The organism is Flavobacterium sp. MMS24-S5 (genome assembly GCF_050320125.1).
Lineage (GTDB): Bacteria > Bacteroidota > Bacteroidia > Flavobacteriales > Flavobacteriaceae > Flavobacterium > Flavobacterium tyrosinilyticum.
This window is the reverse complement of the sequence record NZ_CP190016.1, coordinates 5250639-5365981: the sequence shown is the minus strand read 5'-3', so window position 1 is coordinate 5365981 and position 115343 is coordinate 5250639. Positions and strand designations below refer to the sequence as shown.

104 protein-coding genes, 1 tRNA gene and 7 pseudogenes (2 of these 112 cut by a window edge) are annotated in these 115343 nt (G+C 33.4%); 44 read left to right on the top strand and 68 right to left on the bottom strand.

From position 1 onward, the window contains the following. The 4 genes and pseudogenes from lpxA to ACPWTF_RS24720 all read right to left on the bottom strand — a co-directional run. Window positions 1-104 carry the beginning of an acyl-ACP--UDP-N-acetylglucosamine O-acyltransferase gene (gene lpxA / locus ACPWTF_RS24735; RefSeq protein ID WP_091497682.1) on the bottom strand. It extends 682 nt beyond the left edge of the window, so 104 of the gene's 786 nt are visible here — the first part of the coding sequence; it begins with the start codon at window positions 102-104; its stop codon lies beyond the left edge, outside the window. A gap of 74 nt (window positions 105-178) precedes the next feature. After that, window positions 179-1567 carry a bifunctional UDP-3-O-[3-hydroxymyristoyl] N-acetylglucosamine deacetylase/3-hydroxyacyl-ACP dehydratase gene (locus ACPWTF_RS24730; protein ID WP_095929337.1) on the bottom strand — a complete coding sequence of 463 codons (1389 nt, stop codon included), beginning with the start codon at window positions 1565-1567 and terminating at the stop codon, window positions 179-181. Beyond that, the gene (gene lpxD / locus ACPWTF_RS24725; RefSeq protein ID WP_095929273.1) at window positions 1560-2603 is read right to left on the bottom strand and encodes a UDP-3-O-(3-hydroxymyristoyl)glucosamine N-acyltransferase; all 1044 of its coding nucleotides are present in this window, start codon (window positions 2601-2603) and stop codon (window positions 1560-1562) included. The genes ACPWTF_RS24730 and lpxD overlap by 8 nt, the downstream gene beginning before the upstream one ends. A gap of 39 nt (window positions 2604-2642) precedes the next feature. Continuing rightward, a pseudogene (locus ACPWTF_RS24720) lies at window positions 2643-3873 on the bottom strand (HD domain-containing protein). 223 nt (window positions 3874-4096) lie between these two features. Here ACPWTF_RS24720 and ACPWTF_RS24715 point away from each other — a divergent pair. The 4 genes from ACPWTF_RS24715 (at window position 4097) to ACPWTF_RS24700 (ending at window position 7971) form a co-directional block, all read left to right on the top strand. Then, window positions 4097-5650: a bifunctional response regulator/alkaline phosphatase family protein gene (locus ACPWTF_RS24715; RefSeq protein ID WP_095929271.1), complete on the top strand. Its 1554-nt coding sequence runs from the start codon at window positions 4097-4099 to the stop codon at window positions 5648-5650. A 218-nt stretch (window positions 5651-5868) separates the two neighbouring features. Further along, the gene (gene tsaE / locus ACPWTF_RS24710) at window positions 5869-6276 is read left to right on the top strand and encodes a tRNA (adenosine(37)-N6)-threonylcarbamoyltransferase complex ATPase subunit type 1 TsaE (RefSeq protein WP_095929270.1); all 408 of its coding nucleotides are present in this window, start codon (window positions 5869-5871) and stop codon (window positions 6274-6276) included. Between the two features lie 84 nt (window positions 6277-6360). Beyond that, window positions 6361-7560: an alanine dehydrogenase gene (locus ACPWTF_RS24705; protein ID WP_095929269.1), complete on the top strand. Its 1200-nt coding sequence runs from the start codon at window positions 6361-6363 to the stop codon at window positions 7558-7560. A 36-nt stretch (window positions 7561-7596) separates the two neighbouring features. After that, window positions 7597-7971, top strand: coding sequence for a DUF4258 domain-containing protein (locus tag ACPWTF_RS24700; RefSeq protein ID WP_095929268.1), 375 nt, complete (start codon window positions 7597-7599; stop codon window positions 7969-7971). Window positions 7972-8112: 141 nt separating this feature from the next. Here ACPWTF_RS24700 and ACPWTF_RS24695 read toward each other — a convergent pair whose 3' ends face one another. Continuing rightward, window positions 8113-8778 carry a uracil-DNA glycosylase gene (locus tag ACPWTF_RS24695; RefSeq protein ID WP_427873729.1) on the bottom strand — a complete coding sequence of 222 codons (666 nt, stop codon included), beginning with the start codon at window positions 8776-8778 and terminating at the stop codon, window positions 8113-8115. A 184-nt stretch (window positions 8779-8962) separates the two neighbouring features. Here ACPWTF_RS24695 and ACPWTF_RS24690 point away from each other — a divergent pair, with 184 nt between their 5' ends. Together ACPWTF_RS24690 and ACPWTF_RS24685 are read left to right on the top strand one after the other, a co-directional pair. Next, a complete protein-coding gene (locus ACPWTF_RS24690; RefSeq protein WP_427873728.1) occupies window positions 8963-11128 on the top strand; it encodes an endonuclease MutS2 in 2166 nt (721 codons plus the stop codon). Between the two features lie 283 nt (window positions 11129-11411). After that, on the top strand, window positions 11412-11825 hold the full coding sequence (locus tag ACPWTF_RS24685; RefSeq protein WP_427873727.1) for a thiol-disulfide oxidoreductase DCC family protein: 414 nt from the start codon (window positions 11412-11414) through the stop codon (window positions 11823-11825). 309 nt (window positions 11826-12134) lie between these two features. On the opposite strand, the pseudogene ettA reads toward ACPWTF_RS24685, so the two are convergent. The 3 genes and pseudogenes from ettA to holA all read right to left on the bottom strand — a co-directional run bounded on the left by ettA (window position 12135) and on the right by holA (window position 15127). Beyond that, window positions 12135-13827, bottom strand: a pseudogene (ettA, locus tag ACPWTF_RS24680) (energy-dependent translational throttle protein EttA). 48 nt (window positions 13828-13875) lie between these two features. Next, the gene (locus tag ACPWTF_RS24675) at window positions 13876-14058 is read right to left on the bottom strand and encodes a CAL67264 family membrane protein (RefSeq protein ID WP_095929263.1); all 183 of its coding nucleotides are present in this window, start codon (window positions 14056-14058) and stop codon (window positions 13876-13878) included. A 64-nt stretch (window positions 14059-14122) separates the two neighbouring features. Next, window positions 14123-15127, bottom strand: a complete 1005-nt coding sequence (gene holA / locus ACPWTF_RS24670) for a DNA polymerase III subunit delta (protein WP_427873726.1) — start codon at window positions 15125-15127, stop codon at window positions 14123-14125. Between the two features lie 93 nt (window positions 15128-15220). Here holA and ACPWTF_RS24665 point away from each other — a divergent pair, with 93 nt between their 5' ends. From ACPWTF_RS24665 to ACPWTF_RS24655, 3 genes are read left to right on the top strand one after another with little or no spacing between them, the layout of a single operon-like run. Next, window positions 15221-15673, top strand: a complete 453-nt coding sequence (locus tag ACPWTF_RS24665) for a type I restriction enzyme HsdR N-terminal domain-containing protein (protein WP_263523168.1) — start codon at window positions 15221-15223, stop codon at window positions 15671-15673. Window positions 15674-15694: 21 nt separating this feature from the next. Next, window positions 15695-16714, top strand: a complete 1020-nt coding sequence (locus ACPWTF_RS24660) for a glycosyltransferase (RefSeq protein ID WP_427873725.1) — start codon at window positions 15695-15697, stop codon at window positions 16712-16714. A gap of 32 nt (window positions 16715-16746) precedes the next feature. Beyond that, window positions 16747-17580 (top strand): OmpA/MotB family protein, encoded by an 834-nt coding sequence (locus tag ACPWTF_RS24655; protein ID WP_095929259.1) that lies wholly within the window; start codon window positions 16747-16749, stop codon window positions 17578-17580. Between the two features lie 187 nt (window positions 17581-17767). On the opposite strand, the gene ACPWTF_RS24650 is transcribed toward ACPWTF_RS24655, so the two are convergent. From ACPWTF_RS24650 to ACPWTF_RS24635, 4 genes are all read right to left on the bottom strand, one after another. Beyond that, the gene (locus tag ACPWTF_RS24650) at window positions 17768-18388 is read right to left on the bottom strand and encodes an L-threonylcarbamoyladenylate synthase (RefSeq protein ID WP_427873724.1); all 621 of its coding nucleotides are present in this window, start codon (window positions 18386-18388) and stop codon (window positions 17768-17770) included. Window positions 18389-18490: 102 nt separating this feature from the next. Further along, window positions 18491-20827 carry an ATP-dependent helicase gene (locus ACPWTF_RS24645; protein WP_427873723.1) on the bottom strand — a complete coding sequence of 779 codons (2337 nt, stop codon included), beginning with the start codon at window positions 20825-20827 and terminating at the stop codon, window positions 18491-18493. A gap of 414 nt (window positions 20828-21241) precedes the next feature. Then, window positions 21242-21400, bottom strand: a complete 159-nt coding sequence (locus ACPWTF_RS24640; RefSeq protein ID WP_427873722.1) for a hypothetical protein — start codon at window positions 21398-21400, stop codon at window positions 21242-21244. Between the two features lie 241 nt (window positions 21401-21641). Continuing rightward, window positions 21642-22409 (bottom strand): sulfite exporter TauE/SafE family protein, encoded by a 768-nt coding sequence (locus ACPWTF_RS24635; protein ID WP_427873721.1) that lies wholly within the window; start codon window positions 22407-22409, stop codon window positions 21642-21644. A gap of 124 nt (window positions 22410-22533) precedes the next feature. On the opposite strand from ACPWTF_RS24635, the gene ACPWTF_RS24630 reads away from it, so the two are divergent. Continuing rightward, entirely contained in the window at window positions 22534-23058 is a 525-nt protein-coding gene (locus ACPWTF_RS24630; RefSeq protein ID WP_427873720.1) for a hypothetical protein, read from the top strand. 70 nt (window positions 23059-23128) lie between these two features. On the opposite strand, the gene ACPWTF_RS24625 is transcribed toward ACPWTF_RS24630, so the two are convergent. From ACPWTF_RS24625 to ACPWTF_RS24615, 3 genes are all read right to left on the bottom strand, one after another. Then, window positions 23129-24037 (bottom strand): patatin-like phospholipase family protein, encoded by a 909-nt coding sequence (locus ACPWTF_RS24625; protein ID WP_427873719.1) that lies wholly within the window; start codon window positions 24035-24037, stop codon window positions 23129-23131. Window positions 24038-24142: 105 nt separating this feature from the next. Next, window positions 24143-26203, bottom strand: a complete 2061-nt coding sequence (locus tag ACPWTF_RS24620) for a M1 family metallopeptidase (RefSeq protein ID WP_427873718.1) — start codon at window positions 26201-26203, stop codon at window positions 24143-24145. An 8-nt stretch (window positions 26204-26211) separates the two neighbouring features. Continuing rightward, on the bottom strand, window positions 26212-27219 hold the full coding sequence (locus tag ACPWTF_RS24615) for a hypothetical protein (protein ID WP_427873717.1): 1008 nt from the start codon (window positions 27217-27219) through the stop codon (window positions 26212-26214). 91 nt (window positions 27220-27310) lie between these two features. On the opposite strand from ACPWTF_RS24615, the gene ACPWTF_RS24610 reads away from it, so the two are divergent. Genes ACPWTF_RS24610 through ACPWTF_RS24600 form a run of 3 tightly spaced genes read left to right on the top strand, consistent with a single transcriptional unit; the run spans window position 27311 to window position 28934 of the window. Next, window positions 27311-28048: a diphthine--ammonia ligase gene (locus ACPWTF_RS24610; protein ID WP_427875788.1), complete on the top strand. Its 738-nt coding sequence runs from the start codon at window positions 27311-27313 to the stop codon at window positions 28046-28048. Next, the gene (locus tag ACPWTF_RS24605; RefSeq protein WP_427873716.1) at window positions 28049-28429 is read left to right on the top strand and encodes a hypothetical protein; all 381 of its coding nucleotides are present in this window, start codon (window positions 28049-28051) and stop codon (window positions 28427-28429) included. It abuts the gene before it with no gap. A 1-nt stretch (window position 28430) separates the two neighbouring features. After that, on the top strand, window positions 28431-28934 hold the full coding sequence (locus tag ACPWTF_RS24600) for a hypothetical protein (RefSeq protein ID WP_427873715.1): 504 nt from the start codon (window positions 28431-28433) through the stop codon (window positions 28932-28934). A 2-nt stretch (window positions 28935-28936) separates the two neighbouring features. Here ACPWTF_RS24600 and ACPWTF_RS24595 read toward each other — a convergent pair whose 3' ends face one another. The 4 genes from ACPWTF_RS24595 to ACPWTF_RS24580 form a co-directional block, all read right to left on the bottom strand. After that, window positions 28937-29338 carry a DUF4348 domain-containing protein gene (locus ACPWTF_RS24595; RefSeq protein WP_427873714.1) on the bottom strand — a complete coding sequence of 134 codons (402 nt, stop codon included), beginning with the start codon at window positions 29336-29338 and terminating at the stop codon, window positions 28937-28939. After that, on the bottom strand, window positions 29338-29877 hold the full coding sequence (locus tag ACPWTF_RS24590; protein ID WP_427873713.1) for a DUF1697 domain-containing protein: 540 nt from the start codon (window positions 29875-29877) through the stop codon (window positions 29338-29340). The genes ACPWTF_RS24595 and ACPWTF_RS24590 overlap by 1 nt, the downstream gene beginning before the upstream one ends. Window positions 29878-29906: 29 nt before the next feature. After that, entirely contained in the window at window positions 29907-31682 is a 1776-nt protein-coding gene (locus ACPWTF_RS24585; RefSeq protein WP_427873712.1) for a hypothetical protein, read from the bottom strand. Window positions 31683-31812: 130 nt separating this feature from the next. Further along, a complete protein-coding gene (locus tag ACPWTF_RS24580) occupies window positions 31813-32238 on the bottom strand; it encodes a hypothetical protein (RefSeq protein ID WP_427873711.1) in 426 nt (141 codons plus the stop codon). A 257-nt stretch (window positions 32239-32495) separates the two neighbouring features. On the opposite strand from ACPWTF_RS24580, the gene recG reads away from it, so the two are divergent. After that, a complete protein-coding gene (recG, locus tag ACPWTF_RS24575) occupies window positions 32496-34604 on the top strand; it encodes an ATP-dependent DNA helicase RecG (protein ID WP_427873710.1) in 2109 nt (702 codons plus the stop codon). A 223-nt stretch (window positions 34605-34827) separates the two neighbouring features. Here the strand turns inward: recG and ACPWTF_RS24570 are convergent, their stop codons facing one another. The 4 genes from ACPWTF_RS24570 to ACPWTF_RS24555 all read right to left on the bottom strand — a co-directional run bounded on the left by ACPWTF_RS24570 (window position 34828) and on the right by ACPWTF_RS24555 (window position 37380). Continuing rightward, window positions 34828-35430, bottom strand: coding sequence for a PAS domain-containing protein (locus ACPWTF_RS24570; RefSeq protein ID WP_427873709.1), 603 nt, complete (start codon window positions 35428-35430; stop codon window positions 34828-34830). A 57-nt stretch (window positions 35431-35487) separates the two neighbouring features. Continuing rightward, window positions 35488-35832: a hypothetical protein gene (locus tag ACPWTF_RS24565; protein ID WP_427873708.1), complete on the bottom strand. Its 345-nt coding sequence runs from the start codon at window positions 35830-35832 to the stop codon at window positions 35488-35490. A gap of 66 nt (window positions 35833-35898) precedes the next feature. After that, on the bottom strand, window positions 35899-36753 hold the full coding sequence (locus ACPWTF_RS24560) for a hypothetical protein (RefSeq protein WP_095929242.1): 855 nt from the start codon (window positions 36751-36753) through the stop codon (window positions 35899-35901). A gap of 27 nt (window positions 36754-36780) precedes the next feature. After that, window positions 36781-37380 (bottom strand): TlpA family protein disulfide reductase, encoded by a 600-nt coding sequence (locus ACPWTF_RS24555; RefSeq protein WP_427873707.1) that lies wholly within the window; start codon window positions 37378-37380, stop codon window positions 36781-36783. A 478-nt stretch (window positions 37381-37858) separates the two neighbouring features. On the opposite strand from ACPWTF_RS24555, the gene ACPWTF_RS24550 reads away from it, so the two are divergent. The 5 genes from ACPWTF_RS24550 to ACPWTF_RS24530 all read left to right on the top strand — a co-directional run bounded on the left by ACPWTF_RS24550 (window position 37859) and on the right by ACPWTF_RS24530 (window position 45560). Then, complete coding sequence (locus ACPWTF_RS24550) at window positions 37859-38917, top strand: efflux RND transporter periplasmic adaptor subunit (protein ID WP_427873706.1); 1059 nt, start codon at window positions 37859-37861, stop codon at window positions 38915-38917. 115 nt (window positions 38918-39032) lie between these two features. Next, entirely contained in the window at window positions 39033-42131 is a 3099-nt protein-coding gene (locus ACPWTF_RS24545; RefSeq protein WP_427873705.1) for an efflux RND transporter permease subunit, read from the top strand. Between the two features lie 37 nt (window positions 42132-42168). Beyond that, entirely contained in the window at window positions 42169-43479 is a 1311-nt protein-coding gene (locus tag ACPWTF_RS24540) for a TolC family protein (protein ID WP_427875787.1), read from the top strand. A 221-nt stretch (window positions 43480-43700) separates the two neighbouring features. Further along, complete coding sequence (locus ACPWTF_RS24535; protein ID WP_095929237.1) at window positions 43701-44564, top strand: bestrophin family protein; 864 nt, start codon at window positions 43701-43703, stop codon at window positions 44562-44564. A 72-nt stretch (window positions 44565-44636) separates the two neighbouring features. Next, window positions 44637-45560: an AraC family transcriptional regulator gene (locus tag ACPWTF_RS24530; RefSeq protein WP_427873704.1), complete on the top strand. Its 924-nt coding sequence runs from the start codon at window positions 44637-44639 to the stop codon at window positions 45558-45560. A gap of 76 nt (window positions 45561-45636) precedes the next feature. Here ACPWTF_RS24530 and ACPWTF_RS24525 read toward each other — a convergent pair whose 3' ends face one another. Then, window positions 45637-46011 (bottom strand): DUF779 domain-containing protein, encoded by a 375-nt coding sequence (locus ACPWTF_RS24525; RefSeq protein WP_427873703.1) that lies wholly within the window; start codon window positions 46009-46011, stop codon window positions 45637-45639. 234 nt (window positions 46012-46245) lie between these two features. After that, window positions 46246-47749 (bottom strand): annotated as a pseudogene (locus ACPWTF_RS24520) (aldehyde dehydrogenase family protein). Window positions 47750-48023: 274 nt separating this feature from the next. Here ACPWTF_RS24520 and pheT point away from each other — a divergent pair. Further along, window positions 48024-50444 (top strand): phenylalanine--tRNA ligase subunit beta, encoded by a 2421-nt coding sequence (gene pheT / locus ACPWTF_RS24515; protein WP_427873702.1) that lies wholly within the window; start codon window positions 48024-48026, stop codon window positions 50442-50444. A 232-nt stretch (window positions 50445-50676) separates the two neighbouring features. On the opposite strand, the gene ACPWTF_RS24510 is transcribed toward pheT, so the two are convergent. Further along, the gene (locus ACPWTF_RS24510) at window positions 50677-51189 is read right to left on the bottom strand and encodes an adenine phosphoribosyltransferase (protein ID WP_427873701.1); all 513 of its coding nucleotides are present in this window, start codon (window positions 51187-51189) and stop codon (window positions 50677-50679) included. Window positions 51190-51302: 113 nt separating this feature from the next. On the opposite strand from ACPWTF_RS24510, the gene ACPWTF_RS24505 reads away from it, so the two are divergent. The 4 genes from ACPWTF_RS24505 (at window position 51303) to ACPWTF_RS24490 (ending at window position 54453) form a co-directional block, all read left to right on the top strand. Beyond that, window positions 51303-51376 (top strand) — tRNA-Arg (locus ACPWTF_RS24505). A gap of 343 nt (window positions 51377-51719) precedes the next feature. Continuing rightward, window positions 51720-52601 (top strand): helix-turn-helix domain-containing protein, encoded by an 882-nt coding sequence (locus ACPWTF_RS24500; protein ID WP_427873700.1) that lies wholly within the window; start codon window positions 51720-51722, stop codon window positions 52599-52601. A 103-nt stretch (window positions 52602-52704) separates the two neighbouring features. Then, window positions 52705-53835: an aldo/keto reductase gene (locus tag ACPWTF_RS24495; protein WP_427873699.1), complete on the top strand. Its 1131-nt coding sequence runs from the start codon at window positions 52705-52707 to the stop codon at window positions 53833-53835. 27 nt (window positions 53836-53862) lie between these two features. After that, window positions 53863-54453, top strand: coding sequence for an NAD(P)H-dependent oxidoreductase (locus ACPWTF_RS24490; RefSeq protein ID WP_427873698.1), 591 nt, complete (start codon window positions 53863-53865; stop codon window positions 54451-54453). 489 nt (window positions 54454-54942) lie between these two features. On the opposite strand, the gene ACPWTF_RS24485 is transcribed toward ACPWTF_RS24490, so the two are convergent. Continuing rightward, window positions 54943-55689, bottom strand: a complete 747-nt coding sequence (locus ACPWTF_RS24485) for an HXXEE domain-containing protein (RefSeq protein WP_427873697.1) — start codon at window positions 55687-55689, stop codon at window positions 54943-54945. A gap of 92 nt (window positions 55690-55781) precedes the next feature. Next, window positions 55782-56375: a Crp/Fnr family transcriptional regulator gene (locus tag ACPWTF_RS24480; RefSeq protein ID WP_427873696.1), complete on the bottom strand. Its 594-nt coding sequence runs from the start codon at window positions 56373-56375 to the stop codon at window positions 55782-55784. A 216-nt stretch (window positions 56376-56591) separates the two neighbouring features. Here ACPWTF_RS24480 and ACPWTF_RS24475 point away from each other — a divergent pair. Beyond that, a pseudogene (locus ACPWTF_RS24475) lies at window positions 56592-56789 on the top strand (XRE family transcriptional regulator); the annotation flags it as partial. 226 nt (window positions 56790-57015) lie between these two features. On the opposite strand, the gene ACPWTF_RS24470 reads toward ACPWTF_RS24475, so the two are convergent. After that, window positions 57016-57948, bottom strand: coding sequence for an NmrA/HSCARG family protein (locus tag ACPWTF_RS24470; protein WP_427873695.1), 933 nt, complete (start codon window positions 57946-57948; stop codon window positions 57016-57018). Between the two features lie 71 nt (window positions 57949-58019). On the opposite strand from ACPWTF_RS24470, the gene ACPWTF_RS24465 reads away from it, so the two are divergent. Continuing rightward, window positions 58020-58370, top strand: a complete 351-nt coding sequence (locus tag ACPWTF_RS24465) for a winged helix-turn-helix transcriptional regulator (RefSeq protein ID WP_427873694.1) — start codon at window positions 58020-58022, stop codon at window positions 58368-58370. Between the two features lie 104 nt (window positions 58371-58474). Here ACPWTF_RS24465 and ACPWTF_RS24460 read toward each other — a convergent pair whose 3' ends face one another. Both ACPWTF_RS24460 and ACPWTF_RS24455 read right to left on the bottom strand, forming a co-directional pair. After that, window positions 58475-58897, bottom strand: coding sequence for a DUF2141 domain-containing protein (locus ACPWTF_RS24460; RefSeq protein ID WP_427873693.1), 423 nt, complete (start codon window positions 58895-58897; stop codon window positions 58475-58477). A gap of 19 nt (window positions 58898-58916) precedes the next feature. After that, complete coding sequence (locus ACPWTF_RS24455; protein ID WP_427873692.1) at window positions 58917-59975, bottom strand: NAD-dependent epimerase/dehydratase family protein; 1059 nt, start codon at window positions 59973-59975, stop codon at window positions 58917-58919. 216 nt (window positions 59976-60191) lie between these two features. Here ACPWTF_RS24455 and ACPWTF_RS24450 point away from each other — a divergent pair, with 216 nt between their 5' ends. Further along, the gene (locus tag ACPWTF_RS24450) at window positions 60192-60740 is read left to right on the top strand and encodes a TetR/AcrR family transcriptional regulator (RefSeq protein WP_427873691.1); all 549 of its coding nucleotides are present in this window, start codon (window positions 60192-60194) and stop codon (window positions 60738-60740) included. A gap of 139 nt (window positions 60741-60879) precedes the next feature. Here the strand turns inward: ACPWTF_RS24450 and ACPWTF_RS24445 are convergent, their stop codons facing one another. From ACPWTF_RS24445 to ACPWTF_RS24430, 4 genes are all read right to left on the bottom strand, one after another. Next, on the bottom strand, window positions 60880-61332 hold the full coding sequence (locus tag ACPWTF_RS24445) for an Lrp/AsnC family transcriptional regulator (protein WP_095929232.1): 453 nt from the start codon (window positions 61330-61332) through the stop codon (window positions 60880-60882). Between the two features lie 223 nt (window positions 61333-61555). Then, a complete protein-coding gene (locus ACPWTF_RS24440; protein WP_427873690.1) occupies window positions 61556-62548 on the bottom strand; it encodes a bile acid:sodium symporter family protein in 993 nt (330 codons plus the stop codon). 59 nt (window positions 62549-62607) lie between these two features. Then, the gene (locus ACPWTF_RS24435) at window positions 62608-63639 is read right to left on the bottom strand and encodes a methionine synthase (protein WP_427873689.1); all 1032 of its coding nucleotides are present in this window, start codon (window positions 63637-63639) and stop codon (window positions 62608-62610) included. A gap of 30 nt (window positions 63640-63669) precedes the next feature. Next, the gene (locus ACPWTF_RS24430) at window positions 63670-64719 is read right to left on the bottom strand and encodes a DUF1852 domain-containing protein (RefSeq protein WP_427873688.1); all 1050 of its coding nucleotides are present in this window, start codon (window positions 64717-64719) and stop codon (window positions 63670-63672) included. Between the two features lie 268 nt (window positions 64720-64987). Here ACPWTF_RS24430 and ACPWTF_RS24425 point away from each other — a divergent pair, with 268 nt between their 5' ends. Both ACPWTF_RS24425 and ACPWTF_RS24420 read left to right on the top strand, forming a co-directional pair. Further along, the gene (locus ACPWTF_RS24425) at window positions 64988-65617 is read left to right on the top strand and encodes a nitroreductase family protein (protein WP_427873687.1); all 630 of its coding nucleotides are present in this window, start codon (window positions 64988-64990) and stop codon (window positions 65615-65617) included. A 545-nt stretch (window positions 65618-66162) separates the two neighbouring features. Then, complete coding sequence (locus ACPWTF_RS24420) at window positions 66163-67047, top strand: helix-turn-helix domain-containing protein (RefSeq protein ID WP_427873686.1); 885 nt, start codon at window positions 66163-66165, stop codon at window positions 67045-67047. Between the two features lie 119 nt (window positions 67048-67166). Here ACPWTF_RS24420 and ACPWTF_RS24415 read toward each other — a convergent pair whose 3' ends face one another. The 13 genes and pseudogenes from ACPWTF_RS24415 to ureA form a co-directional block, all read right to left on the bottom strand. Beyond that, window positions 67167-68393: a RidA family protein gene (locus tag ACPWTF_RS24415; RefSeq protein WP_427873685.1), complete on the bottom strand. Its 1227-nt coding sequence runs from the start codon at window positions 68391-68393 to the stop codon at window positions 67167-67169. 60 nt (window positions 68394-68453) lie between these two features. Next, window positions 68454-69260, bottom strand: coding sequence for a DUF2490 domain-containing protein (locus tag ACPWTF_RS24410; protein WP_427873684.1), 807 nt, complete (start codon window positions 69258-69260; stop codon window positions 68454-68456). Window positions 69261-69272: 12 nt separating this feature from the next. After that, window positions 69273-71330: a TonB-dependent receptor gene (locus tag ACPWTF_RS24405; protein WP_427873683.1), complete on the bottom strand. Its 2058-nt coding sequence runs from the start codon at window positions 71328-71330 to the stop codon at window positions 69273-69275. Window positions 71331-71335: 5 nt separating this feature from the next. Then, entirely contained in the window at window positions 71336-72220 is an 885-nt protein-coding gene (locus ACPWTF_RS24400; protein ID WP_427873682.1) for an urea transporter, read from the bottom strand. 34 nt (window positions 72221-72254) lie between these two features. Further along, entirely contained in the window at window positions 72255-72953 is a 699-nt protein-coding gene (locus tag ACPWTF_RS24395; RefSeq protein ID WP_111424813.1) for a hypothetical protein, read from the bottom strand. A 7-nt stretch (window positions 72954-72960) separates the two neighbouring features. Beyond that, window positions 72961-73758, bottom strand: a complete 798-nt coding sequence (locus tag ACPWTF_RS24390; RefSeq protein WP_427873681.1) for an urease accessory protein UreD — start codon at window positions 73756-73758, stop codon at window positions 72961-72963. A 4-nt stretch (window positions 73759-73762) separates the two neighbouring features. Further along, entirely contained in the window at window positions 73763-74401 is a 639-nt protein-coding gene (ureG, locus tag ACPWTF_RS24385) for an urease accessory protein UreG (RefSeq protein WP_144213159.1), read from the bottom strand. A gap of 31 nt (window positions 74402-74432) precedes the next feature. Then, complete coding sequence (locus tag ACPWTF_RS24380) at window positions 74433-75122, bottom strand: urease accessory protein UreF (RefSeq protein ID WP_343587189.1); 690 nt, start codon at window positions 75120-75122, stop codon at window positions 74433-74435. Window position 75123: 1 nt separating this feature from the next. Further along, window positions 75124-75627, bottom strand: coding sequence for an urease accessory protein UreE (gene ureE, locus ACPWTF_RS24375; RefSeq protein ID WP_343586962.1), 504 nt, complete (start codon window positions 75625-75627; stop codon window positions 75124-75126). Then, a complete protein-coding gene (locus ACPWTF_RS24370; RefSeq protein ID WP_427873680.1) occupies window positions 75627-76214 on the bottom strand; it encodes a hypothetical protein in 588 nt (195 codons plus the stop codon). The genes ureE and ACPWTF_RS24370 overlap by 1 nt, the downstream gene beginning before the upstream one ends. A 79-nt stretch (window positions 76215-76293) precedes the next feature. Next, window positions 76294-78017, bottom strand: a pseudogene (ureC, locus tag ACPWTF_RS24365) (urease subunit alpha). Then, window positions 78014-78385, bottom strand: a complete 372-nt coding sequence (ureB, locus tag ACPWTF_RS24360) for an urease subunit beta (RefSeq protein ID WP_427873679.1) — start codon at window positions 78383-78385, stop codon at window positions 78014-78016. Before ureB ends, ureC begins: the two are co-directional and overlap by 4 nt. 19 nt (window positions 78386-78404) lie before the next feature. Beyond that, window positions 78405-78707: an urease subunit gamma gene (gene ureA, locus ACPWTF_RS24355; protein WP_111425036.1), complete on the bottom strand. Its 303-nt coding sequence runs from the start codon at window positions 78705-78707 to the stop codon at window positions 78405-78407. 65 nt (window positions 78708-78772) lie between these two features. On the opposite strand from ureA, the gene ACPWTF_RS24350 reads away from it, so the two are divergent. After that, window positions 78773-79003: a hypothetical protein gene (locus ACPWTF_RS24350; RefSeq protein WP_427873678.1), complete on the top strand. Its 231-nt coding sequence runs from the start codon at window positions 78773-78775 to the stop codon at window positions 79001-79003. A gap of 24 nt (window positions 79004-79027) precedes the next feature. Here the strand turns inward: ACPWTF_RS24350 and ACPWTF_RS24345 are convergent, their stop codons facing one another. Both ACPWTF_RS24345 and ACPWTF_RS24340 read right to left on the bottom strand, forming a co-directional pair. Next, window positions 79028-79420, bottom strand: a complete 393-nt coding sequence (locus ACPWTF_RS24345) for a hypothetical protein (RefSeq protein ID WP_427873677.1) — start codon at window positions 79418-79420, stop codon at window positions 79028-79030. Window positions 79421-79612: 192 nt separating this feature from the next. After that, window positions 79613-79762: a hypothetical protein gene (locus ACPWTF_RS24340; protein ID WP_427873676.1), complete on the bottom strand. Its 150-nt coding sequence runs from the start codon at window positions 79760-79762 to the stop codon at window positions 79613-79615. Window positions 79763-79802: 40 nt separating this feature from the next. Here ACPWTF_RS24340 and ACPWTF_RS24335 point away from each other — a divergent pair, with 40 nt between their 5' ends. Continuing rightward, complete coding sequence (locus ACPWTF_RS24335; RefSeq protein WP_427875786.1) at window positions 79803-80543, top strand: helix-turn-helix domain-containing protein; 741 nt, start codon at window positions 79803-79805, stop codon at window positions 80541-80543. A gap of 185 nt (window positions 80544-80728) precedes the next feature. Here ACPWTF_RS24335 and ACPWTF_RS24330 read toward each other — a convergent pair whose 3' ends face one another. From ACPWTF_RS24330 to ACPWTF_RS24300, 7 genes are all read right to left on the bottom strand, one after another. Then, window positions 80729-81550, bottom strand: coding sequence for a T9SS sorting signal type C domain-containing protein (locus ACPWTF_RS24330; RefSeq protein ID WP_427873675.1), 822 nt, complete (start codon window positions 81548-81550; stop codon window positions 80729-80731). 796 nt (window positions 81551-82346) lie between these two features. After that, a complete protein-coding gene (locus tag ACPWTF_RS24325) occupies window positions 82347-84719 on the bottom strand; it encodes a sulfatase-like hydrolase/transferase (protein WP_427873674.1) in 2373 nt (790 codons plus the stop codon). Window positions 84720-84902: 183 nt separating this feature from the next. Beyond that, complete coding sequence (locus ACPWTF_RS24320; protein WP_427873673.1) at window positions 84903-85481, bottom strand: DUF4833 domain-containing protein; 579 nt, start codon at window positions 85479-85481, stop codon at window positions 84903-84905. A gap of 208 nt (window positions 85482-85689) precedes the next feature. Further along, the gene (locus ACPWTF_RS24315; protein ID WP_427873672.1) at window positions 85690-86121 is read right to left on the bottom strand and encodes a GtrA family protein; all 432 of its coding nucleotides are present in this window, start codon (window positions 86119-86121) and stop codon (window positions 85690-85692) included. Between the two features lies 1 nt (window position 86122). Further along, on the bottom strand, window positions 86123-86809 hold the full coding sequence (locus ACPWTF_RS24310) for a CDP-alcohol phosphatidyltransferase family protein (RefSeq protein WP_427873671.1): 687 nt from the start codon (window positions 86807-86809) through the stop codon (window positions 86123-86125). Between the two features lie 154 nt (window positions 86810-86963). Then, window positions 86964-87770 (bottom strand): phytanoyl-CoA dioxygenase family protein, encoded by an 807-nt coding sequence (locus tag ACPWTF_RS24305; RefSeq protein ID WP_379799786.1) that lies wholly within the window; start codon window positions 87768-87770, stop codon window positions 86964-86966. 233 nt (window positions 87771-88003) lie between these two features. Continuing rightward, window positions 88004-88792, bottom strand: a complete 789-nt coding sequence (locus ACPWTF_RS24300) for an SDR family NAD(P)-dependent oxidoreductase (protein ID WP_427873670.1) — start codon at window positions 88790-88792, stop codon at window positions 88004-88006. A 236-nt stretch (window positions 88793-89028) separates the two neighbouring features. On the opposite strand from ACPWTF_RS24300, the gene ACPWTF_RS24295 reads away from it, so the two are divergent. The 4 genes from ACPWTF_RS24295 to ACPWTF_RS24280 all read left to right on the top strand — a co-directional run bounded on the left by ACPWTF_RS24295 (window position 89029) and on the right by ACPWTF_RS24280 (window position 92049). Continuing rightward, window positions 89029-89436: a VOC family protein gene (locus ACPWTF_RS24295; protein ID WP_427873669.1), complete on the top strand. Its 408-nt coding sequence runs from the start codon at window positions 89029-89031 to the stop codon at window positions 89434-89436. 102 nt (window positions 89437-89538) lie between these two features. Then, window positions 89539-90117, top strand: a complete 579-nt coding sequence (locus tag ACPWTF_RS24290) for a TetR/AcrR family transcriptional regulator (RefSeq protein ID WP_427873668.1) — start codon at window positions 89539-89541, stop codon at window positions 90115-90117. A gap of 56 nt (window positions 90118-90173) precedes the next feature. Next, window positions 90174-90965 (top strand): glucose 1-dehydrogenase, encoded by a 792-nt coding sequence (locus ACPWTF_RS24285; protein ID WP_427873667.1) that lies wholly within the window; start codon window positions 90174-90176, stop codon window positions 90963-90965. A gap of 229 nt (window positions 90966-91194) precedes the next feature. After that, window positions 91195-92049, top strand: coding sequence for a hypothetical protein (locus tag ACPWTF_RS24280; protein WP_427873666.1), 855 nt, complete (start codon window positions 91195-91197; stop codon window positions 92047-92049). Window positions 92050-92152: 103 nt separating this feature from the next. Here ACPWTF_RS24280 and ACPWTF_RS24275 read toward each other — a convergent pair whose 3' ends face one another. Further along, entirely contained in the window at window positions 92153-92713 is a 561-nt protein-coding gene (locus ACPWTF_RS24275; RefSeq protein ID WP_427873665.1) for a hypothetical protein, read from the bottom strand. A 182-nt stretch (window positions 92714-92895) separates the two neighbouring features. On the opposite strand from ACPWTF_RS24275, the gene ACPWTF_RS24270 reads away from it, so the two are divergent. Further along, entirely contained in the window at window positions 92896-93315 is a 420-nt protein-coding gene (locus ACPWTF_RS24270) for a helix-turn-helix domain-containing protein (RefSeq protein ID WP_427873664.1), read from the top strand. Window positions 93316-93406: 91 nt separating this feature from the next. Here the strand turns inward: ACPWTF_RS24270 and ACPWTF_RS24265 are convergent, their stop codons facing one another. Together ACPWTF_RS24265 and ACPWTF_RS24260 are read right to left on the bottom strand one after the other, a co-directional pair. After that, entirely contained in the window at window positions 93407-93769 is a 363-nt protein-coding gene (locus ACPWTF_RS24265; RefSeq protein WP_427873663.1) for a hypothetical protein, read from the bottom strand. Window positions 93770-93861: 92 nt separating this feature from the next. Further along, complete coding sequence (locus ACPWTF_RS24260) at window positions 93862-96480, bottom strand: NACHT domain-containing protein (protein ID WP_427873662.1); 2619 nt, start codon at window positions 96478-96480, stop codon at window positions 93862-93864. A 469-nt stretch (window positions 96481-96949) separates the two neighbouring features. Here ACPWTF_RS24260 and ACPWTF_RS24255 point away from each other — a divergent pair, with 469 nt between their 5' ends. The 6 genes and pseudogenes from ACPWTF_RS24255 to ACPWTF_RS24230 form a co-directional block, all read left to right on the top strand. Continuing rightward, window positions 96950-97252, top strand: coding sequence for a hypothetical protein (locus ACPWTF_RS24255; RefSeq protein WP_427873661.1), 303 nt, complete (start codon window positions 96950-96952; stop codon window positions 97250-97252). Window positions 97253-97591: 339 nt separating this feature from the next. After that, on the top strand, window positions 97592-98749 hold the full coding sequence (locus ACPWTF_RS24250) for a hypothetical protein (RefSeq protein ID WP_427873660.1): 1158 nt from the start codon (window positions 97592-97594) through the stop codon (window positions 98747-98749). Between the two features lie 19 nt (window positions 98750-98768). Then, window positions 98769-99263, top strand: coding sequence for a DUF4280 domain-containing protein (locus ACPWTF_RS24245; protein ID WP_427873659.1), 495 nt, complete (start codon window positions 98769-98771; stop codon window positions 99261-99263). A 427-nt stretch (window positions 99264-99690) separates the two neighbouring features. Continuing rightward, entirely contained in the window at window positions 99691-101352 is a 1662-nt protein-coding gene (locus tag ACPWTF_RS24240) for a phospholipase effector Tle1 domain-containing protein (RefSeq protein ID WP_427873658.1), read from the top strand. Between the two features lie 316 nt (window positions 101353-101668). Then, window positions 101669-102856 (top strand): DUF2931 family protein, encoded by a 1188-nt coding sequence (locus ACPWTF_RS24235; protein ID WP_427873657.1) that lies wholly within the window; start codon window positions 101669-101671, stop codon window positions 102854-102856. A 514-nt stretch (window positions 102857-103370) separates the two neighbouring features. After that, a pseudogene (locus ACPWTF_RS24230) lies at window positions 103371-103460 on the top strand (XRE family transcriptional regulator); the annotation flags it as partial. A 44-nt stretch (window positions 103461-103504) separates the two neighbouring features. Here ACPWTF_RS24230 and ACPWTF_RS24225 read toward each other — a convergent pair. The 5 genes from ACPWTF_RS24225 to ACPWTF_RS24205 form a co-directional block, all read right to left on the bottom strand. Next, complete coding sequence (locus ACPWTF_RS24225; protein ID WP_427873656.1) at window positions 103505-105082, bottom strand: arylsulfatase; 1578 nt, start codon at window positions 105080-105082, stop codon at window positions 103505-103507. A gap of 343 nt (window positions 105083-105425) precedes the next feature. Continuing rightward, entirely contained in the window at window positions 105426-106448 is a 1023-nt protein-coding gene (locus tag ACPWTF_RS24220) for an META domain-containing protein (protein WP_427873655.1), read from the bottom strand. Window positions 106449-106712: 264 nt separating this feature from the next. Next, entirely contained in the window at window positions 106713-107339 is a 627-nt protein-coding gene (locus ACPWTF_RS24215; protein WP_427873654.1) for an MEDS domain-containing protein, read from the bottom strand. A gap of 170 nt (window positions 107340-107509) precedes the next feature. Next, the gene (locus tag ACPWTF_RS24210) at window positions 107510-108934 is read right to left on the bottom strand and encodes an amino acid permease (RefSeq protein WP_427873653.1); all 1425 of its coding nucleotides are present in this window, start codon (window positions 108932-108934) and stop codon (window positions 107510-107512) included. Window positions 108935-109070: 136 nt separating this feature from the next. Further along, window positions 109071-109769 carry a DUF1826 domain-containing protein gene (locus ACPWTF_RS24205; RefSeq protein ID WP_427873652.1) on the bottom strand — a complete coding sequence of 233 codons (699 nt, stop codon included), beginning with the start codon at window positions 109767-109769 and terminating at the stop codon, window positions 109071-109073. Between the two features lie 199 nt (window positions 109770-109968). Here ACPWTF_RS24205 and ACPWTF_RS24200 point away from each other — a divergent pair, with 199 nt between their 5' ends. Further along, window positions 109969-110571, top strand: a complete 603-nt coding sequence (locus ACPWTF_RS24200; RefSeq protein ID WP_427873651.1) for a hypothetical protein — start codon at window positions 109969-109971, stop codon at window positions 110569-110571. Window positions 110572-110631: 60 nt separating this feature from the next. Here the strand turns inward: ACPWTF_RS24200 and ACPWTF_RS24195 are convergent. The 3 genes and pseudogenes from ACPWTF_RS24195 to ACPWTF_RS24185 all read right to left on the bottom strand — a co-directional run bounded on the left by ACPWTF_RS24195 (window position 110632) and on the right by ACPWTF_RS24185 (window position 114061). After that, window positions 110632-111992 (bottom strand): annotated as a pseudogene (locus ACPWTF_RS24195) (NAD-dependent succinate-semialdehyde dehydrogenase). A 231-nt stretch (window positions 111993-112223) separates the two neighbouring features. Further along, entirely contained in the window at window positions 112224-112406 is a 183-nt protein-coding gene (locus ACPWTF_RS24190; RefSeq protein ID WP_427873650.1) for a hypothetical protein, read from the bottom strand. Between the two features lie 104 nt (window positions 112407-112510). Continuing rightward, the gene (locus ACPWTF_RS24185) at window positions 112511-114061 is read right to left on the bottom strand and encodes a vitamin K epoxide reductase family protein (protein WP_427873649.1); all 1551 of its coding nucleotides are present in this window, start codon (window positions 114059-114061) and stop codon (window positions 112511-112513) included. Between the two features lie 646 nt (window positions 114062-114707). Here ACPWTF_RS24185 and ACPWTF_RS24180 point away from each other — a divergent pair. Next, a protein-coding gene (locus tag ACPWTF_RS24180) for a polysaccharide lyase (RefSeq protein ID WP_427873648.1) crosses the window boundary here: on the top strand, window positions 114708-115343 show its 5' portion. Its footprint extends 153 nt past the window's final position; 636 of the gene's 789 nt are visible here — the first part of the coding sequence; the start codon lies at window positions 114708-114710; its stop codon lies beyond the right edge, outside the window.

Sequence of the window (115343 nt, the reverse complement as noted above, 5' to 3'; positions counted from 1 at the left end):
CCATCACCAATAACAACATTATTGTGAATTGTTGTAAATGGCTCTATTACAACGTTTTTAGCGATTTTCGCGCCTGGATGAACATATGCTAATGGTTGATTCATCTGTATGTTTTATATTTTTAATTAAAATATTCTAATTTGAAGCAACAAACCTAAACAATAAATTTGATAATTTATTATTGTTTTCTTGCTATTTGTGCCATTAATTCTGCCTCAGTAACTAATTTTCCATTTGCATAAGCGTTAGCCTGCATATGGCAAATTCCTCTTCTGATAGGAGAAATTAACTCACACTTGAAAATTAAAGTGTCTCCTGGCAACACTTTGTGTTTAAATTTAACATTGTCAATTTTCATGAAATATGTTAAGTAATTTTCAGGATCTGGAACAGTACTCAATACTAAAATTCCACCTGTTTGTGCCATTGCTTCTACAATTAATACACCTGGCATAACTGGAGCTTCTGGGAAGTGACCTACGAAGAAATTCTCGTTCATCGTAACATTTTTCAATCCTACTACATGGCGATCAGACATTTCAATAATTCTGTCAATCAACAAGAATGGTGGTCTGTGAGGTAGCATAGACATGATTTTATGAATATCCATCAATGGTTCTTGATGCAAATCATAAGTAGGAACATGATTTCTCTGCTCTATTTTGATAATTTTTGCTAATTTCTTTGCAAATTGAGTGTTTACAAAATGCCCTGGCTTGTTAGCAATAATTTTTCCTTGGATACGAACTCCAATAAGAGACAAATCTCCAATTACATCAAGAAGTTTATGTCTTGCTGCTTCGTTTGGATAGTGTAAAGTCAAATTATCTAAAACACCATTTGGTTTAACAGAAATCTCTTCTTTACCAAATGCTTTCTTTAAATTCTCCATTGTAGATTCAGAGATTTCTTTATCTACATATACAATTGCATTGTTTAAATCTCCACCTTTAATAAGTCCGTGCTCTAACAAAGACTCTAATTCGTGTAAGAAACTAAAAGTTCTTGAGCTTGCAATTTCAGATTTAAAATCTGTTAAACTTTTAAGAGTAGCATTTTGAGTACCTAAAACTTTTGTACCAAAATCTACCATAGTAGTAACCTGATATTCGTCGCTTGGCATAACAAGAATTTCGCTTCCTGTTGCTTCGTCTGTAAAAGAGATAACTTCTTTTACTACGTAAACATTACGTTGTGCGTCTTGTTCTTCGATTCCAGCTTTTTCAATAGCTTCAACAAAATATTTTGATGAACCATCCATAATTGGAAGTTCAGAGGCATTCAATTCAATAATAATATTATCCAAATCACAGCCAACCACTGCAGCCAAAACATGTTCTGGTGTTTGAATTTTTACACCAAGTTTCTCAAGATTTGTTCCTCTTTGAGTATTAACAACATAATTAGCATCAGCTTCAATTACTGGTTGACCTTGCAAATCTACTCTTACAAAAGTGAAACCATTATTAACGGGTGCAGGTTTAAAAGTCATTGTAACTTCTTTTCCAGTGTGTAAACCAACTCCTGTTAGCGAAATTTCATTTTTGATGGTCTTCTGTTTAACCATTATTTCCATTTTTTGGGTTTATTATTTGTTTCTTTAATTCTTCAACTTCAGCCACAATTTTAGGCAGATTCTTAAAATGAACATACGATTTATTAAAATCTGTATATCCAAGAGACGGAGTTCCTTGTAGAACTTCATCATCTTTAATGTTTCTGGCTACACCCGATTGGGCTTGAAGCCTAACATTATTTCCTATTGTTAAATGACCTGCAATACCTACCTGCCCTCCAATCATACAATTCTCTCCAATTTTTGTAGAACCAGCAACACCACTTTGAGCGGCTATCACGGTATTTTTTCCAATTTCTACATTGTGAGCAATCATAATCTGATTGTCTAACTTAACTCCTTTTCTAATTATTGTAGAACCTAGAGTTGCTCTGTCTATTGTTGTGTTAGCGCCAATATCTACATTATCTTCAATAATAACGTTTCCAATTTGCGGTACTTTACTGTATTCACCATTTTCATTTGGAGCAAAACCAAAACCATCAGCACCAATTATAACGCCAGAATGAATCGTGCAATTGTTTCCAATTACAGTTTCTGAATAGATTTTTGCACCAGCAAAAATGAATACGTTGTCACCAATAGTAACATTGTCGCCAATAAAACTATTTGGATATATTTTTACATTATTACCTAAAACTACATTTTGTCCGATATAACCAAAACTTCCTAAATACAGATTTTCTCCATATTTGGTTCCCTCAGACATAAATGACTGTGGTTCGATTCCTGTTTTGTTTAATTTTACCTGATTATAAAAATGTAAAAGTTTAGAAAACGCCGCATAAGCATCTTCCACTTTAATTAGTGTAGTTGTAATTTCCTGTTCCGGAATAAAGCTATCATTAACAATTGTTACCGTCGCTTTTGTAGTATATATATAATTGATATACTTTGGGTTAGCCAAAAAAGTAAGCGATCCTTCGTCTCCTTCTTCGATTTTAGAAAGCTTAGAAACTTCTGCATTGGGATTCCCAACAACTTCTCCTTCTAAAATTCCTGCTATTTGTTCTGCTGTAAATTTCATCGCGACAAAAATATAAAAAATAGGTTTTAAATGTTAATTTTATATAAGTTGTTTTGGAAAACAGATATAATATTTTGTCACCAATTTAGATAACGATTTCAAATTCAGCTGGTCAGAAGCTTCAACAACATCCTCAATTGTTTTATCTTTTTTCAAAATACGAATAGGTTCTGCTTCTTTACTGTATGCTTGGTTTTTTATTTTTCCTCTAAAAATAAAATATCCTGCGTCTACAGCCGAAATTTGATGCGCTTCTGCAAACTCTTCTTTTAATGACTGAGATTCTTCCATCGGAATTTTTTCTGCACTAAGCTTAATTTTCAACAAATCTCTATTAATAATCATTTTGCTTAAGGTAGAAAGTATAAAATCATTATGTCTCTGCCAAGCTTTCAACGCGCTAATAATATCAAAATCATCTAATTGCGAAAACAAATCCAATTTCTCAGCATCAAAATCTTCTAGTGTAATTTTATTTTGCATGAAATACATCAGAGGCTCACTGCAAGGCAATTTAACACCTTTTAAAGTCAGCTCTTTTGCTCTTTTCAAGACTTTCATTAAAATTAACTCAGCTACTAAACTAGTTTTGTGCAAATAAGCCTGCCAATACATTAATCTTCTAGAAAGCAAGAATTTCTCTACGGAATAAATTCCTTTTTCTTCAATTACCAAAACATCGTTTTCAACATTCATCATCTGAATCAATCGTTCAGAATTCACATTCCCTTCAGCAACACCTGTATAAAAACTATCTCGTTTTAAGTAATCCATTCGATCCATATCCAACTGACTTGAAATCAATTGCAACATAAATTTTCTATGATATTCTCCCTTAAAAACCTGAATTGCCAAACTTAATCTTCCGTCAAATTCTTCATTCAGCTGATTCATAAACAATAACGAAATCGCTTCGTGATGCACATCTTCTACAATACTTTTTTCCATAGCATGCGAAAATCTGCCCGTGCCCAATATCGTGAAGCAAAATTGCTATTAAAAGTGCATTCTCTTCTTCTTCAGAAATCACAACATCTTTAAAACGAAGCGTATCAATTGCTTTCTTCATCAAATGCATGCATCCTAATGCGTGATGAAAACGAGTATGATTTGCTCCAGGATACACCAAATACGATAATCCCATCTGAGAAATACGACGCAGACGCTGAAAGTAAGGATGCTGAATTAAATCGTAAACTAGTTCGTTCGGAATCGTAATGAAACCATATATAGGGTCGTTGAATATTTTTAATTTATTGATCTGAGTCACAGTCCAGTTATTTTTTTGGTCAACAAATATAAGTAAATAAGTATAAAGAGTTTGGTGTTTTTTATTTAAAAATCATACTTTAAATTACCATGATTATCAATAAAATACATTTAAAAATGTTAAAATTCAAAATAAAATCATGCTTCAACTTTGGTAATTTTATACTATTTTTAATACTTTTTAAGTTCTATAACTTTAAATTGCAGTAAAATTAAATTGATTTATGGATAAGATAAAAATACTTTGGGTCGACGATGAAATCGATCTTTTAAAGCCTCACATATTATTTCTAGAAAAAAAGAATTACGAAGTTACTACTTGCAACAACGGATTAGACGCGATTGCCTTGTTTGAAGAAGATAATTTTGATATTGTTTTTCTCGACGAAAACATGCCTGGAATGAGCGGATTGGAAACGCTTTCTGAAATGAAAGAAAAAAAATCAGCCATTCCGATGATTATGATCACCAAGAGTGAGGAAGAATATATAATGGAAGAAGCCATTGGTTCTAAAATTGCTGATTATTTGATTAAACCCGTAAATCCGAATCAGATTCTATTGAGTTTGAAGAAAAACTTGGATGATTCGAGATTAATAACAGAAAAAACAACTTTAGACTATCAGAAGGAATTCAGAAAAATTTCAATGGAATTAGCAATGGTTAATTCTTATGAAGACTGGATTGAATTGTATAAAAAATTGCTTTTTTGGGAATTAAAACTAGAAGACATCAACGATACAGCGATGATTGAAATTTTAGAATCTCAAAAAGTAGAAGCTAATTCCCAATTCGGAAAATTCATTGAACGAAACTACGAAGATTGGTTTGCTCCAAAAGCAGATAAACCGATACAGTCCAACACCTTATTTAAAGAACTTGTTGTTCCTGAACTTAAAAAGAAAGACAAGCCGATTCTATTTGTGGTAATAGACAATCTAAGATACGATCAATGGAAATCTTTCGAATCTGTCATTTCAAATTATTACAAATTAGAAAAAGAAGTACCTTATTACTCTATTCTTCCAACAGCTACGCAATATGCGCGAAATTCAATTTTCTCAGGTTTAATGCCTTTAGAAATGGAAAAACAATTTCCTGAATATTGGAAAAATGATGTTGAAGACGGCGGAAAAAACCTTTATGAAGCAGAATTTTTATCGGCTCAATTGAAACGTTTGGGTTTAAATATTAAAGAAGATTATTTCAAAATCACCAATTATGCTGGCGGAAAAAAGTTAGCCGAAAACTTTAAAGCTTTAAAAGGAAATGACTTAGTAACGGTGGTTTACAATTTTGTTGATATGCTTTCGCACGCTAAAACCGAAATGGAAGTAGTAAAAGAATTAGCTTCAGATGACAAAGCCTATCGTTCTTTAACTTTAAGTTGGTTTAAAAATTCTCCATTATTAGAAATTATTCAGCAGGCACAGCTTTTAGGCTTCAAACTAATTTTAACCACAGATCACGGAACCATTAATGTGAAAAATCCGTCGAAAGTTGTGGGAGATAAAAATACAAGTCTAAATTTGCGTTATAAAACAGGACGTAGTTTAACTTACGAACAAAAAGATGTTTATGTAGTAAAAGAACCTAAAACCATTGGTTTGCCTGCCATAAACATGAGTAGTTCGTTTATTTTTGCCAAAAATGATTTCTTTTTGGCATACGTAAACAACTATAATCATTATGTGAGTTATTACAAAAACACGTATCAGCATGGCGGAATTTCTTTAGAAGAAATGATTATTCCGTTCTTGGTATTTAATCCGAAATAAAAAAGTTTGCAGTCGCAGTTTTCAGTCGCAGTCCAGAAACTGATTTAAAAATACTAGATTTTGCCACAGATTAAAAAATTAAGACAATTAAAAAAATCCTTTAAAATCTTTTTAATCTGTGGCAAAAAAAATAATTTCGCTTTCGCGGAAGACCATTAAAAGTTTTCAGACTGAAACTGAAAACTGCGACTGAGACTTATATATAAATAAAAATAAAAATGAACATCGTTTTTTCATTAGATCAAATTCAAGAAGTTGCCGAGCAGATTATCGCTTCAAATCCTAAAAAAATCATTCTTTTTAATGGTGAAATGGGAGTGGGAAAAACAACTTTAATCAAACAGTTGTGTAAAAGCTTAGGTGTTAAGGATGCTACCAGCAGTCCTACTTTTTCTCTTGTAAATGAATATCAAACTTCTAATAATCAAACCGTTTATCATTTTGATTTCTACAGATTAAATAAAGAAACCGAAGCGCTAGATATGGGAGTTGACGATTATTTATACTCTGGAAATTGGTGTTTTATTGAATGGTCTGAAAAAATTGCGAGTCTCCTTCCTGAAGACACTTCAACAATAACAATTGAGTTATTAGCAGATGGAAAAAGGGAATTAAAATTAGCTTAATATTGATCCTTACTATTAGCAGAATTTTTACACTAATTTTAAAACTTTTTACGTAATTTGTACCTTTAATTTTTTGCATTATCCATGTCAATCACATTAACTCCATTTACAAAACAACAATTAATACCGCAAGAAGAAAAACTTGAGGTAGGTCGTTTTAAAAGAGAACTTTTTATAGGAATTCCTAAAGAAACAAGTTACCAGGAACGCCGTATCTGCCTTACGCCCGATGCAGTCACTTCCTTAACTTATGAAGGTCATCGCGTTATGATCGAATCTGGAGCGGGAGAAAGTTCGAGTTATACAGATAAAGAATATGCAGATGCTGGTGCAGAAATCACAAAAGACACTAAAAGAGTTTTTGGCTGTCCGTTTCTATTAAAAGTAGAACCGCCTACTTTAGCAGAAATCGAAATGATCAATCCTGAAACAGTTATCATTTCTGCTATTCAGCTTAAAACTAAAAAGAAAGAATACTTTGAAGCGCTAGCGCAAAAAAAGATTACAGCATTAGCTTTTGAATATATTAAAGATGAAGACGGATCTTATCCTGCAGTAAAATCTTTAAGCGAAATTGCAGGAACAGCTTCAATCCTTATTGCAGCTGAACTAATGATTACCAACGAATTTGGAAAAGGCCTTTTGTTTGGAAACATTACAGGCGTCCCTCCTACTGAAGTTGTTATTTTAGGAGCAGGAACAGTTGGTGAATTTGCTGCAAAAACGGCTATTGGACTTGGTGCAAACGTAAAAGTTTTTGATAATTCTATTACAAAACTACGTCGTCTTCAAAACAATTTAAATCAAAGAATTTTTACTTCAACTATTCAGCAAAAAGGTTTATTAAAAGCCTTAAGACGTTGTGATGTAGCCATTGGCGCCATGCGCGGAAAAGAAAGATGTCCGATTGTGGTGAATGAAACAATGGTTGAGCACATGAAAAAAGGAGCTGTAATTGTTGATGTCAGCATCGATACTGGCGGTTGCTTTGAAACCTCAGAAGTTACAACTCACGAAAAACCTACATTTATAAAAAGTAACGTTTTACATTATTGCGTGCCTAATATACCTTCACGTTATTCCAAAACGGCCTCATTATCAATAAGTAATATTTTAACTCCTTACCTCCATCAGATAGCTGAAGATGGTGGTATTGAAAGTGCAATTCGTTGCAACAAAGGTCTTAAAAACGGAATTTATCTGTATCACGGAATTTTAACCAATAAAGCCATTGGAGATTGGTTTGATTTACCTGATAACGATATTAATTTACTTGTATTCTAAAGGAACTTTAGTGTACCTTTGCAAAAAAAATATTTCATGAAGTTCGCATACCGTTTTGCATATTATCTGATTGGTCTCGTAATGGGATGTTTTATTGTATCAGGATTTTTTATTGGAAAAGACACTCGTTGTAATTATTTCCCAAATGCTCGAGTTTTAAATAACCTTAGAACAAAACCTTTTCAATATTCTCCAAAAGCCGTTCAGACTTTAAGCGAAAAATGGGTTGACACAGCAGACGTTAAAAATACATTAACTTATGGGGATGTAGATTTTGACCAAAGTAATGTTCCGTTCAATAAAGGAAAACTTTATATCATTGAAGGAAAAACAGTAAAAAATCAAGAGATTATTCTAAAAGTAGTTAATTATGAAAATAAAGCTGTTTTAGAAGAAATTGTAAAAAAATAATATAAATAAATCTTTTGTTTCTCGCAGATTATGCAGATTCAAAAGATTTTTTTTATAAAGGCATTTCTCGTAAAGTCACAAAGACGCAAAGTTTTTCCCTTTGCCCCTTTGTCACTCTGAGACTTTGTCACTTTAAAAAAATCACCACTCAATTTCTTTCAATCCTTTTGATTTCAGAAAAGCATTTGTCTGACTGAAATGTTTGTTTCCGAACCAAAATCCTCTATTTGCACTTAATGGCGAAGGATGTCCCGATTTTAAAATATGATGTTTTGAAGCATCAATCAAAGCAGCTTTCTTTTGAGCGAAACCTCCCCATAACAAGAAAACAACATTTTCTTTTTCAGCAGAAATCTGTTTGATCACGGCATCTGTAAATTTTTCCCATCCTTTTCCCTGATGACTTCCTGCTTCAGATTGCCTTACCGTTAAAGTTGCATTTAACAGAAAAACACCTTGATCTGCCCAGCGTTCCAAATTACCTGTGTTAGGCATTGGTATATTGAAATCATCTTGAATTTCTTTGAATATATTTTGAAGTGATGGCGGAAAAGGAATTCCGTCATTTACAGAAAAACACAATCCATTGGCTTGATTTGGCCCATGATAAGGATCTTGTCCAATAATAACCACTTTTACTTCATCAAAATGACAATGATCAAAAGCTGAAAAAATCTGGTTCCCCTTTGGATAACAAACTTTTGTTGCGTATTCAGATTTTACAAATTCAATTAAATCGTTGAAATATGGTTTTTCGAATTCTTCATTCAAAACTGGTTTCCAAGAAGAATGCATTTTTACGTCCATAATTTTTTTTATGCGAATTTCAGAAATTATTACTTAAAAACATATTTACTAAAAAGAAAAATATCAAAAATCGAAAGTCAAAAGTCAAAATGATAGCAAAGAAAAAAACTTATAAATCATAATTCATAATTCACAATTCATTATTGTTTTCGTACTTTTGCCTCTACTTTCATAAAGAAATTAAATGATCAGTATTACAGAAAAAACATTACAAGACTTACAATTTCCAACTGTTTTGGAAACCATCTCAGATGGTTGCAACACCGATATTGGAAAAGAAAAGGCTTTACAAATAAAACCATTTAGAGATAAAGAAGAATTAATGCAATCGCTGATGCAAACATCAGAGTATGTATCTTCTTTTCAAAATAATAACGCAATTCCAAATCACGGATTTGACGCTATAACGCATGAAATTAAATTTCTTGCAATCGAAGACAGTTTTCTTGAAGTGGGAAGTTTTAGAAAAATCGCTAATCTTTCTGCAACAACAAATGTCTTATTGAATTTCTTGAAAAAATTCGATGACTATTATCCCAATTTAAATGCTAGAGCTTCAAGAGTAGAATTAACCAAAGACATTATCACTGCAATTGATGCAATTGTAGATAAGTATGGAGAGATAAAAGACAATGCTTCTCCTGCTTTGGATGGGATTAGACAAAATATGAATTTAGTTCGCGGAAAAGTGAATCAAAGTTTTGGTGTCGCTTTAACGCAGTACAACGGTTTAGGTTATCTGGACGATATTAAAGAAAGTTTTGTGCAAAACCGTAGAGTTTTAGCGGTTTTAGCGATGTATCGTCGTAAAGTAAAAGGTTCAATTTTAGGGAGTTCCAAAACTGGAAGCATTGCCTATATTGAACCTGAAGCCACTTTGAAATATTCTCGAGAATTAGCCAACTTGGAATATGAAGAGAAAGAAGAAATTACAAGAATTTTAAAGAATTTATCGAATGTAATTCGTCCGTATCTTCCATTATTAGTTGAATATCAAGACTTTTTAAGTGATATTGATGTAGTTGCAGGAAAGGCAAAATATGCAAATCGAATAAACGGAATCTTACCAACAATTACAGAAGAAAGAAGATTATTCTTTAGAGAAGCGTATCATCCAATTTTGTATCTCAACAATAAGCAGAAAAAAGAAGTTACGCATCCGCAGACAATCGAGTTAAAACAAGAAAATAGAATTATTGTAATTTCGGGACCAAATGCTGGAGGAAAAACCATTTCCTTAAAAACAGTTGGTTTATTGCAATTAATGCTACAATCTGGAATTTTGATTCCGGTTCACGAAAGAAGTGAAACTTTCTTGTTTGATAGAATCTTAACCGATATCGGTGATAATCAATCTATTGAAAATCACTTAAGTACATATAGTTATCGATTAAAAAACATGAATTACTTTTTAAAAAAATGTAATAGAAAAACCATGTTTTTAATTGATGAGTTTGGTACAGGTTCTGATCCTGAATTAGGAGGTGCTTTGGCTGAAATTTTCTTAGAAGAATTTTATCACCGTGAAGCATTCGGAATTATCACAACACATTATTCCAATTTAAAAATTTTGGCAAACGAGCTACCATATGCTACAAATGCGAATATGATGTTTGACGAAAAATCTCTTGAACCAATGTATAAATTAGCTTTGGGTCAGGCAGGAAGTTCGTTTACTTTTGAAGTTGCTCAAAAAAATGGAATTCCGTTTGGATTGATCAATCGTGCAAAAAAGAAAATTGAAGTCGGAAAAGTTCGTTTTGATAAAACAATTGCTACTCTACAGAAAGAGCGTTCGAAGTTGGAAAAAACTTCTTTGAATCTGAAAGAAGAAGAAACTCGTGCTCGAGAAGAAAGCAAAAAGATGGAAAACATCAATACAAGAATCCAACAAAAATTGGAAAGCTATCAAGAATTATACGACAGCAATCAAAAGATAATTTACATTGGACAAAAAATAGATGATATTGCCGAAAAGTATTTCAACAACAAAAACAAAAAAGAACTGATCGGTGAATTTTTGAAAATTGTTGAGATCGAAAATTCTAAACGTAAAAAAGCGACTCCGAAAGAAGTAAAAGCAAAAGTTGAAAAACAAAAAGAAATTATTGCTGAAGTACAGGTAAAAGTTGAGGAAATTCGAAAAGAGAAAAAAGAGAAGAAACTTAAACCCGTTATTGAAAAACCAAAACCAATTTTGAAAGTTGGTGACAGAGTAAGAATGCTTGACGGAAGATCTGTTGGAAGCATTGATTTAATCGAAAAAAATAAAGCAACGGTTAATTACGGAATTTTCACTTCGAAAGTAAGTTTGGATGAATTGGAATTGGTTGAAGCGGTTAAAAAGTAAAAAATTCAGTGTCGGGGGCAGTTTTCAGTCTTTAAAAACGGCTAAAAAACTACAAAATCAAAATAAAACGATTTAAGAAACGTTTTTCTAAAATACGATAAAATAGATGCTTTATTTTTTAAAATTCATTTTAAAGGATTTATTAAAGCCGTTTTTGATTTGTAAAATTTATTGAAAACAACAATTCAATAAACAAAACAAATAAGTGCTAATTTAATTAATCCAAGTTCACTTTCATGTATATCTAAACATGAAATGTAAAATTTGAAATAAACATAATAAAATGGAAAGCCTTCCAGAAAATAAAAAAATAGTTCTTTTTGACGGAGTTTGCAATCTGTGCAGTTCTGCTGTGCAATACATTATAAACCATGATAAAAAAGACATTTTTAGATTTGTTGCATTGCAATCAGAATTGGGCATTTCCATTTGCAAACATCTAGGTATCAGTTTTTCTAAAATGGATAGTATTATTTTGTACGATCCAAAAACAGCGTATTTTTATAAGTCTTCGGCAGTAATTGAAATAGCTAAAAATTTTGGAGGTTTATGGAGGTTGACTCCTGTTTTTAGAATTGTTCCCATTTTTATAAGCGATAGAATTTATGATTATGTTGCAAAAAATAGATACAATTGGTACGGCAAGAAAGAAAGCTGTATGATTCCGACTCCAGAGTTGAAATCTAAGTTTCTTTAAGAAAAATTCCAAATTCTTAAATTCCAAATTCTTAAATTCCAAATTCTAATTTCCACAATATTGTCATTTCGACGAAGGAGAAATCTTCGCAAGTAACTCCGTAACGAAAACCCAATCTTTGTCGAGCTTCTCGTGAAGATTTCTCCTTCGTCGAAATGACATACTTTACCTAAAAAAATATATTCAATTCAAACCCGACAAGTTTTAAAAAACTGTCGGGTTTTCTTTGCGTATATAATTCAAAATAAAAATCCCAAACTCCGGTAAATTTGGAATTTGGGATTTTTTATTTGAAAGTTATCAAAAAAGTTATCTGATCAATTTTCTGTATTTCAAACGTTTTGGAGTTAAATCACCACCAAGACGTTTCTTTTTGTTTTCTTCATAATCAGAGAAACTTCCTTCGAAGAAATAAACTTCAGAATCTCCTTCAAAAGCTAAAATGTGTGTACAAATTCTATCTAAGAACCATCTGTCGTGAGAAATAATTACGGCACAACCTGCAAAATTTTCTAAACCTTCTTCAAGAGCTCGAAGTGTATTTACGTCAAGGTCATTTGTTGGCTCATCCAGTAAAAGTACGTTTCCTTCTTCTTTCAAAGTCATTGCCAAGTGCAAACGGTTACGTTCTCCACCAGAAAGCATGGAAACCTTTTTGTTTTGCTCGCCACCACCAAAGTTAAAACGTGATAAATAAGCTCTTGAGTTCACTTGTTTTCCCCCCATCATAATCAATTCCTGACCGTCAGCAAAGTTTTCCCAAATAGATTTGTTTGGATCAATATTAGAGTGCGACTGATCTACGTAAGCAATTTTTACTGTGTCTCCAACAGAAAATTCTCCGCTATCTGTAGCTTGTTCACCCATAATCATTTTGAAAATAGTCGATTTACCAGCACCATTAGGTCCAATAATTCCAACAATACCAGCTTGTGGCAACGTAAAGTTCAAATTATCGTATAATAATTTATCCCCAAAAGCTTTCGCAACATTTTTAGCTTCAATAACATTTGTTCCTAAACGATGGGCCATTCGGGATATAAATCTCTAATTTTTCGTCTAGTTGTTTTTGATCTTCATTTAATAATTTGTCGTAGTTCTGTAAACGCGCTTTTTGTTTAGTCTGACGACCTTTAGCTCCTTGACGAACCCACTCCAACTCACGCTCTAAAGTTTTTCTACGTTTAGAAGCCACTTTTTCTTCTTGAGCCAAACGGTTTGATTTTTGATCCAACCAAGAAGAATAATTTCCTTTCCATGGAATACCTTCTCCTCTATCTAACTCTAGAATCCATCCAGCAACATTATCCAAGAAATAACGGTCGTGCGTTACAGCAATTACAGTTCCAGAATATTGCGCTAAATGCTGCTCCAACCATAGAACTGACTCAGCATCAAGGTGGTTGGTTGGCTCATCTAATAACAATACATCTGGTTGTTGCAATAACAAACGGCATAAAGCTACACGACGACGCTCTCCTCCTGAAAGGTTTTTAATTGGAGTATCTCCTTCTGGAGTACGCAACGCATCCATTGCGATTTCTAATTTTGTATCGATTTCCCAAGCACCAAGAGCATCAATTTTGTCTTGTAATGCCGCTTGACGGTCCATCAATTTATCCATTTTATCTTGATCTTCGTAGTATTCTGGAAGACCAAATAAGTCATTGATTTGGTTGTACTCCTCCAAAACTGCCATTGTTTCTGCAGCTCCTTCACGTACAATTTCGATAACTGTCTTAGAATCATCAAGAATTGGTTCTTGTTCTAAATATCCTACTGTATATCCAGGTTGAAAAACTACATCTCCTTGGTAGTTTTTGTCAACTCCAGCAATAATCTTTAAAAGAGAAGATTTTCCAGAACCATTAAGTCCCAAAATACCAATCTTAGCACCATAAAAGAAACTAAGATAAATATTCTTAAGAACCGGTTTGTCTGCTCCTTGATAGGTTTTGCTCAATTTCTGCATTGAGAAAATTACTTTCTTATCGTCTGACATTTTTTATTTTTTTATTATAATTATTTACTTTTTTTTAATCTCAAAATTCTAAACTCTGCCTTTCAAAGCATTGAATACCCAAGCATTCGCAAAAAATCCAACTCCAACAGCAGCAAATCCCCATCCTGAAACATCACTATATCTAAAGATTCCAAGAGCTATAAGCAACAACCCCATAAGTACCATTATCAAAGTTGCCCATCCTAAAATGGTATTTTTATTCATTCCCATAATTGTGCAATTATTTTTAAGTAGTAAAATTTTTAGAAACGCAAATATCGTGAATTTTAATGGCTTAATTAAATATTTTATAGAGCATTTCTTTTAGCAAATCCGATTGAGGCAAAGCGTTGGCTCCCACACCTTTACTTTTAACATCAATATCGCGTAAGGCTCCAACAATTTGACTCACCTTTCTCATTGGATAATTTTTTACTGCCAAATCATATTCTTTTAAGAAATACGGATTAACTCCAAGTGCCGAAGCGACATTTTTAGGGTTTTTATCTTTTAATCCGTGGTATTTTAAAAGCTGGACAAAGAACCCAAATACCAACCCTGTAGTCATAACTAAAGGATATTCTTTAGGGTTATGAGCAAAATTATCTGCTATCTTATAAGCTTTCAACTGATTACGTTCACCAATTGCTTTTCGAAGCTCAAAAACATTATAATCTTTACTAAAACCAATATTTTCTTCAATATGCTGTGGTGTGATCATAGTTCCTTGAGGCAATATAATCTGTAATTTTTCTAGCTCATTGTTGATCTTGCTTAAATCTGTACCCAAAAATTCCACTAACATAGCATTTGCTTTTGGATCAATAGTATATTTTTTACCAGCCAAAACTCTTTTAATCCAATCTCCTACTTGATTTTCGTATAATTTTTTACTTTCGAAAACAACACCTTTCTGACCTAGTAACTTGGTAACTTTTTTACGTTTATCGAGTGTTTTATATTTATAACAAAAAACTAAAACTGTAGTTTGCATTGGATTATCAACATAAGATTCAATCTTATCAATTGTTCGTGATAAATCTTGAGCTTCTTTCACAATAACTACCTGACGTTCAGCCATCATTGGATAGCGCTTGGCCGTTGAAACAATATCCTCAACAGAAACATCTCTCCCATACAAAACTGTCTGATTAAAACCTTTTTCCTCTTCAGCTAAAACATTCATCTCAATATATTCTGATAATTTATCTATATAATAAGGTTCTTCTCCCATTAGAAAATAAATCGGCTTAATATCTCCGGCTTTAATATCGTTAACAATTTTTATTACTTCGTCCATTTAATCTTTGTTTCAAGTTTAGCGTTTCAGTTCAAATTTCAATAACTTGAAACTTTAAACTTGAAACAAAAAACTATTTTATATTTTTGCTTTATGCTTAAACTTAATTTCCCAGCTTACACTTTCCGATTCAAAAATAGCGAAAATAAAGTGTCTATTTTTGATGAAATCAGGAAAAAATTTATAATTCTTACGCCAGAAGAATGGGTTCGTCAGCACGTTGTTCATTTTTTAATGCACGAAAAAAAATACCCCAAATCACTCATTAACGTAGAGAAAGTTTTAACTATCAACGGATTAAGAAAACGATACGATGTTGTTGTATTCAATCCTGACGGTTCTATACATATATTAGTAGAGTGTAAAGCACCTGAAGTAAAAATTTCTCAGGCAACTTTTGACCAAATTGCCCGTTATAATATGACAATGCAGGCACGGTTTTTGAATGTCACAAACGGACTAAACCATTTTTATTGTCAAATGGATTTTGAAAACGAAAAATACGAGTTTTTGAGAAACCTGCCTGATTATAAAGAAAACCATTAACAAATAAATAATTCAGTACTTTTGGATAAAATAGCTGTTGTCATTTTAAATTGGAACGGAGTAAAATTGCTCGAGCAGTTTTTACCATCTGTTATTCAGTTTTCCGAAGGCGCAACGATTTATGTTGCTGACAATGATTCTACAGACAATTCTGTTGAATTCGTTACAAAAAATTTCCCAAGCATTAAGATCGTAAAAAATTCAGGAAATCATGGTTTTGCAAAAGGCTATAATGATGCTTTACAGCATATTGATGCAGAAATCTATGCTTTAGTCAATTCAGATATTGAAGTAACTGAAAATTGGCTAAAACCAATTCTTGATACTTTTGAAAACGAAAAGCAAACCGCAATTATTCAACCTAAAATTCTTGACTTTAAAGACAAGGAATATTTTGAATATGCTGGTGCCGCAGGCGGTTTTATTGATAAATACGGATTTCCTTTTTGTAGAGGAAGAATATTTGAAACTGTCGAAAAAGACAACGGGCAGTACAATGATAACATTGAATTGTTCTGGGCGTCAGGCGCATGCTTTTTTATCAGAAAGAAAGTTTTTGATGAATTAAAAGGTTTTGATGAAAGCTTCTTTGCGCATCAAGAAGAGATAGATTTATGTTGGCGTGCTTCCAATGAAGGACATATAATAAAGTATAATTCTCAATCTGTCGTATACCACGTTGGAGGCGCAACATTACAGCAAGGAAATCCTAAGAAGACCTATTTGAATTTTAGAAATTCATTATTAATGATGGTCAAAAATCTGCCGAAAAGAGGATTGTTTTTTGTGATTTTCTTCCGCATGGTTTTAGACGGAATTGCTGGCATTCGTTTTCTTACACAGGGAAAATTTGGCCATACTTTTGCCATTCTAAAGGCACATTTTTCATTTTATTGCTTATCTTTAAAATATCTTAAAAAACGTAAAGATTTTCAAATACAGCAATACTATTCGGTGAAAAGCATCGTTTTCCTTTATTATATCAAGAAATTGACCTTATTTAAAGAAATCTTTAACAGTATTCAAAATATTAAAAACTAAATTTGTAATCAAGTCTAATTAAAATTAAATTTATGAGAAAAATAGTTATCGCACTATCAGTATTAATGGCCCTAACATCTTGTGTTTCTAAAAAGAAATATGCAGAGTTAGAAGCTAAAAACAAAGAGACTCAAGATTTGTTAAACTCTTGTACTGTAAAATTAAACACGTGCTTAGAAGAAAAAGCTGGATTAGCTGCTACAGCTGAAAGCTACAAACAACATAATCAAGATTTAATCAACAGCTCTAAAGATTTAACTATCTTAACTACTAAAGGTGCTGAAAATCTTGAAAAATCTCTTGAAAGTTTAAAAGAAAAAGATTTGAAAATCTCTAGACTTCAAGACGCTTTAACTAAAAAAGACAGTGTTACTTTAGCATTAGTTACAAGCTTGAAAGGTGCAGTTGGAATCAACGATCCAGACATCGAAATCAATGTTGAAAAAGGAGTTGTATTTATCTCTATCGCTGATAAATTATTATTTAAAAGCGGAAGCTACGACGTAAGTGACAAAGCTAAATCTGTTTTGGCTAAAGTTGCTAAAGTTGTAAACGATAAACCAGATTTCGAATGTATGGTTGAAGGACACACTGATGACGTTCCTTACAAAAGCAACGGAATTATCTTAGACAACTGGGATTTAAGTGTTAAACGTTCTACTTCAATTGTACGTGTATTAACAAACGATCTTGGTGTGAACCCAGCTAAATTAATTGCTGCAGGTAGAAGTTCTTATGTACCATTAGTTGCAAACGATTCTGCTGAGAACAAAGCTCGTAACAGAAGAACTCGTATTGTTGTTATGCCAAAAATCGATCAATTCTATGATATGATTGAAAAAGAAATGAAGAAACAACAAAAATAATTAGAGTTTCACATACTTTATAATACAGAAAAAGCAGGTCTAATGACCTGCTTTTATGTATCCTTAATTTTTTTAATAACCAATTAAATATAAATCAAGAATAGCATTATTTTTAAATAACTAACTAAATTTTAACATAATAAAGTTACTCATAATTTCTCTACTTTTATACTTTTAGTGTATTTTTTTACAAAATATCAATATCTCCCTTACCTTCCCTTACGATAACTGGCTCATGTTCAGAAAGATCAATAATTGTAGAACCTACGTTATCTCCATAGCCACCATCGATTACCATATCTACAAGATGCTGCCATTTTTCGAAAATTAATTCTGGATCGGTAGTATACTCTATTACATCATCTTCATCTCGAATCGAAGTTGAAACAACTGGATTTCCTAACTGACGAACAATATCTAATATAATATTATTATCAGGTACACGAATACCAACTGTAGTTTTCTTTTTAAACTCTTTTGGCAAACTATTATTTCCAGGTAAAATAAAAGTATATGGTCCCGGCAAGGCTCTCTTTAAAATCTTAAACGTTGACGTATTAATCTGCCTTACATAATCTGACAAATTACTCAAATCGTGGCAAATAAATGAAAAGTTCGCCTTCTCTAATTTTACGCCTTTTATTCTAGCAATTTTTTCCAACGCTCTAGAATTGGTAATATCACAGCCCAAACCATAAACAGTGTCTGTCGGATAAATTACCAAACCGCCATTCTGAAGCACTTTTACCACTTTTGCAATAGCCGCTTCACTAGGTTTATCGGGGTATATTTTTATAAATTCGGCCATTTTGTTTTTTGTTAGTTTTTGTTTCTGGTTTAAAGTTTCAAGTTATGCAGTTATTCTCAAAGTCAAGCAACCTGAAACTTGAAACCTGAAACAAAAATATTATTATCCTACGACATCTAATTTAGCAAATCTTAACAACAATTTCTTAATTCCTCCTACTTCAAATTTAATTTCTGCTTTTCTATCTGGCCCAACACCTTCTAGATTCATCACTTCTCCTTTTCCGAAACGTTCGTGCATTACCACATTTCCAACAGTTAGTTTACTGTCAAATAAATTCGAATTTCCGTTACTTGGCGCATTTCCAGAAACCGGTTTTAGTTTTCTAATATTTAAATCAGGCTTCGGATTGTTGTCTGTAATATGTTTTGGTGGAGTTCCTCCTACCGGTTTTGCCAATCGCAATTTTGATTTATCTACATCACCAAAAATATCGCCATCAATTGGAGACTTATAACGATAATTTGTTTCTGCTGGAGTTAAATATTCTAAAAACTGACCGTCAATTTCTTCAATAAAACGAGAAGGTTCACTATCCGTTAATTTTCCCCAACGGTAACGAGACTGAGCATAAGTCAAATACGCCTGATGTTCTGCACGGGTTAAAGCTACATAGAACAATCGGCGCTCTTCTTCCAATTCACTTCTTGTACTCATACTCATAGCACTTGGAAACAAATCTTCTTCCATACCTACCACAAATACATGCGGAAACTCCAGTCCTTTTGCTAAGTGAATCGTCATCAAAGCAACACGATCATCATCGTTTGTATCTTTATCCAAATCGGTTGCCAAAGCTACATCTTCCATAAACTCAGAAAGCGCACCTCTTGCTCCGTCAATTTCTCTTTGCCCTTCCGTAAAATCTTTAATACCGTTTAAAAGTTCTTCAATGTTCTGAATTTTCGCCATTCCTTCAGGAGTAGCATCTTTCTTCAATTCCTGAACCAATCCGGTTTTCTTTGCAACGTGATCTGTAATATAAAAAGCATCTTGATTCTGATCAATAACCTGAAAACTCTGGATCATAGTAACAAAATCCTTCAATTTGTTCTTTGTACCAGCATTCAATTTTAAATCGATTTTATCAATGTTTACCATTACTTCCCAAATCGAACGTTTGTAATGATTAGCTGCAATAGTTAATTTTTCAACGGTAGTATCTCCAATTCCACGTGCTGGATAGTTGATTACACGAACCAAAGCTTCTTCGTCTTTCGGATTTAAAACCAGACGCAAATAACATAAAACGTCCTTAATCTCTTTACGTTGATAGAAAGATAAACCTCCATAAATTCTATACGGAATATCCCGTTTTCTCAAAGCATCCTCCATGGCGCGCGACTGAGCGTTGGTACGATACAAAATTGCAAAAGCACCATTATGTAATTGATTTTGCATTTTCTGTTCGAAAATCGTACTTGCAACAAAACGACCTTCTTCTGCATCAGTCAAACTTCTGTGAACTTTAATTTTTGGTTCAAATTCGTTGGCTGTCCAAACTACTTTATCTAATTTGGTTTTATTGTGTTCCATCACGGTATTTGCCGCTTCTACAATGTTTCTTGTTGAACGATAATTCTGCTCCAAACGGAACATAATTACACCTTCGTAATCTTTTTGGAAATTCAGAATGTTATTGATATTCGCACCACGGAAAGCATAAATACTCTGCGCGTCATCTCCAACCACACAAATATTCTGAAATCTATCCGATAAAGCCCTAACAATCAAATATTGAGAGTGATTCGTATCTTGGTACTCATCAACCAAAATATAACGGAAACGATCTTGGTATTTAGCTAAAACCTCAGGAAAACGAGTCAATAATTCATTGGTTTTCAACAACAAATCATCAAAATCCATTGCACCAGCCTTAAAACAGCGATCCACATACTGCTGATAAATTTCTCCTAGTCGCGGTCTTTTAGCCATTGCATCAGCCTCAACCAATTCTGGATTATTAAAATAAGCTTTAACCGTAATTAAACTATTTTTATAATTAGATATACGTCCTAAAATTTGTTTTGGTTTGTAAATATCACGATCCAGCTGCATTTCTTTTATAATAGAAGAAATCAATCTAGCCGAATCCTGAGAATCATAAATGGTAAAGTTTGAAGGATACCCCAAATGATCTGATTCGGCACGCAGAATACGAGCAAAAATAGAGTGGAAAGTTCCCATCCAAAGGTTCTTCGCCTCACTAGCTCCCACAATATCCGAGATCCTGTGTTTCATCTCGCGGGCTGCTTTATTGGTAAAAGTAAGCGACAAAATATTGAAGGCATCAATACCTTGAGCCATCAAATACGCAATTCTAATTGTTAAAACACGTGTTTTTCCCGAACCTGCACCAGCAATAATAATCATTGGCCCGTCTTTCTTTAAAACAGGCGCTCTCTGCGCTTCGTTGAGCTGGTCAATATATTTCTGCATGTAATTTTCTCCTTTTATGCAAAAATAAGAATTAAAAAAGAAAGTTCCTAAGATGCTTTTGGAAGGTTCTAAGTTCCTAAGATGCTAAGGTTCTAAGATTCTAAGATTCTAAGTTTTTTCGAAGCCAAACAAAAGGCTTTTTTTTAGACATGGTTTCCCGCTTTCGGCTTTATCTCTCCGCTACGCTGCGAGGATACCGCCTCAATCGGGGCTAAATTCAAACAATTTTTTTGAGATGCTAAGATGCTAAGGTTCTAAGATTCTAAGTTTTTTCAAAGCCAAACAAAGGGCATTTTTTCAGACATGGTTTCCCGCTTTCGGCTATATCTCTTCGCTCCGCTACGAGGATACCGCCTCAATCGGGGCTAGAAAACAGACAATTGGTTTTCTTTTAATATTTTGAGAAAATTGAAACTAGATATTATACTTATTTTTTAATTTTTCTTTAAAATCTGAAAAAGAAATAACTCTTCCAGCTTTAACATCATCCATACTTTTTTGAAGTTCTTTATTTAAATCTTCATCGGGAACATCGTTAAAAAAAACTTCGGCATCTTCTATAATTTCATCCATTTTCTTATGTTTTCTAATTTTTAATTGCCTCCAATTATTATGCCATACAGTTTTGAATAGCCGTTGGTTTTAACCAATGGTTAAGTTTAAAATGTAATTAGGCTTTAGCCAAAATCGTAAAGTTTGGCTAAAGCCTAGTCCATTTAATTTAAAGAACCGTTGGTTAAAACCAACGTCTATTCAAAAAAAAAACTTAGTATCTCAGATTCTTAGAACCTTAGCAACTTAGAATCTTAGAATCTTATTTAAAAAACACATCATAAGCAAATCGGATCAAAGTTCCGACAACAACTATCAAAAAGAAAATTCTAATAAATCCGTTTCCTTTGTTGATGGCTAGCTTTGCTCCGAGCCAACCTCCAAGTCCATTGCTAATTGCCATTGGAATTGCAATTGCCCAAATGATTTTTCCTTTAATCATAAATAGGCAAATCGAACCAAAATTGGTTGCTAAATTTACCATTTTAGCATTTGCAGAAGCGTGAAGAAAATCGAATCCTAAAAGCGCAATAAAAGCCACAACAAAGAAACTTCCTGTTCCTGGCCCGATGAATCCGTCATAAAATCCAACAATTATACTAATAACAACAGCATAAAATATTTGGGTTGTCGCCGAATGGTCTTTAGCAACATGCTGTCCGAAATTTTTCTTGGCGTAGGTATATACAAATAACAACGATAAAACCACTAACAAAAGCGGTTTCATAAAATCATTGCTAACCAATGTTAAAATTGTAGAGCCTAAAAATGCTGATGGCACCGCCAAACACATCATAATAATTAAGAGTTTAAACTGAATCACTACTTTCTTCAAATATTGAAAAGCCGCAAAAGCAGTTCCGCTAAATGCTGGAATTTTCAAGGTTCCAACTACAGTCGAAACAGGAAGATTGGGCAATAAAATTAATCCCATTGGGGTTTGGATTAATCCGCCGCCGCCTACAATTGCATCAATAAATCCTGCAGCAAACGCCGCCAAACAAAGAAAAAGTATTAAGTATGAATCCATTAAAAATATATTTTGGTCTCAATAAAAAACAAGTTGCAAAAGTACATCTTCCTTTTTGTTTATTACCATAAATTTAAAGTTGATTTTTGATCAAAAAGTATATTTTTGCTTAAAAATTATTCAAATGGATTACAACAAAATAATAGAACTTGCGAGTTATACTTTACCAGCCTTAGTTACAGGAGTTGTAGCTTATCGTTTTTTTGAGTTACATATTAAAAACAACGACAGAAAACGTGCTTTTTTGTTAAACAAACAAGCTCACAAAGAATCACTTCCTCTGCGTTTGCAAGCATACGAACGTATGACTTTGTTTTTGGAGCGTATTAACTTGACAAAATTGTTAATTAGAATTTCTCCTATTTCTCAAAATAAACATGATTACGAAAATTATATAATTGACCAAATTGAACAGGAATTTGAACACAATTTAACACAGCAAATCTATATGTCAGAAGAATGCTGGACAATCATTATAACGGCAAAAAATGCAACAATACAGATGATTCGTAAAGCTGCAATGAGCGATAAAGTTGAAAATGCTGATAAACTTCGCGAAGTAATCCTGAATGATTTATTAGAAAAACAATCTCCAAGTAACGCCGCTTTAAGTTTCATTAAAAGTGAAGTTGCAGAACTTTGGTATTAAAAATATTTTAGATTGTAGATTTTAGACTGATTTTTCTAAATCTAAACTCTAAAATCTACAATCTTAAATCTTAAATAAATATCTTATTATCACTCATAACCTCAGACTTATTCTGAGCGTATTCATAACCTTGTTCCCACCATTCTTTCATTACCTCTTTATTAAAAATCAAGGCATTATCGGTTAATTTTATGGGAGTGTAATATAAATTTAGTTTCACATTCTTATTGTTTGCCATAAGTTTTCCTATAGCAATATCATGTTTTTCCACTTGATCTAAAGCAATTCGGAACAAATCGATCATTAATGAAAACGGATTTTTACCTATTACTGTTTTCGTTGTATTTACTTCTGTTTCAAGCACAATTACATCTATTTCTGTAGCTCCTCTGTTAATTGCTTCACGTATTGGAACTAAGCTTGAAAATCCGCCATCACCATATTCACAGTTGTTTTTTTCAACCAAACTCATAAAAGGAACATAATTACTGGATATCCAAGACCACTCGCAAAATTCTTCGTACGTACAGTCTTTTACCGATTTATATTCAGATTCATTTTTAGTAAAATTGGTTACCGTAACAATAACGTCGGTTTTTAGTTTTTTGAGTTTATTAAAATCTGAAAGAGAAAAATTATTCTGAATATACTTTTTCAACCCTTTACTTTCTCCGAAAGTACGTTTCCCTTTAAAAAACTGACGTAGTACATTAAAGTGATTAATGGTCACAATATCAACACCATCTTTTGTTTTTACCACAAATGGACAAATATTAAAAATACTCGACATGGTTACATTGGTATATACAGAATGTATTTTTTTGATATGACCGAGAGCTAAATGCGGAATCAATAAACTTCCGGTAGAAGTTCCTATAAACAAATCGTATTCATGTCTTTTTTCTTCTATTAAATACTGGGCAACACCGCCGGCAAAAGCACCTTTACTGCCGCCACCTGAAATAACCAATGCTCTCATAAATTGTAATGTAGGTTTTGTTTTTGGATTTTATTTAAGACAAAAGAATATAGAACAAAGAATAAAGACTTCTACTCAATCTATTTTCTATTTTCTATTCTCTGATTACTCTTTCAACAAACGATTCAATTGGAATTGCTCATCGGGTGTCAAATTAGGTAAAATTCTATTAAATGAAGCATGCATTTCAGAATTTTTTAGCAGAAGTCTAATTGTGTCTCTTCCAAATTTTGAAAACTGCCACATATGGTGTGTAGTAGCGCCAACTAAATTACTCAAAACCTGATCGTTAATAATTTTAAAGGCGATTAACTTTTCTAAAGCATTTTGTCGTGTTGTAGCTTCATATTTGGTAGACGAAAACGCAATCAACTCATTTACTAAAGAATCTGGATCATTACTATAGTTTGGTGTTGACAAAGCAAGAGAAAGCCACAACGTTCTTAGATTATAGTCATTAAAGCCAATCCAATCTTTAGATTTATACAGATATTCGGTTCTATGGTTAGGGAAATTTCTCCAAAGCCAATAAAATGCTATTTCCTGTGTCTGATAGGATTTATCATCTAAAAGTGTTTCGTAATTTGCTCTAAAATCTTCTGGAATTTTGGTTAAAGATCCGGCCAGATTCTGACGGACTTTAAGATTATTGGTTTGCATTGCCAAAAGCAAAAGTGACTTTTTATCTTCGTATTTTTCATTTTCCAACTGATCAACAACCGCTTCTTTTACAGATTGGTAAACATCTGATTCTAAAACATTTTTCAAGATATCTGTTTTTTCTCTTAAAGGCGTTTTTTTTAGTTTATCGATTTCCAATCTTTTTTGGATTGCTTTGTTTTTACTTAATAAAGCATTTGCAGTTGGCGTATCAAAAGCAGTTGATTCCAGCCAAGTTTTTTGAAATTTATCCAAATCGAAATCAGAGACTTTTTTTATCTCACCGAAAAAATTCTGTGTGTTTACGGTTTGATAAGCGTATTTATTTAAATAACTTTTAATTGCTTTTTTAAACGCCTTATCTCCAATAGATTCATGCAAAACAAATAGCGCCCAAGCTCCTTTTTCGTAAAATGTCAGCGAACTTGCTTTTGGATTTAAAACTGGAATAGTATCGGTGCGAGAAGCAAATTTTATCTGCTGTGCCGTGTCGTATAATTTAGAATAAAAGTAATCTTCTCCGTAAATATCTTTTTCAGCAAGCAAGGCAAAATATGTCGCAAATCCTTCCTGAAGCCAATGGTGCGTACTACTTTCAGCTGTAATCAAATCTCCAAACCAATGATGTGCCAATTCATGCGCATCGACATTGGTATAATTTCGATCGCAAAAACCTGTTGAATCTACTACATATCGCGTTGCAAAAAGAGTTGAAGTTGTATTCTCCATTCCAGCATACAAAAAGTCTCTAACAGGAATCTGTCTGTTAATCTTCCAAGGATATTTTACGCCAATTTCTTTTTCCAGAAAATCAAAAATTCGCTTTGAATAACGATAAGTGGGTTCAAAACGATCTGCATCTTTAGGCTCGTAATAATATTCTAAAGGTATCCTGCTTTTAGATTTAAACTCTTTTTTATCATATTTTCCGATTGCCAGCATTAATAAATACGAACTCATTGGCTTCTCCATCTGATATTGCCAGTGATTTAGATTTCCGTTAGCTATTTTTTCTTTTAAAACCCCGTTTGAAACTACTTGATAGTCTTTGTCGTAAGAAATCCCTAAATTAAAAATCAATTTTTCATTCACATCGTCAAAACTCGGAAACCAATTGCTCGTGTATCTTCCCTGCCCTTGTGTCCAGATTTGCACTTCTTCGTTTTCCATATCCACAAAATACAAGGCTTGCTTTGGTTTTGTCGAATAATTAAAAGTTAGATGATTTTCTCCTTTTTTAAATGGAAAAACCAATTTTAATTGTTTGGTTGTATTAATGAAAATGATTTCTTTCTCGTTGATTTTCACATTCGAGAATTCCATGTTTTTAGCGTCAAGCGAAATCGTATCACAATCCTTTAAAACCTCAAATTGAAAATCGACTGTACCTGAAACTGTTTTTTCTTTTGAATTTAAAGACAATTGTCCTGAAACAGATTTAAAATCGACGTATTGCGTTTGCTGTGCAAAAAGAAAACCAGTGAATAATAAAAAGATGTATTTCATTGAAAATTTTATTTTAAAGAATCTGTTTCCCAAGATCTTGGATTGTTTTTAATATAATCGTAAACCTTTTCAAACCTCTTATAATTTCTAACAATATGATCATGGTAATTAGCCTGCCAAATTGATTCTGAACCGCCTATTTGTTTAGTCGTAATTGATTTAAAAATGGCTACAAATGATGAAATAGAATTGGATTTTCTGGAAAATTTAGATTCCGTTTGATTTCGTAGAGGCGCACTGCAGTGCGTCTCCGCAACGTTTGTCGACAAAGATAGGTCAGAAATATTGTTTTCCGTTGTGGATATACTTGACGTAGACGCACTGCGGTGCGTCTCTACGATATGCATTGTGTTAATTCCTATTTTTTCTTCAGATTGGTTTTGTAGAGGCGCACTGCTGTGCGTCTCACGCCCGTATGTCGACAAAGAAATATCTGTTGTGGATATGCTGGACGTAGGCGCACTGCGGTGCGTCTCTACGATATGCGTTTCGGATAGAAAATCGGAATTAGATTGGCTCTGTAGAGGCGCACTGCTGTGCGTCTCACGCCCGTATGTCGACAAAGATATGTCCGAAATTTTGTTTTCTGTTGTGGATATGCTGGACGTAGACGCACTGCGGTGCGTCTCTACGATATGCGTTGCGTCAATTTCTGTTTTTTCTTCAGATTGGTTCTGTAAAGACGCACTGCTGTCCGTCTCTACGATATTCTGGGTGCTTTCCATGTTAATAGAAACATCTTTATTTTGAATTTCGATTAATAAATGAATGTGATTTGGCATAATAACCCAATTATGAAAAAACCAATTTTTTCGAATCTTTATTGATTTCAATAACTCATTTTCAACAATCTTTCCATTTTCATTTAAAATCATTTTTTCTTCTTCGACACTGCCAAAAATACATTTTCTATCTTTTGTAACTAGCGTAATAAAATAAACTGCTTCACTAGAATAATCCCAGTTTTGCAGTCGGTGCGAATCTATTTTGAATTTTTCTTTAAATAATGGTGTCATTTGGCATGTAAAATCCCAAAGTTACAAAAGGTTTCCTTTACAAATAGAATGAAATTTGTAAGTTTACCATATAAAACCGCAAATCGTGTCTATACCTCAAAAAGCCTTATTTAACTGGAGCAGCGGTAAAGATTCTGCTCTAGCCTTATACAAAACACTTCAAAACACTGATTTTCAGATAGAATGTTTATTGACAAGCGTAAACCAGCAATATCAACGCATTTCGATGCACGGAATTCGCGTTGAACTATTGAAGGAACAAGCGCAAAGCATCGGAATTCCGTTAAAAATTCTTGAAGTTCCAGAAATGCCAACTATGGAAATTTACGAAAAAGTGATGACCGAAGTTTTAACCAAATTAAAAGAAAATGGAATAACGCATTCTATTTTTGGAGATATATTTCTAGAAGATTTACGTCAATATCGCGAAAATCAGTTGGCAAAAATTGGCTTAAAAGGTGTTTTTCCTATCTGGAAAATTCCAACTCAAGATTTAATTCACGAGTTTATTGCATTGGGATTCAAAACAATTGTGGTTTGTGTAAACGAAAAATATTTAGACAAAAGTTTTGTTGGTAGAGTTATCGATCAGGATTTCATAAATGACTTACCTAAAAATGTAGATGTTTGTGGTGAAAACGGTGAATTTCATACTTTTACTTTTGACGGGCCAATATTTTCTAAACCAATTGATTTTGAAATTGGCGAAATTGTTTATCGAAAATATGAAAAACCAGAAAAGAAAGATTCGTCAAAAACAGCTTGCGATACCAATGATGAAACTGCTTTTGATTTTGGATTTTGGTATTGTGATTTAATTAAAAAATAAATGAAGTTTTTTTATAAATTTATATTTCTAGTTCTTATTTCTTTCTCTTTGCAAAGTTGTTTGGTTAACAGATGCAAAAGGCCTCAAATTACCGGCTATATTTACGATGCAGAAACGAAACGGCCTATAGGAAACTGTACTGTTGGAGAGACTTTAAGCCAAGCAAACGGTTACTTTTCATTAGCAGAAAAACGCTATCGCCAATTTACATTTTTTGGTTTCGAAGCGCCAACTTTAACCGTAAATGAAGCGATTAAAAAAGAAGGTTACGAATCTCAAAACATTCAATTTATACAGCCTTTTGGCGGTGGAATGAAAAAAGGAGCTTTTCATAATGCAGACACTATTTACATCAAGAAGACTATTTTAAAAACAAACTAATATGGCTTTAAAAGAAAATGATGAAGTAAAAAAAGTACTACTCTTTTTGAATGAAATTGGTATTGAAATTATTGAAAAAGAGCTTGAAGAAACCTTTTTGCCAGGCTTAGATTTAGGGCCTAATTGCATTTATATCGATTATACTAAATTATTATATCCTGGTGATATTTTACATGAGGCTGGACATCTTGCAGTCACAATTCCTTCTGAAAGAGAATTGGTTGGTTCGACACAAATTTCTAAAGATTGGCCGACTCAAGGCGACGAAATTGCCGCTATTTTATGGTCGTATGCCGCGTTGCATCATTTACAATTTCCTGCTGAATTTGTATTTCATCCAAACGGATACAAAGGTCATTCGGAGTGGTTTATTTCGAACTTCGAATCTGAAAATTATATGGGATTACCTCTTCTGGAATGGATGGGATTGTGTCTTGGAAATGAAAAAGCCGAAAAAGAAAATAAATCTCCTTTTCCGGCTATGCAAAAATGGCTTCGCGATTAATCTTAAGTAGATTGGTCTACAAAAGTTTTCAAGAACCATTTGTTATCTTTTAGTTCAAAAATATAATCAATATAAATTCCGCTATCAAGTCCTCGTTCTTGAAGTGTGACTTTATTTTTCTTTACCACCAAGGCGCGCTTTAAATATTTCTCATCCGATTTTCTATTCAAATTAAGGGATTTATAATTTTCTTTTGGCATTGTATAATCCGCTAATTCAAAATCATCATTATTCATTTTATACTTTAAAGGAAAAATAACTCTGCTAATTTGAAATTTCTGATCTTCATTAAATTTCTTAAAAAAGACATTAAAATCTTCTGGAGCTGTTTTGGCGTTCTGAGCATAAACTGTAGTATTTAAACTCATTGCAAAAACAAAAACTATAAAAAAGTACTTTTTCATTATTCTTCATACATTTTAAGCAAGTTCGTAACGGTATTCCAGTTTCGAATTGTTGCTGTTAGATTTAATTTTTTCTCGATATATTTTTGATCAAAACGTGTTTTTCCAGCGCCAACGGCATATTTAATAAAAATCTTATTTTCATCAATACTGGCTTCGTCTGGTTTAAACTGACTGATTTTCAAATCGTTTATACTTTCCTTTTTTAAATTCATTGAAACAAAAGCCACATAGAGCTTTTTGGTATCAATATCTTTCTCTTTTAAAAACGGATTATTGGTAAAACAAGATTCTAAATTTTCTTTGGTAATCATCACAACAGGAACTTCGTGTCCAAAAACTTTAAATATTTCTTGTTTGATCATAAAACCAACTTTAGAGGCTTCTTCTTCGCTGTCTACAAAGACATTTCCAGATTGCAGATACGTTCGAACATTCTGAAAACCAATATTTTCCAGCATTGCTTTCAAAGCTTCCATTTTCATCATGTTATGCCCAGAAACGTTGATTCCGCGTAAAAGCGCTAAATGTGTTTTCATTTTTTCTAATTTAAGTCAAAGATAAAAAACTATTCGTCATCATCTTCTTCACTAATTTCAATATCAAATTTCACTAAGAAATCATTGAACTTCTGCTTGTACTTTCTTTTCGCTTGTGCTACAATTTCGTCTGCTTCTTCATTAGATTCTATTGCATCAAAACCAAACTGTTCTTTAACCCATTCTTGAAACTCTTCTTTGTTTTCGCTTTCTTCATAATATTCTTCATCTTTATAAAAATAAGCAGAATCAAAGTCTACAGAAATTTCAGTGTCTAATGTCAGCAACTGAATTAGTTTACGAGTGCTTTCTGCCACAACGTGAACTCCACCTTCGTCACCAAAAACAACAATCGGACAATTATTCAAATCTTTGTCTATAAGCCAATACGCATATGAACTTCCAGATCCGTTTGCGCCTGCAAATTCGATAAAACTATTGTAAAACTCTTCTTCTTCAGACCATGTTTTTATTCCTGTTTTCTCTTCAGTTATAGTAAGTCCAAAACATTCCGAATAAGATTCTACTCCATGTTCTTGCTCGAATTCATATAATTTTACTAAATCTTCAGGTAATTTATAGCTGCCAAATTGAACTGCAAATTCTTCTAATGAAAAACTGCCTTCATAATCTGCATATTCTGTTTCATTATCTTCGTCATCTTCTTCTTCAGCTTCTGGAGCCATCAATATTTCAAATGTTTTCATGACAGCATTTTTTACGCAGAAAAACTCAATTCCGGGAGCATTTTCGTCATTCATCCATTGGTATTTTGGATCTCCGTTTTCATCAAGATATTCCAGAATAATCATAATTTCTTCATCTTCATGACACCACAAAGCGCGCATTCGGATATTAAAACCATTTGAAATTTCTTCAGAAATCTGGCTGTATTTTTTTCCTTCATAATCAAAAGGAATAAACAAATAAGTGGTTCCAGAAATATGTCTAACGATTTTTCCGTTTTCTTTCAATTCTTCATTTTCAGACAAAACTTCGACCATATTGATAAACTCATTACGGAAATCTGCATACGAATACCGCTCTTTTTTATCGTAATCTAAGATTGAAAGTCCTTCTTTAAAAATATCTAAATAGTTATTGCCCAATATTTCGCTGCCATAACTTGAAAGTTCTACAAAAGCATCGTCTACAATATCCGACAGTTTGTGTGTTGAAGGCAGATAATTCTCGACAGTTATAATAAATCCGTCAGTGTCTTGCACATTGCTACAAATCAAAACGTCGGGTCTGCCCGAACTTATGATCGCCTGAACATCTGTAAAACGTTCAAAATGAAAGAGCATATCATCTGTATAAACCAGCCAAGCTATAAGATCGCCTTTTACAAAAAGTTCTCCGTGATTGTATTCTCCCGCAAGCGTATCGCACTGTAAGCCTCCGCCCAAATAATGAACGCTTCCGAACAAATTGATATTGACTGTTGTTGTCTTTCCTAAAACAATTAAAGCCGGAGAATTATCCGTATCATAAGAACTGATAAGCTTTGCAACTGTTAGATTTCCTTTGAAAATAAATCCTAAAATAAAAATATCCGGATGTTCTTCGGTACTAAAATCCATCTCAAACAAGTCCATTTCTACATCATCTTCTGCTAATAGAAATATCGGATTTTCTTCGTAATCAGGGAAACACCAAGTATCTTCAAAAACATTATAAATTTTCTGATTCTTGAAATCGGTAAGATCTCCAATAATATTGTGGGCTTCGTGTCGGTTAATTACCTTGAATGTAATACCAGAAAACACCATAGTTTCAAAAGGAACTTTTTCTTCTTTAATCATAATTTGAGGCTTATAATTTAAATGTTTTAACAAATCTAATAATCTTTTTTATTAAAATTATACTGACGATAAAAATAAAAAACTCTGTTAGTTTACCAACAGAGTTTTACAGCTTTTGCTTATTTCAATTCTAATTTTCTTTCTTAAATACAAAACTGCCGTCACATGCGCGAGCATCATCCAGCAAATGTCCTGACTTGTCAAGAGTAAAACTTTCTATCAAACTGCCTGTACAGTTTGAAATGAATGAATTCTCCTTTTTCTCTTTATAAGTTAATACAAAACGAGTTAGATTTTCTTTGCTTATAATCTCAAAAGTTCCTGTAAGCGTCACATCAATATTTTCATAAACTCTCCTTTTTGAAAATGTATTGTCTTTATTAAATACATAAGAATACTGTTTTGAAGAAGGGTCGTTTGAAAACTTAGCCTCGGTATACTGTATCCACTTCCCGTAATAATCTGTAACGGCTGCATCTGCCTTGTCGCTTGAATCGTCGTTAGAACAAGAAATTAAAGAAACACACATTGCAATCAAAAGTCCAATTTTTTTCATTTTTATAGTTTTTAATGAGTTAATTATTATTAAGATTTTCCTTTCTTAAAACAGTTGCGTCTAAACATTACAACTTAACGATAAGTTAATATTCAAACACTTGAAAACAATAAATCATTTTCAAAATTCCCAATTAAAATCTATCTTCGCTTCTTAATAAAATTCCAATTAAATAAATTCCAAATTCCAATTCCGTCCCGAATTTTCAGGATAGAAACCAAATCTAAAATCAGCAATCTAAAATCTAAAATAAATTAATGTCTAATAATCTTCTAGAAACTCCAATTGAATACTTAAAAGGTGTTGGTCCGAGCCGTGGCCAGCTGCTTCGTAAGGAATTGGGCATTCATAAATATGGAGATTTAGTCAATCTTTTTCCGAATCGATATATTGACAGAACACGTTATTACAAGATTAATGAATTGCAGAATACGGGTTCTGAAGTCCAAATTATTGGAAAAATAATCAATATTAAAACCGTCGAATTTGCCAAAAACAAAAAACGTCTAGTCGCGAGTTTTGTTGACGATACTGGGCAAATTGATTTGAATTGGTTTCAAGGCCATAAATGGATTCGCGAAAGCTTAAAAATTAACGAACCTTTGGTCATTTTTGGAAAATGTTCGCTGTACGGAAGCCAGTTTAGTATGGCACATCCCGAAATTGAATTATTAAGCGAACACGAAAGAAGTTTACGTTCGGCTATGCAGCCCGTTTATCCTTCAACAGAAGCTTTGGCTAATAAAGGAATTTCGAACCGTACCATTAATAAATTGATGGAACAGCTTTTCTTGGAAACACAGGCATTGTTTACAGAAACTTTTCCGCCGTTTTTAATTGAAGAATTAAAGTTGATTCCAAAACGTGCCGCATTATTCAACATTCATTTTCCAAAGAGCGCCGAGATTTTAGCGAAAGCGCAATTCCGACTAAAATTTGAAGAATTGTTCTTTATTCAGCTTCAATTAATCACAAAGAATCTCATTCGAAAACATAAAATAAAAGGACATCCATTTGACAAAGTGGGAGAACTTTTTAATGAATTTTATAAAAATCATTTGCCTTTTGACTTAACTAATGCTCAAAAAAGAGTTATCAAAGAAATTAGGACAGATATGGGCAGTAATGCTCAAATGAATCGTTTGTTGCAAGGTGACGTGGGTTCTGGAAAAACGATTGTGGCTTTTATGAGTATGCTTTTGGCAATTGATAATGGTTTTCAAGCTTGTTTGATGGCGCCGACAGAAATCTTGGCCAATCAGCATTTTTTGGGTTTATCTGAATTTGCTAAAACACTAAACATCAATATTCGAATTTTAACAGGTTCTACTAAAACTGCTGAAAGAAAAATTATTCATGAAGAATTAGAAAGTGGAGAACTTAAAATTTTAATTGGAACTCATGCTTTATTGGAAGATAAAGTGCAATTTCAGAATTTAGGCTTGGCTGTAATTGATGAACAGCATCGTTTTGGCGTAGAGCAAAGATCTAAATTGTGGAAGAAAAATGATATTCCGCCACACGTTTTGGTTATGACCGCTACTCCTATTCCGAGAACGCTGGCAATGAGTTTATATGGCGATTTGGATATTTCGGTTATTGATGAATTACCTCCTGGAAGAAAACCAATTCAGACCGTACATCGTTATGATACGAATAGATTAAAAGTCTGGAAATTTCTTCGTGATGAAATTGCAAAAGGAAGACAAATCTATATTGTTTACCCGCTTATTCAGGAATCTGAAAAAATGGATTATAAGGATTTAATGGACGGTTACGAGAGTATATCTCGCGATTTCCCTCTTCCGCAATATTCGATCTCTATTCTTCACGGAAAAATGAAGCCAGCTGATAAAGATTCTGAAATGAAGCGTTTCTCTGAAGGAAAAACCAATATTATGGTGGCAACAACTGTAATTGAGGTTGGTGTAAACGTGCCAAATGCGAGTGTAATGATTATAGAAAGCGCAGAACGATTTGGGCTTTCTCAATTGCATCAGCTCCGTGGGCGCGTGGGTCGTGGTGCCGAACAGAGTTATTGTATCTTAATGACTGGACATAAATTAAGCTCTGACAGCAAAACTAGAATGGAAACCATGGTGCAAACCAACGATGGTTTTGAAATTGCCGAAGTTGACTTAAAACTTCGTGGTCATGGAGATTTAATGGGAACACAACAAAGCGGCGTTTTAAACCTTCAAATTGCTGATATTGTAAAAGATAGAGATATTTTATCTCTGGCAAGAAATTATGCCATGAAAATCTTAAAAGAAGATTCTGCTCTTCAAAAACCAGAACACGCTGTTTTAAGAAACATCTTTATAGAATTAACCAAGAAAAAGAATATTTGGAATTATATTAGTTAGCTAAGATGCTAAGATACTAAGATACTAAGGTTCTAAGAATTCTAAAAAAAGCTCAAAGATTAAATGTTTAATCTTTGAGCTTTTTAAACTTAAAAGCTTAGCAACTTAAGAAAAAAAAACTCCATTGCGTCCTTTATTTTCATTCATGTGATTTAGTTTTGCTGGGGGACAAATTTAAGGGGTGAATATTTTTATCGGACACAATGAAGTATATAGTTAGTAATTATTTTTTTGCCTCGTTTTTCTTTTCAAAAAGACCGCTAAACAAACCTTTGCTTATTTTATTTTTATCATCCTTTCCGGTTGCAATCATGTGATCGACGTATTCCATGTACGTTTTCTTTCTCTCTTCTAGAAAACCTACAAGATACTCCTCAGAAGCGTGCATACCGCTGGTTTCTTCAATCTGCAAAAGTTTCTTGTACAAGGGCTCAATAAATTTTACAATAATATCGTTTGGAACCGATTTTCGAGTGCAGAAGAAGCCTACAATTTCACCATCGGTATCTGCCACAATTTTAAAATCGGTTACAACCCAGTAATAACGGCCTGTTTTTGCCATGTTTTTTACAATGACATGAATGTTTTCACTAGATTTAATACTATCCCACAAAAATTTAAAAATTACTTTTGGCATATCGGGATGACGTACAATATTATGAGGCTGGCCAACAAGCTCAAATTCATCATAACCAGAAACATCTATAAAGTCTTCATTGGCATATAAAATGGTTCCTTTTTTATCAGTTTTACTAAGCAATACTTTATTCTTATTCCAGTCCACTTCTCTATCCGAAGCTGTTGGACGGTGTAATCTGGTATCCATAACTCTTACATTTAAATTAATTTACAATTCAATTCGCATAAAATGAATCCATAAACCTTAATTTGACTCGATTTCTAAGACAAGTAGAATGTTTCTGATTTTACGAAAAACTGTTTCCAACTCATTTTCAAGCCATTCTGGAATTTCATTATTAACAGCAAGATTAACCTGTCTAATATCATTCATAATCTGAATTAGCTTTTTGTATTGAAAATCAAGATCGTAAACATGCGAACTCGTTCGGTAATTTTTAAAAATCTCCTTTACCTCTATTTCAAAATCAGATTGAATCCCCATTTTTTCAATCGAATCTAATGTTATGCTTTCATTCAAAAAATCTTCAATTATTCTTTTAAGACTATGCAGCGTAGGCAGTGCAGTGGGTAAATCATGCTTAAACATACAACAGGTTTAAAAATATTAATATTGTTTTCTTTGGGACTTGACTTTAATTCCAGTTTTAAAAAACTAGTTTCTATTGGTTGTTGATTTCACATGAATATCATTGACTAAATCATCAATTTTTTTGGCACTTTCTCTCATCATTTCAAGATAACTAAGCAGCTTGTCATTATCTGTATGTCCTTTTGAAACATCAATTAATTTTAAAACTGAATTTACTGGCAGTTTTAAATCTAAAGTCGTTCTATGAATAAAGTCATTATAATCTTTTGTAGCTGACATTGAGCTGTATTTTGCCGAAGCCAATTTCATGTTTTCCAACTCATACTCGTCTGAAATTTTAGAGATATGATTTTCGCTATGTTCTTTAAAATAGTACGCCCAATAGCCGTTCATAAAGAAAACCACTGCAGCCAAAACGGTATGAATAATTAATGTTTCGAGATCAAAATTTACTTGCGAAAAATACACCTGAAGGCCGTTGGCATCATTGTAAATATAGTTTTGCAGGTACGCCAATCCAGCATGATGGAGAACAACCAATAAAGTAAGCGGAATTTGAAGCTTCCAATTCTGATAGATAATCAAAATGGTACTGGCAATGAATACGGTAAAATGCATTTCGAACATTCCGTGCATCTGATAAATGTACTGCGCCATAAAAATAGCCAGAACGACAGATAAAACGTATTGGTAAAATTTAGAATTTTTCATGAAAAATTTTGCCGAATAATAAAGCAAAAGATTCAATGTCCCGACGCCAACGCCAATTTCAAAAGTATCATATTTAAAAGAAAGTCCGATACCCAGAAGAAAATATACTGCAAGTACATAATTAATAATTGTATCTGATTTTTGTGTCATTGTAGACATAAAACTATGCAGATAATCTTGTTCGTTTAAGCTAGCTTTTGTTTTCATAGGTTTAGATTTAGGTTTTTGGAAAAGTTATTTAGTACATTTTGGTAATGAACATCCGTATGCTTTAAGAGCTAAAGCATTAAAAGAAGGTTTCTCTTTTTGGTTAAGAAGAGAATCAATCGCCATTTGGGCATAATTGCTTTTGGTATCTGTACAATATCTGGTTTTATTGTAATTGCCTCTATAATATAAATTATGTGACTGGTCTAGTAAAACGGCCTGCGGAGTGGAGAAAACACCACATTTTTTGGCAATTGCTTCATCAAAATATACAGGTATCTCGGCACCAAACTTTTGTTGAATTTCATCAATGGTAAAATTCTTCTGTTTGTTTAACACCACAATTTTAAAATTAACCTGATCTCCGTACTTTTTAATTAAATCGCTTACATGCGGAACATTAAATCGTGAACAGGGACATTCTGGATTAAAAAAATGGATAAAAATAGGTTTGTTGTCAAATGCACAGCATGGACCAAGTTCAATTTTTGAACCCATTGCTATCGCATGATAATTTTTGGGAATAGGTGTTGGAAGACTGTATTGGAACTCATTCTGCCAAAATAGATAACCAATTGAAAAAAGCAAAAATGTAAACCATAAGCTTAGAAGTAATTTTTTCTTCATAAATTATTTTTTTTTATTTTATTCAACCGTAAATAATAAACACTTGTTAATATAATTATTCACTATATTAATCAAAAAACAAAAAAAAACAACTTATATCTACATGTTTTAACACAAAAAGCAAAAACAATTGTTAACTTTTGCGTAAAAATCTTTCATTTTGTTTAACATATCAATGTTACAAATAAAATCGATAAAGTGCAAAAAAAATCAGACAAATTGCAAAAAAAAATCTTCTATACTAGAAACGATAAGCGCTTATCTAAGTCTTAGAACGTAATTTTACCCTCAGCATCTCTACTTTCTTCAAAAAAAATTAAACTTAAATTAAACCTTTTTGCCTGCCTGTAGTCTAAATACAAACCTTTGTACCTACAAATGTTAAATAAACGCTAACAGCTTTCGATTTCGCACCAAAAAGTTAAATTTGTAAGCTTACTAAAAACAAAAACCTAAATTCTATACTCACCTCATTTTTATGAAACTAAAACACCTCATTTACACCCTTTTAATTGTTGCAATTGGTGGCTTTATCACCTACAGAATTATTTCGAACAAGGGTAAAAACGATGAATCTAAAAATTTCAATGATAAAAAAGCTCCAACAACTGTTAATGGAATTATAATAAAGACTGCTACTTTTGACAATAATTTAGCATTATCAGGATCTATTGAAGCAAACGAACAAGTAGAAATTCATAGTGAGGTTTCAGGAATTGTTGAAGGAATATTTTTTAACGAAGGCAGCAATGTAACAAAAGGACAAGTGCTTCTTAAAGTAAATGATATTGAATTAAAAGCACAGCTAAGACAAGCCCTAACTAGAGAAGATTTGGCTGCTGAAAACGCAAGAAGAGCAAAATTATTACTGCAAAAAGAAGCCATCAGTCAAGAAGAAGCAGATGTCGCAAAAGCAGATCTTGCTTCTGCTCAAGCGCAAAGCCAATTAATTAGAGCGCAAATCTCTAAAACTTCTGTTAGAGCACCTTTTTCAGGAAAAATTGGTTTACGTAATATTTCTCCAGGAACATACATTACACCAACTGTTTTAGTGGCAAAATTGGTAAATACCAGTAAATTAAAAATTACTTTTTCTATTCCAGAAAAATATGCATCAGAAGTAAAATCAGGATCTGTAATCGATTTTAGAGTTTCTGGATCTGACAAAACGTATAATGCAAAAATCTACGCTATCGAACCAGAAGTTGCTGTTGCTACACGTACACTTCAGATTCGTGCGCTTGCTGATAATAATGACGGAAAACTTTTTCCTGGGACTTTTGCAGACATCAAATTGCCTTTAAATATTATCAAAGACGCGATAGTTGTTCCTTCTCAAGCAATTATTCCAATTCAAGACGGTAAAAAAGTATTTGTTGCCAACAACGGGCAAGCAAAAGAAGTAATGGTTGATGCGACAACAAGAACAGATTCTTCAATTTTAATTTTAGCAGGATTAAAACCTGGAGACACTTTAATTACAAGCGGTGTTATGTCATTAAAAAACGAAGCTCCTATCAAAGTTCAAGTAAAATAGTTCTAAAGCCAAAAGTCAAAAGTCGAAAGACTTGAATATAGATTTAAAGATGGTAGTCAAGATTTAGCAATAAATCTGAAATCTAAAATCAACAATCTAAAATCTAAAATTACAAATGAGTTTATCTACTACAAGCATAAGAAGACCTGTCTTAACTATAGTACTGAATCTGTTAATTATACTATTCGGTTTTATTGGTTATACATTTCTAGGAGTCAGAGAATTTCCTTCGATTGACCCTGCGCAGGTTTCTATTCGTACCAATTATACTGGTGCCAATTCTGATATTATTGAATCGCAAATTACAGAGCCTCTAGAAAAAGCCGTAAATGCGATTGATGGAATTCGAAATATTACTTCATCCAGCAACCAAGGAAGCAGTACCATTACAATCGAGTTTAATTTAGATAAGGATTTAGAGGAAGCGGCCAATGATGTTCGAGACAAGGTCTCGCAAGCCATTAGAAATCTTCCACAAGATATAGATGCCCCACCAGTTGTTTCTAAAGCCGATGCAGATAGCGAATCTATTATTTCGATGACGGTTCAAAGTGACAGCAGAAGCTCTTTAGAATTAAGCGATTATGCCGAAAATGTTATTTCTCAGCGTTTGGAAACTATTCCAGGCGTAAGTGGCGTGCAAATTTGGGGGCAAAAACGCTATGCTATGCGTCTATGGATAGATCCTGTAAAACTAAATGCTTATAAGTGTACAGTTGCCGATGTGAGAAACGCATTAAATGCTCAGAACGTCGAACTGCCATCTGGTAAATTAACAGGAAACAATACCGAATTAACCGTAAAAACAGTTGGAAATCTTTCTAAACCAGAAGAATTCAACAATATTATCATTCGCACAGATGGCGATAAAATCGTAAGGCTTAGTGATGTAGGCGGTGCCGAATTAGGTCCAGAGAATATAGAGACTTCCTTGATGTCTTCCGGGCTTCCAATGATCGGAATGGCTATTGTTCCAATGCCAGGAGCCAATTATCTGGATATTTCAGCTGAATTTTACAAAAAATTTGAAGCCTTAAAAAAAGATTTGCCTAAAGATATTAAACTTAATATTGCGCTTGATAACACGCAATTTGTAAAGAAATCTGTATTGGAGGTTGCCGAAACTTTAGGAATATCAATCGTTCTGGTTATTATTATTATTTATTTATTTTTTAGAGACTGGGCAATTGCTTTCAGGCCATTAATTGACATTCCTGTATCGTTAATTGCTACATTCTTCATTATGTGGCTTTTTGGTTTCTCAATAAATGTACTAACACTTCTTGCTATTGTACTTGCAACAGGACTTGTTGTGGATGACGGAATTGTTGTAACTGAAAATATTTTCAAAAAAGTCGAAGAAGGAATGTCTCCTATCGAAGCAGCCATTAAAGGTTCTAATGAAATCTTTTACGCTGTTATATCCATTTCTGTCACTTTAGCAGCAGTATTTTTGCCAGTAATTTTCTTAGAAGGTTTTGTTGGCCGACTCTTTAGAGAATTTGGAGTTGTAATTGGAGCTGCAGTATTGATTTCAGCCTTTGTCTCCTTGACTTTAACACCTATGTTAAATGCCTATTTAATGAAAGGCGGCGAACAAAAGAAATCAAAATTCTATATTAAAACTGAGCCATTTTTTGAAAAAATGAACAGCAGTTATGCTGAATCACTGACAAAATTCATGGACAAAAAATGGATCAGCTTTCCTATTTTAATTGCTTGTTTTGGAATTATTTATTTATTCTTTACGATTCTTCCAAAAGAAACAGCGCCTTATGATGACAGAAGTTCTGTTACCATGCGTATGACCACGCCAGAAGGATCTTCTTATGATTATACTTATCGTTTTATGCAAGAAATTTCAAAACTTGTTGACGATTCAATCCCTGAAAAAAAAGTTAGTTTAGTAATTACCGCTGGAGGATCTGGAGGTTCTGCAACTAACTCAGGTTTTGTGAGACTGTCATTAAAAGAACCAGACGAAAGAACCAGATCTCAAAAAGAAATTGCAGACAAATTAAGCAAATGGACAAAAAGATATCCTGATGCTAAAATAGCGGTAATTCAACAGCCAACAATTGCAGTAAACAGACGTGGGGGTTTACCGATTCAATACATTATTCAGGCTCCAAACTTTGATAAGTTGAGAGAGAAAATCCCTGTTTTTATGAATGAAGTAGGTAAAAGTGATGTGTTTTCGACAACAGATGTAAACTTAAAATTTAACAAGCCTGAAATCAACGTTACCATTGACCGTGCAAAAGCAGAAAGTTTAGGAATTTCTATTCTTGACATTGCACAGACTTTACAGCTTTCTTTAAGCGGACAGCGTTTTGGCTATTTTATTAAAAACGGAAAACAATATCAAGTAATTGGACAATTTGACCAAAAAGACAGATCGAAACCTTTGGATTTGACTTCTATGTTTGTGAAAAACAAAAATGGCGAATTGATTCAGATGGATAACGTTGTAAACGTATACGAACAAAGTAATCCGCCGCAATTATATCATAATAACAGATACATGTCTGCAACGGTTTCTGCTGGTTTAGCGCCAGGAAAAAGTATGGGAGACGGAATTGAAGAAATGGATCGTATTAAAGCAAAAGTTTTAGATGAAAGCTTCACTACAGATTTAGCTGGAGAATCACGAGATTTCGTAGAAAGTAGCTCTAATACTTCTTTCGCTTTCGGATTGGCTTTATTGTTAATCTTCTTGATTCTTGCGGCACAATTTGAAAGTTTCATTGATCCATTCATTATCATTTTGACGGTTCCAATGGCGGTTGCAGGAGCTTTATTCTCGTTATGGCTCTTCAATCAAACATGGAATATTTTTAGCCAGATTGGTACGGTAATGTTAATTGGTCTGGTAACCAAAAACGGTATTTTGATTGTAGAATTTGCCAATCAGTTACGAGAACAAGGCAAGCCTAAATTAGAAGCTATTTTAGAAGCTTCAGAGGCACGTTTACGTCCAATTTTAATGACGAGTTTGGCCATTGCATTAGGAGCGCTTCCAATTGCAATGTCGCTTGGAGCTGCATCTACAAGTAGAATTGGGATGGGAGTTGTAATTGTGGGAGGAACTATCTTTTCATTGGCTTTAACGCTTTTTGTAATTCCTGCCATTTATTTTATGTGGTCAAGAGCAAGAAAGCATTATCCAGAATTTGATCATATTGACGAATACGAAAGAGAAAGCATTAAATAAAAATCAGAAATATACTTTCTGGTTAAAGAAAACGAATATGAATATCAAAAAAATATATTGTACAGTACTTATCCTGCTTTTTTGTGCAATTCAGACAAAGGCACAGGAAGTTCTTACTATTGAGCAGGCTATGTCTATAGCTTTGGAGAATAATTTTGAAATTAAAATTGCCAAAAATAATTCCAAAATAACCGAAACAAATGTAACAATTGGTAATGCAGGAATGTTGCCGACTGCAACAGCAAATATTACAGACAATAATAATCTTACGAATTCAACACAAGTACGTCAAGATGGTACATCAACTACATTGAACAATGCTAAAAACAATAGTTTAAATTATGGCGTGAGCTTAGGCTGGACCGTTTTTGACGGAATGAAAATGTTTGCCAAACTAGACCAGTTGAAAGAACTTCAGAAACTTGGCGACGCAGAACTTAAAAGAACTATTTTAGTCAAAATTGCTCAGGTAAATTCAGCTTATTATGATTTAGTTCAAATGCAACAGCAATTGTCGGCATTAGACACTACAATCGTAATTTCGAACCAACGTTTGACTTTAGCTAAAAACCGCTTTAGCATAGGAAAAGCTTCAAAACTGGAAGTATTAAATGCACAGGTGGATTTAAACTCAGATCAGGTTGCTTTATTGAGACAAAAAGAAGCATATGCTAATGGTAAAATTTTGCTGAATCAGCATTTAGCACGCGATCCTAAAATTGACTTTAAAGTAACTGATAAAGTTACAGTTGATAATAAATTAGTTTTGGCTGATTTAATGGAATTGGCTCAAAAGCAAAATCCAGGTTTAGAAGCTGAAATTATAAACAAACGCATAGCCGAATTACAACTTAAACAAGTAAAAGCAGACCGCTACCCTACTTTGAGGTTAACTACGGGATACAATTTTTCTGAAAGCCAGTCGAGTCTAGGATTTACTAGTGAAACATCTTCTAAAGGTTTAAACTATGGTTTTAATGCTTCTATGAATATATTCGACGGTTTCAATCAGCATCGTAATGAAAAAGTTGCCAAATTACAGATCGAAAATTCACAGCTTGCTATAGAACAGCAAAACATAACTTTAAACACACAGTTAAGCACTGCTTTTCAAACTTATTTAACCAATTTAGAATTAATTGATTTAGAAGAAGATAATGAAGCTATCGCAAGACAGAATTTAGAAATCACTTTGGACAAATTTAAAATCGGAACTATTACAACGCTAGATTTTAGAACTGCCCAACTCAATTACGTTAATGCAAAAGTGCGTTACAGCAACGCGCAATACGAAGCAAAATTATCTGAAATTGCTTTAAAAGAATTAGCAGGAAATATTAATTTTTAATTCACTTTTAAAAAATCAAATATTATCTGCCCAATCTGCTGAATCTGCGAGCTATTTTTCTCTCGCAGATTCAGCAGATTGGGCAGATTTTTTTTAAATTTAGCAAAAGTTACATAACGCTTTTAAGAAAACATTCTGTTTGTTTTTGATGCTGAATATTTTTATAATTTACTTCCAACAGAATATTTTTTTACTTTAAATTTGTTACAAAACAAGTTTCAATGATTACATACAATACCAAAGATTGGTTCACTTTTATTTTTCATTTTCATAAGTCAGATACAGTTCGAAAACTGTTCACGATTATGATTGCAATTGGAATTTATGCCTCAGCTGTCTGTTATCTTGAACTTCATTATTTTAAAGTAACCAAAAACGATTATATCCACAACATTCCAATCATGCATGGAATGCTTGGATTTGTCATCTCGCTTTTGCTTGTTTTTAGAACCAATACCGCTTATGACAGATGGTGGGAAGGCCGAAAACTTTGGGGCGGACTTGTAAATAACAGCCGTAATCTTGCTATAAAACTATCCGCAATTTTAAAAGATGAAAATGATAGAAAGTTTTTTAGAAAATACATTCCGATGTACGCAGATATACTTCATCATCATTTAAAAGATGAAGATACAGGCAAAATGCTGTTTGAAGATGTTGAACTGGAAATTGACCAGCATAAACACAAGCCAAATCAATTAAAGAGAATCATGTATCATAAAATCAATGATTTGTATGATGCTAAAAAAATATCGGGAGAACAACTCATTACCTTAAATGAAGAGTTAGTTGCTTTTACAGACATTTGCGGAGCGTGCGAACGTATTAAAAACACTCCTATTCCCTACTCTTACAGTGCTTTTATAAAGAAATTCATCTTCTTTTATACTATGACGCTTCCTTTTGGATATTCTGTTAGTTTAGGTTATCTAGTTGCTCCTGTTGTTGTTTTTATTTTTTATGTTTTGGCAAGTTTAGAACTTATTGCTGAAGAAATTGAAGATCCGTTTGGAAATGATGAGAACGACCTTCCAACAAAAAAAATATCGGAAAACATCAGAAAACATGTGGAAGAATTGATATAATTAAACGTTAAATCTGCAGTTTATATTCTTATTTTCATTAAATTTAAAGTCTTCACCAAAAAATAAATTTTAATGAACAACCAACGATTTTTAGTCAATCCGCTCCAATTATCGCAAGAAAAATCATTAAAAACTCTTGTAGAAAATAGAACTATTTACAATTTGAATCATTGTGAATTGAATCTATTTGAAACCTACGAATCGACTCAAAAAGTTCCATTGAAGTTTAATGATTTGGTGGTGACCAGCATGCTTCGCGGTAAAAAAATCATGCATCTTTTTGATGACCCTGAATTTGTATATCTTCCAGGCGAAACGGTGATTGTTCCTTCTAATGTAGAAATGAAAATTGATTTTCCTGAAGCTTCAAAACACAATCCGACGCAATGTTTAGCATTGGCCATCGATCAGGATAAAATTGCCGAGATTTTAAATTTCTTAAATGAGCAATACCCAAAAGAAGGCAGTAATATGTACTGGCAACTCAATTACCAGAATTATTTCTTTTACAATAATATCGAAATGGCTGCTACCATAAACAAACTCATCAAAGAATGTATGAGTACTTCGATTACCAAAGACATTTTTGCCGATTTGACTTTAAAAGAATTACTAATTAGGATTATTCAAACTCAGACCGTAAAATCTCTTGACGAAGGAAAACCTTTTGAAGATAACAATCCGATTAAAGAAGTTACTGAGTATATTAAGCAAAATTTAAAAGAGAATATCAATTTGAAATCGCTGAGCGAAAAAGCTTGTATGAGCACCACTTCTTTCTATCGTTTCTTTAAACGCGAACTTGGAATGAGTCCGATTGAATATATTTTAAATGAAAAAATAAAATGCGCTAAAAACCTATTAAGAAACCCAACGCTTCAAATTAACGAAGTTTGTTATTTGGCAGGGTTTGAAGATGCGAATTACTTCATTAGATTATTCAAAAAATATGAAGGAATTACACCAAAACAGTATCAGTTACTATATATCAATTAGATGCTAAGATTCTGAGATACTGAGATTCTAAGTTTTTCAACTTGAAACTTGAAACTTGAAACTTGAAACAAAAAAACTATTCAATTCTAAAAACCGGTTCCAAATCCTTCTCTTCTTCGGGAGTAAAAATTCGATATTCTATTTGAAAAGTCTTTTTTAATGGAGTTTCTAGCGAAAAACCTCCTACTCCAAAGGCATCAATTACGGTTAAGGTAAAATGTGCGTGTTTCCAATATTCAAATAAATCTTTGTCTACCCAAAATTCAGTATCTTCAACTGTACCAATACATACATCTCCAGTTCGCTGATAATAGCCTCCTTTTTCAAAACATTGGGGCTGTGTGCCTTCACAACAACCACCTGCTTGGTAAAACATCAAATCACCGTGTTTTTCTTTTAGAATATTTATCAGTTCAACTGCTTTTTCTGTGGCATCAATTCGTTTAATCATCTTTTTATCATTAAAATTTAAAAAGCAGTAAACTCTATGAAGAAATTTACTGCTTTGACATAACCACCTATTTATGTTTTACTTTCAATCAAACAGTAATTCGATTATATTGAATATTTTCAAATCAAAATTGCCTGGAGTGAGCTTGCTTAATGTCATTAAATTTTCATTTAACGCCCCATACATTCCGCTAACTTTTTCCTAAGAATACTCCAGGATTTTGATAGCTAGTCTTTAGAAAAATCCTAATTTCTTTTTGTCATAAGAAATCAGCATGTTTTTGGTTTGACGGTATTGGCTCAACATCATTTTATGGTTTTCACGACCAATTCCAGATTGTTTGTAACCTCCAAACGGAGCGCCAGCAGGATAAGAATGGTATTGATTTATCCAAACACGACCAGACTGAATTGCTCTTGGAACCTGATAAATTTCGTGCGCATCACGTGTCCAAACTCCTGCACCTAAACCGTACATCGTATCATTTGCAATTTCAATCGCTTCTTCTGTAGTTTTAAAAGTCGTGACCGCCAGAACTGGCCAAAATCTCTTCTTGAAAGATTCTCATTTTATTGTGACCTTTAAATAAAGTTGGTTTAATGTAATAACCGCCTTCTAATTCGCCTCCTAGTTTATTTTCATCTCCTCCCGTTAAAACCTCTGCTCCTTCTTCTCTTCCTAATTTAATGTAAGACATGATTTTTTCTTTCTGCACAATCGAAGTCTGAGCCCCAATCATAGTCGATTTATCCAACGGATTTCCAGCTATAATGGCTTCAGTTCTTTCGATTACTTTTTTGATAAACTTGTCGTAAATATCTTCGTGAACTAATAGCCTAGAAGGACAAGTACAGATTTCACCTTGATTTAAAGCAAATAATACAGCACCTTCAACCGCTTTGTCAAAGAAATCATCATCATGATCTGCTACTGACGGGAAGAAAATATTTGGAGATTTTCCACCCAATTCTAAAGTAACCGGAATAATGTTTTCTGTAGCGTACTGCATTACCAAACGTCCTGTTGTAGTAGAACCCGTAAATGCCGCTTTTGACACTTTTTTATTGGTTACTAACGGACGGCCTAATTCGGCACCAAAACCGTTTACTATGTTTAAAACTCCTGGAGGAAGAATATCTCCAATTAATTCCATTAAAATCATAATCGAAATTGGCGTGCTTTCTGCTGGTTTTAGAACAATTGTGTTTCCTGCTGCGAGAGCTGGAGCAATTTTCCAAACTGCCATTAAAATCGGGAAATTCCACGGAATAATCTGCGCCACAACACCAAGAGGTTCGCTTAATGCAATAGAAACAGTTTGCGAATCCAATTCTGCTATCGAACTTTCTTCTGCACGAATTACGCCTGCAAAATATCTAAAGTGGTCAATGGCCAATGGAATATCTGCAGCAAGTGTTTCACGAATTGGTTTTCCGTTGTCTACCGTTTCAACTGCTGCAATATATTCTAAATTGTCTTCAATTTTTTGTGCAATCTTATTTAGTAAAATACTCCTTTCGGTTACCGAAGTTTTTCCCCAAGTTTTAAATGCTTCATAAGCGGTATCTACAGCCAATTCTAGATCTTCTTTCCCAGAATGTGCTGCTTTTGTAAATACTTTTCCATCAATTGGAGAAACAACATCAAAGTATTCTCCTTTAATTGGGGCTACAAATTTTCCACCAATATAGTTATCGTATTTTGCCTTAAATTCAGGTCTTTTTACTGCGGTACTCATAATTTTCTTTTTTTGATTTACTCCAAATTTAGTTTCATAAAAAGAAACAGAATAGCACTTTTCATTCATCTTGTAGCACAAAAATTACACATTCGTTTTTTTTAGACTTTTATAATAATCATTTAGCAAAATTTTAATCTATAAATTGCTAAATAATTAGTAAACAACATTTTTCGGTCATTTAAAAACAAATAGAAAAAACTACTCAATTTTTTCTTACTCCAACGCGCAATCCTTATATTTGTAACCTCATACAAAGAATTAAAGAACTACAATGAAAATATCTTACAACTGGTTAAAACAATTTATTAAAACTGATTGGACATCTGAGCAGACTTCTGAATTACTAACAGATTTAGGTTTAGAAGTTGAAGTTGTTGAAAAATACGAATCAATTAAAGGAGGTTTGGCAGGCGTTGTTGTTGGACACGTTCTAACTTGCGAAAAACATCCTGATGCTGATAGATTGAAAGTTACTACAGTTGATGTTGGTTTAGAAGCTCCTGTACAAATTGTTTGCGGCGCTGCAAATGTGGCTGCAGGACAAAAAGTGCCTGTTGCAACAATTGGAACCGTTTTATACGATAAAGATGGTGCAGAATTTACCATTAAAAAAGGAAAAATTCGCGGACAGGAAAGCCACGGAATGATCTGTGCTGAAGATGAATTAGGTTTAGGAAATAGCCATGACGGAATTATGGTTTTGGTCGAAGATTTGGTTCCAGGAACTCCTGCTTCTGAAGTTTTTCAAATTGCAAATGATGAAGTTTTCGAAATCGGATTAACACCAAACCGTGCCGATGCAATGAGCCATTATGGAACTGCTCGTGATTTAAGAGCAGGAATGCTACAACGTGGTGTAAATGTAGAATTGATTACGCCTTCTGTAAGCAATTTTAGAGTTGACATGCGTACGCTTAAAATTGACGTGAATGTTGAGGACAATCATTTAGCTCCAAGATATTGCGGTGTAACTATTTCTGGAATTTCTGTACACGAATCTCCAAGCTGGTTACAAGACCGTTTAAAAGCTATTGGTCTAACTCCAAAAAATAATATTGTTGACGTTACTAATTATGTTCTACATGAATTAGGACAACCTTTACACGCTTTTGACGCTGCCAAAATCAATGGAAAAATTATTGTAAAGACCGTTGCTGAAGGAACTAAATTTGTTACTCTTGATGATGTTGAAAGAACACTTCATAAAGAAGATTTAATGATTTGCGACGAAAAAGGTCCGCTTTGTATTGCTGGGGTTTTTGGAGGAAAAAAATCTGGAGTTTCTGAAGGAACTACTTCTATATTCTTAGAAAGTGCTTATTTTGATCCTGTAAGCATTCGTAAAACAGCAAAAAGACATCAATTAAGCACAGATGCTTCTTTTAGATTTGAAAGAGGAATTGATCCAACGATTACAGAATACGCTTTAAAACGTGCGGCGCTTCTAATTCAGGAAGTTGCTGGCGGAAAAATTACTTCTGATGTTGTAGAAGTTTATCCTAAAAAAGTAGAAGATTTTTCTGTTTTGTTGAATTTCAGTCATGTTTCTAAAATTATTGGACAAGAAATTCCAAAAGATACGATCAAAAAAATATTAGTTTCATTAGATATTAAAGTAAACAGCGTTTCAGATACTGGTTTAGGTTTAACCATTCCGGCATATCGTGTAGACGTTCAGCGCGAAATTGATGTAATCGAAGAAATTTTGAGAGTTTACGGCTATAATAACATTAACTTCTCTAAGAAATTTAATGCTACAGTAGCAAATTCGCCAAGAACAGAAGATTACAAAGTACAAAACGTAATTGCTTCTCAGTTGAATTCGCAAGGTTTCCATGAAATGATGGCTAATTCATTAACGACTGCAGCTTACGCGAAATTATCAGCTTCATTAAAAGAAGAACACAATGTATCGATGCTGAATCCGTTGAGTAGTGATTTGGCTACACTTCGCCAATCTTTATTATTTTCTGGATTAGAAGCAGTTTCATACAACATCAATAGAAAAAATTCAGATTTAAAATTATTTGAATTCGGAAAAACATACCATAAGTATTTAAACGGTTACGAAGAACATAAACACCTTTCTTTATTGATCTCTGGAAACAGAAACAAAGAAAGCTGGACAAATCCGCAAAAAACAACAGATTTCTTCTTGTTGAAAGGATATGTAAAAGCAATTCTATCTCGTTTAGGAATTGAAAAGATTTCGAATGCACCAGTTCAATCTGATATTTATTCTGAAGGAACAGCAATTACTTACAACAACGATATTTTGGTTGAAATGGGCGTTATTAAAAAGCCTATTTTGAAACATTTTGGTATTAAGCAAGACGTTTATTACGCAGATTTTAACTGGGATTTGGTTTTAAAAATCATTACAGGAAAAATTAAGTATACTGAAATTCCTAAATATCCAGAAGTTCGTAGAGATTTGGCTTTATTAATCGATGAAAAAACGACTTATGAAAGCATTTTTAACTTGGCAAAACAAACAGAAAAAGTGCTTTTAAAAGATATCAATCTATTTGATGTTTATCAAGGAAATAAATTACCAGAAGGAAAAAAATCATACGCTTTGAGTTTTACTATTCAAGACAATACTAAAACATTAACCGACGCTCAAATCGACAAAATCATGTCTAAATTACAGCAGACTTTCGAAACTGAACTTGGTGCAAGTTTAAGATAATTTCTTTCTTACTTTCAAAATAAAAAACCCGACAATGATTTTGTCGGGTTTTTTATTTTGTTTCAAGTTTCAGCACGTTTAAAATTATGTTAAGCCAAACAGGGTGCTTTGTTTGGATTTTATCTTCTTTTTAAAGCTGAACATGGTTTTACTGTTTTCTAGCCTTAAATACGCAATAAAAGGTAAAATTAGACTTAAACCTTTACTGCTCGAGATTTTTTTTTCGTTTCTATTAATATGTTAGCGCAGCAAAAACGGGATACTCTTTTATTTTTTCTCTTCCGTTAAGAAAAGTCAACTCCATTAAGAAATTGCATTGTACAATTTCCCCACCTAATTTCTCTACCAATTCACAAACTGCTTTTGCGGTTCCACCAGTCGCTAACACATCGTCGTGAATTAAAACTCGATCTCCTTTTTTAATAGCATCGGTATGCATTTCGAGACTATCAGTTCCATACTCCAATTCGTAAGAAGCAGAAATGGTATCAAACGGAAGTTTTTTTGGTTTTCTTACGGGAACGAATCCGGCATTTAACTCTTGCGCCAATAACATTCCGAAGAAAAAACCACGAGATTCAGCACCAACGACCTTGTCAATTTTTTGTCCATTTAAAGAATCGAGCAAAATTTTAAGGCAATTTGTACGCGCTTCTGGATTAATTAGCAAAGGTGTTATATCTTTAAACAAAATTCCTTCTTTTGGAAATCCCTGAATATCACGTATATAATTTTTAATCTGCATTTTTTTTTATTTTTCTGTTATTTTTCTCTTGTATATCTCACATTTATGTCTATCTTTGCACCCGCAATAAGCAATCAACAAAGCTACAAAAAAATAGCTAATTGATAACAAAAGGCCTCGTGGCGCAACTGAATAGCGCATCTGATTACGGCTCAGAAGGTTACTGGTTTGAATCCAGTCGAGGTCACTCTTAAAAAAACGTTAATACCTTGGTATTAGCGTTTTTTTTATGCCTATTCAACACTATTTAACAATCTTTTCCATCCAAAAAAGAAAGATTTGTTAATTCTGTGATGTTAACTCTACAGGATACAAACCTTCCATAAAGTCCTGTAAACATTGATGTAAAAAAAGTTTCTAAATTTATATTAACAATAATTTAAGATTATAAAAATTGAAAAAGAAAGGTATAGAGAAAAAATACAGCTGAAAAAGCTCAAAAAATGCTTTACTAGTATGAATAGAATTTTTCTTTGCGAACATTTTCAATTGATATGAAGTTCCCTCAGAATCAAAAAAACAAGCTACAGATGAAACTTTTTAAGGATTTTCAATCTTACAATAATTACATTGGATTAGATAAGCCATTGGACAACGACATAGACGTTGGTTATTATGATCCACCAAACATGCTTTTGAAATCAGAAGCTGTAATGGTTGATTTTTACAGAATTTCGATCAAAATAAATTTTAAGAGTAAAATCACACCTGAAGAGAAACCAATTAATGCTGTCTTTTTCAATAGTCCCGAGTTAGTTTTGACAACAGGCTGGGACGTTGAACCAACTTATACTGGAATGTATTTACAGCTTTCCAAAAAAATAATTGAAGAAAACCGCTTTTTATTTAAGACTTATTTAGATTATGGACAACACGAGGCCTTGCAATTAACAGACGAAGAAATAGAAGAAATTAATGCAGTTTTCAAATTGATGATAAAATATTACCAAAGCGATAAAAAGCATTTTGCCATTTTACTTTCTTACGTGAATGTTTTAGTTTCATTAGTGGAAGAATTTTACAAAAGACAGTTTTCAACCGATCCGAAACAATATAATCACATCATATCCGATTTTCAGCAAAGTTTGATTGATTATTACAATCAACCTGTTTCTCAAATTCCAAATGTTCAATATTTTGCCGATAAATTAGGCCTAACCGCTAATTATTTGGGCGATATTGTAAAACATTTTACTCAAAAATCTACACTTGAAACTATTCATGAATTTGTTATAAAAAAAGCAAAAGATCTTTTAGAAGAAAATCCTAAAATGAAAACTGCAGAAGTAGCTTATGAATTAGGCTTTGAATATCCCAATTATTTTTCAAAATTCTTCAAAAAGCAGGTTAATCTCACACCGAAAGAATACCGTTTACAACTTGTTCAAATCAATAAAAAAACGCCATCTTAAGATGGCGTTTTTTGTTATCGGTAATTTGTTTCCTTTTTACTAGTGATCTGTTTCCTTTGATTCTTAGTACGAAATCTAAATTTGTATCATTAAAATTTAAGATATGAAAGGCGAAGAAAATTCAAGAAGAAAATTTATTCAACAAACAGCAATTGCTAGTGCAGGTTTACTATTTGCACCAAATTTATTGTCTGCATCAAACACTTCTTCATATTCAAAACAAATCAACAATAATAAGGCAAACAATATGAAAACTAGAAAACTTGGAACTCTGGAAGTTTCAGAAATTGGTCTTGGATGCATGAATATGGTCGGTAATTACAATCCTCCTGCAAATCATCAACAATCTATTAAAACTATACGCACCGCATTTGAAAATGGAGTACGATTTTTTGACACAGCAGAAGTATATGGTCCTTATACAGATGAAAAACTGGTTGGCGAAGCGCTTGAGCCTTTTCGTAAAGAAGTTAAGATTGCCACAAAATTCGGATTCGCAATTGATGGTACTGTTGGATTAAACAGCAGACCAGAAAGAATCAAGAAAGTTGTTGAAGAATCACTTACACGTCTTCGAACCGATCATATTGATTTATATTATCAACATCGAGTTGATCCTAATGTACCAATAGAAGAAGTTGCCGGTACAATTAAAGAACTTATTCAACAAGGTAAAGTTTTGCATTTTGGACTTTCCGAAGCAAGTGCAAAAACAATTCAGCGCGCACATGCTGTTCAAAAAGTCTCCGCTGTTCAGTCAGAATATTCATTATGGACACGTAACGTCGAGTTAAATGGAGTCCTTAAAACCTGTGAAGAGCTAGGCATCGGGTTCGTGCCATGGTCTCCTGTAGGTGCTGGTTTTTTGACTGGCAAATACGATACAACTACTAAATTCGATAAAGAATCAGATTTCCGCGCCGGCTTTCCTCGTTTTTCAAAAGAATTTTTACCATTGAACATGCCAATGATAGACTGGCTAAAAGATTATGCCGTAACAAAGAATGCAACACCAGCTCAAATCGCCCTAGCGTGGTTACTGGCTAAAAGCCCGAATATCGTTCCAATCCCTGGCACTCGTACTCAGGAACATTTATTGGAAAACCTTGGCGCATCAAAAATTCATTTAACAAAGGAAGACATTCAAAGTATAGAAACTTGTTTTACAAAATTCCCTGTTTACGGTAACCGTATGGGAGAAGCACATATGAGTTCAATTGACTATACTATTTAAATACAAAATCAAGAAATTATAATAAATATGAAAAAAGTATTATTAATCAATACACATTTAACTTATCAAGGTTGGTCAGAGGGAACATTAAATAATTCTTTTCTTCAAAAAGCTAAAGATTTTTTTACGGCAAAAGGATTAGAAGTATTAGAAACCCAAATAGAAAATGGCTATGATGTAGATAATGAAGTAGAAAAACATCTCCAAGCTGATATTATCATTTTGCAAACTCCAGTCAATTGGTTTGGTGCGCCATGGATTTATAAAAAATATGTAGATGAAGTTTTTAACAGTGGACTTAACAGCCAAAAATTTCTTTCAGGCGACGGAAGAACGAGAGAAGATTTAACCAAACAATACGGAACAGGTGGAAAAATGCAGGGGAAAAAGTTCATGATTTGCGCTACTTTTAATGCACCCGCAGAAAGCTTTGACAATCCTCTACAGTCTTTAATGCAAGGAAAAGGAACCGAAGATTTATTTTTAAATATTACAAGCAATTATCGTTTTTGTGGCGTAGAAATTTTAAAAGGCTATAACTGTTTTGATATTTTTAAAGATGGAGATATTGCTCAAGATTTAGAAAATTACCCTAAACATTTAGAAAAACTTTTTTAATTAATTACAAATTAAAATCATTAATTATTCCAACAATTTTTGATGTCAAATTTCTAAAAATATTTTTCTAATTTTAAAATATTATTCGATTAACTCCAAAAAGAAATAGTAGCTCAATAAAATTTTACTTGGAAAAAACAACCTTCAGATCGAAAAATATTAGTGCATAATGGATCTTAACATTTAACCTTTACAATACAGACAAACCGCTTCCTAATAAAAAAATCCAAATAATTATCCTATAAATTCACTTGAAAGTAAGCCAATTTCTTTAAATCGTTCATAAAATGATTTGTAAATTGTGAAGTAACCGTCACAAAAAAATCCCATTTCTAACGAAATGGGATTTTTTTTATGTCTTTTTCATAACTGTTTAGTATATTTATTCACTATCACTTTCAACATAAACGTTTGAGAGCTAGAAGCTCGCACCAATAGGAGGATTCAAGAATTTTCTCGCTTTTAAAGGGGTGTTAAAAACCATTTAATCTATAATAATTTACTTTTTTTTGGTTTTAAAAGCCATTTACTTGCTAACCAAGTTAATAAAAGAGGTGATGTCATTGCTAAAAAATCAAATATATAAAGTGCAATAACTCCTCCTGCATCAAGTGATGCATATGCTCCAAATAAAATAATGTGACCAATTAAGCCTGCAGTCAAAGTTGCTGCCATTGCCCATCCACTCATTACTTTCCATTTTAAGCAAGCACGAATCATCAATATAGTTACAGGAATAAATAAAAACATACTGGTAATTGTACCGCCGCTAACATAATAATATAAAGGATTTCCCGATGATAGCCAACCTCCAATATGAAGGAGTCCGTTAGCTAAAATGAGGCCGTATGGAGCTAATGCAACCATTGGGTTTGTTTTGTAGAATTTCCAAGCTCCAAGCATTGCCATCAGCCATAAGATAATATTCACAAGCCAATAATGCTGTAAAGGAATCGGACAATTTGGATAAGCTCCATACCCTACTTTTTGACAAATCATATCCGCAAAAGGATGATGAAGAGAATGCACATCATAATAAAGCGCATATTCTTCAAATTGATGAATCATATACATTGGCGCCGCAACCCAAGCATACCAACCTGCATCTTGCCAACGAGGTTTGTTCAAATCGCTTCGTAGCAAATCTGTAAAAAACAATAGGACAAAAAATACAATTGCCATTCCTAAACCTATCCATGACCAAGCAAAGTCAAATTTTATTACGAAATCTTCCATATTTATTTAATTTTAAATTATGATGCAAATTCGTTATAAAAAAAATACTTCAAATCAAATTAATTTGATTTCACTAGCATTATACTTCTGATTTAAGTTGTTCTACACGTTTTGTGTTTTAGACTGCTAAGCCAAGTAGGTGTAATACCCATAAAACTGGCAATATCTTTCGATTGAAATCGCTGGAAAAGAAAACCATAATGCTCTAAAAGCCACTTTAAAAATTCTAAGCTGGTTAAGCCTATGAGGTGATTTTGAAATTGTATAAGACTTTGGATATAAAGCAACGTGTTTTGATACACCTGTTTGGCGTAAAATGGATATTTTAAAATTGCATTTGAAACAAAATCATAAGGAATAACAACTGCTTTGATGTCTTCATTAACTTTTGCATAATGATTAACAGAGGAATGATCAATTCCAATAAAAGAATTTCCTGTAAAAGGCAAAAAGCTCTCCGTATGAAACATAATTGCTTTTTCTCCTCCGTCAGGCGTAACTACGAATTGTACTAAACTACCACTTATAATTAGGAAAATTTGTTTTGTGTTACCCGCTGTAAATAAAATTTCACCCTTAGGAACTTCAACGTACATTGCTGTTGCTTCAATTTCATTTAAAAAATCCTGTGTAATGTCATTTTTGTAGTATTCATTGAATTTTTGTAAAATATTTGACGGCAGCATATTTTTTCTATTTATTACAAAGTTGGCTATTTAATTTAATCTTTTAAAATTACAGATAATTAATAATAAACAACACCTATATGACATTATTAAGCAGATTTTTTTTCTTTATAATTATATAACATTTTTCTACAAATTTTACATAAAAATGCACTTAAGTAGCAATCCGTCACAGGATATCTAAACCAAATTTACAAAGCCAATGAAAGACAAACGAAACAAATTTCAGCCGTATTAAAAATTCCTGTCGAAGCTTTTCAGAATTTTGATGAAGAACAGGCTGTGAATTTAATTTCCTGTAATTTCTCGGATAATGCAATGTTCAATAACAGAATTGAAATTTTCAACAACAATCCTATTGAGGAAATCAAAAAACTTCATGAAGAAAAGATTGCGTTATACGAGCGTATGTAGAAAGAGAAAGATGAAATGATGGCGAGGCTTGAAAAATTGATCAATAAGTAATTATTCATGTAAGATATATTAAAACAAAAAAGAGACTTTCGAGTCTCTTTTTTGTTGTTTTGAATAATATTTACGAGGCGAATTCGGGAGACATTCTAATAGCTTTCCTTAAAAAATCTTCGAAAAGATGTTTTTCAATTTTAAAAAAAGTATTAATTGATTTCTTCAATTCAGTTTATTTTAATTTACTATATGCTTCTAAAAGAAGGGATTTATTCCTCTCCAAGTAAGTTTTTAGCGATTCAGGCTCAATTCCTAAACCTGCTGCTTCTTGAGGGTCAACTTTATACCCTTCCACGTTCTGCCAGATAAAAGCTTCGGTTCCCCATTTAAACAATCCGCTTTCGACGGCTTGCTCATCTGTTATACTAATAGCGTCAAATTGCTTACCCGTAACGCTTGAAAGCGCATCTGCAACCTCTCCCATTGTAAGTGAATCTCCCACTATAGCGAATTCTTTTCTGTTGAATTTATCAGGCTCTGTAAATGCCTCAGCTGCGAAACGACCAATATCTTCAGGAGACACCCAGTCTATTTTTGTATCCGGCGCAGTTGGACTTATTATTTTACCCTCAGAAATAGTAGGAAACATCCATTCATTTTTAGGAGGAAGCAGATTCACCATGATAAACGGCGGTTTTATGATCGTCCAAAAAGTAAATCCGGCATCTTTAACAGCGTTTATAGCTGCAGCTTTCTCTTCCCAGTAAAGCGGCTCCCACCTACCTTTATCCCAGTCCGCAAAGTTTTGATGATCTCCCGCGCGGGCAACAGAGGTGTGAACTATCTGCTGAATCCCGGCGGCTTTTGTTGCAGCAACCAGATTTTTTGCATGTCTAGTTTCCTCTCCTTTATTCCCAGGATGGGACCCCATCTGCATCGAGAATACGCCTGTTGCACCTTTAGCGGCCTCAGTTAGACTTTCTAAATCATCGAACGTCGCTTCAGCTAATTCAACATTCCTTGCAGCGAGTGCTTTTGCAGCTTCACTGTTTTTATTTCGAACAATAGCCCTTACCGCTATATTTTTAGCTAATAATGCGTCAATAACTGCTCCTCCCTGAGTACCTGCTGCACCAGCTACCAGTATTAATGATTTATCTTTCATATTTTTGTAATTTAAATTTTTTGTAAATTTACGTCCTAATTGGTTTACAAAAGATACCAGTTACCTAAAGGATGCCAGATATACAAAAAGATATTACAGAAAATGCACAGCAGATCAGACATTTGCAAGATGCTCTTTATGTGATAAGCGGGAAATGGAAACTGCCCATATTGACAGCTGTACACCAAGGAAACAGTCGATTCCGTGACATACAGCGGAGTGTAAACGGCATTACAAGTAAAGTCTTGTCAAAGGAACTTAAAGAACTGGAACTAAACAAGCTCATTGTAAGAAGAGTCTATGATAACTCACCTCCAATTGTCGAATATACTGCTTCTGTATATTGCGATACTTTGCACAATATGATTTCAGAAATGATTGAGTGGGGTAAAAACCACCGTGACAAGATCAGGGAAGTTTAATAAATAATAGGACTGCTTTGTTGTTAGAGATAATGTAGTCATGATCAGCAGAGTATAACAAAGAGTATAACAATATGCAATTCCCATAACTCAGCAAAGGTCTTCTATTTAATCAATACAATATTGGTTTTAGCATACTGGTTAATTGCAATTTTCACCTGATCAAAACTAGGTGCTGAGAGTCTTGGTTTATAATTTTGAGAAAATCCAAATCCTTCTGTCGGGTAACCAATCATATTTTTATCACATTTTCCGTTATTATTCAAGTCTTGATAAACAGCAATAGCGTAATCGCCATCCGGTAGGTTTTTGAACGTGTAGACCACTTTATTTTCTGTAGCTTTTACTTTTGCGGTGGCAATCTGTGACTCATTATCAAGAAAGCCTTTCTCTTTATCGTACAATCCAAAAAAAACAGATCCTTTGCCGGGTTCTACGCCCGATACTTCAACGCTGAAATTATGTTGTGCAAACAGTGCCGAATTAACTGTTAAAAGTACTATCAAGCTTATCATTTTAATTTTCATAAGTTATATTATTTAGGATTTAAAATAGAACATTTTCTAGCTTCTCTTTCTCCAATTGGTTAAAAAAATGAGTCATTTTTTTTACATTCCCTTTTTTAAACGCTTGGTAGGGTTCTGACTGTGAGAGCAGCCATTTTTTTATAATACTTTTAAAAATGAAGGTGATTTTTTTTTGGAGAGGATGAATTTTCTGGCGAGCCATCTCGAAATAATCATTCAAATTTTGCTGTCGAAAACCCAGAATATTATCTAAATCTTCACCATCTTTTAAAATTCCGCAGTGAAAATTTTTCTCTGCAAACGCCTTTTGTGGAAAATTAGCTTCGCCTAAGCCAAATTCAGCAAACATTTTGTCTAGAAAAGATTCGTAAGTAATAACACAATCCGCTCCACCTCCCAAATTGAATATTTGCTTCTCTAGTTTTTTTTGGTTTTCAATTGCTTTAGCAAAAGCTCTACCCGTATCTTTTGGCGTGCAGATTTCCATTGGTGTATCCAGCGGCATGTGAAACATCAATTTGGATATTTTATGATTTCCCATAATGGCAGCCAGACGAAAAATACTCCATGATAATTTGGATTTCCTAATCAAGGACTCACACAATACCTTTGTTTCTCCATACTGATCACCTGGACTGGGTTGCAAAATATCAGTGATACATATCTGGGGATTCTTCATCCGATCGCCATAAACTGAAATACTGGAACTAAAAATCAAATAACAATCTGGTGAGTTCTTCTCTAAAGCGTAAATAAGATTTTCGGTTCCTTTCACATTTACACTGTAAGCCATCTCCGGAGCTATATCTGCAAGAGGTGGAATGACCGCTGCCAAATGGATAGCTACATCCTTATTTTGAGCAACTTTTAGCACTTCTTGTCGATTGCTGATATCGCCATACATAATCTCTACACGAGATCGAAAGGGAGCCAGTTTTTTTACCGAATTTTGGGTTTTTAGATCAAAAACCGTTATTTCATAATCCGTATGCTCAACCAGATGCTGCAAGGTTTCAATTCCTACAGTTCCAGATGCACCAGTGAGCAGTATTTTTTTTCGTGATATCTTATTTTCCATTTTTTTTTAATTTATCATTTGTCCTTTCAATCCGCTTCAATTTTGATGAAAAAGCTATATTTGTTATACAGTATGTTCAATATTTAACGTTGTGTTCTTTTTGATTACTACGTAAAACTATTAAAGAAGAATGTATTTGCTGTTTCAAAAAAGGATGTTACTGTACATTAGCGAACAAAGACCAATGCTTTTGTAGCGTATATAAAATAATTTGTGATGGATTTAAGAAAAGACAGAAGGGTTCAGTATACTAAAAAAATATTGCATGAGGCATTATTTAGTTTATTGAACGAGAAGGAATTGAGCGAAATTACCATAACCGAACTGTGTAAAACTGCCGATGTCAACCGCAATACATTTTATCGACATTATAATATTCCGCTCGATATACTACTTGAAATAGAAGATGATGTTTTTGAAAAACTCTCAGCGGTTTTGCGTAAAAGCACCAATATGGATGATGTGATACTGCTCAGCTGCCAGTTATTGGAAAGCGATAAGCAGATGAGTAAAATTGTGTTTACCAAAGCAGATGGAAGCGGAATTCTGTCGCGAATCCTGAGAAGTGTTCGGAATAATTTTCCAGTTGAAAATCAAATAGAACTTACTGCCGAAGTAAAGCCTTTTGCTGAAATGGCATACCAATTTGGAGAAAAAGGAAGTATTGCTGTCATCAAAAATTGGATCGAAAATGATTTCTCCATTCCTGCTGAAAGTATTGCACAATTAATAAGTTATCTGGTAAATAAACTCAATAAATTGTAATCGTAATTCCAAAATAATTTTTGCTTGTACTTAATTTGAAAAAGCAGAATCTTGACGAAATCAAGTTCTTGTTTTAGGAAAAAATGTACACAACAGATAAAAAAAGTTTGCCAATTTCAAATAATAAACCATCGAAGAACTATCCGTACAAATTTTTAATCTCCGACATAACAAAGGTACTTTGGGTACTTCCTATACTTTCTACTGATCCCAATTTATTAAACACAAAATCCTGATAATGCTTCATGTCTTTGGCAGAAACTTTCATTAAAAAATCGTAATCTCCTGAGATATTATAGCATTCCACAACTTCTTCGATTTTCATAATATCACTAACAAATTGATTCCCGATATTACGATCGTGCTGTTTAAGTTTAATATTACAGAAAACTATAAACCCTCTGTTTAATTTTTCTGCATCAAGGAGTGCTATATATTTCTTAATGTAACCGCTGTTCTCTAATCTTTTAATTCGCTCAAAAACAGGCGATGCCGAAAGATTTACCATCTTAGCAAGCTCTTTTACTGTATACTTAGAATTATCGTGTAGTATATTTAATAACTGAAGATCAATATCGTCTATTTGTTCCATAGAATATTTTGGTTTAATTTATTTCTAAAACAGAATAAAATTCTTCAAATATAACCAAAAACAATACAAAAATCTTATTTTACAGAAATTAAAAACATAACATACTGCAAAGTTTATGTTCAAAGTAAGAAAAATCTAAAAAGGCATTATTTTATAGCGGGGAGCATTATCTTTGGTGCCCTTTATCGAAAAAAAGATAAAGGTTCACACCATAAATAAAAAATTATACTTCTTTTCGTCGAGCCATACCCTGAGCGATGATACTAGCGGCAATCAATTGCAAGGCATGGTAAAGCATGAGGGGCAGCAATACGATGCCGGTGATGCTACTGTGCTGAAAAAGTACTTTTGACATAACGGTGCCGTGTACCAATGACTTTTTAGATCCGCAGAATAAAACAGTAATACGATCTTCATCTGAAAAACCAAGCAGGCGGCTGAGTAGTCCGACACAAAAAAATACGGCAAAAAACAACGCCATCATACCTGCAGCGAGTCCGGCAAGTTCAAGGGCGGTAAAGCCTTCAAAAAGATGTTCGGAAAATGACTTGCAAAACGACGTGTAAATAATCGTTAGAATAACGGCCTGATCGAAATATTTGAGCTGTTTCTTGTATTTTTCGACAATGGCTCCTAAACGGGAATTGAGGCTTATACCAATGATGACAGGCAACAAGACTTGCAGAATCAACTTTATGACGATTTGAGTGACATCAAAATCGCCTGTCGCAGAAGCTATAAATAGCCCAACCCAGAGCGGCGTAACCACTACTCCGATTAAACTGGAAATGCTTGCATTAAAAATGGCTGCGGGAATGTTTCCCTTGGCAATGGAAACCATGACCACGGAAGAGGATACTGTAGATGGCAATGCTGCCAGAAAAAATACACCCAGCCAAAGCAGCTCGAAACCGTTATTGACAAACAACGGGCGAAATGCCAAAACAAGGAGCGGAAAAAATAAAAAGGTGGTCAACTGGACGACAATGTGCATTTTCCAGTTGGAAAGTCCAGCTTTTAGTTTCTCAACACTCAGTCGCATGCCATAAAACAAGAAAATTAAGGAAACGCCAGCATTGGCAATCTCTTCCAGCGAAACAGGTTCTTTGACCATACCTGGCTGTGGCAAAAAATAAGCCATCAGAATCATGGTGGCTATCATTAACAGGAAACCATCGAAACCTGCTTTTTTTAATACTTCTAATAATTTATTCAATGTGTTTTTAAATATTATTTTTCCGTGGAGACACGGACTCCATTATTAATATATTGAGACTAAATCCCAAGTTCTTTGCGTATAATTTCTGCTCCTGCGCTTAAGGCACTTAACTTGCCTCTGGCTACGTCCCGAGATAGCGGGGCCATACCGCAGTTTGTCGAAGGATAAAGATTTTCGGCATCTACAAACTCAAGAGCTTTGCGCAGGGTAGCAGCAACTTCTTCTGGTGTTTCGATAGTGTTGGTAGCCACATCAATAGCACCAACCATTATTTTTTTACCTCGAACAAGTTCCATTAAATCTAAAGGCACATTGGAGTTGTGACATTCTAAAGACACCACATCAATTTTAGATTTTTGAATTTTCGGAAAAATTTCTTCGTATTGTCGCCACTCAGAACCTAATGTCTTTTTCCAATCAGTATTGGCCTGTATTCCATAACCATAGCAAATATGAACCGCAGTTTGACAGTGCAAACCTTCAATGGCCGTTTCTAATGCTGCCATTCCCCAATCGTTTACTTCATCAAAGAACACATTAAATGCAGGTTCATCAAACTGGATAATATCTACACCTGCGTCTTGAAGCTCTCTTGCTTCTTCATTGAGTGCTTTCGCAAATTCCCACGCCAATTTTTCACGGCTTTTATAATGGTCGTCGTATAAGGTATCTACCATTGTAAGCGGGCCTGGCAATGCCCATTTTATAGGTTTATTAGTTTGTTTACGTAAAAATTTAGCATCTTCAACAAAAACTGCTTTTTGACGTGCAACCTCACCTACAACCACTGGAACACTCGCATCATAACGGTTACGGATTTTTACCGTTTTACGATTTTCAAAATCTACACCGCTTAAATGCTCGATAAAAGTCGTTACAAAATGCTGACGTGTCTGCTCGCCGTCACAAATAATATCCAGATCTGCCAATTGTTGTTCCTGCAAAGAAATGCGTAAAGCATCTTGTTTTCCTTCAAGCAGCTGATCGCCTTCTAATTTCCATGGTGACCAAAGTTTTTCGGGTGGTGCAAGCCAGGCAGGTTTGGGTAAACTTCCAACAATAGAGGTAGGCAATAATAATTTCTTCATAATAGTATAATTTTAAGGCGTTGTAATCAATTAAAGGGTAAAATTAGCAGACCATTGTTCCAGGAGATTTTTATAAGGCTTAATGAAATGCTCTTCTGCATATTTACCCTGTTCAACAGCCAGTCGGCTGCGCTCTTCGCGGTCATAATCCACGCGAGTCAGTGAATAATCTTCGTGTTTAAGACTAGGCTGGTAGATTTTTCCAGCCACTGAATTTGCATTGTAAATTTCAGGGCGATATATCTTCTGGAAAGTCTCCATCGTGCTGATTGAACTGATTAGTCCAAGATCAGTATAATCAGCAAGCAGATCTCCGGAATGATAAAAAGCCATCGGCGCCACACTATGCGCAGGCATGAAAAAACGAACTTTTAAGCCCATTTTAGAGAAATATTCATCAGTGAGAGAATACTCATTCTGCAGATACTCAAAACCTAGAACCGGATGCTGATACTCAGTGCGAGTATACATTTTGTTGCTCGATACACTTAGACAAATGATCGGTGACATCTTAAAGTGCTCTTTATAAGTCGCTGAATTCACAAAGCATTTATAAAGTTTTCCGTGTAAATCACCAAAATTTTCAGGAATAGAAAAATTAGATTTATTTTTATTGTGCTCGATCAATAAAATACTAAAATCATAATCACGTACATAAGAAGAATAATTATTTCCAGCAACTCCCTCGATTTGCTGGCCAGTTTTACGGTCAATAATATTTGTTTTTAAAACTTCAATCATCGGTAGATCGTTACTACCATTCTTATCATCAATACTCATCGTTACTGTAAGAATTTCAAGTTCTACATAGTAACGATCTCCTTTTGGATTATCCAAATGAGCCAATGCATTGAATCGATTGTTAATCATATTTAAAGCATTGCGTAAGTTTTGCTGACGATTAGCTCCTCTTGCCAAGTTAGCAAAATTGGTTGTCAGACGCGTTTTACTTGAGGGGTGATAATTTTCATCTAAACAAGTGCTTTTTAGCGTAAACACAAAATCATTTTGGATTGTATTTTGGGCGTTTTCGATATCCTGCTTTTCGTTTCTTAAATCTTCTTGTATGTTCGCTTTCATCTGATGACAAGGTTTAGTATTTTTACCCTGCAAATTTGAAAATAAAAGATTTAATATTTTTAATAATCCAAAAATTCAGATAATTATTCTTTTTTAACACATATTTAAAGATTATTAATCTTTTTGCAAATACAATAACAAGGAAAAACAGATAATTATTCTTTAGAGAACCGGAATATGACCAATTTGAAGCTTCCCATAGCAATTCAAGGCTCGAAAAAGAAAACAATATAATTTATATTTGCTGAAATTTAAGATAGATATAGTAATGAATTTGATAGAAAATCTAAAATGGCGTTACGCTGCCAAAGCTTATTCCAACATTAAAGTAGCAGAAGAAAAGATTGATCAAATCTTAGAGGCTATAAATCTTTCAGCATCTTCTTGTGGTCTGCAATCTTACCGTGTTTTTGTTGTAAGCAACCCTGAAATTCAAAAAAAATTAGGTGCTGATTCGTATAATGGACAGATTAGCTCTTGCTCTCATTTGTTGGTTTTTGCCGCATTCAGTGATATGTCTTCGACTTACATTGACGATTATATGGCAATGACAGAAAAGCAAAGAGGTCTTGATGCTGGTGCATTATCAGGATTTAGAAATGGATTGAATTCTTATTTCAGCGCTATTAACGCAGAGCAAAAAGCATTTTGGGCAGCCAAACAGGCTTATATTGCACTAGGAACTGCACTTATTGCAGCGGCAGAATTGAAAGTGGATGCAACTCCTATCGAAGGATTTAATGCTGCCATTATCGATGAGGTTTTGGGTTTGAAAGAAAAAGGGTTACATTCTACAGTTATCCTTGCTTTAGGATATCGCGATTCGGAAAAGGACTATATGGCAGCTACGAAAAAAGTTCGTTTACCTATAGACGAAATGATAACGAAAGTTTACTAATATAATGAGTTATATTAATTATTACGGTAAAAGTATACCTTCAACCGTCTAGACTCGATACTTTTTCTGCCACAAAAAGCTCAGGTAGATTATACCGTTTTTATTCTGCATAAGTTTTGTGGCAGAAGGATCCAGTTTATTAAAACCTATATCCCGCAACTCAACCCAAATGTTTGCACATTAGTATGATCCGTTTTCTTTACGTCGAATAATAGTCTTCCATAAGCAATATGTGTTTCAAAAAGAAATCCTCTTTTGCTGACCCTTTTTCAGCCTCCGCCTCCGCCTAGAGCAAAAAGAATAACATATGGGTTTTCAGTGCAGGATAATAGAAATTTCTTTTCCTTTTTTTATATTTTAACTTCCCGTTAACTCCCTGTTGGCCATATATTCCACACTTTTGTTTACTGAAACAAATAAAAGAAAATAGCTTATTTTATTGTTTCGTTTTTAACTACATATCCAATTTTTAAGAGTTTATATTTAATCGCTTATCCCAACTTGTTAAATATACATTCGCAGCTATAGCATAAAATAAGGTTTTAATGAAAAATAACCCTAAATTACTCAGCAATTATGAGTACAAGAAGTTCTTTCTTCCAGATATATCTGCTCATAATCTCTTTAATAATTCGAATGTACAACTGTACCGAATTGAGAATTATTTAAAGAAAATTGTAATTCCCGTTAATCCGTATCAAACCACCTTTAATTTTCTAATTTTTGTCACAAAAGGGTATGTAAAACAGCAGCTGGAAACATCGGTTTTTGAAATTAATGCCAATCAAGCGCTCAGTATCAAACAAGGGAATTTTACAGCAACATTAGAACTGTCAGACGATGTTGAAGGTTTTTTTGTTATCTATGAAAATGAGGTGATCACTGAAATTGCGTTGACTACAAGTGATCTAAACTTTTTTTACACTTCGCCTTTCTCTATTTTAAATCCTAACCAAATCAATTGGCTTATCCGTTTATTTGAATTACTGGAAGAGGAATTGAACCAAACCGAACATATTAATGCAATTACTACATCTCTTCTTCAATCTGCATTATTAAAAATTATACGAACAGAAAATACTGATAATAAATCACTTAGCCGTGCAAGTTTTATCTCTTTTCAATTTAGAGAATTGGTTCAGAAAAACCATATTCAACATAAAAACATCGATTATTACTCCAATCTATTAAAAATATCAGACAATTATTTGAACAAATGCGTTAAAGAAACTACTGGAAAGGCACCAAAGCAATGGATAAACGAAATTACGATTCAACACAGCCAAATTCTTTTGCAAGATAATTCGAAAGAAATAGCAGAAATAGCATTTGAGCTGCATTTTCAATCGCCTTCTTATTTTTCACGTATGTTTAAAAAAGTGACAGGAGAGTCACCTTCTGATTATCGAACACAGTTTTTAAAACATTAAAATTTAAAACTCATTCATAAAAAAAGAAAACGCTTAAACAGGATGTTTAAAAATCCTGTTATAAGCGTTTTTTGTCTAAAAAAGACTCTACTTAAAAAATATAAATTTTAGCTTATAAATTAAGCTGGTGTACCTTCACTATTAGAAACAACAGCATCAATTTGAACTAAAGCATCCTTCGGAATTGCCGAAACTCCAATTACTGTTCTTGCAGGCAAATCTCCGCTGAAAAATGAAGTATAAATTTCGTTGACAGCATCAAGGTCTTCAATATTTTTTAATTGAATATTTATTTTAACAATGTCATCCATTTTATGGTCGATACTTTCTACAATTGCTTTGATATTGTTTAAACATTGTGTAGCCTGTTCTTTAATTCCGCTTCCAACTATTTGATTGTTTTCTGGAACTAAAGGCAATTGACCTGCAATATGATTGTAATGTGAATAAGCAACTGTGTGCGAATACGGAACTTTTGGTGCGTTTTCTGTGTTATTTGCTTCAATAACTAAAAAACGTGCATCTTCTGGAAGTTGCGGAGGCGTTCCGTCACCATGTGAGACTGCTACATCAATCTGAACCAAAGCATCTATTGGTAAAGCTCGAGCATTAATAATTGTTCTTGCAGGAACATAGTTTGGGAAGAATTTTGCTAAAACTTCATTCACAACTTCAGCATCTGAAATGTCTTTAAGAAAAACGGTCGTTTTAACCACATCATTCATAACGTGTCCAATGCTTTCTAAAATAGCTTTAATATTTTCTAAACATTGTTCAGTCTGTTCTTTTACGCCACCTCCAACAATTTTACCAGATTGTGGATTGATAGGCAATTGTGCAGAAATATTGCTATAGTGAGAAAACGATACGTTATGCGCATGTATGCTCTTAGGTGCATTTTCTGCATTTCTGGTCACTTTAACAAGATCTAAAGCTTTTTGCGGAGTTGTTCCCTCACCGTTTGAAATAAGAGTATCTATCTGAATTAAAGCGCCATCTAATGGCAGAGCTTCTACGGCAACCGTTGTACGAGTTGGAAGATTGCTTTTGAAGAATGTTTTGTACACTTCGTCTACTGCTTCTACATCAGAAATATTCTTTAAGAAAACAGTTAGTTTTACCGCATCATCCATAACATGACCAATGCTTTCTACAATTGCTTGAATATTGGTCAAACATTGTTTTGCCTGCTCTTTAATACCGCCAATAACTATTTCTCCTGTTTTAGGATCGATAGGCAATTGCGCCGAGAAATTGTTGTAATGAGAAAATGCTACAGTTTGCGTTGAAAATGGGCTTTTTGGCGCATTTTCTGTGTTTCTCGAGTTCTTTTTAATTTCGCTCATAATTTGTTTAATTTCTGTTTTTATAATTACTTTTTATGTACTAGCCTTTCTATTAGCTTATCATGCCCCAAAAGGATTTTTCCAAATTATATCTAAGGCTAAATAATTCACATCTGAAATATCTGTCCCTTTTCCAATGAGGTTATACATATAGCCTACATCGAAAACAAATGGAATTTCATGTGGAGTAAGTGAGTAGTAAAGAGTGAGTCTGCTTTCTTTATAATCAAATTTTGACCATTCTTTCTCGGGTTCATTTTCTTTGCTTATTGCAAAAAGAACTTCTGCTCCACCTATTATATGATGTGTTTTGGTAGTTCCTAAATCCAAGCTTAGCTGTGTTTTAAGACGTGTACGTAGCTGAAAATTCTCTTCGGTATTACTAAAATCAGGATTGAAAAATTCCCTAAACTCTTGTCTTATAGTATTTTTCCATTTCAGTCCGTTGCCTTCTGTGATATAAGAATAGCGTCCGTATACTCTAAATTCCTGTTCAATTGCAGGATTTAATTCTTCATAAGGCGCTTGAGAGTCGTAATTATTAGATCTTCTGTAGCTTAGCGCATACGAGTATTCCCAGTTCTTGTTATAACGGTTGGAAATTTCCTCGTTAATTACCAGAATTGCCATTTTAGAAAATGGATTATTCTCATCTGGACTACTTTTTAAACCAACACCTACATAAGTTGTCGATTCTTTTTGTTTAAGCGAATCTAAAGATTGCCTGACCCCAAAGGCAAACCAAGAAGCATTTTTTGCCTCTCCTAAACCTGGTGGGCTTAACTGTGCGTATGATTTATTACTAAATGTGACCACAAAAATGACCACTGCCAATAGCAATTTGCTTTTTGCAGACACGTTTTTCATATTTTCTAAAGTTTAAAATTTGTAGCTTATTCCTGCTTTTACAGCGAAAGGAGTTCCAGGAGTAAAACATAATTCTGATACTGAACTAGCTTCGTCTCTAAGTCTGGTTTCTGTTTCAAATTGCGCTTCATTCCATTTGGTGTTAAAGATGTTTTGAAACTGCATATTTACTTCCCAGTTTCTTTTTCCATAAGCCAAGACAAGATCATTAACAAAATAGCCTCGTGTTCTAACCGAATTGTCTTCTATGGCAGGTCGCGAATCCATATAACGGTATCTCAGATTTGCCGAGAAACCCGAAGGAAGTTTTACCGCTACACCTCCGGTGCTTGTAAAGGTTGGAACCAACGGAATATAATCTTCTCCTTTTGGCTCATCAATAAAACGTGCGTGAGCATAATTAAGATCTCCGTCTAGGTATAACCAAGGAATTGGCTGGTATCTCAAACTCAAATCAAAACCTAAACGACGTGTTTTTCCTGAAGGTTCTACCACAGCTTCGTCTCCAACATATACAAATTCTTGCTGCAAATACATGTGCCAAATTGCTGGCTGAATAATCATATTGGCTGTTGGGCGCAGAATAACACCAAAATCACTTCCAAAAGAATAAGGAAGAATATCTTTTCCCTGTTGTGCTACTACAACTCTTACGTCGTTTGAGTGAAATCCAAAACCAGACTTAATATACCATTGCACATTTTGATTCTGTGTATACGAAATATTCAATTTTGGACTTACTCTAGCCGCAGAAGCTTCTTTCGCCGAAGGTAAACTAGCAAGTCGATCATGAAGACTAAAGGTAAAATAGTCTAGCCTAGCTGATGGATTGATTAGCCATTTCCCTATTCTATAATCAATTGAGGTATAGCCGTGGACATTGATTTCAGAGGCAGATGCATCAGACATTCTATCTAACAATAAATCACGCTGAAAAACATGACTTAGTTGTAAATCCTTGATATCATCAAAACGGAAGCCCGCTCCTGATGTCCAAGTCATATTGCTATTTTCAAATGCAAATCGTCGGACATACTTATTTTCAAGTCCATAAATAGAACGATTGTCAGTTTGCTGAATCTCGTCTCCGTAAACAGGATCATTTAGAAAAAAAGTGAAATTTGAGAACAGATTGAAATCATATTTAGAATAGAATAAATTGCTAGAAAACTCTTCGTTCTCGTTGGCTAAATACCTATAATTTAATGCCAAATTAGTTCTCGATGTTCTTCCGCCCTCAGTTGGATCTATAGATCCCCATCTGCTTATAATTCCTTCTTCGACTGCTCTTTCAGGAATTTGTCCAGAGGCATTCCAGTCTGAACTAAACGTAGATCCTAGAATAGAGAAATAATGCTTTTCATCAATCCATTGGCTGTATTTAGTCAAAAAGTTAATGCGTTTAAAATCCTGTTTCACATCAAACGGTCCATCGGTATAATTGAATTCACCCGCTACATAGAAACTTTTGTCTTTCTCGTTTTTATTTAAAAGATTCAGCATTGTAACTGCACGCATCGTATTGAAAGACCCTCCTTCAATTTTGAAAAGATTATTCTCTAATCTGTCAAAAGTGCTGAAATTGACATATCCTGAGGTATTAAAATCTCCTTTATCTGCATAATAAGATCCTTTTCCAAAATCGATATCTTTAATCGTTTCTGGAATCAGAAAATGCAAATCGGCATATCCCTGTCCATGCGCATGTGAGACTATGTTTACTGGCATTCCGTCAGCTATAACGCTGATGTCGGTTCCATGGTCATTATCAAAACCTCTCAAAAATATTTGTTCTGCTTTACCTCCTCCAGCATGCTGGGCAATAAAAAGTCCAGGAACTTTTCGCAATAGATCCTGCGCAGAATTTACAGGAGCCATTTTTAAATCAACTTTCATTATTTGTTTTCTGAAGTCGATATTACTAATTACTATTTTACTCAGATGCACTGTATCTGCTTCTGATTTGTTTACTTCTGTTTTTTTTGCTTCTGGCTTATTTGCTTCTTGAGCAAATCCATTTTGCATCACTAACAATACTATTACAATTGCTGTAAAAAGTTTGTTTCTCATTATTATTAATTTTCTTCTACAATTGCCGTTTTATTTTCAAAACGACCTACTATTTTTTTTAGGGAAACAATTACCCACATCGATAAAACAAATGGAAACGTAAGTGTAATCCATCCGTTATGCATCATAAAAATGTCAAAGTATGTTGCTATGATTACTGATAGCAATACATATAATCCATCTCTTGGTTTTGTTCCGCTACATGCAATTCCGCATAAAACAGCGTTGAAACTAAACATTCCATCTTCTATTAATTTTACAGAATCTTGATCAAAATGTGCAATTGCCGCTGCAATTACCGCCGCTAGAAATCCGTATAAAGCTGCTGTAGGATTATTGAGAAAAACTCCTATAAAAAACAGCAAACCTGCAGCAATAGTTCCCTGAAAAATCACTTCACTATAGGCATGCGCTGCTACTGCAAAATCTTCAAGCTCCTTCATTTCTATATTAGCTGCAGGTATTCTTGCAACTGCTAATCCAAAATGCTGAATACTCAAAACAGCAATTACCGTAATAACGATAAAAGGAAAGGTGAAAAAGGGAATCTTTTTACGAATGGAAAATTCCATTAGCAATGTGCTTAGTACAAATCCTAAAACAAGTAAAAACCATATTAAAGGACTTGTTTCAAAGAAGAAAACTAATCCTACTCCTACTAGCGTTGCATTAAATCCGTATAAACCTGCCTTTATATTTTCGTTACTGAAATTGCAAATTTTTGCTGTCGCAGTACCAATTATAGAACTCAGCAAAGCTGCAACTCCCATCAGGGTCGAGTCATAAGATATCGCAATTAAAAATAATAACCCTGTCCAAGCACTTTCTTGAAGCATGATTTGCCCAATGCCTTTAAGCACTGTTTCTACTATTGATTTTATTTTTTTCATTTGTGTATACTTCTAGAAATAAAAATTATTTGAATTACCAGCCTAAAAAGACCATCCCGACACCACATGCTAAAACTACTGCTCCACTAATTGCTGGGGTATAACGTTCTAGTTTTTCCGTTTTGAAAAAAGAATATCCATATACTCCCAAAAGCACCATACCAAGCATAGTCAAAACGGTGCTTAGCGTAAAAACACCAATGATTGTAGAAATTTCGCCAACAGAACGTTTCAATCCAGAATAGAATAATAAAGGAATTAGAGGTTCACTTGGTCCCATTACGAAAATGGCAAACAAAACTAAAGGCGTTACTTTAACTCGATTCGTAGGCATAACTACTTCTCCATGTTTATGCGAAAACACAAATACATCTTCTCCCATTACGTCAAAGTGTTTGTGCGCTTTGTTCTTGTATGCAGCCCAAAGCCCATAAATAAGATAAATTGCACCAAATAACAGCAGTGCCCAGCTTGCAACATTGCCTCTAAAATCTTGGAAAAATGTTATTTTATTGATTTGCCATCCTAAGAAAACCCCAATAAATCCTAAAACTACCGAACTCAAAATATGTCCGAAACCGCAAACTATTGTAAGCATAATTGTCTTGGACATACTCCATTTGCGAGATCTTGACAAAACAATAAATGGCAAATAATGATCAGGTCCCGAAGCCGTATGAAAAAAGCTGATGCTGATCGCTGTAATTGATAATGCTATTAAATTTGAATCCATAATCTGCTTAAATTTGTATTACTGCTTTTTCTTCCCAAAGCACATCCTGCACTTTTCGGAAGAAATCAAACATTTGCTCTCCTCCATTTCCTAGAATTCTAATGACAAAACCGTTTGCTTCTAGCTTACTGATTCCGAATGATACATTTTCTAGTCCTTCTAGTTCTTTAAAAAAGTATTCTATACGATCTTCCAAGTCGTCATCTTTTGTATTGAGATATACAAAAGTTCCTTGATGGGTAAAGCCTTCCAGTAAACCCATCGCAGCTAAGGGCATAATATCTGGTCTTAAGAGAACATTGTCTTTTAAGACCAGTCTATCGTGATAATAAACCTCTAGAAGATTTTGAAAATGAGCATACTTAAAAGTTTCTCCGTGATGTTTGCGCCCACAGGTAATAATTTCGCTTATTGTCAAATCACAATCATCTTCAATATAAATCTTATTATGACTTTTGAATGTTGAGTCTTCATGAGGCACTACAGGATGAGGAACGTACGAGAAAGAAGTTCCCTTTTCCATTTTGACATTCATGATCTGCGAAGCACTCCCCTCCATATTAAACAATCGCTGATAGGATTGTGACTGCAATTGCAAACGGGCATTTTCTTTTACATTCACCTGTATATCGTAAACGTCACCGCTTAAAATTCCAGGTGATGAACTCATGATCATCAAATATGAAGCTCCATCAGATTTGTACTGTCCAACAGGCATAATCCTGAAGGGTTGTGTCACGTATGCATCTCTTAAAAATGATTCCCCATCCCTTTCTTCTATTTCTATTTTTAGGGTACTTACCATTTGATTAACGAACTAAATTTGGTTCTTCAATATCTTCTAGCAATGCATATTTCTTGATCCAGCCAATAACTTCATCAATTCCTTCTGTAGATCTAAGGTTTGAGAATACAAACGGTGCACCTTTTCTCATTCTACGTGCATCGTTCTCCATCACTTCTAAACTAGCTCCTACATATGGCGCTAAGTCAATTTTGTTTATCAAAAGCAAATCTGATCTTGTAATACCAGGTCCACCTTTACGAGGGATTTTTTCTCCTTCGGCAACGTCAATTACGAAAATTGTCACATCGGCCAAGTCTGGCGAAAAGGTTGCTGAAAGATTATCTCCACCGCTTTCAATTAGAATTAATTCGATATCAGGAAAACGAGAAACTAATTCATCCACTGCTTCCAAATTCATACTCGCATCTTCGCGAATTGCAGTGTGAGGGCAACCTCCTGTTTCTACTCCAATGATTTTTTCTTTTGGCAACAAACTGTTTTTTACCATAAATTCGGCATCTTCTTTAGTATAGATGTCATTGGTGATTACGCCTAAATTATAATCGTTTAGCATTTTTCGGCTTAAACGTTCTAATAATGCAGTTTTTCCTGATCCTACAGGCCCTGCAACTCCTACTTTTACATATTTTCTAGTTTCCATTTTCTTTATTTTTTTATTCTTTTCTCTTTTTCTACGACATATATAATCTTGAATAAAGCCTCTCGTGTTGCATGCATCGAATATCAAACGCGATGCTGCAAAGACCTACAAGTTCTCTGTCTATTGTTAAGGTTTCTTTTGCTAATTTTTTAATCAGCGGTTGTAATTCGAATAAAACATCTTGTCCATCTAATTGTCCTAGAGGTACAAGCTTTACCGAATTGGTAATCATCCCGATAGCGGCATTGTAATAGAATGCGAATAAAGCTTCATCTAACGGAATTTCTAATAACTGTGCGTACAATCCAAAAGCAATACAATAATGTGCCGTTGCTTCTTTATTGGCAATTGCACGTTCATAATTGCTAATGAGATCAAAGGCTTTCTGTCTTCGAAAAATCTTAATTAGTCGAATTCCCAACTTCTGACTTGCCTCACGTATTTCTCGTGGACTTTTTAAAGCGCTGCATTCTTGATCTAATTTTACGATAGTTTCCAAATCATTATTTGCAGCCGCTACATAAGCTAATTTCAAGAAAGATGCATCGTTGTATTTAATGTTATACATTAACATGTTTGAAACAAACTCTTTTGCTGAAGCTACAGAATTTACCGCTTCATCCTGAACATAAGTCTCCAAACCGTTGGAGTGTGTATAGCCTCCAATAGGTAAAGTCGGATCTGCCAAATGAAGAAGACTTCCTAAATAAGTGTTTTCTATATTAGTCATTTGAAGAAGCCATATTTAGGATTTTTGTAAAAAGGGACGAATTTCCGTGACCGTGAGGCGCAACATTTGATTTTAGCAAATGCAAGAGCTTTATCTCCTGTTTTTCTGGTTTGTAACCACTCGCTTCGAGCCATCTAAACATTGGCATTTCAAAAGGCATCATAATCTGATCATTTTGAATGAATAATGGAAGATGTTTGTTTCCAATTTCATAGCAAATGGTTCCCATTTCTAATAAAGACGAAGGTGTCATTACAATCGCTTCACAAGGTTTAATGTTTACAACAATCGCTTTTTTATCATCTTGATAAAGAACATCATCTTGATTCAATCGCTGTCCTTCCTGAATAAACTTAATCGCAATTTCAACCCCTGAATTTGTTCGCTTGCGCTGAATTCTCTTGGTAGTTTCAAACCACTCTATTTCCAGAAGATCTATCTCAAGACCTTCAATTGAATGTGTTTTTGTATTACCTATTATCTGTTGTATAATCATTATTTTGATTTTTTAAAGGAGATGTTTTTTGAAACTCCGAGCCCTAATGTTGAGCCATTTATTCCAGCAATAAATGTTCTATTACTCGTTTTATTTGCATCATTTCCTGTAGTATTTTCATATGATAATTCGCAGAATTTGGCTTTTAGCGCCCATCCATGACCTAGAAATACGGCTACAATTGGATAGATTCTTCCTAAATAGCCGTTGTAGCTGTAAGATCCTGGAGTATTCATAAGCGTATTTCCCCATACATAATGCGCGTCAGCCTGAGCGATGATGGCAAAATGATCTCCTATATTCCAAGAATCACTATAAAAATGACCTATCTCGTGTTTAGAGTCAGTAAGATTTCCTGCTGCGTTTTTCTCTTGATCAAAAGCAAAATTCATCCCTGCAACAACGTGATCATTAAAAAAATATCCTACTCCGATTGGATTTGCACCAAAACTGCTACCCGTATTATTATTGTCTTTATAGGTTAAAGAACCATAAAGCATTAAAGATCCTTTCTGTGCATGAACCGTTGTTAAAGACGTACATACTAAGAGAAGAATTAAACCCAAATTAATTTTCCAACTATTCATAAATTCTTTTTTTGTTTTTATCTAATCTTACTGCAACAAGATAAATTGCCGCAGTAAGAAGTAGAATAACAGTTATTAATTAAAACAAGTAGTATAATTGTGCTAATGGAAGTTTATCCACAGGTTCGCAAGTGATTTTTTCTCCATCGATTGTCACGGTATAGTTTTCAGCATTTACCATGATTTCTGGAGTTGCGTTATTATGAATCATATCAGCCTTGCCAATGTTTCTGCAATTTGAAACTGCTAGTAATTTCTTTTCCAAACCATATTCTTCGGCAATATTATTATCGATACCAGCTTGAGAAACAAAGGTGAAAACTGTTTTGGTCAATGCTTTTCCGTAGGTTCCAAACATATTACGCATAATGATAGGCTGCGGTGTTGGAATAGAAGCATTAGCATCCCCCATTTTGCTTGCGGCAATAAAACCTCCTTTTACGATAATTTCTGGCTTCACTCCAAATAATGAAGGTTTCCAAATTACCAAGTCAGCAATTTTGCCTGCTTCTATTGATCCAACATAATTAGAAATTCCGTGTGCGATTGCAGGATTAATTGTGTATTTAGATACATATCTTTTTGCGCGATAGTTGTCATTTTTGTTTGCTGCATCTTCGGCTAAATGACCTTTCTGCTTCTTCATCTTATCTGCCGTTTGCCAAGTACGGGTAATTACTTCACCTACACGTCCCATAGCTTGCGAATCGGAACTCATGATACTGAATACTCCCATATCTTGAAGCACATCTTCTGCCGCAATAGTTTCAGGACGAATACGCGAATCGGCAAAAGCCACATCTTCTGGAATTTTTGGACTCAGGTGATGACAAACCATCAACATATCCAAATGCTCGTCTATAGTATTTGTTGTATAAGGTCTGGTTGGGTTTGTAGACGCTGGCAATACATTTGGATACATTGCCGCCTTGATAATATCTGGTGCATGACCACCTCCTGCTCCTTCTGTATGGAAGGTGTGAATAACACGTCCTGCGATAGCATTCATCGTATCTTCAAGGAATCCTGCTTCATTAAGCGTATCGGTGTGAATAGCTACTTGTACATCATATTTGTCAGCAGCTTTTAGAGAAGCATCGATTACAGCTGGAGTTGCTCCCCAATCTTCATGGATTTTTACTCCCAATGCTCCTGCTTCAATTTGTTCTTCAATTGGAGCTTCTGTAGCCACATTCCCTTTTCCGAAAAAGCCAACGTTTACAGGAAATGCTTCTGCAGCTTGCAACATTCTTTTAATGTTATGTTTTCCTGGAGTAACTGTTGTAGCATTTGTTCCATCAGCAGGGCCAGTTCCACCACCTATCATCGTAGTAACTCCGCTATACAAAGCCGTTTCTATTTGAGTCGGACTGATAAAGTGTATGTGCGTATCAATTCCTCCAGCCGTAACAATATATCCATGACCTCCATGAACTTCTGTTGAAGCTCCGATAATCATGCCTGGTGTGATATTGTCCATGGTATCAGGATTTCCCGCTCTACCAACACCAACAATTTTTCCATCTTTAATACCAATATCTCCTTTTACAATTCCCCAGTGATCAATAATTGTAGCACCAGTAATTACAAAATCTAGAACACCTTCATCACGCAAAGCTGTTGAAGATTGGCACATACCATCTCTTACTGTTTTTCCTCCACCAAACTTTGCTTCATCTCCATAAGAACAGAAATCTTTTTCAATTTCGATAATAAGATCTGTATCTCCTAAACGTATTTGATCTCCTACTGTTCTGAACCAAAAATACTTGTATAATTTTTTCTAGTTACTTCTAAACTCATGATTTCACATTTTTAAATTTGCCTTCCTCTAAACGTTCTAATGCAACAGCCTTATTATGTGGAGACAAGTCTCCATCAACTAAATTGTTGTGTCCAAAAAGACGTTGGTTTCCGCCAAACTCCGTCAGTTCAACTTCTTTCTCCTCTCCTGGCTCAAATCTCACTGCTGTACTGGCAATAATATTTAATCGCATTCCGAATGCTTTTTCTCTGTCAAAAGACATCATTCTGTTCACTTCAAAAAAATGAAAATGTGAACCTACTTGAATCGGTCTGTCTCCTGTATTGGTAACTTTTATAGTTAACGTTTTACGGCTATCATTACAAATAATAGTACTATCTTTTAGTATAATCTCTCCTGGAATCATTGCTGTTTCTTTTTGTTGTTTATCGCACAGGGTTGTGTACGGTTACTAGTTTTGTTCCATCTGGAAATGTTGCTTCAATCTGTATATCATGAATCATCTCCGCCACGCCTTCCATCACATCTTCTTTACGAAGCAATGTCGCGCCATATTGCATTAATTCGGCTACTGTCTTGCCGTCTCGTGCACGTTCCATAAGTTCACTGCTAATAAGAGCAATGGTTTCAGGATAATTTAATTTTAAGCCTCGGGCTTTTCTCTTTTGAGCCAATTCTCCAGCTGTGTGCAGCATTAGCTTCTCAATCTCTCTTGGTGTTAAGTGCATAGTAAAATATTTTGGGTTATGTAAATAGAGATCCGCATAACTGATCTCTTTTTTTTAGATCAATAATGATTTCTTTAGATAATAAAAATGGATTAAATGGGGTGATAAGTACATTATCCGGCATAGAATGCTACTTGGACAAGTATAAAGATGTATTTTCTAGAACAAAAAATACACCTGTCTTATTTGCTGCAAAACGTGGTAATAACTTGCAGATAATAAGTATTTTGCTAAAATTTGAGCATAAAACCACTCAAGATAAAAAATCTAAGTTTATCTTGAACGCAATGCGCTAAATTCAATTAAGCAGTTAAAAAAAATTAAATGTGGATTTTCAGGCTATGAAATAGGATATTTCGTGACGTGTTTCTAAAAGGAATTATGTTTCTTTCCCATATTCCTTGACTGTTTAATTTTATATTTTCTACATAAACAAAACAATCGTCCTTTAAATTTTTGAAATTTAAGTTAAATGGAGAATCAGGCAAAGAACTGCTAGATTTTTCCGTTTCAAAAGTATTCTCCAATAAAACAAATTTCAACTCATCAGAATCTGAAAGTGCTTTATTTACTGTTGACTTATTGGTGGTTTGCGTCTCAAAAACTGATGAAGTCGCTTTGTGAGTATTCATTCTCTTCACAACAGAGTTGCTATAACTACTTGGAATAGTTAAGAGGCAAATTTGTAAGAATAAAATGTAAGCTAACTTCATCGAGAATATTTCAATTATTAGAGAATTGTTCTTTTATACTCGCAAAATTAGTGGGGTTGAAATACAATTGAGTAGCACAAATCTTGACTTTTCTTTTCCAAATTTAGAAATAATACAACTTTAACATATTTTTTTATGCTCACCAGAGTCAAATCTTTTAGTTTCCAAATGTAATTCAGGCAGTCTTTTTAATTAAAGCAACTCTACTTTTACACTATTTATTTTTCCTTCAAACTTAAAAGGCGCTTTTTTGTAATAACGAATAGAAACTGGTCCTCCTAAATCTTCTCCAACATCAAAAGTTTCGCTGGCTGTAAAGGCTACATGAACTGTACGTTTCACTTGTCCTTTCGCATATTCTTTGCCATCAACCGTAATTACAATGTCGGCGGGTGGAGACTTAAAATACGGTCGTAATTATTATGATTATCAGGAAGGAACTTTAGTATTTATATCTCCAGGACAGACGATTGATGTAGAAAACAAAGTAGATTATTACCAGCCTGCAGGACATGGATTGGTTTTTCATCCCGATTTAATCCGAGGTACAACACTTGCTAAAAGTATTACTGAATATAGTTTTTTTGGTTACAATACTAGCGAAGCTTTGCATTTGTCCGAAAAAGAAAAACAACTTGTTTTTGACTGCTTTAATAAAATTGAAATTGAATTAAAACAATCTATAGATAAGCACAGTAAAAAACTTATTGCTTCTAATATTGAATTGTTTCTGAATTACTGTGAAAGGTTTTACGACCGCCAGTTTATTACTAGAGATACTACCAATAAAGGAATTGTTGAAAAATTTGAAGAATTATTAAATAGTTATTTTTCTTCTGACAAACCAAATACAATAGGACTTCCATCTGTTGCCTATTATGCAGGAGAGCTTAATTTGTCTCCAAATTATTTTGGTGATTTAATTAAAAAAGAAACAGGGAAATCTGCTCAGGAATACATTCAAAATAAAATTATTGAAACGGCAAAAGACAAAATATTTGATTCTACAAAAACCATCAATGAGGTGGCTTATGAATTAGGTTTTAAATACCCACAGCATTTTACTCGTTTCTTCAAGCAACATGTTGGCAGTACTCCTAATGAATACAGGGTAATGAATTAAGAAAAAAAAGCTTTCAATAAATGAATGAAAAATTAAGCGCTAAAGTAAAAAACGTTAATTCCTAGGAATTAACGTTTTTTTTATGCCATCATCTTATCACCTATTAATATCTTAAAACTATATTTAAAAAAAGTGGCAGAATTTAAAAAAAACTGCCACTGGAAAGATATAATTCTAATTTGAAATTAAAATATTATTTTTTTTGATGTCCTACCCCCGTCTTCAAAAAATACCCTAATTAGGAATACTTGACTGCCAGAGTTGATGCTATCAATCTCTAAATCAAATGCTTTTAACTGCCCAATATTGTAAATCAGCCTTCCTGCCGCATCATAAATTGAAACTTGCTCCATAGCGGTCTTATAAGATTTTAATGTGATAACTTTATTTTTTGAAGCAACTATTAGATTTTCGGGATTATTATCAAATTGAGCATTCCCTAAACTTGCTTTGGCAGTATAGCGAATTATAAAACGATCTACAAAAGTTCCTTTTTCTGTTGAAAATGTATAAGCACCTTTTTTCAAATTATGCACAATACCAGTCTCTTTATCCTCTAGATAAATATCCTGATCAGCTAAATCGCCATCTGCATGATCAATTGAAATGTTTAAATCTCCGACAATTTCAGATCTGTAACCAAGAGGAACTGTATCGCTGAGAAGAAACGGCAGACCACGTGCCTGAATCACCAGTTTCTTTCCTTCGTTAATGCTATAAAAATCCGCATATTTATTTGCATCCAAGGAAACGGCATCATAATTAAAATCAAAACCATTAGTTGCTCCTTCTATATAACCAAGTAAAAGCTGCTTAAAAAGACCTTCATTATTAGTCAGATTAAGCCATACCCGATGTCTTTCAATTGCGGGAACATCCTTGTAATGTAATATGGATTGATGACTGTTTTGAAATACAGGCTTGCAAAAGACAGAATGGGCATTTAGAGAGTTTAATAACACAAAAGAAATTAAAAGTATAAAATTTGATGAGTATTTTTTTTTCATAACGTAAAATTTAATAAGTAGTAAGTGGGTAAATAAATTTGATGCTCTTTACTCTAAAATAATCTTAAACACTTGATTACGTTTTAGCTAAAATTAGAAGAGTAAATTATAATTTGACAAAAAAAGAAAGGAGGTGAATTTGAGTTTACAGCCATAAAAAAAAGATATTTTATTAGTAGGATCTAGCACTATGCTTAAAATAAATTTATAACTGAACACTAAAAATTCATTTATATCTATACCTCTAAAAGTTACAAACATCCCACTTACAAGGAAGGTTTAGCGGTAAAAACATTCTTTTATAGAAACCGAGACGGAATCGGAAAATTTTCTATAGTTTCAATCACTGGCATGTAAGCCAGTAATTGAATTTCTATATCTATTAAGACTGTAAGTTTTTACTATTCTAACAGCTTTTAGATTATTGATATTGATTCAATTCAATCTCAAAAGGATTAAGTAAAAAGAATCATAAACTTCCCCCAAAAAGTCTATCAAACATCTTAAATAGAAGTGTCTTTTATAACAATTACAAATTTGATTGATTTAGCGGTATAATTACAAGATCACAAGGGAGTAAAATATTCTTAATAGTTATAATATTTAACTTCAAAGGTCTTTTTTACAGTACAATCGAAAATATATAACAGTAGTAAATTATCGTAATCTGTGTTGCAAATAATCCAATTTCTTTAAATCTTGCATAAATTGAATTAGCTTTTGTAATGCAGTCGTCACAAAAAAATCCCGTTTCTTTCGAAACGGGATTTTTCTTTATTCATTTTTTTATATTGTTCTACTTCAAATCAATATCCACTTTATCAATTATTCCAGTAAACTTAAACGGAAGCTTATACGAATATGCAACTGGAGATCCGGTATCTTCGCCAATTCCGAAAGTATCGATTCCGAAACGCGCGGCAACTGTTTTATCAATTCGGCCTTCGCCAACTAATTTATTATTGATATACAATTTTCCAGTTCCGCCTTTTCCAGTTCCTCCGCCATCATAAGCAAAATCAAATCGTACAGTACTTTTTCCAATCGGAAGTGATTCTTTTGAAGTAATGACATAACGGGCTTCATCAAAATAATTGTAATGATATACCAGTTTTCCGTTCTGCACGTACAATGCAAATCCGGCAGAACTTCCTCCTGAAGCCACAATAATACCGCTGTCTGATTTCGATTTCAGCTCAATTTCGGCTGTAATGCTATGCGATTTATTTTTAGTATTTGGCGAAGCCGTTTCAGCCAATCGTGTTGCTCCCTCATAAAAGGTAAAATGCTTGCGTTTAGGATCTGACGGCGTAGGTTTTGGCGAAATTAATCGGCCTGTTCCTCTGTCATCTAACGGATAAACATTATACTTTTTCGCTTCTTCATCAAATATTGCTTGTAGTTCCTTAAGTTTTTCAGGATATTTTTTAGCCAAATCAACAGATTCGCTATAATCTTCATCAATATTATAAAGCTCCCATTTGTCTTTATCCCAGTTTCCTGGAGCAAAATCCTGTCTCCATGGGAAAGTATGTTGTGTTGCAGCAACCCAGCCGTTATCATAAATTGCTCTATTACTAAAGATTTCAAAATATTGTCTGGTTCTAACCGGTTTTGCATTTTTATCTGTAAAAGTAGATAAGAATGAAACACCATCCATAGGTTTTTGCTCCACGCCATCAACCGTTTTTGGAGTCGGAAGATGAGAGGCATCTAAAACGGTAGGAAGTACATCAATCAAATGCACAAACTGACTGCGCATTCCGCCTTTATCTTTAATTACTTTTGGCCAGCTAACTACCATTGGGTTTCGGCTTCCGCCAAAGTGAGATGCCACTTGTTTAACCCATTGAAAAGGAGCATTTCCTGCCCACGCCCAGCCAACAGGATAATGTGGCTCTGTATTAGGATTTCCAATTTCATCAAGATGCTTTAGATTATCAGCCAAAGGCGTTGCAATTCCGCTCAATGCTTTTATTTCGTTGACTGTTCCTTCCATTCCTCCTTCAGAACTTGCTCCATTATCTCCAACAATATAAAATATCAATGTATTATCTGCATCTGGAAGTTTGCTGATAGCTTCTAAAAGCCTTCCTGTTTCATGATCTGCAAACGAAAGATATCCAGCATAATTCTCCATTAAGCGCGCAAATAATTTTTTCTGATCTGCCGAAAGTTTATCCCAAGGCGTAACCCAATCAGGCCTTGGAGTCAATTTAGTTCCTTTTGGTATAATTCCCATTTTCAACTGGCGTTCGTAAGTTTCTTGTCTCACTACATCCCAACCTTTGTCAAATTGTCCTTTAAATTTATCTCGCCATTCTTTTGGCGCATGATGCGGAGCGTGTGCTGCACCAGGAGCAAAATATAGCATAACCGGTTTTTGAGGTGCCACTGATTTACTGTATTCTAGCCAATTGATCGCTCTATCGGTCATATCGGTCATAAAATGATAGCCTTGTTCTGGCGATTTGTCTGGTTCTACTGCTTTTGTATTTTCAAAAAGAACTGGATAATATTGATGCGTTTCACCAGCATTAAATCCGTAAAAGTAATCAAACCCTAAACCAGTAGGCCAGCGATCAAAATGACCAGTAACAGATGTTTCCCAATCTGGCGTATTGTGATTTTTTCCAAACCAGCTGGTGCTGTATCCGTTTCCTTTTAATATTCTTCCTGAAGTTGCGGTCGTTTTTGGAATCATACAGTTATAACTTGGATATCCTGTTGCCCATTCGGCCAAAAAGCCAGAACCTGCATTGTGATGATTTCTACCCGTTAGCAACGCTGCACGTGAAGGACCACAGATTGCAGTGGTATGAAAACGGTTATATTTTAAGCCATTTGCAGCAAGTTTATCCAGTTCTGGAGTTGGAACCGGCCCGCCAAAAGTGCTTACCTGCCCAAAGCCAACATCATCTAAAAGGATAATAATAACATTTGGCGCTCCTTGTGGCGGAGTTACCAATTTTGGCCATTCTTCTTTCGAATCTTTATACGTTTTGCCAATCTTACCGCCAAAAGCAGGCTCAGGAATCGGGAGTATGGTTCGGTCTAATTCTCCGGAATCAGTTTTTTCTGTTACAGAATCGGTTTTTTGCGATTGATTGCAGCTGAAAAGAAATACAGCTAAAATGAAAAGCAGTTTCGGGCTAATAAACGATTTCATATTACGAGATTTTGTTATTCGTAATAAATTTACAAACATGCCTTTTACAAAATCTTCTAATGATGTTTCAAATTATAATTTGCAACAAAGTTTTTACGACTTTAAGCTATACATTTCCACTCTTTTCTAAATTAAATGACAACTTTGTATTATCTATTAAAACAATTTAACTTATCAACTATTTTATTTTAATACTATTCTTTCTGTAATTGCTTTGTTCGAAGAAGCCTCAATTCCGGTAACTTCGGCATACTTTACATTGGGCAGCCAAAAAGAACCTCCTTCAATACGCACAAATATTTTTTCTACTTGTATTCTTTTCTGATTTACACTTACAAAAACATGATATTTTTGATCTGAATCTATCTTTTTTAAGGTTAATGGTAACTTTTTATACGATACAAATTGAAGCTCAAATTCCTCATTATTCAAGACTTTGCTTTCTATTCCGTAGGCAAATTTGCGTTGTATGTAATTAAAGTCTTTTTTCTCTCCTTTCTCGGCATATCGAATCCAATATCCTTTTATCGGATTCTCTTTATCTATTTTTCCATTTTCTTGGTAGTTTATGGCATAAATAGCAGTGTTTATATTAGGGTCCCTCTGAATGTAAAATAGCATATTATCTACGTTTTTAGGCGTGGGAAAATTTAATGGCGAAGGATTTTTAGCTTGTGCCGATAGATTTTCGGAAATTATAGTTACTAAGATCGTTAGAACGATAAGTGATTTTGTAAAATATTTAAATGATAATTTATTCATAAACGAAATATTTGTATGAAGTGTTGGGTGCATTTATTTTAACACATAGAAACATAGCTACAGGATGGCTACAAAGGCGTTTCACTTGCTTAAAACAAACATAGCTATGTGTTAAGAAACTAGTTTCTTTTTAATATTCTTTTTACACATCTAATTCCGAAGCTTCTTAACTATGTTTCTATGTGTTAAAACAATCACACCCAAAAGATTAATTTGATTTGATTATATCCTGTTTTTGGTTGGTCTTAAAAACCCAATATTTTATCATTGGGTAATTAAATCCATAAGAAACAAAACTGTCGATGATTAATCTTCCGATTCGGTAATCGATTTGAAATGCTTTTTGCAAAATAAACGTACCAGATGACTTTAAAGAAATGCTTCCTAATACAACCAACGCAAATTTAAAAAGCTGACTATTAATGCGGCTATTATAACCGCATTGATTTTTAAACACCCAAAATCTATTGATGCTGAAATTGATGATGGCGCCAACGGTTCCTGAAATTAGAATAGAGAAGGTAAAATGCAGTTTACATAGTTCTGTTAATAGAATCATTAAACCATAATCGGTAATACCACCCAAAAATGCCGCAACTTGCGCCTGCAGAAAAGTGACAATCGCTTTCTTCTTGAACATTTCAGCCTTGATTTTTATCTTTTAAATCTCCCAACTTTAAGAGTTTCAAGCTGTCTATGGTATTAATTATAAATAACGCAATGGTGATTAAGCCTGCCAAATAAGTTATAGATCCAGGAAATAAAACTTCTGTAATTAAAATTAAAGCAATAATAAACCGAAGTTCTGTTGGACCAACTAAGCCAGAATCTATACTGTATTGATCTGTAATTTTGTAGCGCAACTGACTGATGATAATCGACCAGCCATACAATGCAACAAAAGCAAAGGCTAATACTTGTGTGCCATTTTCAGCATAAATGTAGTAGCCAAAGCCTATAAGTACAATACCGATCCAATCGGCGATAATATCGAGTGCAAAACCATACCAACGTCGCGGAATATTTCTATAATAAGCCAATCTTCCGTCTAAAGAATCGCCTAACCAATTTATAGCCAATCCGATAATACCCAAAAGCAAATACCAATTGGCCAAATAAGTTCCTAAAACAAAAGCTAAAAAAACGAATCCTGAACCAAGCGTTCCAAGTAAAGTAAGCAAGTTGGGCGAAATGAATTTAGGCACTTTTGGAAGCAAAAATACAATAGTTAACTGTTCTGCTCTTTTTAAAATATTAGTTCGCTTGCGGTCCGAAAATGTTCTTTGCGCAATTGTACTATACTCCTCCACCTGTATTTCTTTTCCCATTATTAGCCCAATATTTGTAACCCTGAGAGGATTGCCAATTCTACCTTTGCAATTTTCAATTTGATTTTTCTTTGCTTACTTTTAAAGAAATCGCTGGCACTTTTTAGTTTACCTGATCTAACCAGATAACTAAATGCGAGAACAATCAGCATAATTATTTAACAATACCTGCAAAACGTTGATAGAAAACCGTTGGACTGTTCTCGTTTTTAGGAGCATATTTTCCTGCTATAATCGGAATATAAATAACCCTTCTTCTACTCTCTTCGCCACGGATAGAGGATTGCGCTACTCTGTGCCACAAACGGCCATCGTGAATAGTTAAATCTCCAGCTTCCGGATTAATAGAAACTTCCTCTGGATCGGCTTGATGATCTAAAAAGTATTTTTTACGAAAAAGCATTTGATAAATACTTTGCTTATGTGTACCTGGAATGATTTTAAGACCGCCATTTTCAGGTTTCAAAGTACTTAAATGAATCCCCACATTTAACATCGGGTTTAGTTTTCCACCATAAAAAATATCTCTTAAACCGTCTGTGTGCCAGCCCATTTTTGTAAACTTACTTTCTGGCCCGTTGATATAATGATTGAAAACCATTCCGTCTTTTTCTTCAGTTCCCAATCTAGCTCCATCGCCTGCCAATGGTAATAAACCATTAAATCTTGGATCAAGTAAAAGTCCGCTTAAGGCTTGATGATGCTGATTGATAAAAGCAAAACGCTGTACAATAGGAGAACCATCTAAATCTTTTCCGAATTTGATAGGAACACCATTTACTTTTTGAAGATTGTTTTCAATCCATTTTTGCTCCACTTGTTTGGAAGCTTCAATGATGGATGAAACCGTTTCCGGATTTATGAATTTTTTAAAATGGATAAAGCCATGTTCGTTAAAAAAGTTTATTTGCTCATTAGTTAATTGCTCAGTAAGAGTGAAGGTTTTATAAGAAGATCCCATGATAATATAGATTTAATAAATGAAATAATAGTGTTTATAATTTTGTCTAAAAGATTGCTGCAACAACAACAGCAACAACACATTCGCATATTTGCTTGCATTCGACCTTTAGGAAAATTAAACGTATTTTTTCTTTTATCTGACATACTCTATAGAATTAGTAGAATTTAATACAAACATAATATATATTTTTTCTTTTGCAAAGAATATTTTTATATTTTTTTCGAAAAAAATTAGATTTTATAAATCCCAGCTGCCGTTTTTTCGATAAAAGCCTTTGGTAGTATGCGGTTGGCATAAACTGAAATGATATTGGTAAAACCAGGAATAACTTCCGATTTTTTACTGAACATGGCTTTTACCGCCATTTTTGCCACTTCATCGGGCTGCATATTAAACTTTTCTGCCATTTTGTTTAAAGCGCTTAAACCAGCTCTTGCGGCAAAACCAGTATCAACTGAACCTGGACTAAAACAGGTTACCGAAATTGAAGTTTGTGCCAATTCGAAACGCAAGGCACGGGTAAACGACAAAACGAAAGCTTTTGTAGCAGAATAAACCGCAAGCGTAGGCACAGCCTGATAGGCAGCGGTACTCGATATATTTAAAATGTAGGCTTGTTTTTGTTGTGAAAGTATGGGAACTAATAAATGCGAAAGCTCTACCACTACATTCATGTTGAGCTGCATCATGCCAAGCTGATCGCTTAGAGCAGACTGACTAAAATCGCCCCACACGCCATAACCAGCATTATTAACTAGAATTCCAAGTGGATAGTTATTACTTTTTATCCAATCGGTTACTATTTGCGATGCGCCATTTGTTGAAAGATCAAGAGATAAAATAAAAGCATTGATGCCGTATTTATCTTGAAGATCATTAGATAAGGCTTTTAATTCCTCCTCACTTCTTGCAACAAGCAATAGCGGATAACCCTGTTTGGCCAATTCATAAGCAATAGCTTTTCCAATGCCTTTGCTGGCACCCGTTATTAAGGCATACGGTTTCGTTTTTTCGCTCATTTTCTTCATTTTAAAGTATTCAAATATAAAAATTAATTGTAAACCGCTGAACAACCAACTTTCATAATGGTTATTCCTAACCCTATTCGCCGGCACTTATTTCACCCAATATACCAACAAGATATTCAAACCGATTCTGAATAAATTCTAAAAATCAACCGCTCTTAAACTATCGAAAATAGTATAGTTAAAAAAAATACTATTTTTATAGTAACAAATGATTGAAGTTTATGGAATTGGAAGAAGAAAAAAATCAAGACAAAGTTACACTTCAGAAAGCTCAAATCAAGCCTTTCCTCACAGTCAATAATGGATTAAAAGCGGTTAAATTTTACGCTGACGCTTTTGGCGCTGTTGAATCTAAAAGATTTGAAATTGATAACAACAAAATATCTTCTGTTTTGCAAATTGAAGGCGCCGAATTTTATCTTAGTGACGAAACACCTTGTGATGGCATTGAAAATCCAGCATTTAACACACTAATCAGAATAATTTTAGAAACTAAAAATGCAGATAAAATATTTGAAAATGCACTAAAATTTGGTGCAATACAGATTTGTCCCATGGTAACCGAAGAAGACTGGAGAATTGGAAAGCTAAAAGATCCTTTTGGACATATATGGGAGATTGGCTATCAATTATAAGAAAACAATAGCAATTGAGAGTACCACCCAAAATGAGTTAAAGAAAAGTTATAATTCAGACAACTGCATTTAAATGAATATTTTTTCATTTAACTTTACTATATGAGACCATTAGATCCGGATAAAAGAGAGAAAATTTTGAAATCTGTATATGTACTTACAGGCAAACAGGGATTAGCAAGCGTTACTATTTCTGGCATAAGTAAAACCGCCGAAGTTGCTGCAGGAACACTTTACATCTACTTTAAAAACAAGGAGGAAGTTGTGCAATTGGCCTATGCCGCTGTAGAGGATAAAATGACGCAGGCCATGTATCGGGACTTTGACATTAATATACCCGTAAGGCAATCACTTAAGAAGATTTACATCAATATGCTTAACTACAGGCTAAATCATTATGATGAAACCGTATTTATCGACCAATATCAACAGTCGGGTTACATACATCTCAATTTCTCCAAACAACTGGCCGAGTACGAAAAACAGAATAAACCTCTTTATGATCTTTTAGAAAAAGGACAGCGAGAAGGAATTATAAAAGCGCTGGATGCCATTATACTAATCAGCTTTTTTGATGGTGCGGTACGCTCCTGCTCTACAGGCATCATACAAAAGTTATTTCCATTAAGCCAGCAGCTCATCGATGACTGCTTTGATTTGGTGTGGAGAGGCATAAGCTAATAATTTTAAGTTTAAATGAATAATTTTTCAATTAACATATTTTAATACTATATATCATGAGCATTTTTAAAGACAAAACAATTATCATTACTGGAGCAGCTATGGGGCTCGGACTAGCAGCAAGTAAAGCAGTAGCAGTAAAAGGAGCCAATCTGTCAATTGTAGATTACAATGCCGAAGCACTAGAAAAAGCAAAAGCAGAAATCCGTTCAGTTGCTCCAAATGCAAAAATTATAACCATAATCGCTGACGTTTCAGACGAACAGGCTGTCAAAAATTATGTAGACAAAACAGTTCAAGAGTTTGGCCGTATCGATGGATTCTACAATAATGCAGGTATCGAAGGAAAACAGGCCTCAATAGTGGATTATGACATCAATATATTTAAAAAAGTAATTGACATCAATCTTATGGGGGTCTATTATGGTCTAAAATACGTGATCCCGGTAATGCAGAAAAACGGCGGAGGAAAAATTGTAAACGTAGCTTCTGTAGGCGGAATCAGAGGGGTTATTAATCAGATGCCTTATGTAGCAAGTAAACATGCCGTTTCGGGTATGACTAAAAATGCAGCAATAGAATATGGTAAAGATGGAATTTATACCAATGCAATCGCGCCTGGAGCTATCCTTACTCCAATGGTGGCAGAAGCTTTTAAACAGGTAAACCCATCAGATCCTAAAGCTGCCGAAACAACATACGCACAAAGAAACCCTACAAGAAGGTTAGGAAAACCTGAAGATGTAGGTAACCTTGTTGCATTTCTCCTTAGCGATGAATGCCAATATGTAAATGGACAAACCATTGCTATTGATGGAGGGGAATCAAACCTTTATGGTAATTCTTAAATCAAGATATTTTATGTAGAAACGGATTGCAGCATAGCCTGTAATCCGTTTTTCTTTTTATAGTCGTTTTCTAAGTTAAGCCTTCGCAAATTCTATTTCTAACGAAATGTTTTTTTTAACAGTAAAAAGTTAATTCGTATTTTTAATGTTAAACAAAATCAATATGAAGCAGCGTAAAATATTTATTTTATTCGTTATATCTATTTTTGTATCCTCATGTTCAACCGTTTTGAATAGTCCAAAAATTGATTATCTCACCAGCAATTACTGCCAGCCTACCATTGAATATGATTATTCTAAACTCGAAATTTTCCCGAATAAAACATCTAATAACGACAGTATTCTAAAAGCTAATTTATCGCAGCATGATATCCTGATAAGCAAGGCTATTGGTATTGAATCTTATCTTTCAGAATATCTTCAAACCAAAAAAGACACTTTAAAAAGACTAGTTTTAAAACAAAAAATTACCGATCGTTTAATTCTTACCAGCATAGAGATAAATGCACTGGCATCAGAATTAGATTGTAATGGCGAACGTATCGATAAACTGGCCAATTTTGTAAACGATATCAACAATAAAAAAACCAGAAATCTTACCGTCGCTTCTGTAACTATTGGCGCATTAACTACTGTAGCTACTGTTTTAATAAAAAACAATAACGCTAGTGATATTGTTGGTGTCAGCGGCGGATTAGTGAGTGCCGGATTAGGAGCGCTGACTATTGCTCCTAAAGGAAAAAAAATCAACTTAAAACTGGAAAGAAATCTGCTCAGAAATATTTGGTTCAATGATAATTCTAACGGCGCATACCCCAACTCTATCTGGGCGATTCTAAACGAAAAACAATTTAGCAATTCGGGAAAAAATGATCTGCAGGAAAGCATTAAAAACAGATGGTTGCAATACAATTTTGATGGAAAAATAGATGCTCAAACCGAAAAACTCTTTTTTTATGATGGCGGAATTTACTCCGCAGACGATCTGTCTTCAAGGGCCAATATGCTAAATGAATTGCAAGCTACTGTTCGGTCTCTAGAACAAGATTTAAAAAGTTTATCGGTAAGACTTAACAGTATTTAATATGCGCTAAAAATTAAAGTTTGATTTTGTAAAATTCCTAAAAATCCATGAATAATTTTGGCTGTTAAATATACTAAATTATCGATATCAAATTGTTTTCGCTTTATTGGATTACAGCATCAATTGGAATCTTTTTCTTGATTTTCTCCACTCCCCTTTCTCTTATTAATTCTACTGCATCGAGCATTTTGATTACATGAATATAAGGCGTCATCAAGTCAGGATCAGGATCTGCGGCATAAGGCGACAATGAAAGCTCTAAAACTTGATATAGAAACAATTCAAACTCTTGGAGCGTTTTTTCATTAAATGCGTTCTGAAATACTATAAAAGGATTCTCGTATTCTTCTTTAGTTAGAGAAGAAAGTTGAAAAATCTTTTCTTGCGACAAAGATTCATTTACCTTCCATTTTTTGCTTTTCTCTTTTAAACAATAACAAACTCTGAGGAATGATTTTAGAACTGAATACAAAATAAAAACATCTGAAGGATTGTCCTGTTTGTAGACTTTTGTTTTATAACAGTAAATAGTCGCTTCGCTTAAAGTCTGTTTATAATAATCGAGATCTGCATAGACAAAAAAGGCATTAATTACCTTAAATGGATTTCCTACAATATTTCCTGCCCAAAAGCTGGTTTCGAACGGCATTTTATTCTTTTTCATAGTCAATAGATTTAATTTATGTAGCGAAATTCTTCTATTTTAAAAGGATAAACTATTCCAAATACAGATATAATATTCTGACAAAAAAAGTTCTTCTTTAGTATATTTTTTTATCTTTGAAACGCATGATTTTTAGCCGAAATGGCTTTATCTTTGATCTTTTAGAAAAATTGATATTTAGTATGGAACAGAAAATACATCAGGGAAGAAACGTAAAGCGTTTTAGAGAAATGCTTAACATAAAGCAGGAAGCTTTGGCTTATGATCTGGGCGAAGACTGGAACCAAAAGAAAATTTCTATGCTGGAGCAGAAAGATGTAATTGAAGACAGTTTGCTAAAACAAATTTCAGCTGTATTGAAAATTCCTGTTGAAGCTTTTCAGAATTTTGATGAAGAGCAAGCTGTGAATGTTATTGCCAATACTTATTCATTCCAAGACTTTAAAGATAATGCTGTTGCTTCTGGATTTAGCTACCAACCTACTTTCAATCCTGTTGACAAAATTGTTCAATTATATGATGAAAAAATTGCTTTGTACGAAAGAATGTTGAAAGAGAAAGATGAAATGATGGTTAGGCTTGAGAAGTTGATTGGTAAATAATTATTTATAGAAGATATAACAAAACAGAAAAGAGACTGTCGAGTCTCTTTTTTATGTTTTGAAAATGTTTGCTCATAAATACATTCATTTTTTAAATACGGCTGACAAATCTTTTTTCTTTGTCACTATTCCATTGTACTTGATATGCTTTACCATTTATTTGGTCAAGTAAAATGAAATTATATGTATTTTTTGTAGGGTAAAGTGTAAATCTTCCATTTACTTCTTCTGTCGTTAATACGAGTGAATCTGAATTTAATACTAGTTCGCCTTCATAGCCCTCTTGCGATATAGTAAAATGTACTTGCCACATTTTTCCATTTCGAGTATCTAATTTAACAAAAGTCCAATAATTTTCAGTTGGGAATAATTTATAAATTGGATCTTCAACTTGATTTTCTATCAGTTTTGTTGTATTTGTGCTATTTTTAGGAGTTTGTGCTTGTGAAGACAAGACAAATAAAATTAGTAATATATTCAGTATAAAATTCCTATACATAATATTTTTTTATTAAGTTATATCATTCTAATATTTGCATATAAAAGTTAAAATCCTTGATAATAGTCCTCTTGTATATTTGCAATTTCTTCATTATAGTTTTTTAGAAATATTTTGCATTTATCAATGTCTAAATGTTGATTTTTCTTCTCAGGCCAACTTGATAAAATAAGATTATTAAAAAGAATTAAATTTTCAGCTGTCTCATTTGAAAAATTTTGTTGTAAGTTTACAATTATCGTTTCCGGAAGACCTTCCGTTAATTTCTTCATTTTTTTATTTTTTTTTGAATCATTTTTAATATCTTTTAATAAATCACTTTTTTTATTAATTAGAAGATTTAGAATATCAGATTGCTTTCTCAATCCAATAATAGTTACTGAAGAAAAAAGAATGAGCATTATTTTGTGATCATCATCCATAAAATCAGGAAAATCTTCCAGTTTACCAGCATTAAAAATATCTTCCATTTTCAATTTATTGAAAATGGAATTAATGATATCACTATTTCTATTTGTAATTATTAGAAAAGATTTATTAAAAGTTATTAGTTTTCTCAAAATCAATTCATTTAGGTCTATATTTGGAAGTGAGGATAGAAAAGTAAAGGAATTTTCAAAATGTTCAACAAATTCATTTAAATAAGGCACAAGAATTGCTTCTCTGAAAGACTTAAAATCAATATCATAGCATAACTTAAAAATAAAAAAATACTTTTCAGATTTAGAACTTCTATACATCTGATTTAAAATACTCACCTGTCTTTCTTTTGAATCTCTACAAATATATTCCGCAGTAAAATACTCTTGAAAAGATTTGTGAGACCACTTGTATTGTAAACCTTCTTTATTAAATAATGGGACAGCCTTTACAAGATCCTCCGCTAAATCATTGAACTTAAATTTTATGTGAGGTAATCTTTTTGAAATTTCATCAAGATATTTATTAAGAATTGCATCATTATATTCAATTTCTTCTTTTTTAAATGTGTAATAAGCAAATTCCCTTAATATTTGAAAAAAATCATTAAAGCTAAGTTTTGTTTTTTTATTTCGCACAAAACTATCTCCTTTAGTCAAATCATGATCTTGATATAGAGCTTCGAATACATCGTAATAAAATTCTTGAAGTTGAATAGGAATGTTCTCTCTATATTCAAATTTTTTATAAAGTAGAGATACTAATAGAGGACTTTGTAAAAAATCATCAATATTTTCAAAAACATTTTCTTTAAGTTTTTCTATCAATCTCAATGATTTTTCACTATTATTACCAATTTTTTTTATTAATTCAAAAGCCTCACTTTTCTCCATTTTTTTTATTTTAAATTCTTTGAAGTCACTAAAAGTATTTAAAGCTGTTTCTGGCCTAGAAGTTAACAAAAATAGGTTGTTCGATGATTTCGAAATAAAATTTTGTAAATCGGTAGTTACAAATTCTCTGTCAATATCCGAAATTTCATCATAACCATCGAAAAAGAAAATAAAATTTCCCTGAGCAATTAATTTAGTAACTAAGTCCTTTTCAAGAACTTTATCGATTGGATTGAGTTCTGAAATGATTTCTTCAATAATAGTTTTTCTATTTTTAAGTTTTCTCAGTTCGATAAAGATTGGGATACCTTTTTTATATTTTATAACATTTAAAAATAGCCACTTCATGATTGTTGACTTCCCCATTCCGCCATTGTCAACAATTATAACCTTTCTAAATTGTGGAAGAAAATCTTCTTCGTAATTCAAAGTACACACTTTTAAAGGCTTACAATCTATCTCTTCCACTTTGCATTCTAAATTTAGTGGATAATAAAAATCTTCTAATTTTTTTTGCTGATTTCCAAATACTAAAGTTCTTGATGAAGAATAGTGTGTGTATACTCTTTGAATATATTCTTTAAACCTAAATGAAAAATCTTTATTTTCTCTATCCTCTTTAGGTATAATTTTATTTAAAATTGGAGATAGATATGTATCTATTATACTTTCTAGAAGAGCATTATCAGTCATTGTTAATACTCTAAAGAAATATTTAACCAATGAATCATGTTCAAACAGATAGCGAGATAAATCAGAGGGATTTATACATTTTATTTGAATTTTTTCTAATACTTTAAAAATTTCAGCTTTTTGATCATTATAATTAATACTTTTCAATCCAGCATATTTAGAAATTAATTCTTCACAATAATGCTTAATATCTTCTGTTTTGAAATTCTTGTTAAAATTACTAATTAAGGTAATAGAAGTCTCTGCTAAACCTTTAGAAACTGCTAAATAATAAGTGAAATTATCTATATCAGTAATTAAACTTTTGTCATTTATATAATGCAAAACAAATTTTAAAATTTCTTTTAAAACTTCAGGCTTCGTAATGTTTTTGTTGATTTGTTTACATTGGATTAAACCAACATTAGCTCCTTTTTGTGTCAATATACAATCTCTCCCTTTTTCTCCGACACCTTGCATCAAAGCAACACTATCATATTTTTCTATTAAGCTTAAATCTTTTGTCTCTATTCTTAACTGAAAAATTTGGTACAACATGATTTCAAAAATTCTATCACTTAATTCTGTAAATGGAAAAGATTGACCTGAGTAAGCGGTAGGTTTTGAATTAGTTGCTACAATCTCTGTTATTTCACTATTAGTGATTTGTTTTCTTTTCATATTAATCTTTTTATTTGCAATGAAGTTTTTATCAGTTTAAATTATTCTATTATCTCAAAGCTTTCTTTTTACAAAAAACTTAATAATTTAAGCAAGTATATAAATAACCTTTAATTTTTTTACAGGTATTAATACGTGTTTTATTAACCCCGATCGCGCGGATTTGCAATCCGTGCCCGTAAAGTATATCCTAACAAATTTTAAAAAAAAGTCCCCCCGACACTCTACATCTTATAAACATACTTCGCGTTCACATATCCAAAATTACCTGATTGAATCACTTTCACCTGCAGCCATTCCCCATCAATAGCAATAACCATTAAGATATCATATTTTTTAAGGTTTTCTATTACATCATATTCATTTCCTGGACCGTTCACGCAACTTAAGGGTTTCAACATTTACGGCCAGCATATCTTCAGGACTATAGATAATTACCGCTTTTTTTGTCATAGATTCTTTCTTTTCTTTGAATTTAACGGATGTCTCGGAAGTAAAAGAAGTTACCGCAGGTTTTGTAGACGGATTTGAAATCCTGCTCTTTGTAGCTTTAGGTGATGCCGTATACCTAACGGTTTGTGAACGAGAATTACATACCCCGCAACTCCCTCCGCTGGAACAATGTGCACATCTGCTGCAGTTCGAACAGGCACTGCAGTACGCGCTACCGGTACATCTGCCATCTTCTTTAGGTTTTGAATCACAACAACTGGCCACAAGTTTATCGTTCTGTGCACTCGAAGTTAGTACTGTAAAAAAGAAAAGCGTATAAGTAAATATTATTTTAATCATAATAAACCGTTTTATTTTAGACAAACCTAAAGAAAGCTTTTCACAAAAATATACGGTTTTCCGTAATTACGGATATTTCCCGATCGCTCCGATCGCACGGATTTGTAAAAGCATTTTTAAACCCGATCGCGCGGATTTGTAATCCGTGCCCACAAAGTATATCTCACCAGATTTAAAATAACAGTTTAACTATCTAATCTACGTCCTACAAAGAAAGAAAACCAAAATTTAACAAGAAATAATTTATTTTTAGTATATTTTTATTCTAAATGTAAGAAAAGTATGTATATTTAGCATCGAAATAAATTATACTATTTTCATGACTATTGGTAAAATTTTAGACAATTGGGGAGCAGTTAAACACTTTACTTACAAAATACAAGAAGGAGACACTCCTATTTTGGTAGCAGATAAACTCGAAATAACACTCGACGAACTTAGACATTATCATAACTTTAATTGCATAGAAGATCGCGATGTAATAAATGCTGATTTTCCAAGTCACTTAGAATTTCTTCTTTTAAAACCAACAAAACAGGAATCAGATAACGAGCAAGAAAATGCAAAGCCAACTAAAATAATTTTCGATAATGGCTTCAAAATACCCTTCCATAACGTAAGAGGAAAAAATAGCTACATGGTGCTTCAGACAACTGAAAACGAAAAGCATTTGCAAACTATAAAATACAAAGTAAGTGTAGAGTATCTTAAAAAAGATAAAAATGGATATTCTTTATTTGAAATTGATAGAATATCTAAAGTATATTTAAATAATGTTCAAGTTGACACCTTAACAGATGTTATAGCCGAAGAAGTTTCAAACGTTTTGTACCCGCTGCTAATTGTGGTTGATCCAGAAGGAAAATGGATCGACCTCCATAATTTTAGTGCTATACGCGAACGATGGATGGCAAAAAGAAAATCAATCGTAGAAAAAAATGAAAGTGTCGCCATACATAAATATTTAAATACTATAGATTCTATATTAAATGAAGAAGAAAACCTGCTTCAAAATTTATCTGATGATTGGTTTTTAAAAGTCTTCTTTAACGGAGTTCATACTACTTACACCTCCGATTTATCTTTTACAACAGCGGTAGATTTTGCCATTACTCCCAAAGATAATGCTCTAACATTTCAAGTAACTCAAAAAATTGATGAGTTCCTAAATGATGGAAATATGGTGGTAATTGAAAAAAAAGGCACATTGACCAATACATCACAAGAAAGTGCTTTTGAGAAGAATATTCTCTCTGGAAGCTACCATTCTATCTACCACTTAAATCCAAATACTTACTGCATAGAAAATGCAAGTTTAGAATGCGATATTATTGGTGATCTTACTAAAAAAGCGACAGTTAAAATCTACAACCTCAATGACAAAAAAATTATAGCATCTGAGCAAAATCATGACTTTTTTGTGGGCGAAACGATCAAAAAAGAAAGTTTTTTCAAGGATCTTTTTAAACTCCATTAATTAAGAATAAGATAAAATTATGAGCCAAAAACACATTGTTGTAAACGGTGCAACGCTAAAATGTAAGTTTAGCGTAGAGCCCAAACTTGATAAATTAAAAGTAAAAACGCAAAGTAAACATTATGCAAACGATAAAGATGGCAGTGCAAAACTTATAGCGACAGATAAAGAGATAGGTCAAACTCTAGAAAAGAATACTTTCGGCAAATGCAAAAAGCAACCAAACGGAAATGGCGATTATTTACCATGCCAAACTACAATTACCAAATGGAGTGGCTTTTATGAAAAAATAACCTTGTCTAATAACGGCAAAGCATTACTAGAAGACAGTAAAGCGACTTGTCCTGTTGGCGGAACTGATTGTATTGAAGTTAAAAATCACGGGCAAATAGCGGAACCTAGTGAGCAAAATTTTATCAATGCAAATCCAGATGTTCATAATCTAATAAACCCGATGTTTAATATGGCGGAATTTCAGAACGACCTAAACGGAATACCTGAAGCTAAAAAATAATAGTGATGAAATTTTATATCAAAGGAGATTCAAGGCCTATAATTGGCAAAAATGTGTATTCGTTAATGTATACAAAGATGGCTAATGATCAAGAAAAAAAGGGCTGCAATTTTATGTAAATGAAAAAGAGGATAGCCATAAAGAGATAGATGGGACTAAAATTGTAAAACAGCATTGGACAATTTTAAAAAACGGAAAACTGTTTTTAGATTTAGGCAACGATGGTAGAGTTACTTTTAATCAAGCAAGCATAGGAATCAATTACACAATTGCCGTTACGTTTACCGATATTCATGGAGCAAAAGATACTGCCAAACTAAATATTACACCAGTTGCAGGAACACCAAGCATAGAAGAGCTTAAATGGCAAGACCAATATTATCGCGACCTAAAAGGTAAAGCGATTGGTTATTCTGACAATGTCCGTTTGTTTATTCATACGCTAAATATTCCGGCTGGAGACAGGCTTCAAGTAACGATTTGGGAAGACGAAGGTGCAGATGGACACTCTAGCATTTCTAGAAATATGGGAACCTATACCACCTCTCCTGTTGACAAATATGGAAAAGCAGAACTATACTTTAACAACATAAAAGTATATCAAAAAATACTAAACGATAAAGATTATAGAGACGAAAACGAGCACGAATTTTATGCCCAAGTTAAGTATATAGGAAAAATTGACACCATACAAGACACCATACAACTTAAGATTCTAAATGATCTCAAAAAAACTGTTGAACCTCCTAAAAACAATAGTGTTGCAAAAGTCGCTGTTCCTGATAAGCAAAACAAACCTGAGAATAAAGTAGGTGTCAAAGTAACAATTAATGTGTTTTTTGATGGAACGAAAAATAACATGAAAAATACTGAAGCGAGATTAGCTTACGAAAAGAAGAAAAAGGGAATAAAAATAACTCCTGAGGAAGAAATAGCAGTAAAAGCTTTTATAGAAAATAAAGATGCAGGAATTAGTTATGCTAATTATTTTTCGAATGTTGCAATTATGAAAACAATAAATCTCATGGATTTAAAAGAACGAATTGTTTCTATTTATATAGAGGGAGAAGGAACAACAAATCTGGGCAAAGATGATGTAATGGGATATGCTTTTGGCAGTGGAGATATATCCGGAATTCCCGTAAAAGTTCGTAAAGCTTTTACGGGAATACAAACTGAAATAGATAGCTTAAAAAAGAAAAAGTACATAACATCTGATCAGTTTATAAATGAAATAGATGTAAATGTTTTCGGTTTTAGTAGAGGTGCAACAGCAGCACGTAATTTTTTGTCACAAAGAAGAAAATTGCAAGATATGTATAATATTGAATCAGATAAATTCATAATAAATTTTGTAGGTTTATTTGATACGGTTTCGTCCTATGAGGAAGAAGGTTATTTATACAAATACGGTTCAGGATTTTCGCATGATTTTGATAATGATGTTGAAGAACTTAAATTAAAATTAGAGGGAAATATAAAAAAAGTATTTCATCTAACTGCATTTGATGAATATCGATATAACTTCTCTCTTACCAACATAAAAAGCTCTATTGATGCTGGAATTGGCTATGAGCTTTCTATACCAGGTGTTCATAGTGACATTGGAGGTGGCTACGCCGAAATAGAAAAAGAAATAAGAAAATTGCATTTGGAAAAGGGCTTTGATAACATAAAAGAAACTTTAATAAAAGAGGGTTGGTATAACAGAGAACAAATTGCAACCACAACAACTTCAAATGAAGGATTATCGTACACCACACATATGGGTATTAGAATATTACCCCTATCCTATCAATTTATCCCACTAGCCATTATGGTAAGTTTATCTCAAAATTACAAACTAAAATTTGACCAAAAAGAGATTGAAATTAAGTATAATGTTCCAGATGATTTAGCTGATATAAAACAATTGCTTTTAAACTATGCTATAGCAAATGATGGTGCACATTCTAAAATAGTAACCCTAAAAGGTGAAAAACTACATTTTATTCGCAATAAATATCTTCACCGATCTACTCAAGATGAATTAGGATTAGAAGGCAGATACAAAGATGGTAAACCGTATAGAAAAATTATAGATGCTTAAGAGCTAATATTACAAACATTAAAACTTTCAAATAAAATGTCAGATCAAAATAAAAACAGGATACTATCATTATTTCTAATCTTGCTAATTTCTTTTTTATGCAGTTTTTTTTATTCAGATCATTCAAATGGAGAAAAATTAATAACAACAATTCCTGTTTTTACAATTTTGTTTTCTTTCTATGTATATGTTTATGGATTAAAAAAAATGCTTGCAAAAATTTTATTCATACTTCTTATAATATTAAGCATTATGCTATTATTATTAATCTGTTATACAAATGAATTTGTCGAAGGCATGAAACCAAATTAAAATTATGAAGATAAATAGTTTAAACAAAGTTTACATTTTAATAGTTATAATTCTATTAGCATTATTACTAAAAGCTGGATATAATATATGCAAGGAAAGAGGCATGCTAATATTTAATAAGGAAAAGAAAAAAGAAATGCTTATAAAAACAGAAAAATTCGGATGGCTGGCAACTGCAGGTGCAGGTGAAGAATATCCAATGGAAATTGTGAGTGGAAGCTTTATTGCCTCTGATGGCAGTTCTCAATGGATACCAAGTAGAGAAATTTTAAAATCTGGCTGGGGCAATGGAAATGGCGTTTGGGTCGTAGGTGACGAATTGAGAAAAGTACCAGAGCGTATGGAAATAACATGGTTTTCTTATGCTGAAAACAAGTTTTTTTCGGGAGAATTTGAACTACCGCAACAAATAATGTACAACTTATTTAAGAGAGATTATGGAAAAGAAATGCATCCTGACGGATCAGAATTTGATTTAAGATTTTCAGAACTTACAATTGGATTAGCTCCAAAAGGTTTGGTAACGCTATGGATGAGCGGTTTTGCACAAATAGAAATAGGGACTTATCAGGCACACGAAATAAATATGGAGTGGAAAGATTTTTTTAGAGGAGAGGCAAAACGAGAAGTTGTTATAAAAAGCTATCAAGAAGATATGCTTCCTTTTGTACAAGATGAAATAGCACAAAACAAAATAAATAATATTTATTGGAAAGATTTATTAGAAAAATATGAGTATTCTGTCAACTTCAATAAAACAAAAGAATACAAAATATATGATTATGAGATTTGGTTTATTAATCATGAAGCTTTCGATACTAAGAGCAATGATTTGAACTATATTTTGAAGTCTGAAATATCAAAAGCTATTCCTTCAAATATGGTGCTGTTTCTTAAAGATAATTTTGAACGAAAGCTTGAAGTACGTATTGATCTCTGTGTTCCTAAAGAAAAAAAAATAGAAGAAAATTTATCATTGTTTGAGGAACGTAATAAAAACCTAGAGCTGATAAAAATTTTCAAAGCATTCTATGCTCAAAATGAAAATGTAGAATTCTACATTAAATTTAATAAAGAAATTGTAAAAAGCAACATCCGTAAGCCGGTATATTCAGGTAAAGTTTTTCTAAAATCAGCAACATCGGAAGTTGAAATACCAAACTCTACAGTAGCAGTGTATGACGCAGAATAAACAAAATTCTGTTCTACTTCGACCTCTATAGGCATGATGGAAAACCTAATAGAAAAATTATCGACGGGTAATCTTTTCAAAATAATTAATATTTACAACTATAATAAACCTATCAAAAAATGAAAAATAATATAATAAAACATCTAATAATTAGATTAGTCATTCCTTTATTTATCTTATTTCTAATATCGAAATTCGGGGAGACTAATTATGGAGGTTTTGAAGAAATCTTTTTCTTTTCTTCTTTTTCATTCATTCTATTTTTTGTATTTAGCATATTTATACTAAGAGAAACTATATTTTTTCATCGACAGAAAAACCTAATATTAAGAAATATTAATATTGGTTTATTACTATTTTCTATTCCTTTTTTTGTTTTTATGGCAATTCTAAGCGTTGCAATTATTAATTATTAATATTAGTTAATAATGAAGTATATCTTAACAGATAAAAAAATCCTGCCTTTATTAATATTAGGAACTTGCACAAAAAGAATTTCTGCGCTATCGTAACGCATTTACGAATGATTGCGTTGTATGAGCGGATGTTGAAAGAGAAAGATGAAATGCTCATAAGGTTTGAGAAATTAATCAAAAACAAATAATAATTCAAAAAAAAAGAGACTTAAAAGTCTCTTTTTTTTTTGAATTATTCTGCACCCGGTTTCTTTAGACCGATATCTTTCATTGGATATTTTTGATAAGTGGCAAGATGTGCTGCAATTAGCTGCATTACGCCTGGAATTCCCCATTCAAAATAACGGTGTCCTTGACTCAATTGTTCTTTTGGGTCAGCATAAATATTATATACCCACGGACTCATCCCGATACTTTGAATAGTAGACTGATCTAGGTTTCTTCTTGTAGCCGAGGTATTAAAAACATTCATATGCACTTTGTATTCCTGCCAGCGTATAGCCATAAATTTGGTTTCTGAATACATAAAAACAGCGTTTCGATTAGAAACTCCTTTGTCTGACAGAAAAAACGATAACTGATCTACTCCATCAATATAATTACTGGAAGGAATTTTATCTAAAACTCCTGCTGCCGAAAGAGAAGTATTAAACATATCGCAAATGTCAAATAAACCATCGCTGATGCGTCCTGGAGCAATCATACCTTTCCAGTATGCGATTCCCGGAACTCTCACTCCTCCTTCCCAAGTTGTGCCTTTTCCTCCTCTAAATGGTGTATAACCACCGTCTGGCCAAACATCTTCATTTGGTCCGTTGTCAGAAGTAAGAAATACTAATGTATTGTCGTCTATTTTTAAATCCTGCAAAAGTTTCATAAGCCTTCCCACAATGTCATCAACTTCAACAATAGCATCTTTATATGGAATTGCTGCAGGGCTTTTTCCTTTATAACCTTCAGATACATAATTATCATTGTGCACTTTAGAAAATGAGTGAATCAAGTAAAATGGTTTATTTTCTTTGACCGAACGTCGAATAAAATCCTCGCTGTAATTAGCAAAAACCTGATCTACTTTAGAAAGTTCTTCTATGGTAGATATGGGTTGAACCACTTTATTTTCTCCTCCTTTTTTACCTGTTAAAATATTCTGGTCAACAAGTTTCTTCACCGCAGCTAGTCTTTCTGGCTTATTGATCAAATCTGGATAAATCCATTCGTTTACAAACTGCGCGTATTCTGACTGAACAGAACCAAATCCCAGCCATTCATCATAACCTACTTCGTTTGGCAGACTTCCTTTGCTTTCGCCCAAATGCCATTTACCCGAAATAGCCGATTTATAGCCATTTTGAGAAAGTATTTTGGCTGTTGTATTTTCTGAAGCCCACGGATTTACTTTAGGATTTTCTCCAGTTAAAGTTGGTCTTGTCAGCCCCGATCTTGCCGGAATTCTTCCCGTCATAATCGCCGCACGACTCGGTGTGCAGGTTGGCTGCGCATAAGTCGAAGTCAGTTGCAATCCTTCATGAGCCAGTTTATCCATGTTTGGTGTTGGTGCACCAATCGCTACACCGCCGCCATAAACACCAATATCTCCGTAACCCATATCATCAATAAGAATGATCAAGATATTAGGTTTATTTTTCAATTTGCTCATTTTGTCCTTCATTTCTTTATCCTGATCTGGATGCGGAATTGCTGGCTCTAAATAATCTTTTACTCTGACCGTTGGATTAAAATAATTTTGCTGTGCACTAATTTGAGTTGTAAAAGCAAGTGCTGCTACTAAAACAATAAACTTTTTCATGATATAATGCTTAAATTGTTCTTATTAAACAACTAATTTACAAACAAGCAACAAGCAAAATTTCGTGATGATGTTGCAAATTATAATTTGAAACATTTTTTTTAATATCCCAATCGGGCGAATTTGTACACAAAGCATATCTTAACAGATTAAAAAGGGAAAATCCTACTTTTATTCGTATTAGAAACAGACAAAGAAAGAATTTCCACACCATCGTTGTGTATATCTAATCTCAGACTTTAAAACTAATTACCCATAAAAAAAACCAGTGAATCAACTTCACTGGTTTTGTAATTATTTTTTAAAAATCATCCTCTATTTTAAGATGACTTCTAGAACGCTTTTATTTTGTAATGCCAAACATCATGACCAATTTATCGTTAAGATAAAAATTAAGCGTTTGGTCTGCTACATCAAAACGCAGGTCTTTATTGTTTAAATACGACAACACTTTTTGTTCTGTTTCATTTCCTTCTCCAATACATGCCATTCTTGTAGACGCTACTTTATCAAAAGAAATACGATCATCATTGGTTTCATAAGTTCCAGAGAAGTTGTTGCAGCCTGTGTTTCCGCTCACTTTCTTTTCTGCTACATTAAACTTAATAGAAGCTCTGCCGTAATCCTGTCCAACATTTTCTAGAGCTATTAGTTTCCAGTTATTTTTTTCGATAAAACTCCACAATTGGTCTTGAGTTGGAATAGAAAATTCCATAACCACTTTGTTCTTCGCGTTTTTAAACTGTACAGTATTGTTTTTCTTTACAATTTTGAACTTTTTCTTTGTTATTGCAGCGCTAAATTCTTGTTCTAATTTCATGCTTTCGTCATTACAAGCCATTAAAGTTCCCATTGGAGAATTGGTCTTAATTTGATTTTTTGCAGAAAGCTTCGTGTATTTTACGTTGAAATTATTACATCCGTTTTTACCGCTTATGGTACCCGTTTCATCGTTAATGGTAATAAATGCTTTTCCGCTGTTTATCTTTTTCCCGTTTAACTGAGTTAAAATCATTTTGGTATTGTAAATGCCTTTTTCGGTATTTACAGGCGTTTTCGAAATAATACTTTTCAGTTTATACTGGTAAGAAGAAGCATCTGCCGGAATAGGTTCTGGTCTTTTGGTTCTTGTTACCATTATCTCATATCGATTTCCTTTTTCAAAATTAAAACCTTCAATATGATCATAAAAAAGCTGCCATTCTTTGTCCTTATCATACTTCACTTGCAGACATTCCATAGGGCCAACACCTTGACATGGCACTTTACTTTCTTTTACAAACATTTTTAAACTTTCCTGACCGTATGTAAATGCTGATACTAATACTACCACAAAAACATACATACATTTAAATCTTTTCATCATTTTAATTTTTTAGAATACCGGTTAAGCATTCAGATTATTTATGATTTTTTGCAGGCATGAATTGTGCCATTCTAAAATAAAGAATGCTTTTAACTTTTTTTTATCAGCCCTAAATTCGGCTTTTTCCTTAACAATCAAACTGCTAGATATTGATAGTCAGTTTACTTGTTTTACTTAAGCAAAAGTCCTTCTTTCTATTATATTTAAGGATGTTTTAGTAGGATTTTTAGCTTTTTTAAGCTTATAAGAAAAAAAGAAAATTGATTAAGACTTAAGCTTATCAGCTCGATAATTCGAAAGATTAGAAATAAATTCTAAAGGCTCTACATAATGTGGATTTTTGCTGATTTTTCCATCCTTTATAACATAAGGATGCGTAAGCAATATATCAGTAAGTGTGCTTGGGCTAAAACTGTTCACATCGTACATACAAATTAGTGAAACTGCATGTTGTGGAGTTAACAGATTTAATTTGGCTTCGTATTCTAAAAGTTCATCAGTTCCTGGCAGATTCTTAAGAGCCCAAATCATATCTCCACACGCTCTTACACTATCATATCCTGATCTTGAAGCTGATAATAAAGTCTGTTCAAGCGTTTTGTACATTTTTTCGGCAGCAAACTCGCCGTCCTTGATATACGTATTTTCAGAAGCTAGCACTTCCAATTGTCCACTCGCGAGTTTTTGAGCAATAGATATCCCATTATCTGCCAGACAACGACAATGCTCACCGTGACGGTTTCCTTCAAGGATATTAATTACTTTATCATTCGTTTCCAGTCCCTCCAAAATATAAGGAATAATGACTTCATATTGTTGTTCTCTCGAATCGAAAAAACCACAAATATGCATAGGAGCCGAAAACGATTCTCCACATACCGAAAAAGACATTTGTTTGTTCATAACTCAAATATCGCAATAAGTTTTTGCTTATACAAGTACTACATTTTATAATTTTAAATACCATTTGCTATTTCAATTTTCCCAATATAAAAAGGCATCGAAAATCAACCTTATGTTAATAATCAATGCCTTAATAATGATACTATACTAAATGATGCCTATTCTTTCGCTTTAAAAACCTTATAAAACACAAAAAGAATACCCAGCCAAATCGGAATTAATTCTACAGATATCTCCATATTCGTCATCCACATAATGGCTAAAATACCCAATAAAAAGGCGAAACAGATGTAATTGCTTACCGGATAAAATATAGAAGCAAACTTCGTTTTGGTATTTTCCTTGTCTTTGGCACGTCTAAATTGCAGATGCGTATACGAAATCATAACCCAGTTAATTACCAAGCAAGACACTACTAAAGACATTAAAATACTAAAAGCTTCTTCTGGAATTACTTTGTTTATTAAAATACAGATAGCCGCAAAACACGAAGAAACTAAAATGGCATTAACTGGAACCGATTGTTTGTTTAACTTCTTTAAAAATTTAGGAGCACTATTCTGATCTGCTAAACCAAATAACATTCGCGAGTTACTGTAAACACTGCTATTGTAAACAGATAAAGCGGCAGTTAATACAATTAAATTAAGCACATTGGCGATAAGGCTTGTAAAAAATATTTTGTTACCAAAAAGTTCAAATTCCATTCCGTTTAAGTTTTGAAAAACCATTACAAACGGACTACTGTCTGTCGTAATTTGTCTCCAAGGCGACAAAGCAAATAAAATGACTAATGCCCCAACATAAAATATAAGAATTCTATAAATAACCTGATTGGTTGCTTTTGGAATGTTTTTTTCTGGATTCTGTGCTTCAGCAGCGGTAATTCCAATAAGTTCCAAACCACCAAAAGAGAACATAATCAAAGCCATTGCTGACAACAGACCTTGAAAACCGCCATTTCCAGTTTTTTCAAAAATCCCTTTTGGAAAAAAGCCTCCGTCGTTATATAGATTATGAATCGTAGCGTGCTCTCCTCCTGTTCCGCTTATTAGCAGATAAGTACCAAAAAGAATCATGGCAATAATCGCAACCACTTTTATAATTGAAAACCAAAATTCAGTTTCTCCGTACACCTTTACCGAGGCAAAATTTAAGGCATTAATAACCAGAAAGAAAAATAAACTGGATGCCCAAAGCGGAATCTCCGGCCACCAAAACTGCACATAAACTCCAATGGCTGTCAGTTCGGCCATACTTACCAGAATATACAAAATCCAATAATTCCAACCTGATGCAAAACCGGCAAAAGAACCGCAATATTTATAGGCAAAATAACTAAAGCTTCCTGATACGGGTTCTTCGACCACCATTTCGCCAAGCTGTCTCATAATAAAGAAAGCGATAATTCCGGCAATAGCATATCCTAAAATAACAGATGGCCCTGCTAATACGGCCGCTGAACCAATGCCAAGGAAAAGACCTGTTCCTATAGATCCGCCTAAGGCAATTAACTGAATGTGTCGGTTAGTTAGTCCACGTTTAAGCTGATTCTCTTCTACAGCATCATGATTGTTTTTCACAGATTTTGTTTTAAGGTATTTAAATGTATTCAGAATGTATAAAAAGCGAAGATAAGTTAAAAAAGCAATCACACAAAGCATCGTTCTGTGACTTCTCTTATAATTAAATATAAATATTCTTTTTTTAGCCGTTGAACTAGCAAATCAACAATAAGCGATATTCTCCATCATTTTCTTTTGGCGCCCTATGAATGCAAGGCTTCACTTGCTGTTTTGGATGATCGACAGCCAAACGCCACAGATGCATTTTTCCTAAATTAATGGGTTCTGCGTCTTTATGCAATTGATAATGCAGGTCAAAGAAATTCTCTTTTAAAAAGTCTTCGAATTCTTCCTCTGCCCCATCATGCAATTCTTTTAGTTTTGCTCGAATTTCTGGAATTAAAATTTTCTGTTCTGCTTGCGAGTTAGGAATAATATCACTTGCCGTTCCGTGGTAAGTGCACAAAAATGTATCGGTTGCAATGGGTGAACGATCAACGTGAAACGAATATACATCGGTAGATATGAAATCAAATTCGTCATCGCGCTCGTAACACTTCAGTAAATTAAGAGAAGGCGAAGCGCCAAATTCAGTCAATAATTGCAAATCGTTTAAGATAATTTCTCTGGCTCTATTTCCTTTTCCAGATAATTGAAGTGCAATTAAATCTTCTGGAGAAACTTCGGTTATATTTTCTTTTAAACTTAATTGATTCACAATCTCTTTAAAATCGCCATCCAGATTTCTGTACCAACATAATGCATTCATTTCTTCCTTAAAATCAGTACTTACAAGCTCAGAAAAAGTAGAGACCACACCAATTTGACTGTTGGAAGAAAATGTTTTATTCATAGTTTGGATATTTTAGATCGATTGCAAAAATAGGCAATAGCAGTTGCTTCTTACCTTTTTATGCATTTAATTTTATTTGATGCTGCGCTCTTTTCTTAAAGAAAAGCTACTGCTTTTTAATAGCAAATAACCATGAAATCAGGTATTGTTTACTGCATCTTGCATTGGTAAATTTGTTATGAACTAAAAAAAATATAGAATGATAGATACTAATTTTGATGGTTTTAAAGTAATGAAATCATTTTCTTTAAAAAATAAAACAGCTCGTTTTGTAAAACAGCTTTTTTATGTTTCCATTTTAACCGTGCTTTTCTCGGCTTGTTCAAGCAGTGATAGTGAATCAAATAACAATGAATCTGATTATTATTTTAAAGCCACTCTAGATGGTCGTAAAATAAATTTTTATAATGCTAACTTTCAGTCCGCTGGCAACGATAATCGATTTGAGTATATTATACTCGGGGGATCTGAAGCGCCTTATCCTAAAACTGCTGGTGAGCAACTTCCTCCATCATTAGATTTTGAAATTTGGAAAATTGGAGGAAACATCACCGCAGGCACTTATTCTACTCCAGCAGAATTAGAAATGGTGGCCCGATATGCTGTTCAAACCGCAAACGGAACTATTTTGTATAGTACTCGAGCTGCCGATGACGTTTTTATAGTAAAAATTGAATCTATAAGTAAAAACGGAATTAAAGGGACCTTTTCTGGAAAGGTTCGAAATCTAGAATCAGGATTAGCAGTAGAAGTCACAGACGGATCTTTTAACCTTCCGGACTCAGACATAATTAATCCGTAAAGTAGGATTTCTAAAATTAGAAAAGGTGTTTGAGAGTTTCAAACACCTTTTTTACTTCTATTAATATTTATTAATGTAAACCGTTTTCTTGTTTACAAATTCCTGAATGCCATCTTGCGAAAGTTCACGGCCATATCCGGAGTTTTTAGTTCCGCCAAAAGGCAGCCTCTGATCGCTTTTTACCAGTTCGTTTACAAATACTGCTCCTTCATTAAATTTGGGCACTAATCGGAATGCTTTTTCGAAATCCTCTGTAAAAATGGTAACACCAAGTCCGAATGGACTATTGTTGGAAAGTGCAATAGCTTCTTTTTCATCCTTAAAAGTCGTGATTCCAATTAATGCGAACCAAAAACTTCTTCTTTAAAAATCGACATATCTGTCGTCACTTTTCCAATAACAGTCGGTTCAAAATAAGCCTTATTTCTTTTACCTCCGAATAAAACTTCACCCCCTTTATCCAATGCATCTTGAAGCTGTTTTTCCAATTCTTCAGCAAGGTCCACTCTTGCCATTGTTCCTATTGTTGTTTCTTCACTCAAAGGATCGCCCGAACGAAGTTTGCCAACTTCTTCTATAAAAGCTTTTATAAACTCTTTTGCAATAGACGATTCTACTAGAAGACGTTTTCCTGCAATACAGCTTTGCCCCGCATTCTGAAAACGCGCCTGCACACAAGTTTTAACCGTTTTCTGCAAGTTGCAATCTGCAAAAACCACCAAAGCATTGCTGCCTCCTAACTCTAAAACTGTTTTTTTAATTTCATTTCCAGCAACAGCAGCTACGGCTCTTCCCGCGGCTTCGCTTCCTGTTAGTGTAACTGCTTTAATTTTAGGATTTTTAATGATTTCTTCTACCATTTTACTTCCAATGGGCAAATTAGTAAAACATCCTGCAGGAAAACCTGCTCGATCAAATATTTTCTCAATGCTCATGGCGCTTTTCATCACATTGCTGGCATGTTTTAAAACGGCAACATTTCCCGCCATTAATGCTGGAACGGCAAAACGCATCACTTGCCAGAAAGGATAATTCCATGGCATAATGGCCAAAACAATTCCTATTGGTTCGTAGCTTACATAACTCTTATGCGCTTCTGTTTCTATTATTTTATCTTCAAGCATCTTAGACGCATTCTCCGCATAGTAATCACATAAAGCAGCGCATTTTTCTACTTCTGCCAATGCCTGAGTAATCGGTTTTCCCATTTCTTGGGTAATCACCTCGGCGTATTCTCGTGCGTTTTTCCTTAACTCTTGACCGGCAGCTTTCATTAAAACGGAACGTTCAGAAAAGGGAATTTCTTTCCAAATCGCGTATTGGGCATCAGCTTTATCAATTGCATTTTCTACTTCTTTCCTATCAAACTCAGCAACTTCATAGACAATCTCTTGATTATAAGGATTTATAGACTTTATCATAACATTATTTTTTATCGTATTTATTTAAAAACGATATAAAAGGTACAATTTATTTTTAGTTTTTAAATTGTGTAAAGCTTGTTTTTTTGATGAAAGTTTCCTTTTAGAACCAAAAAAGAGACTGCCGAAACAGTCTCTTCTGATATTCTGATGTTAGAAATTCTTTTTTCTATAGTTATATTACATTATGTTAAAGCACCTAAATTGAAATATAACAGGAATTTGAAATTCTTATCCTGGACAACTTGTGCCATTAAGTCTGCAAATAGCTTCACCACTATCTCCTAAATAGCAGCAATAATTACCTGGTTTTGGACATACCCCACCAACACAAGCTAAACCTCCTTTTACACTTCTTTTTTCAGTTTTAGTTAGCTCAGCAACACCGTCTAACTTTAAGATGTTTTTTAACATAGCATATAGTTTTTAATATTAGTTAATACCTCAATCGGTTTAAAGACACTTGAAGTTTATGTCTATTCTTGCGCAAGAATTTTTTATATATTTTTATACTATTATCAAACCACTTTTCTCAAACTTTTTTCTTCTGATAAATCACTTAAAAAGTATCTTAAATCATTTAATTCATATTCACTAGGAAACATTTGATTGTTTACAATTTTCACAGGCGTATAATTAAACTGATTCTCAAAACACCAATTGTATTGCAATTCTATTTGCTGATTTACTTTCATACCAATAGGCCCCACATTCCATTTCTCAAGCCATTTATCCAATCCCATCTTTTTTATGTGCCAATCTGAAATTGCTTCTAAAACTAAATGTTCCTTTGTATAGTTAATTTCCAATAATCGCTCTACCACAATTCTATATGGATTATCATTATTTTCTGGATTAACATTGAACAAAACATTCAAAGACACTTTTTCAGGATATTTGGTTATTAATTCTAAGGAATCAGCAAAAGCTTTATGACAATGCCCGCAGCCAGGACTTATTATAATTAAAAGCTCAACATCAGCATCAATATTGCCAAACTTCAGACTGTGTAATTTATTTAAACCAGCCAAAACGGGGATTTCTTTAGTCAAGAAATTTAAAATCTTGTAATTTCTTTTAAATTTTTTCAGTTTACTTACTTCTTTTTCTGCTTTCATTTTACCTGTTAAAACAGGCTTTATACTTAACCAAATAGCTCCTATCAGTATTATCGAAAACAAATAAGAAAAAAGACTAGATGAATTATAAACAAATGACTCTCTCATAAAAACAAAAACAGCACTTTGAAAAATTATGATAAAGGAAATTGTCAAACATAACAAACACCACTTTTTAAGTTGCCATTTTTGTACATAAATAGAATATAATATTACAGGTATAGACACAAGACTCAACAATCCAATTACAAGACTTGATCCAGAAGGATTAGATAATATTGCAATTAAATTAACGCCAAAAAAGAGTACTGGCAGATCAGAGAAGTTGACCCACTTATTAATTTCTCCTTTATTAGAACCAATTACAGAATCACAAGATGCATTTGGGCTAATATTACAGAATTTAGAAACTATTTCACTTTTTACACCCAATTTTTCTTGGACAATAAAAACACTAAAAACAAAACCAGCAATTGAGGTTAAAAGCAATAAAATTTCGCTAATGCCATAGCTGTTATAAACAAATGAAACAACTACTAAAGCAAGAATTGCCAAACTATAAGAATACCAATTTGAGTTTGTTTTTAGGCTTACAATTTTTGATCTATCATTTGGCTCAATAACTGTGACTATACCTTCCCAATTTTGAGTAAAATCATCAAAAGATAAACTTTTCTTCCCTTCATTTTTTGACTCAATGTCTATTAAATCTCCGTTTTTGGTTATTAAGACGATATCATTTTTATATGCAGCCAAAAAAGAATCTGGCAATTCAGAGAATTGCTCTTTTTGAATTCTTACGGCAACATTTTCTATGGATAATAAATCAAAAGTGTCGGTAATGGCAAATAGACTGGGATAATCAGGATGAGATTGAAATAGGTCTTCGAATTCTTCTGTTTGATCTTTATAATTATTGATGCTTAAATACTTTTGAACTAATTGTACCATGTCTAAAGATTATGTTTGTTTTTTGTAAATGTAATTTAAATCTTTCAAAACAAGCAAGTTTTTTCAGTAAAAAAAATAGTACATTTTGGCATATTTTTTGATAATTTCGACAAAAAAATGCAATATAAACACTATATCTACACAAACATTAACATATCCTCAATATAAACAATCCAAGTATTTATCGGTCTTTTTTAGGGTTTTAATCATATAATTAAATTTTACAATAGTCATAAAAATTACTCTATTTTTCTTCAAATTGAGCATCTGCCTATTTAGACATTTGTCAAAATTTGGATCTCAAAAAAGTTAAAATTTGTGAAAGAGCTATAAAAGAAATCTCAAGATTCTGAGTGTGTCAAAACTTTTTTGGATCTAAAAAAATTAAACAGCCTCATTTTTCCTTCATTTTTTTTAAGTTGATTTCTACTCTCTCGACAATTTTCCTTGTTCCGAAAAACTTCTCCATATCAATCTTATCTGTTTGAGTATACAACAAATAGACATGCTGGATTTCTGTGTACGTAAAAACGTACTTTATTACTCCTTGTATAAATTATTAATAATCAACTTTACACTTTCGGTTTCAAATACTACTATCTATTTTACTAACTATTAATTGTTTACTAACCTTAAAATTTAAAAAATGAAGAAAATCATAAAATTATCTTGTATGCTAGCTACTGCAGCATTAGTGTTTTATTCCTGCGAAAAGGAACAAGATTTAGAGGTATCTCAAACTGCTAAAAAAGATACTGACTTAATCGCGAATAGAGACACTGTTTCAAATAATTCTGCCATACAAGCCGGTACAACAGCAAAAGGAACGGCTGGCGCAAGAACCATTACTTTGCAAACCAACACCTTATCTTGCCCAGGTGGATTGTGTACGTCGTATGGTGTTTGGTCTACAGGCGTTTATACCGTTTGGTTTCAAATGAAATTTAATAATGGGTTTTATTGGAGCCGAGGCGGAAAATGCGGATATGGAATCTTAATTGGTGACCAAAATACGGGTGGCGATGCTGCATGGGACGGAAATGGCGGTAGCGCAAGATTTATGTGGTATTGCCCAAGTGGTTCTAATACGGCTAAAGGAAGTGGCGCTTATCTTCAGCCTTATGTATATTATAGAGATCAGCCGGGACAATACGGTAATGATTTCGGAAAGAAATATTACATACAGGAAGGTGTTACTTATAATTGCCAGATATCTGTGAAGTTAAATACAGGATCAAATACTGACGGGTACGTAAAATATTACGTAAATGGTACAGAGATA

Coding starts and splice junctions, on each gene's coding strand:
- ureG (WP_144213159.1), bottom strand. CDS start 74,401: ATGGAAACTAGAAAATATGTAAAAGTAGGAGTTGCAGGGCCTGTAGGA.
- ACPWTF_RS24645 (WP_427873723.1), bottom strand. CDS start 20,827: ATGCAGAAATATATTGACCAGCTCAACGAAGCGCAGAGAGCGCCTGTT.
- ACPWTF_RS24625 (WP_427873719.1), bottom strand. CDS start 24,037: ATGAGAGCATTGGTTATTTCAGGTGGCGGCAGTAAAGGTGCTTTTGCC.
- ACPWTF_RS24335 (WP_427875786.1), top strand. CDS start 79,803: ATGTCGGCGGGTGGAGACTTAAAATACGGTCGTAATTATTATGATTAT.
- ACPWTF_RS24600 (WP_427873715.1), top strand. CDS start 28,431: ATGGCTTTAAAAGAAAATGATGAAGTAAAAAAAGTACTACTCTTTTTG.
- ACPWTF_RS24540 (WP_427875787.1), top strand. CDS start 42,169: ATGAATATCAAAAAAATATATTGTACAGTACTTATCCTGCTTTTTTGT.
- ACPWTF_RS24420 (WP_427873686.1), top strand. CDS start 66,163: ATGAAAAATAACCCTAAATTACTCAGCAATTATGAGTACAAGAAGTTC.
- ACPWTF_RS24220 (WP_427873655.1), bottom strand. CDS start 106,448: ATGATGAAAAGATTTAAATGTATGTATGTTTTTGTGGTAGTATTAGTA.
- holA (WP_427873726.1), bottom strand. CDS start 15,127: ATGGACGAAGTAATAAAAATTGTTAACGATATTAAAGCCGGAGATATT.
- ACPWTF_RS24635 (WP_427873721.1), bottom strand. CDS start 22,409: ATGGATTCATACTTAATACTTTTTCTTTGTTTGGCGGCGTTTGCTGCA.
- ACPWTF_RS24325 (WP_427873674.1), bottom strand. CDS start 84,719: ATGAAATCGTTTATTAGCCCGAAACTGCTTTTCATTTTAGCTGTATTT.
- ACPWTF_RS24665 (WP_263523168.1), top strand. CDS start 15,221: ATGCTTAAACTTAATTTCCCAGCTTACACTTTCCGATTCAAAAATAGC.
- ACPWTF_RS24450 (WP_427873691.1), top strand. CDS start 60,192: ATGGATTTAAGAAAAGACAGAAGGGTTCAGTATACTAAAAAAATATTG.
- ACPWTF_RS24565 (WP_427873708.1), bottom strand. CDS start 35,832: ATGTTTAAGCATGATTTACCCACTGCACTGCCTACGCTGCATAGTCTT.
- ACPWTF_RS24430 (WP_427873688.1), bottom strand. CDS start 64,719: ATGAAAGCGAACATACAAGAAGATTTAAGAAACGAAAAGCAGGATATC.
- ACPWTF_RS24245 (WP_427873659.1), top strand. CDS start 98,769: ATGAGCCAAAAACACATTGTTGTAAACGGTGCAACGCTAAAATGTAAG.
- recG (WP_427873710.1), top strand. CDS start 32,496: ATGTCTAATAATCTTCTAGAAACTCCAATTGAATACTTAAAAGGTGTT.
- ACPWTF_RS24270 (WP_427873664.1), top strand. CDS start 92,896: ATGGAACAGAAAATACATCAGGGAAGAAACGTAAAGCGTTTTAGAGAA.
- ACPWTF_RS24285 (WP_427873667.1), top strand. CDS start 90,174: ATGAGCATTTTTAAAGACAAAACAATTATCATTACTGGAGCAGCTATG.
- ACPWTF_RS24410 (WP_427873684.1), bottom strand. CDS start 69,260: ATGAAAAACGTGTCTGCAAAAAGCAAATTGCTATTGGCAGTGGTCATT.
- ureB (WP_427873679.1), bottom strand. CDS start 78,385: ATGATTCCAGGAGAGATTATACTAAAAGATAGTACTATTATTTGTAAT.
- ACPWTF_RS24435 (WP_427873689.1), bottom strand. CDS start 63,639: ATGAAGAAATTATTATTGCCTACCTCTATTGTTGGAAGTTTACCCAAA.
- ACPWTF_RS24695 (WP_427873729.1), bottom strand. CDS start 8,778: ATGGACGTAAAAATGCATTCTTCTTGGAAACCAGTTTTGAATGAAGAA.
- ACPWTF_RS24400 (WP_427873682.1), bottom strand. CDS start 72,220: ATGAAAAAAATAAAATCAATAGTAGAAACAGTGCTTAAAGGCATTGGG.
- ureE (WP_343586962.1), bottom strand. CDS start 75,627: ATGATTATACAACAGATAATAGGTAATACAAAAACACATTCAATTGAA.
- ACPWTF_RS24580 (WP_427873711.1), bottom strand. CDS start 32,238: ATGAAAAAAATTGGACTTTTGATTGCAATGTGTGTTTCTTTAATTTCT.
- ACPWTF_RS24620 (WP_427873718.1), bottom strand. CDS start 26,203: ATGAAATACATCTTTTTATTATTCACTGGTTTTCTTTTTGCACAGCAA.
- ACPWTF_RS24490 (WP_427873698.1), top strand. CDS start 53,863: ATGAAAAAAGTATTATTAATCAATACACATTTAACTTATCAAGGTTGG.
- ACPWTF_RS24310 (WP_427873671.1), bottom strand. CDS start 86,809: ATGGGAAAAGAAATACAGGTGGAGGAGTATAGTACAATTGCGCAAAGA.
- ACPWTF_RS24730 (WP_095929337.1), bottom strand. CDS start 1,567: ATGGTTAAACAGAAGACCATCAAAAATGAAATTTCGCTAACAGGAGTT.
- ACPWTF_RS24525 (WP_427873703.1), bottom strand. CDS start 46,011: ATGATTAAACGAATTGATGCCACAGAAAAAGCAGTTGAACTGATAAAT.
- ACPWTF_RS24350 (WP_427873678.1), top strand. CDS start 78,773: ATGATTTCTTTAGATAATAAAAATGGATTAAATGGGGTGATAAGTACA.
- ACPWTF_RS24190 (WP_427873650.1), bottom strand. CDS start 112,406: ATGTTAAAAAACATCTTAAAGTTAGACGGTGTTGCTGAGCTAACTAAA.
- ACPWTF_RS24585 (WP_427873712.1), bottom strand. CDS start 31,682: ATGATTAAAGAAGAAAAAGTTCCTTTTGAAACTATGGTGTTTTCTGGT.
- ACPWTF_RS24615 (WP_427873717.1), bottom strand. CDS start 27,219: ATGACACCATTATTTAAAGAAAAATTCAAAATAGATTCGCACCGACTG.
- ACPWTF_RS24685 (WP_427873727.1), top strand. CDS start 11,412: ATGGAAAGCCTTCCAGAAAATAAAAAAATAGTTCTTTTTGACGGAGTT.
- ACPWTF_RS24630 (WP_427873720.1), top strand. CDS start 22,534: ATGGATTACAACAAAATAATAGAACTTGCGAGTTATACTTTACCAGCC.
- ACPWTF_RS24370 (WP_427873680.1), bottom strand. CDS start 76,214: ATGAATAGTTGGAAAATTAATTTGGGTTTAATTCTTCTCTTAGTATGT.
- lpxD (WP_095929273.1), bottom strand. CDS start 2,603: ATGAAATTTACAGCAGAACAAATAGCAGGAATTTTAGAAGGAGAAGTT.
- ACPWTF_RS24415 (WP_427873685.1), bottom strand. CDS start 68,393: ATGAGCGAAATTAAAAAGAACTCGAGAAACACAGAAAATGCGCCAAAA.
- ACPWTF_RS24530 (WP_427873704.1), top strand. CDS start 44,637: ATGAACAACCAACGATTTTTAGTCAATCCGCTCCAATTATCGCAAGAA.
- ACPWTF_RS24495 (WP_427873699.1), top strand. CDS start 52,705: ATGAAAGGCGAAGAAAATTCAAGAAGAAAATTTATTCAACAAACAGCA.
- ACPWTF_RS24215 (WP_427873654.1), bottom strand. CDS start 107,339: ATGTCTTTTTCGGTATGTGGAGAATCGTTTTCGGCTCCTATGCATATT.
- ACPWTF_RS24510 (WP_427873701.1), bottom strand. CDS start 51,189: ATGCAGATTAAAAATTATATACGTGATATTCAGGGATTTCCAAAAGAA.
- ACPWTF_RS24425 (WP_427873687.1), top strand. CDS start 64,988: ATGAATTTGATAGAAAATCTAAAATGGCGTTACGCTGCCAAAGCTTAT.
- ACPWTF_RS24555 (WP_427873707.1), bottom strand. CDS start 37,380: ATGAAGAAAAAATTACTTCTAAGCTTATGGTTTACATTTTTGCTTTTT.
- ACPWTF_RS24545 (WP_427873705.1), top strand. CDS start 39,033: ATGAGTTTATCTACTACAAGCATAAGAAGACCTGTCTTAACTATAGTA.
- ACPWTF_RS24570 (WP_427873709.1), bottom strand. CDS start 35,430: ATGGATACCAGATTACACCGTCCAACAGCTTCGGATAGAGAAGTGGAC.
- ACPWTF_RS24640 (WP_427873722.1), bottom strand. CDS start 21,400: ATGGATGAAATTATAGAAGATGCCGAAGTTTTTTTTAACGATGTTCCC.
- ACPWTF_RS24250 (WP_427873660.1), top strand. CDS start 97,592: ATGACTATTGGTAAAATTTTAGACAATTGGGGAGCAGTTAAACACTTT.
- ACPWTF_RS24225 (WP_427873656.1), bottom strand. CDS start 105,082: ATGAAAAAGTTTATTGTTTTAGTAGCAGCACTTGCTTTTACAACTCAA.
- ACPWTF_RS24690 (WP_427873728.1), top strand. CDS start 8,963: ATGATCAGTATTACAGAAAAAACATTACAAGACTTACAATTTCCAACT.
- ACPWTF_RS24205 (WP_427873652.1), bottom strand. CDS start 109,769: ATGAATAAAACATTTTCTTCCAACAGTCAAATTGGTGTGGTCTCTACT.
- ACPWTF_RS24445 (WP_095929232.1), bottom strand. CDS start 61,332: ATGGAACAAATAGACGATATTGATCTTCAGTTATTAAATATACTACAC.
- ACPWTF_RS24300 (WP_427873670.1), bottom strand. CDS start 88,792: ATGAGCGAAAAAACGAAACCGTATGCCTTAATAACGGGTGCCAGCAAA.
- ACPWTF_RS24345 (WP_427873677.1), bottom strand. CDS start 79,420: ATGAAGTTAGCTTACATTTTATTCTTACAAATTTGCCTCTTAACTATT.
- ACPWTF_RS24605 (WP_427873716.1), top strand. CDS start 28,049: ATGAAGTTTTTTTATAAATTTATATTTCTAGTTCTTATTTCTTTCTCT.
- ACPWTF_RS24705 (WP_095929269.1), top strand. CDS start 6,361: ATGTCAATCACATTAACTCCATTTACAAAACAACAATTAATACCGCAA.
- ACPWTF_RS24185 (WP_427873649.1), bottom strand. CDS start 114,061: ATGGTACAATTAGTTCAAAAGTATTTAAGCATCAATAATTATAAAGAT.
- ACPWTF_RS24405 (WP_427873683.1), bottom strand. CDS start 71,330: ATGAGAAACAAACTTTTTACAGCAATTGTAATAGTATTGTTAGTGATG.
- ACPWTF_RS24485 (WP_427873697.1), bottom strand. CDS start 55,689: ATGGAAGATTTCGTAATAAAATTTGACTTTGCTTGGTCATGGATAGGT.
- ACPWTF_RS24330 (WP_427873675.1), bottom strand. CDS start 81,550: ATGAAAAAAAAATACTCATCAAATTTTATACTTTTAATTTCTTTTGTG.
- ACPWTF_RS24320 (WP_427873673.1), bottom strand. CDS start 85,481: ATGAATAAATTATCATTTAAATATTTTACAAAATCACTTATCGTTCTA.
- ACPWTF_RS24590 (WP_427873713.1), bottom strand. CDS start 29,877: ATGAAAACACATTTAGCGCTTTTACGCGGAATCAACGTTTCTGGGCAT.
- ACPWTF_RS24560 (WP_095929242.1), bottom strand. CDS start 36,753: ATGAAAACAAAAGCTAGCTTAAACGAACAAGATTATCTGCATAGTTTT.
- ACPWTF_RS24675 (WP_095929263.1), bottom strand. CDS start 14,058: ATGGGAATGAATAAAAATACCATTTTAGGATGGGCAACTTTGATAATG.
- ACPWTF_RS24650 (WP_427873724.1), bottom strand. CDS start 18,388: ATGGCCGAATTTATAAAAATATACCCCGATAAACCTAGTGAAGCGGCT.
- ACPWTF_RS24305 (WP_379799786.1), bottom strand. CDS start 87,770: ATGGGATCTTCTTATAAAACCTTCACTCTTACTGAGCAATTAACTAAT.
- ACPWTF_RS24460 (WP_427873693.1), bottom strand. CDS start 58,897: ATGAAAATTAAAATGATAAGCTTGATAGTACTTTTAACAGTTAATTCG.
- ACPWTF_RS24470 (WP_427873695.1), bottom strand. CDS start 57,948: ATGAAAGATAAATCATTAATACTGGTAGCTGGTGCAGCAGGTACTCAG.
- ACPWTF_RS24715 (WP_095929271.1), top strand. CDS start 4,097: ATGGATAAGATAAAAATACTTTGGGTCGACGATGAAATCGATCTTTTA.
- ACPWTF_RS24235 (WP_427873657.1), top strand. CDS start 101,669: ATGAAGATAAATAGTTTAAACAAAGTTTACATTTTAATAGTTATAATT.
- ACPWTF_RS24595 (WP_427873714.1), bottom strand. CDS start 29,338: ATGAAAAAGTACTTTTTTATAGTTTTTGTTTTTGCAATGAGTTTAAAT.
- ACPWTF_RS24655 (WP_095929259.1), top strand. CDS start 16,747: ATGAGAAAAATAGTTATCGCACTATCAGTATTAATGGCCCTAACATCT.
- ACPWTF_RS24500 (WP_427873700.1), top strand. CDS start 51,720: ATGAAACTTTTTAAGGATTTTCAATCTTACAATAATTACATTGGATTA.
- ACPWTF_RS24455 (WP_427873692.1), bottom strand. CDS start 59,975: ATGGAAAATAAGATATCACGAAAAAAAATACTGCTCACTGGTGCATCT.
- ACPWTF_RS24465 (WP_427873694.1), top strand. CDS start 58,020: ATGCCAGATATACAAAAAGATATTACAGAAAATGCACAGCAGATCAGA.
- ACPWTF_RS24290 (WP_427873668.1), top strand. CDS start 89,539: ATGAGACCATTAGATCCGGATAAAAGAGAGAAAATTTTGAAATCTGTA.
- pheT (WP_427873702.1), top strand. CDS start 48,024: ATGAAAATATCTTACAACTGGTTAAAACAATTTATTAAAACTGATTGG.
- ACPWTF_RS24260 (WP_427873662.1), bottom strand. CDS start 96,480: ATGAAAAGAAAACAAATCACTAATAGTGAAATAACAGAGATTGTAGCA.
- tsaE (WP_095929270.1), top strand. CDS start 5,869: ATGAACATCGTTTTTTCATTAGATCAAATTCAAGAAGTTGCCGAGCAG.
- ACPWTF_RS24395 (WP_111424813.1), bottom strand. CDS start 72,953: ATGGATTCAAATTTAATAGCATTATCAATTACAGCGATCAGCATCAGC.
- ACPWTF_RS24700 (WP_095929268.1), top strand. CDS start 7,597: ATGAAGTTCGCATACCGTTTTGCATATTATCTGATTGGTCTCGTAATG.
- ACPWTF_RS24275 (WP_427873665.1), bottom strand. CDS start 92,713: ATGAAAAAGAATAAAATGCCGTTCGAAACCAGCTTTTGGGCAGGAAAT.
- ACPWTF_RS24550 (WP_427873706.1), top strand. CDS start 37,859: ATGAAACTAAAACACCTCATTTACACCCTTTTAATTGTTGCAATTGGT.
- ACPWTF_RS24390 (WP_427873681.1), bottom strand. CDS start 73,758: ATGGTAAGTACCCTAAAAATAGAAATAGAAGAAAGGGATGGGGAATCA.
- ACPWTF_RS24480 (WP_427873696.1), bottom strand. CDS start 56,375: ATGCTGCCGTCAAATATTTTACAAAAATTCAATGAATACTACAAAAAT.
- ACPWTF_RS24315 (WP_427873672.1), bottom strand. CDS start 86,121: ATGTTCAAGAAGAAAGCGATTGTCACTTTTCTGCAGGCGCAAGTTGCG.
- ureA (WP_111425036.1), bottom strand. CDS start 78,707: ATGCACTTAACACCAAGAGAGATTGAGAAGCTAATGCTGCACACAGCT.
- ACPWTF_RS24535 (WP_095929237.1), top strand. CDS start 43,701: ATGATTACATACAATACCAAAGATTGGTTCACTTTTATTTTTCATTTT.
- ACPWTF_RS24200 (WP_427873651.1), top strand. CDS start 109,969: ATGATAGATACTAATTTTGATGGTTTTAAAGTAATGAAATCATTTTCT.